102 protein-coding genes, 1 tRNA gene and 1 other annotated feature (1 of these 104 running past the window's edge) are annotated in these 115,343 nt (G+C 57.7%); of the genes, 65 read left to right on the top strand and 38 right to left on the bottom strand.

Annotated features, from left to right (window positions below; all coding sequences use genetic code 11):
* The 4 genes from hisC to hisL form a co-directional block, all read right to left on the bottom strand.
* On the bottom strand, positions 1-49 hold the beginning of the coding sequence (hisC, locus tag EC836_RS16115; RefSeq protein WP_123334907.1) for a histidinol-phosphate transaminase. Its footprint begins 1,046 nt before the window's first position; the window shows 49 of its 1,095 coding nt (coding positions 1-49); the start codon lies at positions 47-49; its stop codon lies beyond the left edge, outside the window.
* The gene (gene hisD, locus EC836_RS16110; protein ID WP_123334905.1) at positions 46-1,353 is read right to left on the bottom strand and encodes a histidinol dehydrogenase; all 1,308 of its coding nucleotides are present in this window, start codon (positions 1,351-1,353) and stop codon (positions 46-48) included. Before hisD ends, hisC begins: the two co-directional genes overlap by 4 nt.
* 4 nt (positions 1,354-1,357) lie before the next feature.
* Positions 1,358-2,257 carry an ATP phosphoribosyltransferase gene (hisG, locus tag EC836_RS16105; RefSeq protein WP_123334903.1) on the bottom strand — a complete coding sequence of 300 codons (900 nt, stop codon included), beginning with the start codon at positions 2,255-2,257 and terminating at the stop codon, positions 1,358-1,360.
* An 89-nt stretch (positions 2,258-2,346) separates the two neighbouring features.
* Positions 2,347-2,470, bottom strand: a sequence feature (His leader region).
* Positions 2,446-2,493 carry a his operon leader peptide gene (hisL, locus tag EC836_RS16100; RefSeq protein ID WP_100396937.1) on the bottom strand — a complete coding sequence of 16 codons (48 nt, stop codon included), beginning with the start codon at positions 2,491-2,493 and terminating at the stop codon, positions 2,446-2,448. It overlaps the preceding feature by 25 nt.
* A gap of 177 nt (positions 2,494-2,670) precedes the next feature.
* On the opposite strand from hisL, the gene EC836_RS16095 reads away from it, so the two are divergent.
* Entirely contained in the window at positions 2,671-3,501 is an 831-nt protein-coding gene (locus EC836_RS16095) for an SDR family oxidoreductase (RefSeq protein WP_123334901.1), read from the top strand.
* Positions 3,502-3,567: 66 nt separating this feature from the next.
* Here EC836_RS16095 and EC836_RS16090 read toward each other — a convergent pair whose 3' ends face one another.
* The 4 genes from EC836_RS16090 to puuD are packed head-to-tail and all read right to left on the bottom strand — an operon-like array spanning position 3,568 to position 7,075.
* A complete protein-coding gene (locus EC836_RS16090; RefSeq protein WP_233599354.1) occupies positions 3,568-4,395 on the bottom strand; it encodes a hypothetical protein in 828 nt (275 codons plus the stop codon).
* A gap of 49 nt (positions 4,396-4,444) precedes the next feature.
* The gene (locus EC836_RS16085) at positions 4,445-5,719 is read right to left on the bottom strand and encodes an FAD-binding oxidoreductase (RefSeq protein ID WP_123334899.1); all 1,275 of its coding nucleotides are present in this window, start codon (positions 5,717-5,719) and stop codon (positions 4,445-4,447) included.
* A 40-nt stretch (positions 5,720-5,759) separates the two neighbouring features.
* Complete coding sequence (gene puuR, locus EC836_RS16080) at positions 5,760-6,317, bottom strand: HTH-type transcriptional regulator PuuR (RefSeq protein WP_123334897.1); 558 nt, start codon at positions 6,315-6,317, stop codon at positions 5,760-5,762.
* Positions 6,314-7,075 carry a gamma-glutamyl-gamma-aminobutyrate hydrolase gene (gene puuD, locus EC836_RS16075; protein ID WP_123334895.1) on the bottom strand — a complete coding sequence of 254 codons (762 nt, stop codon included), beginning with the start codon at positions 7,073-7,075 and terminating at the stop codon, positions 6,314-6,316. The genes puuR and puuD overlap by 4 nt, the downstream gene beginning before the upstream one ends.
* 226 nt (positions 7,076-7,301) lie before the next feature.
* Between puuD and EC836_RS16070 the strand changes: the two genes are divergently transcribed.
* Together EC836_RS16070 and EC836_RS16060 are read left to right on the top strand one after the other, a co-directional pair.
* Positions 7,302-8,720 (top strand): glutamine synthetase family protein, encoded by a 1,419-nt coding sequence (locus EC836_RS16070; protein ID WP_199735220.1) that lies wholly within the window; start codon positions 7,302-7,304, stop codon positions 8,718-8,720.
* 483 nt (positions 8,721-9,203) lie between these two features.
* Positions 9,204-10,571, top strand: a complete 1,368-nt coding sequence (locus EC836_RS16060; protein ID WP_123334888.1) for an APC family permease — start codon at positions 9,204-9,206, stop codon at positions 10,569-10,571.
* Positions 10,572-10,655: 84 nt separating this feature from the next.
* Here the strand turns inward: EC836_RS16060 and sbcB are convergent, their stop codons facing one another.
* Positions 10,656-12,083, bottom strand: coding sequence for an exodeoxyribonuclease I (sbcB, locus tag EC836_RS16055; RefSeq protein ID WP_123334886.1), 1,428 nt, complete (start codon positions 12,081-12,083; stop codon positions 10,656-10,658).
* A gap of 250 nt (positions 12,084-12,333) precedes the next feature.
* Between sbcB and EC836_RS16050 the strand changes: the two genes are divergently transcribed.
* The 6 genes from EC836_RS16050 (at position 12,334) to EC836_RS16025 (ending at position 17,858) form a co-directional block, all read left to right on the top strand.
* A complete protein-coding gene (locus EC836_RS16050) occupies positions 12,334-13,179 on the top strand; it encodes a D-alanyl-D-alanine carboxypeptidase family protein (protein ID WP_123334884.1) in 846 nt (281 codons plus the stop codon).
* Positions 13,180-13,289: 110 nt separating this feature from the next.
* Positions 13,290-14,471 carry a serine-type D-Ala-D-Ala carboxypeptidase DacD gene (gene dacD, locus EC836_RS16045; protein WP_123334881.1) on the top strand — a complete coding sequence of 394 codons (1,182 nt, stop codon included), beginning with the start codon at positions 13,290-13,292 and terminating at the stop codon, positions 14,469-14,471.
* 159 nt (positions 14,472-14,630) lie between these two features.
* Positions 14,631-15,530 (top strand): LysR family transcriptional regulator, encoded by a 900-nt coding sequence (locus EC836_RS16040; RefSeq protein WP_123334879.1) that lies wholly within the window; start codon positions 14,631-14,633, stop codon positions 15,528-15,530.
* 99 nt (positions 15,531-15,629) lie between these two features.
* Positions 15,630-16,100: a DNA gyrase inhibitor SbmC gene (gene sbmC, locus EC836_RS16035; protein WP_123334877.1), complete on the top strand. Its 471-nt coding sequence runs from the start codon at positions 15,630-15,632 to the stop codon at positions 16,098-16,100.
* 225 nt (positions 16,101-16,325) lie between these two features.
* Positions 16,326-17,384 (top strand): FUSC family protein, encoded by a 1,059-nt coding sequence (locus EC836_RS16030; protein ID WP_123334875.1) that lies wholly within the window; start codon positions 16,326-16,328, stop codon positions 17,382-17,384.
* 159 nt (positions 17,385-17,543) lie between these two features.
* On the top strand, positions 17,544-17,858 hold the full coding sequence (locus EC836_RS16025) for a DUF496 family protein (protein ID WP_123334873.1): 315 nt from the start codon (positions 17,544-17,546) through the stop codon (positions 17,856-17,858).
* Positions 17,859-17,998: 140 nt separating this feature from the next.
* On the opposite strand, the gene EC836_RS16020 is transcribed toward EC836_RS16025, so the two are convergent.
* A complete protein-coding gene (locus EC836_RS16020) occupies positions 17,999-19,081 on the bottom strand; it encodes a LacI family DNA-binding transcriptional regulator (RefSeq protein ID WP_123334871.1) in 1,083 nt (360 codons plus the stop codon).
* 227 nt (positions 19,082-19,308) lie between these two features.
* On the opposite strand from EC836_RS16020, the gene EC836_RS16015 reads away from it, so the two are divergent.
* The 4 genes from EC836_RS16015 (at position 19,309) to EC836_RS15995 (ending at position 25,435) form a co-directional block, all read left to right on the top strand.
* Positions 19,309-20,739: an EmmdR/YeeO family multidrug/toxin efflux MATE transporter gene (locus EC836_RS16015; protein ID WP_123334869.1), complete on the top strand. Its 1,431-nt coding sequence runs from the start codon at positions 19,309-19,311 to the stop codon at positions 20,737-20,739.
* A 165-nt stretch (positions 20,740-20,904) separates the two neighbouring features.
* Positions 20,905-21,690, top strand: a complete 786-nt coding sequence (locus EC836_RS16010) for a siderophore-interacting protein (RefSeq protein WP_370348079.1) — start codon at positions 20,905-20,907, stop codon at positions 21,688-21,690.
* An 81-nt stretch (positions 21,691-21,771) separates the two neighbouring features.
* Positions 21,772-22,311, top strand: coding sequence for a PadR family transcriptional regulator (locus tag EC836_RS16005; RefSeq protein ID WP_123334865.1), 540 nt, complete (start codon positions 21,772-21,774; stop codon positions 22,309-22,311).
* A gap of 751 nt (positions 22,312-23,062) precedes the next feature.
* Complete coding sequence (locus EC836_RS15995) at positions 23,063-25,435, top strand: TonB-dependent receptor domain-containing protein (protein ID WP_123334863.1); 2,373 nt, start codon at positions 23,063-23,065, stop codon at positions 25,433-25,435.
* 1,112 nt (positions 25,436-26,547) lie between these two features.
* Here EC836_RS15995 and EC836_RS15990 read toward each other — a convergent pair.
* Together EC836_RS15990 and EC836_RS15985 are read right to left on the bottom strand one after the other, a co-directional pair.
* Positions 26,548-27,648 carry an NADH:flavin oxidoreductase/NADH oxidase gene (locus EC836_RS15990; RefSeq protein ID WP_123334861.1) on the bottom strand — a complete coding sequence of 367 codons (1,101 nt, stop codon included), beginning with the start codon at positions 27,646-27,648 and terminating at the stop codon, positions 26,548-26,550.
* 123 nt (positions 27,649-27,771) lie between these two features.
* Positions 27,772-28,671, bottom strand: coding sequence for a LysR family transcriptional regulator (locus tag EC836_RS15985; RefSeq protein WP_123334859.1), 900 nt, complete (start codon positions 28,669-28,671; stop codon positions 27,772-27,774).
* Between the two features lie 157 nt (positions 28,672-28,828).
* Between EC836_RS15985 and EC836_RS15980 the strand changes: the two genes are divergently transcribed.
* Both EC836_RS15980 and EC836_RS15975 read left to right on the top strand, forming a co-directional pair.
* The gene (locus tag EC836_RS15980; RefSeq protein ID WP_123334857.1) at positions 28,829-29,332 is read left to right on the top strand and encodes an SRPBCC domain-containing protein; all 504 of its coding nucleotides are present in this window, start codon (positions 28,829-28,831) and stop codon (positions 29,330-29,332) included.
* A gap of 117 nt (positions 29,333-29,449) precedes the next feature.
* Entirely contained in the window at positions 29,450-30,388 is a 939-nt protein-coding gene (locus EC836_RS15975; RefSeq protein WP_123334855.1) for a 2-hydroxyacid dehydrogenase, read from the top strand.
* Between the two features lie 59 nt (positions 30,389-30,447).
* Here EC836_RS15975 and EC836_RS15970 read toward each other — a convergent pair whose 3' ends face one another.
* Both EC836_RS15970 and EC836_RS15965 read right to left on the bottom strand, forming a co-directional pair.
* Positions 30,448-31,140, bottom strand: coding sequence for an RraA family protein (locus tag EC836_RS15970; protein WP_123334853.1), 693 nt, complete (start codon positions 31,138-31,140; stop codon positions 30,448-30,450).
* A gap of 18 nt (positions 31,141-31,158) precedes the next feature.
* Complete coding sequence (locus tag EC836_RS15965; protein ID WP_123334852.1) at positions 31,159-32,367, bottom strand: aspartate transaminase; 1,209 nt, start codon at positions 32,365-32,367, stop codon at positions 31,159-31,161.
* Between the two features lie 328 nt (positions 32,368-32,695).
* Between EC836_RS15965 and nac the strand changes: the two genes are divergently transcribed.
* The 10 genes from nac (at position 32,696) to EC836_RS15915 (ending at position 40,896) form a co-directional block, all read left to right on the top strand.
* The gene (nac, locus tag EC836_RS15960) at positions 32,696-33,619 is read left to right on the top strand and encodes a nitrogen assimilation transcriptional regulator NAC (RefSeq protein ID WP_123334850.1); all 924 of its coding nucleotides are present in this window, start codon (positions 32,696-32,698) and stop codon (positions 33,617-33,619) included.
* A 321-nt stretch (positions 33,620-33,940) separates the two neighbouring features.
* Entirely contained in the window at positions 33,941-34,612 is a 672-nt protein-coding gene (gene pxpB / locus EC836_RS15955) for a 5-oxoprolinase subunit PxpB (protein ID WP_123334848.1), read from the top strand.
* Positions 34,609-35,577, top strand: a complete 969-nt coding sequence (locus EC836_RS15950; RefSeq protein ID WP_123334847.1) for a biotin-dependent carboxyltransferase family protein — start codon at positions 34,609-34,611, stop codon at positions 35,575-35,577. The genes pxpB and EC836_RS15950 overlap by 4 nt, the downstream gene beginning before the upstream one ends.
* Positions 35,578-35,592: 15 nt before the next feature.
* The gene (locus EC836_RS15945; RefSeq protein ID WP_123334845.1) at positions 35,593-36,144 is read left to right on the top strand and encodes an acetyl-CoA carboxylase biotin carboxyl carrier protein subunit; all 552 of its coding nucleotides are present in this window, start codon (positions 35,593-35,595) and stop codon (positions 36,142-36,144) included.
* Entirely contained in the window at positions 36,141-36,914 is a 774-nt protein-coding gene (locus EC836_RS15940) for a LamB/YcsF family protein (protein ID WP_123334843.1), read from the top strand. The genes EC836_RS15945 and EC836_RS15940 overlap by 4 nt, the downstream gene beginning before the upstream one ends.
* A gap of 131 nt (positions 36,915-37,045) precedes the next feature.
* The gene (locus EC836_RS15935; RefSeq protein WP_123334841.1) at positions 37,046-37,798 is read left to right on the top strand and encodes an SDR family oxidoreductase; all 753 of its coding nucleotides are present in this window, start codon (positions 37,046-37,048) and stop codon (positions 37,796-37,798) included.
* A gap of 26 nt (positions 37,799-37,824) precedes the next feature.
* Positions 37,825-38,526, top strand: coding sequence for an amino acid ABC transporter permease (locus tag EC836_RS15930; RefSeq protein ID WP_123334839.1), 702 nt, complete (start codon positions 37,825-37,827; stop codon positions 38,524-38,526).
* 5 nt (positions 38,527-38,531) lie between these two features.
* Complete coding sequence (locus EC836_RS15925) at positions 38,532-39,290, top strand: amino acid ABC transporter permease (RefSeq protein WP_123334837.1); 759 nt, start codon at positions 38,532-38,534, stop codon at positions 39,288-39,290.
* A 3-nt stretch (positions 39,291-39,293) separates the two neighbouring features.
* Positions 39,294-40,031 (top strand): amino acid ABC transporter ATP-binding protein, encoded by a 738-nt coding sequence (locus tag EC836_RS15920; RefSeq protein WP_123334835.1) that lies wholly within the window; start codon positions 39,294-39,296, stop codon positions 40,029-40,031.
* Between the two features lie 22 nt (positions 40,032-40,053).
* Positions 40,054-40,896, top strand: a complete 843-nt coding sequence (locus EC836_RS15915) for a transporter substrate-binding domain-containing protein (protein ID WP_199735197.1) — start codon at positions 40,054-40,056, stop codon at positions 40,894-40,896.
* A 107-nt stretch (positions 40,897-41,003) separates the two neighbouring features.
* Here EC836_RS15915 and EC836_RS15910 read toward each other — a convergent pair whose 3' ends face one another.
* Genes EC836_RS15910 through EC836_RS15895 form a run of 4 tightly spaced genes read right to left on the bottom strand, consistent with a single transcriptional unit; the run spans position 41,004 to position 44,681 of the window.
* Complete coding sequence (locus tag EC836_RS15910) at positions 41,004-42,413, bottom strand: MmgE/PrpD family protein (RefSeq protein ID WP_123334833.1); 1,410 nt, start codon at positions 42,411-42,413, stop codon at positions 41,004-41,006.
* Positions 42,414-42,418: 5 nt separating this feature from the next.
* Entirely contained in the window at positions 42,419-43,096 is a 678-nt protein-coding gene (locus EC836_RS15905) for an amino acid ABC transporter permease (protein WP_123334831.1), read from the bottom strand.
* Positions 43,096-43,887, bottom strand: a complete 792-nt coding sequence (locus EC836_RS15900; protein WP_123334829.1) for an amino acid ABC transporter ATP-binding protein — start codon at positions 43,885-43,887, stop codon at positions 43,096-43,098. Before EC836_RS15900 ends, EC836_RS15905 begins: the two co-directional genes overlap by 1 nt.
* The gene (locus EC836_RS15895; RefSeq protein WP_123334827.1) at positions 43,887-44,681 is read right to left on the bottom strand and encodes an ABC transporter substrate-binding protein; all 795 of its coding nucleotides are present in this window, start codon (positions 44,679-44,681) and stop codon (positions 43,887-43,889) included. The genes EC836_RS15900 and EC836_RS15895 overlap by 1 nt, the downstream gene beginning before the upstream one ends.
* Positions 44,682-44,774: 93 nt before the next feature.
* Between EC836_RS15895 and EC836_RS15890 the strand changes: the two genes are divergently transcribed.
* Entirely contained in the window at positions 44,775-45,653 is an 879-nt protein-coding gene (locus EC836_RS15890; protein ID WP_123334825.1) for a LysR family transcriptional regulator, read from the top strand.
* Between the two features lie 31 nt (positions 45,654-45,684).
* Here the strand turns inward: EC836_RS15890 and EC836_RS15885 are convergent, their stop codons facing one another.
* From EC836_RS15885 to EC836_RS15870, 4 genes are all read right to left on the bottom strand, one after another.
* Positions 45,685-47,190: a carbohydrate porin gene (locus tag EC836_RS15885; protein WP_123334823.1), complete on the bottom strand. Its 1,506-nt coding sequence runs from the start codon at positions 47,188-47,190 to the stop codon at positions 45,685-45,687.
* A 128-nt stretch (positions 47,191-47,318) separates the two neighbouring features.
* On the bottom strand, positions 47,319-48,710 hold the full coding sequence (locus tag EC836_RS15880) for a PTS transporter subunit EIIC (RefSeq protein ID WP_123334821.1): 1,392 nt from the start codon (positions 48,708-48,710) through the stop codon (positions 47,319-47,321).
* A complete protein-coding gene (locus EC836_RS15875) occupies positions 48,703-50,385 on the bottom strand; it encodes an alpha-glucosidase (RefSeq protein WP_123334819.1) in 1,683 nt (560 codons plus the stop codon). The genes EC836_RS15880 and EC836_RS15875 overlap by 8 nt, the downstream gene beginning before the upstream one ends.
* Positions 50,386-50,433: 48 nt before the next feature.
* Positions 50,434-51,435: a LacI family DNA-binding transcriptional regulator gene (locus EC836_RS15870; RefSeq protein WP_123334817.1), complete on the bottom strand. Its 1,002-nt coding sequence runs from the start codon at positions 51,433-51,435 to the stop codon at positions 50,434-50,436.
* A gap of 360 nt (positions 51,436-51,795) precedes the next feature.
* On the opposite strand from EC836_RS15870, the gene EC836_RS24995 reads away from it, so the two are divergent.
* The 9 genes from EC836_RS24995 to EC836_RS15820 all read left to right on the top strand — a co-directional run bounded on the left by EC836_RS24995 (position 51,796) and on the right by EC836_RS15820 (position 62,845).
* Entirely contained in the window at positions 51,796-53,910 is a 2,115-nt protein-coding gene (locus tag EC836_RS24995) for a glucose PTS transporter subunit IIA (protein ID WP_233599351.1), read from the top strand.
* Positions 53,907-55,319: a glycoside hydrolase family 1 protein gene (locus EC836_RS15855; protein ID WP_123334815.1), complete on the top strand. Its 1,413-nt coding sequence runs from the start codon at positions 53,907-53,909 to the stop codon at positions 55,317-55,319. The genes EC836_RS24995 and EC836_RS15855 overlap by 4 nt, the downstream gene beginning before the upstream one ends.
* Before the next feature lie 45 nt (positions 55,320-55,364).
* Positions 55,365-56,207, top strand: coding sequence for a PRD domain-containing protein (locus tag EC836_RS15850; protein WP_123335382.1), 843 nt, complete (start codon positions 55,365-55,367; stop codon positions 56,205-56,207).
* 338 nt (positions 56,208-56,545) lie between these two features.
* Positions 56,546-57,526, top strand: coding sequence for a TIM barrel protein (locus EC836_RS15845; protein WP_123334813.1), 981 nt, complete (start codon positions 56,546-56,548; stop codon positions 57,524-57,526).
* A 44-nt stretch (positions 57,527-57,570) separates the two neighbouring features.
* Positions 57,571-58,611 (top strand): substrate-binding domain-containing protein, encoded by a 1,041-nt coding sequence (locus tag EC836_RS15840; protein ID WP_123334811.1) that lies wholly within the window; start codon positions 57,571-57,573, stop codon positions 58,609-58,611.
* An 18-nt stretch (positions 58,612-58,629) separates the two neighbouring features.
* Positions 58,630-60,123: a sugar ABC transporter ATP-binding protein gene (locus EC836_RS15835; RefSeq protein ID WP_123334809.1), complete on the top strand. Its 1,494-nt coding sequence runs from the start codon at positions 58,630-58,632 to the stop codon at positions 60,121-60,123.
* Positions 60,124-60,150: 27 nt separating this feature from the next.
* Positions 60,151-61,122, top strand: coding sequence for an ABC transporter permease (locus tag EC836_RS15830; protein ID WP_123334807.1), 972 nt, complete (start codon positions 60,151-60,153; stop codon positions 61,120-61,122).
* Complete coding sequence (locus tag EC836_RS15825; RefSeq protein WP_123334805.1) at positions 61,122-61,979, top strand: MurR/RpiR family transcriptional regulator; 858 nt, start codon at positions 61,122-61,124, stop codon at positions 61,977-61,979. The genes EC836_RS15830 and EC836_RS15825 overlap by 1 nt, the downstream gene beginning before the upstream one ends.
* A 2-nt stretch (positions 61,980-61,981) precedes the next feature.
* Entirely contained in the window at positions 61,982-62,845 is an 864-nt protein-coding gene (locus EC836_RS15820) for a PfkB family carbohydrate kinase (protein ID WP_123334803.1), read from the top strand.
* A 119-nt stretch (positions 62,846-62,964) separates the two neighbouring features.
* Here the strand turns inward: EC836_RS15820 and EC836_RS15815 are convergent, their stop codons facing one another.
* Genes EC836_RS15815 through EC836_RS15795 form a run of 5 tightly spaced genes read right to left on the bottom strand, consistent with a single transcriptional unit; the run spans position 62,965 to position 68,851 of the window.
* The gene (locus EC836_RS15815; RefSeq protein WP_123334801.1) at positions 62,965-63,726 is read right to left on the bottom strand and encodes a FadR/GntR family transcriptional regulator; all 762 of its coding nucleotides are present in this window, start codon (positions 63,724-63,726) and stop codon (positions 62,965-62,967) included.
* Positions 63,727-63,738: 12 nt separating this feature from the next.
* The gene (locus EC836_RS15810) at positions 63,739-64,518 is read right to left on the bottom strand and encodes an ATP-binding cassette domain-containing protein (protein WP_123334799.1); all 780 of its coding nucleotides are present in this window, start codon (positions 64,516-64,518) and stop codon (positions 63,739-63,741) included.
* Complete coding sequence (locus tag EC836_RS15805; RefSeq protein WP_123334797.1) at positions 64,515-66,308, bottom strand: dipeptide/oligopeptide/nickel ABC transporter permease/ATP-binding protein; 1,794 nt, start codon at positions 66,306-66,308, stop codon at positions 64,515-64,517. The genes EC836_RS15810 and EC836_RS15805 overlap by 4 nt, the downstream gene beginning before the upstream one ends.
* Positions 66,305-67,252: an ABC transporter permease gene (locus EC836_RS15800; protein WP_123334795.1), complete on the bottom strand. Its 948-nt coding sequence runs from the start codon at positions 67,250-67,252 to the stop codon at positions 66,305-66,307. Before EC836_RS15800 ends, EC836_RS15805 begins: the two co-directional genes overlap by 4 nt.
* A 21-nt stretch (positions 67,253-67,273) precedes the next feature.
* Entirely contained in the window at positions 67,274-68,851 is a 1,578-nt protein-coding gene (locus EC836_RS15795; protein WP_123334793.1) for an ABC transporter substrate-binding protein, read from the bottom strand.
* A 123-nt stretch (positions 68,852-68,974) separates the two neighbouring features.
* On the opposite strand from EC836_RS15795, the gene EC836_RS15790 reads away from it, so the two are divergent.
* Entirely contained in the window at positions 68,975-69,625 is a 651-nt protein-coding gene (locus tag EC836_RS15790) for a DUF1028 domain-containing protein (protein ID WP_123334791.1), read from the top strand.
* A 27-nt stretch (positions 69,626-69,652) separates the two neighbouring features.
* Here EC836_RS15790 and EC836_RS15785 read toward each other — a convergent pair whose 3' ends face one another.
* The 3 genes from EC836_RS15785 to hpxD form a co-directional block, all read right to left on the bottom strand.
* The gene (locus EC836_RS15785; protein ID WP_123334789.1) at positions 69,653-69,859 is read right to left on the bottom strand and encodes a hemolysin XhlA; all 207 of its coding nucleotides are present in this window, start codon (positions 69,857-69,859) and stop codon (positions 69,653-69,655) included.
* Between the two features lie 159 nt (positions 69,860-70,018).
* Positions 70,019-70,984, bottom strand: coding sequence for a PDR/VanB family oxidoreductase (locus tag EC836_RS15780; protein ID WP_123334787.1), 966 nt, complete (start codon positions 70,982-70,984; stop codon positions 70,019-70,021).
* Between the two features lie 12 nt (positions 70,985-70,996).
* The gene (gene hpxD / locus EC836_RS15775) at positions 70,997-72,034 is read right to left on the bottom strand and encodes a molybdenum cofactor-independent xanthine hydroxylase subunit HpxD (protein ID WP_123334785.1); all 1,038 of its coding nucleotides are present in this window, start codon (positions 72,032-72,034) and stop codon (positions 70,997-70,999) included.
* Positions 72,035-72,160: 126 nt separating this feature from the next.
* On the opposite strand from hpxD, the gene hpxR reads away from it, so the two are divergent.
* Positions 72,161-73,078 carry a LysR family hpxDE operon transcriptional regulator HpxR gene (hpxR, locus tag EC836_RS15770; RefSeq protein ID WP_123334783.1) on the top strand — a complete coding sequence of 306 codons (918 nt, stop codon included), beginning with the start codon at positions 72,161-72,163 and terminating at the stop codon, positions 73,076-73,078.
* 6 nt (positions 73,079-73,084) lie between these two features.
* On the opposite strand, the gene hpxO is transcribed toward hpxR, so the two are convergent.
* Entirely contained in the window at positions 73,085-74,239 is a 1,155-nt protein-coding gene (gene hpxO, locus EC836_RS15765) for an FAD-dependent urate hydroxylase HpxO (protein ID WP_123334781.1), read from the bottom strand.
* Positions 74,240-74,598: 359 nt separating this feature from the next.
* On the opposite strand from hpxO, the gene EC836_RS15760 reads away from it, so the two are divergent.
* From EC836_RS15760 to EC836_RS15735, 6 genes are all read left to right on the top strand, one after another.
* The gene (locus EC836_RS15760) at positions 74,599-75,984 is read left to right on the top strand and encodes a nucleobase:cation symporter-2 family protein (RefSeq protein WP_123334778.1); all 1,386 of its coding nucleotides are present in this window, start codon (positions 74,599-74,601) and stop codon (positions 75,982-75,984) included.
* Entirely contained in the window at positions 75,962-76,462 is a 501-nt protein-coding gene (gene uraD, locus EC836_RS15755; RefSeq protein WP_123334776.1) for a 2-oxo-4-hydroxy-4-carboxy-5-ureidoimidazoline decarboxylase, read from the top strand. Before EC836_RS15760 ends, uraD begins: the two co-directional genes overlap by 23 nt.
* Positions 76,459-76,785: a hydroxyisourate hydrolase gene (gene uraH / locus EC836_RS15750; RefSeq protein WP_123334774.1), complete on the top strand. Its 327-nt coding sequence runs from the start codon at positions 76,459-76,461 to the stop codon at positions 76,783-76,785. Before uraD ends, uraH begins: the two co-directional genes overlap by 4 nt.
* A gap of 409 nt (positions 76,786-77,194) precedes the next feature.
* A complete protein-coding gene (locus EC836_RS15745; RefSeq protein WP_158612798.1) occupies positions 77,195-77,827 on the top strand; it encodes a DUF2272 domain-containing protein in 633 nt (210 codons plus the stop codon).
* Between the two features lie 332 nt (positions 77,828-78,159).
* The gene (gene licT / locus EC836_RS15740; RefSeq protein WP_123334770.1) at positions 78,160-78,990 is read left to right on the top strand and encodes a BglG family transcription antiterminator LicT; all 831 of its coding nucleotides are present in this window, start codon (positions 78,160-78,162) and stop codon (positions 78,988-78,990) included.
* A 158-nt stretch (positions 78,991-79,148) separates the two neighbouring features.
* Positions 79,149-80,552 (top strand): glycoside hydrolase family 1 protein, encoded by a 1,404-nt coding sequence (locus EC836_RS15735; RefSeq protein WP_123334768.1) that lies wholly within the window; start codon positions 79,149-79,151, stop codon positions 80,550-80,552.
* A gap of 51 nt (positions 80,553-80,603) precedes the next feature.
* Here the strand turns inward: EC836_RS15735 and EC836_RS15730 are convergent, their stop codons facing one another.
* A complete protein-coding gene (locus EC836_RS15730) occupies positions 80,604-82,076 on the bottom strand; it encodes a DUF1593 domain-containing protein (RefSeq protein WP_233599350.1) in 1,473 nt (490 codons plus the stop codon).
* Between the two features lie 446 nt (positions 82,077-82,522).
* On the opposite strand from EC836_RS15730, the gene EC836_RS15725 reads away from it, so the two are divergent.
* The 3 genes from EC836_RS15725 (at position 82,523) to EC836_RS15715 (ending at position 88,761) form a co-directional block, all read left to right on the top strand.
* A complete protein-coding gene (locus EC836_RS15725) occupies positions 82,523-84,436 on the top strand; it encodes a beta-glucoside-specific PTS transporter subunit IIABC (RefSeq protein WP_123335378.1) in 1,914 nt (637 codons plus the stop codon).
* 199 nt (positions 84,437-84,635) lie between these two features.
* Entirely contained in the window at positions 84,636-86,300 is a 1,665-nt protein-coding gene (locus tag EC836_RS15720) for a carbohydrate porin (RefSeq protein ID WP_123334766.1), read from the top strand.
* Between the two features lie 511 nt (positions 86,301-86,811).
* The gene (locus EC836_RS15715) at positions 86,812-88,761 is read left to right on the top strand and encodes an autotransporter outer membrane beta-barrel domain-containing protein (RefSeq protein WP_123334764.1); all 1,950 of its coding nucleotides are present in this window, start codon (positions 86,812-86,814) and stop codon (positions 88,759-88,761) included.
* A 69-nt stretch (positions 88,762-88,830) separates the two neighbouring features.
* On the opposite strand, the gene EC836_RS15710 is transcribed toward EC836_RS15715, so the two are convergent.
* Entirely contained in the window at positions 88,831-89,901 is a 1,071-nt protein-coding gene (locus EC836_RS15710; RefSeq protein WP_123334762.1) for a LacI family DNA-binding transcriptional regulator, read from the bottom strand.
* Between the two features lie 199 nt (positions 89,902-90,100).
* Between EC836_RS15710 and EC836_RS15705 the strand changes: the two genes are divergently transcribed.
* From EC836_RS15705 to EC836_RS15695, 3 genes are all read left to right on the top strand, one after another.
* Positions 90,101-91,366: an MFS transporter gene (locus EC836_RS15705; RefSeq protein ID WP_123334760.1), complete on the top strand. Its 1,266-nt coding sequence runs from the start codon at positions 90,101-90,103 to the stop codon at positions 91,364-91,366.
* Between the two features lie 296 nt (positions 91,367-91,662).
* Positions 91,663-91,920, top strand: a complete 258-nt coding sequence (locus EC836_RS15700; protein ID WP_123334758.1) for an AbrB/MazE/SpoVT family DNA-binding domain-containing protein — start codon at positions 91,663-91,665, stop codon at positions 91,918-91,920.
* On the top strand, positions 91,921-92,253 hold the full coding sequence (locus tag EC836_RS15695) for a type II toxin-antitoxin system PemK/MazF family toxin (RefSeq protein WP_123334756.1): 333 nt from the start codon (positions 91,921-91,923) through the stop codon (positions 92,251-92,253).
* A 346-nt stretch (positions 92,254-92,599) separates the two neighbouring features.
* Here the strand turns inward: EC836_RS15695 and EC836_RS15690 are convergent, their stop codons facing one another.
* Entirely contained in the window at positions 92,600-93,661 is a 1,062-nt protein-coding gene (locus EC836_RS15690) for a hypothetical protein (protein WP_123334754.1), read from the bottom strand.
* 110 nt (positions 93,662-93,771) lie between these two features.
* Between EC836_RS15690 and EC836_RS15685 the strand changes: the two genes are divergently transcribed.
* Positions 93,772-94,677: a LysR family transcriptional regulator gene (locus EC836_RS15685; protein ID WP_123334752.1), complete on the top strand. Its 906-nt coding sequence runs from the start codon at positions 93,772-93,774 to the stop codon at positions 94,675-94,677.
* 308 nt (positions 94,678-94,985) lie between these two features.
* Here EC836_RS15685 and EC836_RS24640 read toward each other — a convergent pair whose 3' ends face one another.
* Positions 94,986-95,363, bottom strand: coding sequence for a hypothetical protein (locus EC836_RS24640; RefSeq protein ID WP_148050384.1), 378 nt, complete (start codon positions 95,361-95,363; stop codon positions 94,986-94,988).
* Between the two features lie 360 nt (positions 95,364-95,723).
* Between EC836_RS24640 and EC836_RS15680 the strand changes: the two genes are divergently transcribed.
* Together EC836_RS15680 and EC836_RS15675 are read left to right on the top strand one after the other, a co-directional pair.
* Entirely contained in the window at positions 95,724-96,305 is a 582-nt protein-coding gene (locus tag EC836_RS15680) for a TetR/AcrR family transcriptional regulator (protein ID WP_123334750.1), read from the top strand.
* Positions 96,306-96,377: 72 nt separating this feature from the next.
* Positions 96,378-97,220 carry a nitroreductase family protein gene (locus tag EC836_RS15675; RefSeq protein ID WP_123334749.1) on the top strand — a complete coding sequence of 281 codons (843 nt, stop codon included), beginning with the start codon at positions 96,378-96,380 and terminating at the stop codon, positions 97,218-97,220.
* A gap of 133 nt (positions 97,221-97,353) precedes the next feature.
* On the opposite strand, the gene EC836_RS15670 is transcribed toward EC836_RS15675, so the two are convergent.
* Positions 97,354-98,274, bottom strand: coding sequence for an AraC family transcriptional regulator (locus tag EC836_RS15670; RefSeq protein ID WP_123334747.1), 921 nt, complete (start codon positions 98,272-98,274; stop codon positions 97,354-97,356).
* Positions 98,275-98,378: 104 nt separating this feature from the next.
* Between EC836_RS15670 and EC836_RS15665 the strand changes: the two genes are divergently transcribed.
* On the top strand, positions 98,379-99,212 hold the full coding sequence (locus EC836_RS15665) for an oxidoreductase (RefSeq protein ID WP_123334745.1): 834 nt from the start codon (positions 98,379-98,381) through the stop codon (positions 99,210-99,212).
* 149 nt (positions 99,213-99,361) lie between these two features.
* Here the strand turns inward: EC836_RS15665 and EC836_RS15660 are convergent.
* Positions 99,362-99,437: transfer RNA gene (locus tag EC836_RS15660), tRNA-Asn, on the bottom strand.
* Between the two features lie 305 nt (positions 99,438-99,742).
* Between EC836_RS15660 and EC836_RS15655 the strand changes: the two genes are divergently transcribed.
* Positions 99,743-100,864, top strand: coding sequence for a Gfo/Idh/MocA family protein (locus EC836_RS15655; protein WP_105591523.1), 1,122 nt, complete (start codon positions 99,743-99,745; stop codon positions 100,862-100,864).
* 61 nt (positions 100,865-100,925) lie between these two features.
* Here the strand turns inward: EC836_RS15655 and EC836_RS24730 are convergent, their stop codons facing one another.
* The gene (locus EC836_RS24730) at positions 100,926-101,084 is read right to left on the bottom strand and encodes a hypothetical protein (protein ID WP_158612797.1); all 159 of its coding nucleotides are present in this window, start codon (positions 101,082-101,084) and stop codon (positions 100,926-100,928) included.
* Positions 101,085-101,210: 126 nt separating this feature from the next.
* Between EC836_RS24730 and fepB the strand changes: the two genes are divergently transcribed.
* The 11 genes from fepB to EC836_RS15600 form a co-directional block, all read left to right on the top strand.
* Complete coding sequence (fepB, locus tag EC836_RS15650; RefSeq protein WP_233599349.1) at positions 101,211-102,389, top strand: Fe2+-enterobactin ABC transporter substrate-binding protein; 1,179 nt, start codon at positions 101,211-101,213, stop codon at positions 102,387-102,389.
* A gap of 185 nt (positions 102,390-102,574) precedes the next feature.
* The gene (locus EC836_RS15645) at positions 102,575-103,081 is read left to right on the top strand and encodes an ATP-binding protein (protein WP_123334743.1); all 507 of its coding nucleotides are present in this window, start codon (positions 102,575-102,577) and stop codon (positions 103,079-103,081) included.
* A 425-nt stretch (positions 103,082-103,506) separates the two neighbouring features.
* Positions 103,507-105,858 (top strand): type VI secretion system Vgr family protein, encoded by a 2,352-nt coding sequence (locus EC836_RS15640; protein ID WP_123334741.1) that lies wholly within the window; start codon positions 103,507-103,509, stop codon positions 105,856-105,858.
* A 14-nt stretch (positions 105,859-105,872) separates the two neighbouring features.
* Positions 105,873-108,095, top strand: coding sequence for a M23 family metallopeptidase (locus tag EC836_RS15635; protein ID WP_123334739.1), 2,223 nt, complete (start codon positions 105,873-105,875; stop codon positions 108,093-108,095).
* Positions 108,096-108,578 (top strand): hypothetical protein, encoded by a 483-nt coding sequence (locus tag EC836_RS15630; RefSeq protein WP_123334737.1) that lies wholly within the window; start codon positions 108,096-108,098, stop codon positions 108,576-108,578.
* Between the two features lie 355 nt (positions 108,579-108,933).
* Entirely contained in the window at positions 108,934-109,296 is a 363-nt protein-coding gene (locus EC836_RS24635; protein ID WP_148050383.1) for a hypothetical protein, read from the top strand.
* A gap of 12 nt (positions 109,297-109,308) precedes the next feature.
* Complete coding sequence (locus tag EC836_RS15620; protein WP_123334735.1) at positions 109,309-109,899, top strand: hypothetical protein; 591 nt, start codon at positions 109,309-109,311, stop codon at positions 109,897-109,899.
* A 74-nt stretch (positions 109,900-109,973) separates the two neighbouring features.
* Positions 109,974-110,474, top strand: coding sequence for a hypothetical protein (locus EC836_RS24630; RefSeq protein WP_148050382.1), 501 nt, complete (start codon positions 109,974-109,976; stop codon positions 110,472-110,474).
* A gap of 98 nt (positions 110,475-110,572) precedes the next feature.
* A complete protein-coding gene (locus EC836_RS15610) occupies positions 110,573-111,757 on the top strand; it encodes a hypothetical protein (RefSeq protein WP_233599348.1) in 1,185 nt (394 codons plus the stop codon).
* Between the two features lie 55 nt (positions 111,758-111,812).
* A complete protein-coding gene (locus EC836_RS15605) occupies positions 111,813-112,130 on the top strand; it encodes a PAAR domain-containing protein (RefSeq protein ID WP_158612796.1) in 318 nt (105 codons plus the stop codon).
* Between the two features lie 64 nt (positions 112,131-112,194).
* Positions 112,195-115,343: ImcF-related family protein (locus EC836_RS15600; RefSeq protein WP_123334729.1), on the top strand; the 3,149-nt coding region annotated here is incomplete at its 3' end.

Below are 115,343 nucleotides of genomic sequence, written 5' to 3'. Positions count from 1 at the left end.
GCGCGCGAACGTTTGCGCGGGCCAGCGCTTCGATGGAATTCGTGCTCATTGCTTCTCCTTGAGTGCGGCGACGCGCAGGGTGACGGCATTCTTGTGGGCGACCAACTGCTCGGCGGCGGCCAGAATTTCGATGGTCGCGGCCAGACCCATAAAGCCTTCCTGGGTCAGTTCCTGCACCGTCATCCGCTTCTGGAAGTCCGCCAGGCCCAGGCTGGAGTAGGTGGCGGTATAGCCGTAGGTCGGCAGCACGTGGTTGGTACCGGAGGCATAGTCACCCGCGGACTCCGGCGACCAGTCACCGAGAAACACTGAACCGGCGCTGGTGATGCTGTCCACCAGATCGCGCGCCCGGCGGGTCTGAATAATCAGGTGCTCGGGTCCGTAGCGGTTGCTGATCTCCACGCACTGCTGCAAATCGCGTACCACAATCAGGCGGCTGCTCTCCAGCGCTTTGGCGGCGATCGCCGCGCGCGGCAGTTCAGCCAGCTGACGTGCGACCGCCGCGGCCACCGCTTCCGCCATCGGCAGCGACGGGGTCAGTAGCACCACCTGAGAATCCGGGCCGTGCTCCGCCTGCGACAGCAGGTCAGAGGCGACGAAATCGGGCGTTGCGCCTTCATCGGCAATCACCAGCACTTCAGACGGACCGGCAGGCATATCGATCGCCGCACCGTCCAGACGCTGGCTGACCTGGCGCTTGGCTTCGGTAACGTACGCGTTGCCCGGGCCAAAGATCTTGTCTACTTTCGGCACGCTTTCGGTGCCGAACGCCAGTGCCGCAATCGCCTGCGCGCCGCCCACCTGGAACACTTCCTGCACGCCGCACAGTTTGGCGGCATAAAGGATTTCGTCGGCAATTGGCGGCGGCGAGCATAGCACCACGCGGCGGCAGCCGGCGATGCGGGCAGGGGTGGCCAGCATCAGAACGGTGGAGAACAGCGGCGCAGAGCCGCCGGGAATATACAGGCCCACCGAGGCCAGCGGGCGGGTCACCTGCTGGCAGCGCACGCCGGGCTGGGTTTCAATATCCACCGCGGGCAGTTTCTGCGCCACGTGGAAGGTATCAATATTGGCGACCGCAACGGCCATCGCCTGCTTGATTTCGGAACCGAGACGCGCGCAGGCGTCTTCGATTTGCTGCTCGCTGACGCGCAGCGCATCAACCTGCGTCTTGTCAAAGGTGGCACTGTAGTAGCGCAGCGCGTCGTCACCCTCGATTTTGACCTTCTCAAGAATACCGCGCACCGTGGTGCTGATACTGTCCGAGGCGGAAACCGCCGGGCGCGTTAACAGCGCCTGCTGCTGCTCTTCACTACAGTCCTGCCAGACAATGGGGGTCATCGTGGTCGCCATGGGATTACTCCATCATCTTCTCAATTGGCAGCACCAGAATGGAGCTCGCCCCGAGGGATTTCAGTTTTTCCATGGTTTCCCAGAACAGCGTTTCGCTGCTGACCATGTGCATCGCCACGCGGCTCTTATCGCCCGCCAGCGGCAGAACGGTAGGGCGCTCGGCACCCGGCAGCAGGGAGATAATGTCTTCCAGACGCTCGCTCGGCGCGTGCAGCATGATGTATTTTGACTCGCGAGCCTGAATTACGCCCTGAATACGGGTCATCAGCTTGTCGATCAGTTCCTGCTTGGCGGCAGGCATTTCACCGTCGCGCTGGATCAGGCAGGCTTTAGAGCGGTAAATCACCTCAACTTCACGCAGGCCGTTGGCTTCCAGCGTGGCGCCGGTGGACACCAGATCGCAGATCGCATCGGCCAGACCGGCACGCGGTGCCACTTCAACCGAACCGTTCAGCAGGCAGGATTTGAAGTTAATGTTCTGTTTATCGAGGTATTTTTTCAGCAGGTGCGGGTAGGAAGTGGCGATACGCGAGTTCTGTAAACAGGCCGGACCGGTATATTCGTCATCCACCGGCATCGCCAGCGACAGGCGGCAGCCGCCGAAATCCAGGCGACGCAGGGTGAAATAACGCGGATCTTCGCCCTGAGCGCGGCGGGTCAGCAGCTCTTCTTCCAGCACGTTCTCACCGATAATGCCGAGGTCAACCACGCCATCCATCACCAGGCCTGGAATATCGTCATCGCGTACGCGCAGGATATCAATCGGCATGTTCTCAGCGAAGGCGATCAGACGCTGCTGCTGCAGGTTAATTTTAATGCCGCAGCGGGCCAGCAGTTCGCGTGATTCGTCACTTAAACGGCCTGATTTCTGCATAGCTATGCGTAAACGGGTGTTATCTAACATCGGTGCTAATCCTCTTTTCCTGTCTGCTTTATATTAATCATGCCGTTGGTCAGTCTGTCATCTCAGCATTCGGGCCCTGTGTTCGGCCCAAAAAAAAGCCCCCGGAAGGTGATCTTCCGGGGGCCATTTCGCGACTCGAGCACCACTGGAAGATCCTAAACGTCTTCCAGCACACATCGCCTGAAAGACTAGTCAGGGTGATGGTGGTGATGATGGTTAAACTGAACGCGAGTCATAAAATTCTCTTGGATGAATGTCTATTCATATCGTGACAAATAACCTAACCAGGATAGGAAGATGACGCAACACTTTTTTGTTAATGTTGAAAGATTCTCTTATTCACGGGCGGTTGTCAGCGGCATTGGGCTGGCGTAGCCTGAGGCATACTGGTTGTAATAAACGGGAGCATGGACATGAAGAGAGTCGCGATTGTCGGGCTGGGCTGGCTGGGAATGCCGCTGGGGCTGTCGCTCACCGCCGCCGGAATGCAGGTCACCGGCAGCAAAACCACGCCGGACGGCGTTGAAGCCGCGCGCATGTGCGGCATTGAAAGCTACGTGCTGGAACTCAACCCGGAACTGGTCTGCGAGGCGGATGACCTGGCCGCGTTGCTGAGCGTCGATGCGCTGGTGATTACCCTGCCCGCCAGCCGCACGGCCTCCGGCGGCGAAAGCTATCTGCTGGCGGTACAGCAGCTGGTGGACAGCGCACTGGCCTTTAATATTCCGCATATTATCTTCACCAGCTCAACCTCCGTGTACGGCGATCGCCCGGGTATCACCAAAGAAAGCAGCGAACTGACGCCGGTCAGCGTGGCCGGACGCACGCTGCAGGAGCTGGAAAGCTGGCTGCATCAGCTTCCCGGCACCTCGGTGGATATTTTGCGGCTTGCCGGGCTGGTGGGGCCGAAGCGCCATCCGGGGCGATTCCTGGCCGGTAAAGAGGGGCTGAGCAACGGTGCGCAGGGGGTGAATCTGGTGCATCTTGAAGATGTGATCGAGGCGATCCGGCTGCTGCTCCAGCGCCCGAAAGGCGGGCACGTTTACAACCTGTGCGCTCCGGTTCATCCCTCACGCAAAGAGTTTTATCCTACCGTCGCACGCCAGCTAGGCCTGACGCCGCCGACCTTTATTGATGACGACGCCGTTAAGGACGGCGGTAAAATCATCGACGGCAGCAAAATCTGCCGCGAGCTGGGCTTTGAATATTGCTACCCGGACCCGGGCAACATGCCGCTGGCGTAACCCTTAACCGGTGGCGTTCGTCACGCTTCCAGCCTGAGCCCTGCACGAATGCAGGGCGTTCGCACGTCAGGCCGCGTTCTCCGGGGCATGACCGAAGAAGGCCGGGTCGATCCTCTGCTCTTTAAGCCAGGGATGGATGGCCAGATAGCGGTAAACCTCCGGCCCCGGCGTTATCGGCGGATACTGATAAATTTCATCCAGCCGCTCCAGCGTGGTGTGCAGCATCGGATTGCGGCAGTACAGGCTTATTTCCTCGCTGCCGTCCTTAATCTCCTTCTGCAGCTGCGCGATAATCCACAGCGTCGGTCGCCACCAGTCATAGGCGAAATCCACATGGCGGATCACCGTCGCCGCCGCCTGGCGGTGGGAAAGCATGGCGAAGAAGTTAAGCACGTTGTCCAGCTTCAGCCGCGCGTTGCGATCCAGCGCGATCACCTCATCCAGACCCATCTCGTTCAGTTCCGGCTTCAGCTCGGCATACGCCCCTGCGGCCGAGACAGGGAACGGCTTCCTGCCGATCGGGAACAGGCGGCTGCTGAGATATTCGGCATACGCTTTATCTCTCACCGCAATCAGCAGGGCGAGAAATGCCTCGTCTTTCACCTTCTGAAACTCATCGGTGGTGAAGGTGGTCAGCAGTTCAAAAATGGAGCGCTCAACCAGATCCTTCGCGGATCGTTCTGATTCGATGTACTGGAAGCGGAAGGTAATCACTACCCCGGTAAAGGCCAGCGCGGTAAACAGCACGTTGATGGCGTTGTAGATCGCGCCTGTGGGTTCGCCGAAGGCGGCGCTGGAAACATAGCGGGAGAGGGGGTACGCCGCCGCCCAGAACAGGATGATGCCAAAAACCACAATAACGAAGAAGCGGGTGTTGCTACTGGTTGAATTCATGACGGTTCCTCAGGTGACCGGCCCGCATTTTACTGCGAACCGGCCGGATTTAAACCCCCAGTCGGTCGCGCAGCGCATACCAGGCGGCTCCGATCGCGGTCAGCGGCACGCGCAGGGTGCGGCCGCCGGGGAAGGGCAGATGCGGCAGCTTCGCAAAGGCATCAAAGCGTTCGGCGTCGCCGCGCATCGCCTCGGCAATCAGTCTGCCGGAAAGATGGGTACTGGTCACCCCGTGCCCGCTGTCGCCCTGCATGTAGTAGACGCCGTTCTCCAGGCGGCCAAACTGCGGCATTCTGGACAGTGTCAGCAGGAAGTTGCCGCTCCACGCGTAATCAAACTTCACCCCGGCCAGCTGCGGGAAGGTTTTCAGCAGCTTGGGGCGGATCAGCGCATCGACATCGGACGGTTCGCGCGCACCGTAGACCACGCCACCGCCGTACAGCAGGCGGTTATCGGCAGTCAGGCGGAAATAGTCCAGCAGATAGTTACAGTCCTCAACGCAGAAATTATTCGGCAGCAGCGACCGCGCCACCTCGGCGGCAAGCGGCTCGGTGGCGACAATCTGCGAGCCGCAGGGCAGGCTTTTTTTCGCCAGACGGGGTTCCAGATGCGGGGCCAGATAGGCGTTCCCGGCAAAAATCACAAACTTCGCCTGAACCTGACCTTGTTCGGTACTGATGCGGTGCGGCGTACCGTACTGCACGGAGGTGACCGCCGAACGTTCATAGATCCGCCCGCCGTGACGGCGAATGGCCTCGGCCTCGCCCAGCGCCAGATTCAGCGGATGAATATGCCCGCCGCTGCGGTCCAGCAGCCCGCCAACGTAGCGATCGCTGCCCACCTCGCGGCGAATGGCCTCGCTATCCAGCAGCTCAAGCTGGTGATTGCCATAGCGCCGCCAGCGCTGAGACTGCGCGTCAAGATGCTGCATCTGTCGCGGGGTGAGGGCGGCAAAAACACCGCCGGGGCGATAATCACAGTTAATGGCGTAGCGGTCGATGCGATCGCGAATGATCTCCGCCCCTTCGAACATCATGCTGCCCAGCAGCCGCGCGGTCTCGCTGCCGTAGCGCTGTTCGATGACGTCAACGTCGCGGCTGTAGGAATTCACAACCTGCCCGCCGTTGCGGCCGCTGGCACCGAAGCCAACCTGCGCGGCCTCCAGCACCACCACATCGTAGCCCGCTTCGGTCAAAAACAGCGCCGAGGAAAGGCCGGTAAACCCGCCGCCGATGATGCACACGTCGCACTGAACACTCTCTTTCAGCTGTGGCCAGGCATCATGCGGGTTGGCGGTTGCTGCATAGTAGCTATTCACATGCATAGTTTTTCCCTTATACCCGGCTGCACCGGGTGATTCATGGCTAAAACGTTGCGGGCGTATGGGCGCTGATAATGCAGCAGCGCCGGGTAGAGGCATTGGTAAAACTGTGGGGGTTGCCGGTATCAATGACATAGCTTTGCCCGGCATGCAGGTGATAGCTCTGGCCGTTGATATTCAGCGTGATCTCGCCCTCCAGCAGCGTGCCGGTCTCCTCGCCCTGGTGACGAATTTTTTCACCGGTGGTGGACCCGGGCTCATAGGTTTCCAGCAGCATGGCCAGCGTTCTGCGTGCGTTACCGTTGTGGATCAGCTTCAGCGACACGCCCTGGCCGCCGATATCGATCAGCTCGTGCTCCTCGATCACTACTTTGGGCACGTCGTCCACCACCGGTTCGGAGAAGAACTCGGACAGCGACAGGCCATACACCTTCAGTAATTTTTGCAGCGTGCTCACCGCCGGGCTGACTTTATCCTGCTCAATGGTGCTGATCGCACTGTGGGTCAGGCCCGAAAGCTCCGCCACGCGGCGCTGTGACAACCCCATCTGCTGCCGGAGTTCGGATAACCGCCGCCCGGGAGCCAGGGTGATTTCGCTCATCGTTTTTCCTTCCTGAAACGCTGGCCGGCTGCGATCAGCCCGCCAAAAATCTGTCGTGAGGATTCCGACCCGGCGCTTTGCCATTCCGGGTGCCACTGAACCGCCAGAGCGAAAGGGTGCTGAGCATGGCTGACGGCTTCAATCAACCCGTCGGCGGAACGCGCTTCGGGGCGCATCTTTGCCCCCAGCGAGCGGATGCCCTGCTGATGCAGGGAATTCACCCGCAGCCTGCTGGCGTTATTCACCAGCGGTGAGAGCAGCCCGTCCGGCTCCAGCCAGACCTCATGAGCCGGGGAGTACTGCTCCTCCAGCGTCAGAGACGCATCCTCCCGATGATCCTGCATCCCGGCGACCAGATGCAGCTGGCGGTGCAAATCGCCGCCGGTGGCCACCACCAGCTCCTGCAGCCCCCGGCAGATCGCCAGCAGCGGCATCTGGTTTTCCAGCGCGTAGTTGACCAGCGCGAAGGCCAGCCGGTCGCGGCCGGGATCGGCATCCGGCTCTTCGCCGGACTGATGGTAATGATGGGGTTCGATATTACTCGGGCTGCCGGTCAGTAAAATGCCATCCAGCGCCGCCATAGCGTTTTCTAATAGATGAGGGGCAGACATCAGCCCGTGGGGCAGCGCCAGCGGAATACCGCCTGCCAGCAGCACGGCATCGAGATATTTATTGTGCACCATCTGCGTGGGATGTCCGCCTTTATCGATCTGGCACATCACCACGCCAATCAATGGTTTGTCAAAAATAATGCCCATTCTCACCCCGTTACACTGTTAAAAATATCAACCGGTGGAACCGCCCGTGGCGCAAAACTGTGCAATATAATGTCAATCTAGCAACGGGATGGGTAATATTCAAACGTGATGAGGCGAAAAATAAAGCAGTTAGTTACATTTGCACACTCTTTGTGTTGGCGCTATGTTAATAGTGTGGCTGTTATTTTGAGCAACGCTCAACAACGAAACGAACCTGGTGGGTGGCATCATGACCAATATTGTCGAAGTCGAAGATTTCACGCGGCACAGTGAAGAGAAACGAACCACCGCGTTCCAGAGTGAAGTGCAGACTTACCTGGAACGCCATCCTGAAACGCAGTACGTCGATATTCTCCTCAACGATTTAAATGGTGTTTTCCGCGGTAAACGCATTCCCATTGCCAGCCTGAAGAAACTGGAAAAAGGCTGTTACTTCCCGGCTTCCGTCTACGCCATGGATATCCTCGGCAACACCGTGGAAGAAGCAGGTCTGGGCCAGGTGCTGGGCGAACCGGACAATATCTGTGTTCCCGTTGAAGGCTCGCTTATTCCCTCCGCTTCCGATCCCGAACATCTGGCGCAGATCCTCCTGACCATGCGCAATCAAGATGGCACTCCCTTTGACGTTGAACCCCGCAATGTTCTCAACCAGCTGTGGCAGCAGCTGCGCAATCGAGGACTGTTCCCGGTGGTAGCGGTAGAGCTGGAGTTCTATCTGGTCGACAAGCAGCGCGATGCCGAGGGCTATATACAGCCGCCGTGCGCGCCGGGCAGCGACGAGCGCAATATGCAAAGCCAGGTGTACTCCGTTGATAACCTGGATCACTTTGCCGACGTGCTGAGTGAAATCGACGAGCTGGCGAAGCAGCAGGGCATTCCGGCTGACGGCGCGCTGGCTGAGGCCTCGCCCGGCCAGTTTGAGATCAACCTGCATCACACCCGCAACGTGCTGAGCGCCTGCGACCACGCCATTCAGCTGAAGCGCCTGATCCGTCAGGTGGCCGAACGTCACGGCATGAACGCTACCTTTATGGCCAAGCCGTACGAAGAGTACGCCGGCAGCGGCATGCACGTGCATATCAGCATGCTGGATGCCGCCGATCACAATGCCTTTATCTGCGATGACGGTAGCGATTCGCCGCTGCTGAAACGCGCGCTGGCCGGGATGATCGATCTGATGCCCGCCTCGATGGCGCTGCTGGCACCCAACGTCAATGCCTACCGTCGTTTCTTACCGGATGCCTTCGTTCCGCTCCAGGCCTCCTGGGGCCACAATAACCGCACCGTGGCGCTGCGTATTCCCTGCGGTGACAGCGACAACCATCGCGTGGAGTACCGCGTTGCCGGTGCCGACGCCAATCCCTACCTGGTGATGGCGGCGATTCTGGCGGGGATCCTGCACGGGATGGATAACCAGCTGCCGCTGCCGGTCGCCGTCAAAGGCAACGGCCACGAGGCGGAGGGCAATCCGCTGCCGATCCGCCAAAGCGATGCGCTGTATGAGTTTGAACAAAGCCATGCATTACAGAAACTACTGGGTACGCGCTTCGGTTTTGTCTGGCACAGCTGCAAGCATCATGAGCTGATGCACTTTGAGCGGCTGATCACCGCCACGGAAATTGACTGGATGCTGAAAAACGCCTGAGGGGGCGGCTGGCGGGGCGTTAAGGCGCGTAATCGGCCGCGAAAACGTGCTTTGTTCAATAGGATAATCCGTAAATTTGTAACTGAAAGTCTCAAAAGCTTGTCAGGGTGCCTTTGTTTGGTGCAAAATATGCGCCCTGCAATAAGAAAGATCATGTAACCGACGCTAACTCATCCTGGCGGCGGTTATTTTTTTTATGCAGGTTAACGAATTTCGTATTTTAAGAGGCCGGTCCAGAACCGGATAGATATAAGCTTTCAGCACACACAGTGACGTGTCTTATTGAGGAAACAAACATGGGGCAACATCTTCTTACTCCAGCATCTGCTGGCATTCGCCAACGCGACGACTACGGCGCGAAAGCAGGATCTCACTTTACTCCTGCCTGCAATACCCTCAATCCTCTTATGAAAGACTCTCGCAGTACGCGAAGTTTCCCTGTGGTTCAACCCAGAAAGGTTGACTCTATGGGGAGGCTGAATCATGTCGCTTAATACCGCTACTCCTGGCGCACAGCCTCGTGCCCACCTGAAGAAAACGCTGACGTTAATGCCTGTAGTGATGATGGGCCTGGCTTACATGCAGCCAATGACCCTCTTCGATACCTTTGGCATTGTTTCCGGCCTGACTGACGGTCACGTAGCAACCGCATACGCATTTGCGCTGATTGCTATTCTGTTTACCGCGCTGAGCTACGGCCAGCTGGTTCGTCGTTTCCCGTCTGCGGGTTCGGCGTATACCTATGCGCAGAAAGCGATCAGCCCGCACGTCGGCTTTATGGTCGGCTGGTCTTCACTGCTTGATTATCTGTTTATGCCGATGATCAACATTCTGTTGGCCAAAATTTACTGGGAAGCACTGGTTCCCGGCATTCCATCATGGATATTCGTGATCATGCTGGTGGGCTTTATGACCCTGTCTAACCTGAAAGGCATTAAAACCGTTGCCAACTTTAACAGCGTGATCGTGGTGCTGCAGGTGGCGGTGATGGTGGTCATTATGGGCATGGTGGTCTGGGGCGTGGCGCACGGCGAAGGTGCCGGTACGCTGGTCAGCAGCAAACCTTTCTGGTCTGAAAATGCCCACGTTGTGCCGATGATAACGGGAGCGACCATACTCTGCTTCTCGTTCCTCGGCTTCGACGGCATCAGCTCGCTGTCTGAAGAGACCAAAGACGCAGGCCGCGTGATCCCGAAAGCGATCTTCCTCACCGCATTAATCGGTGGCGTGATCTTCGTGGTCGTCTCTTACTTCCTGCAGCTGTACTTCCCGGATATCTCTCGCTTTAAAGATCCGGATGCCTCACAGCCGGAAATCATGCTGTACGTGGCGGGTAAAGCCTTCCAGTTCGGCATTCTGATTTTCTCCTGTGTGACCGTGCTGGCTTCAGGTATGGCGGCACACGCTGGCGTATCGCGCCTGATGTACGTGATGGGTCGTGACGGCGTGTTCCCGGAGCGCTTCTTCGGCTACATCCATCCGAAGTGGCGTACCCCGGCGCTGAACGTGCTGCTGGTTGGCGCCATCGCGCTCACCTCCATCACCTTCGACCTGGTGACGGCCACGGCGCTGATTAACTTCGGTGCGCTGGTGGCGTTTACCTTCGTTAACCTGTCGGTGATTTCGCAGTTCTGGATCCGTGAAAAGCGTAACAAAACGCTGAAAGACAACTTCACCTTCCTGATCCTGCCGATGCTGGGTGCCCTGACGGTGGGTGCGCTGTGGATTAACCTGGAAGAGAGCTCCATGGTTCTCGGCCTGGTGTGGGGCGCAATTGGGCTGCTGTATCTGGCCTTCGTGACCCGCAGCTTCCGCAACCCGGTGCCGCAGTGCAGTGAAGATCTGATGTAACGGTTTACCCGTTTTGCAGCAGGCCATAAAAAAGGGCGGTTCAGATGAACCGCCCTTTTTCGATCCCGCCGCCGGAGATGACCGTCAGGACACCAGCTCGCGGGCGTATTCAAACAGCGCCTTAAGCTGTGCCAGCTTCGCGGCATCGCCTTCGTACTGATTAAACAGTGCCTCCAGCTCCTGCACGTAATCCTGCACGCGCTGCGGATTCAGCATCTCGCGGCGGTGCTGCAGCCATCGTTGCTGCTCGGCATCGTCCAGCGTGCCGGGGAAATTGCGCGCGCGGAAGCGGAACAGCAGCTTCTCGATGCGGGCATCGGCAAAGGTCAGATCCAGCGCGGGCAGATTCTCCGCCGCCGTCTGGCGAATAATATTCATTGCCTGGCGATCCGCATCGCTAAAGAAGCCGTTATACAGCTGGGCATCGACGTCGTCCGACGGGGTAAACGGCTCCGCCTCCGCAAACAGCGTCACCACTTTTTCACGCACTTCCGGGTGCTTTCGCAGCAGGGCGAGGTTATTCAGGCAGCGCTGGCGATCGATATCCAGTCGCGCCGCATCTTCCGGGCGCAGCGTATTGGCCGGGGCCACCACCGGGCATTTATTGATATGCACCAGCTTAAGCGGCACAGGGGAGGCGTCGCCCAGCTCATCGCGGCGGGTATACAGCCGCTCACGCAGCTGCTCTGCATCCAGCGTCAGCAGTGGCGTCATATCGCCGGCCAGGTCGCAGGTAATCAGCGCGTTGCGGTTATCGGGATGCCAGGCCAGCGGGGCGATCCAGCTGGTATTGCCGCGCGCGGCGCCAAACATGCCGGAAATATGCACCAGCGGCTTCATCTGTGGGATATCCACCAGCGCGGTGATTTTTTGCTTGTTGCGGTGGGTGAACAGGAAATCGTACAGCCTCGGCTGCTTTTCTTTGACCAGCTTCGCCATGGCAATCGTGGCATAGACATCGGACATCGCATCGTGCGCGTTGGCATGCTCAACGCCATTGGCTTTGGTCAGATGCTCCAGGCGGAAGCTGGGAAAGCCGTCGTCGTTTTCCGGCCAGACAATGCCGTCCGGGCGCAGGGCGTAGCAGGCGCGCATCACATCCAGTAAATCCCAGCGGCTGTTGCCGTTCTGCCAGCTCCAGGCGTACGGGTCATAAAAGTTGCGGTAGAACAGATTGCGGCTGACCTCATCGTCAAAACGCACGTTGTTATAACCAACGATGCAGGTACCGGGTTCGCTGAACAGCTGGTGGATACGGCGGGTGAATTCCGCTTCGCTCACGCCGCGCGCGCGCGCAATCTGCGGCGTGATGCCGGTGATCATCACCGCTTCCGGCTGCGGCAGATAGTCATCGGCGGGCTGGCAGTAAAACACTTCCGGTTCGCCGATAATATTGAAATCCATGTCGGTACGAATGCCCGCGAACTGCGCCGGGCGGTCCAGCGAAGGACTTTTACCGAAGGTTTCGTAATCGTGGAAGAGGAAGGTAGGCTGTGCGCGATCGTTTTTCAAAGTTTATATCCGTTCACTTTTGTTCAAATAGCCCTGAGCGATGCAGAACGACGTTTCAGGTATGGTAAACCATTATCCCCTCGCTCTGAAGTGACGAATGTGCCGCGCTAAATCCAGCCTGCCCGCAGGGCAAACAATGTGGCCACGCATTTCTGGACTGTGACGCGCTATAGTGTGTTGCCCACTCTCGCCTGACGGCCGGTTACGGGTTACAATTAAACCGGGTTACTGTCTGAAATCGGGGAATAAATTGCCTGTAAATCTGTTAGCCATTCCGCCCGTTGCGTTAAGCAGCTCGAAAGCCGCTGGCATCCTGCTGATCAATGAAGGGCCCGGCCCGGTGCGGTCGAAAGCCCTGTACACCCAGGGCGACCGCGATCTGCAACAGATGGCGTCGATGACTAAAATATTGACCGCGATGGTGCTGGCCGATCTCAAACCCGATCTCAACACGCTGCTGACCCGTACCGATGCCGATTCAGCCCTGGGATCCGGCGCGAATCTCAACGTCAGTGAATCGATCTCGGTCAATGACGCCTTCTACAATCTGATGCTGCCGTCCTCCAACGTCACCGCCAATATGATTGCCCGCATCTGGGGCGGTAAGCTGCTGAACGCGGAAGGGGTGACTGACTACACCGACCGGCAGGCGCTGGTGCGCTGGGTGCGGCAGATGAATGCGAAATCACGCGCCATCGGCATGGGTTCGGCGCTGTTCACCACGCCATCCGGGCTGGGGAACAATCATGCCAGCGTGATCGGTGCCCTGAAGATGGTGGCCCGCGCGACCCGCTATCCGATGATTATGCGCAGCTGGAAAACGCAAAACTACCGGCTGAAGGTGTTTGGCGATACGCCGCGTATCGAAACGATTTCAAATACCAACAATCTGCTGTTCTCCGATCTGGAAGTCATCGGCGGTAAAACCGGTACGCTGACGCCCATCTACAATCTGGCCTGCGTGGTATCAATGCCGCACAATCAGCTGCTGCTGGTGGTGACGCTGGGTGCCGAGCGGGCAGAGGATCGCTTTACCGACTGCAAGGCGCTGATTGACGCGGTAAAAATGCAGTATCAGACGCCCAAAGCCAGCTGATGCGGTAATGCGCTGATAATTCATATTTTCTTGCAATTTAATTACACTTTGCCACGCGATATCTCGTACAACATGCGCAGTTTTTTGTTGGTTAATTCGAGGATGTAGCGGTGAAGAAGCGTCAGCTTGGAAGTGTATGCCTGGTTTTATTACTGAGTACGGTCGCCCGTGCTGAAGATCTCCCCGCTGAGAACGCGCTGACGTTCCCGCTGACCCCCCCGGCGATTGATGCCGCCTCCTGGGTGCTGATGGATGCCACCACCGGGCAGATCCTGACGGCGGGTAATCCTGATGAACGCCGCAACCCGGCCAGCCTGACCAAGCTGATGACCGGCTACGTGGTGGACCGCGCCATCGATAAAAAGCGCATCAGCCGCGATGATATTGTTACCGTTGGTAAAGATGCCTGGGCTGCCGGTAACCCGGTGTTTAAAGGCTCCTCGCTGATGTTCATCAAGCCCGGCGATAAAGTCACCGTCCGCGATCTCAGCCGGGGAGTGATTATCGACTCCGGCAACGATGCCTGCGTGGCGCTGGCCGACTACGTGGCGGGCAGCCAGTCCAGCTTTGTCGATATGATGAATCAGTACGTCAGCAAACTGGGTATGACTAATAGCCATTTCGAAACGGTACACGGGCTCGATGCGCCGGGGCAGTACACCACCGCCCGCGATCTGGCGATCCTCTCCCGCGCAATCATCAGCGGCGAGCCAGACTTCTATCAGATGTACAGTGAGAAATCGCTGACCTGGAACGGCATCACCCAGCAGAATCGCAACGGGCTGCTGTGGGATAAAACCCTGCATGTGGACGGCCTGAAAACCGGCCATACCGACAGCGCCGGGTTTAACCTGATCGCCTCCAGCGTGGATGGGCAGCGCCGTCTGATCGCCGTGGTGATGGGTGGAAAAAGCCCGAAAGGGCGGGAAGAACAGGCCCGCAAGCTGCTGACCTGGGGCCAGAGCAACTTTGATACGGTGCAGTTGTTCCACGCCGGAAAAGAGATCGGCCACGAGAAAGTGTGGTACGGCAACCCGCACAGCGTGCCGCTCGGCAGCGAGAAAGACATTTACCTCTCCCTACCGCGCGACGAGGTGCAGAAAATCAAAGCGCGCTACGTGGTTGAAAACAAAAATCTGGAAGCGCCGCTGAAGCTGCACGAACAGGTGGGTACCATCCAGCTGGTGGAAGGCGATAAGCTGCTGACCAGCTATCCGCTGGTGACGCTGCAGCCGGTCGAGCAGGCGGGTATTTTCACCCGCATAGAAGACTACATCCAGCGCAAGCTGTAAGCCTGGAGGGCGGCGGGGCAGAATGCTCTCGCCGCCGCAGCGCATCCCACCCTCTGCCGAGTTATATTCTGCCAGGCTTTATCCTTAGCGCATGACTGTATTTATCAACGTCCTGTGCAAGAATGGAAATGAATTGTTTCCTTAAAATTAAGAATAGCAATGTTAAAAGATCTGCGTGATGTGGCATTGTTCAATGCGATTGCCAGTGGCGGAACCCTGTCTGCTGCCGGGCGCCAGCTGGGCATATCGCTGGCGGTGGTCAGCAAGCGTCTGACGCAAATGGAGCAGCAGCTTGGCGTGCGGCTTTTTCACCGCACTACGCGGCACGTCTCGCTGACCGATGAAGGGCTGGTATTTGCAGAGCATGCGGTACGATTGCAGCAGGAGCTGGAGGCCATCGACAGCGCGCTGGCAAACCGGCTGGGCCGGGCAAGCGGCACGCTGCGCATCACCGCCTCACACAGTATGGGGCAGCGCTGGCTGGCACCGATCCTCAACGAGTTTATGACCGAACATCCCGGCGTTAAGCTACAGCTGCATCTCAGCGATCGGGTTATCGACCTTGCCGCCAGCGGCTATGACCTGGCGATTCGCTACGGCGCGCTGGCGGATTCGCGGCTGGTGGCGCGCGAGCTGGTCGGCAACCGGCGCGTGCTCTGTGCTTCGCCCGGCTATGCGGCAAAGCACGGCCTGCCGCAAACGCTGGAAGAGCTGAGCGCCCACTGCTGCATCGTCACCGGAGATGCGCCGATGACCGAATGGCGTTTTGGCAGCGATGACGATCCGCGCAGCGTGCCGATCAACTCACGGCTGCAGGTGAATACCGGAGAAGCGGCGCACGCGCTGGCGCTGAACCATGCGGGGATCGCCATGAAATCCATCTGGGACGTTGCCGGAGACCTGCGCGACGGGCGTCTGCTGACCGTTCTCGGCGACTATCCGTTACCGGCGGCACCGCTGCATGCCATCTGGCTGAGCGGCCTGCATCAGCCCCCCCGGGTGAGGCTGTTTGTTGAAAAACTGCGGCTGCAACTGGCGCAGCACTGGAAAAATTTTTAACCCGTGACAGGTAACGTCGCGGGCATATGCCGTCGCTGAGGTCATCGCCTCGGCAGTGGCGGATAGCGTTACACCACAACACGAAAAGGAATGACTGTGATGAGAGTGGAAATTCAGCAATTACCGGCCGGTCAGCTGGCGGGATACCGCCTGGAAGGGCCGTGGGAAAAAACCGTTCCGCAGGGATTTTCCCGGCTGAGTGAGTGGGTCAGCCGCAACCCGCTGAAGGGCGAATGGCTGGCGGTGTACTACGGCGACCCGCAGCAGATACCCGCCGATCGGCTGGTGGTGGATACCGGCATCAGCGTGCCATCCGACTTTATCCTGCCGCTGGACAGCGAGGACGTACAGCTTCGGCCGATCCCCGCCGCGTGCTATGCCGTTGCGCAGGTCCAGGTCAGCGACGGGGATTTTGCCCGACCGTGGCGTGAGTTTTTTGATGGCTGGCTACCCGGCAGCGGCTATCAGCGCGCGGAGGGGCCGTGTTTCGAACGCTACCTCAACGACGGCTCGCAAACCGGCGTGTGGGATCTTCTGATCTGCGTTGCGGTTGAAAAATTCCAGGAGTGATTGCCCCTGATGATGTGAACACATTATTGAAAATGTGTTACTGAATCGCGCCAAAAAAACGTAATACGTTAAGGGTTTGATAACGTGCGGTAATCACAGGGTATTATGCTGATTACCGTACGGAAATTATGTCAAAAAGTCGCTGAAAACATCCCGCCTCGGCTGTCCATCCTCTGTGCTTCAGGTATCATGAGCCGCTATTTCTGATCCTGTTCGGAGCCTGTTTTGCGACCCGATACGCCGCTCTCGGCCCTGCATTTTAGCGTTTACCGCAACTATCGCATCGTTCACGGCGTGCGCATCGCCGTGGCCTTTGTGTTGACCTTCCTGCTGGTTCGCCTGCTGGATATTCCCGAAGGCAGCTGGCCGCTGATCACCCTTGTGGTGGTGATGGGGCCGATCTCATCGTGGGGCAACGTCTTTCCCCGTGCGGTTCAGCGCATCGGTGGCACCATCTTCGGGTCGATATCCGGGCTGATTGCTTTAAAGCTGGAGCTGTTTAACCTGCCGATCATGCTGGTGTGGTGCGCCGTGGTGATGTTTATCTGCGGCTTCCTCACCCTGGGGAAACATCCGTATATGGCGCTGCTGATCGGCATCACTCTGGCGGTGATCTGCGGCGGCACGCCGGGGGATATCCACTCTGCGCTGTGGCGCGGAGGCGATGTGATCCTCGGTTCCCTGCTGGCGCTGCTGTTCACCAGCATCTGGCCGCAGAAAGCCTATACCCACTGGCGCATTCAGCTGTCGGACTCGCTGCTGGAAACGGCAAAAATCTACCACGCCGGTTTTTCGCCAAACCTGGTCGAGCAGCCGCGCCTGACCCGCCCGCTGCAGCGGCTGCTGGGCAAGGTGGTGAAGATGCGATCGCTGATCGAGCCAGCCAGTAAGGAAACGCGCACCCCGCGATCGGTGTTTGAGGCCATCCAGACGCTCAACCGCAATATCGTCTGCACCCTGGAACTGCAGCTGAATGCCTGGTGGGCATCACGGCAGAGCCATCTTATCCTGCTCAATGCGCCAACCCTGCGGCGCACGCAGCAGATGACGGAAGACATGCTGCGCACGCTGTCGAAAGCCATCGTGGATGGCAACACCGAGCAGATGGCGGCCAACAGTGAAGAACTGGCCTCAATCAGCCGTGAACTGCGCCAGCTGATCGCCGAGGCGGGCGGTGATGAACAGGTTGAAACGGCGATCCACGGCTACGTCTGGCTGAGCCTGGAAATGGCCCGCCAGCTGGAGCGACTGTCCGAGCTGTTACGCCTCGCGCTGCGAAAATAAAACGATTCAGCAACTACTTACTGCGGGATGGTCAGCGCCAGGGTAAGATAGCGGCATTCGGTTGAGCAGATTTAACATTGCCATCGGCCGCGGTGTGCCGCTAAGCTGATAGCCACGACAGTGATGCCTGTGCAACAGGCCCAAAAGAAAGGTGTCTTCATGGAAAATGCAAAGCAATCATTTCAGGACGTACTGGAGTTCGTGCGTATGTTTCGTCGCAAAAACAAACTGCAGCGTGAAATCGTCGACAATGAAAAGAAAATCCGCGACAACCAGAAACGCGTGCTGCTGCTTGATAACCTGTCCGAGTACATCAAGCCGGGCATGAGCGTGGAAGCGATCCAGGAAATCATTGGCAGCATGCGCAGCGATTATGAAGACCGCGTTGATGACTACATCATCAAAAATGCCGACCTGTCGAAAGAACGTCGTGACCTGTCGAAAAAACTGAAAGCGATGGGCGAGCCGAAGTAATCTTCGAATCTCACAGCGTCGCGGACGTGTCGCGGCGTTGGTCACCCGAACGTCCAGAAGCCACTATGCAGATAGTGGCTTTTTTTTGCCCAAATCACCGTGTTTTGAGGTGTTAATCTTACTGCGTCTGAGTCAATGCTCTACTGCTCTGGATCCTGCGCCAGCACCCGCGCCAGGCGCTGAAGCTCTGCGGCGACCCGAGCACTGCCCGGTTTACCGTTGAACACCGGGGCAGTGCTGTCCCTCACCACCAGTTCGGTGGCAAACATTTCCGCCGTCGCCTGTTCTGCGGGCTGTTCCACGCGCCGGATCAGCCAGTCCACGCTGCGTTCCCCCAGCAGACGCATATCCTGGCGTACGGTGGTCAGCGGTGGCTGATACCACGCGCTGTCGGCGGTATCATCGTAGCCCACCACCGAAATCTCCGTCGGCACCACGATGCCGCGCTGGTGCAGCGCCTGCATCGCACCCAGCGCCATCTGATCGTTGGCCACCAGCAGCGCCGAAGGTAACTCGCGATCGGCCAGCTGCATCACCGCCCGATAGCCCGAACTGGCGCTCCAGTCCCCGAACAGCTCGGCCTGCGCGACAAGCTGATGCTGCTCAAGCACCTGACGCCAGGCGTCTGACCGCGCGCGCGCGGCCACCGACGACGACGGCCCGTTGAGCAGCACAACGCGGCGATGGCCCAGCGCCAGAAGATGCTCCGCGCCCTGACGGGCACCGGTTTGCGCACTGAAGCCGCAGCTTGCCACCGGCGCATCCTCCGCCACGTCAAGAAACAGGCAGGGCAGGGATCCGGCCATTGCCTCAATCTGCTGCGCCGCGGCGGTTTCCAGCGGCAGATTGACCAGCAATGCATCCACCCGCTGCGCCAGCAGATCGCTGACCGCCGCCTGGGCAGCGCCCGCATCCGCACCCGCCATCGCCATCACCAGATGCCATCCCAGCTGGCTGGCGCGCTGCTGCATCGCCGAAGCGATCTGCGCCGGGGCCAGCAGGGCCAGATCGCTGGTGGCCAGCCCCAGTGTACGGGTGTTTTTTCCGGCCAGCTGCTGGGCAACGCGATTCGGCACGTAGTTGAGCGAAAGCATGGCCGCTTCAACCCGGCTGCGGGTCGATTCGGCTACCCGGCTGGAATGATTCAGCACCCGGGAAACGGTCTGATAGGAAACACCGGCGGCACGCGCCACGTCATCCAGCGTCACGGAACGGGATTTCATCAATAGCTCCTTAAATGATGGCGCAGTGTAACAGTAACACCGTGGCTCTGTGACCACCGGTTTAATAAATTCTGCGGCCGCGCCATGTCATCCGCGCCAGAAGAACACGTGACGGCGCGGGCCTGCATCACACCGGCAAAGTACCTTGAAACATAAAAAGACTTTGCATAACGCCCGCGCTTTAACCATCATTATTCAGTCCCTACTCTCCCTGATAAAAAGCTGGAATGACCTTGCAAAACCTCAGAGTTTCTCTGCAGCAGGCTATTCAACGTACCGCGTGGTATCCCAAAAGACGCTCCTGGCGAGTGTTGTTCTGGCGTGAAGTCACGCCGCTGGCCGTACCGATATTTTTTGAGAACCTCTGCGTTCTGCTGATGGGGGTGCTCAGCACCTTCCTGGTCAGCTGGCTGGGGAGCGAAGCGATGGCCGGCGTCGGCCTCGCGGACAGCTTTAACCTCGTCGTCATCTCCTTTTTCGCCGCCATCGACCTCGGCACTACGGTGGTGGTGGCCTTCAGCCTGGGCAAACTGAATCGCGAAAGGGCCGTGGCGGCCGCCCGCCAGTCGCTGATTATCATGACGCTGTTTGCCGTGCTGCTGGCGATTGCGATTGAGTTTATCGGGCCGCAGATTATCGACCTGATTGCCGGAAAAGCGGAGCCGGAAGTCAAAGCGCTGGCGCTTTCCTATCTGCAAACCACCGCGTGGAGCTATCCGGCGGCGGCCATTGCGCTGATCGGCTGCGGCGCGCTGCGTGGCGCGGGCAACACCAAAATCCCGATGCTGATTAACGGCGGGATGAACATCCTGAATATTGCCATCAGCAGCGTGCTGATTTACGGCTGCTTTTCGTGGCACGGGCTGGGATTCGTTGGGGCCGGGCTGGGGCTGACGATTTCCCGCTACATCGGTGCGGCGGCGGTGATCTACGTGCTGGTGATCGGCTTCGTTCCGGCGCTGAAAATATCGCTAAAAAGTTACTTCACCCGGCTGAACGTTAATATCCTGCGCGAGGTGTTGGGCATCGGGGTTCCCGCCAGCATCGAGTCGGTGTTGTTCAACGGTGGCAAGCTGCTGACGCAGATCTTCGTTGCCGGAATGGGTACCGATGTGATTGCCGGTAACTTTATCGCCTTCTCTATCGTGTCGCTGATTAACCTGCCGGGGAATGCCCTGGGCTCCGCCTCCACCATTATCGTCGGCACGCGACTCGGGCGCGGGCAGCTTGGCCAGCCGGAGCGGCTGCTGCGCTATATCTTCTGGCTGTCGAACATCGGTCTGTGCGCGCTGGCCCTGCTGACCGTGCCGTTTGCCGGCGTGCTGGCGGCGTTTTACACCCAGGATCCGCAGGTGGTTCACGTGGTAAAAATGCTGGTGTGGCTGAACGCGGCCTTTATGCCGTTCTGGGCTGCGTCCTGGGTGCTGCCCGCCGGGCTGAAGGGCGCGCGCGATGCACGTTACACCATGTGGGTGTCGCTGCTCAGCATGTGGGGGGGCCGCATCGTGGCGGGCTATCTGCTCGGTATTGTCCTCGGCATGGGCGTGGCGGGGATCTGGCTGGGCATGGCGCTGGACTGGATCATTCGCGGTGCCTGTTTCCGCCGTCGCTTCAATAGCGGCCGCTGGCTGTGGAAGTATCGCCCGGTCGCCAAGTAAGTTGCCGACGCCGCTCAGCGGCGTCGTTATCAGCAGCAAACGCACAGATTGTTACTTTTTTCCTACTCTCTTAGCGGATTGCTGCTTGCGGTGAAGATATATCATGGATATATTTTTATGCGTTAATACGAATCATTACCAGTTCAGCCATCGCCCAGGAGAATTATCTTGTCCGAAAATAAAAGCCGCGCGCCGAAGCGCGTTCGTAACGAACTGCGCTTCCGTCAGATTACGGTGGCCGCAAAGACCCTCGTCGCCGAAAACTTCTGGCGTATCGACTTTATCGGTGACGATCTGGCCGGGTTCATCTCCCCGGGCTTTGATGACCACATCAAAGTGTTCTTCCCTGATGCCGCCACCGGCGAACTGCAACTGCCGGAAGTCACCTCCGACGGCGTGGTGTGGAAAGAAGGCACCCGTCCCGTTTCCCGCGACTACACGCCGCTGTGGTTTGACGGGGTGAAAAACACCCTGACCCTGGATTTTTATATCCACGACGGCGGCGTTGCCAGCAGCTGGGCGGCGCAGGCGCAGGTTGGCGATCCGCTGGCGATTGGCGGCCCGCGCGGCTCAATGATCGTGCCGGAAGATTATGCCTTCCAGCTTTACGTCTGCGACGAAAGCGGCCTGCCGGCGTTTAAGCGCCGCAAAGAAACCGTGCAGGGCGGGGTACGTAAACTGTTCGCCTTTGCTGATGAAGCCAGCGGCAGCCTCTATCTGGACGGCCTGAACGGTATTGATGTCAGCTGGCTGGGTAGCGGCAGGATGCACGGCGAACGTCTGCAGACGCTGATTAGCGAACTCGACAGCATCCAGCTGCCGCACGATGATTACTTTATCTGGCTGACCGGAGAAGGTGACGCGGTGAAGCAGCTTAACGACTACTTTGTTATCCAGCGCGGCTGCGACGACAACTTTGTCCGTGCAGTGGCCTACTGGCACCAGAAGTAACCCTGCGGACCGCCGCGCCGGTTGTGTTTCACCGGGTGGCGGTCTACTATCATCCCCCTTCTTTTTCCGCACGGGCAGGCGATGAAACGACCGCAATTTCCCTTTACTTCCTCAGACAGCGAACCGCGCGCCGTCTGCGTCAGCCAGCGCAAAAAACGCCGTGAAAAAATGCTCGACGGCAGCGATATCCGCCTGCTGGTGCTGCATTTTCTCAGCCAGGGCGAGGCCCACGGCTACGAGCTGATCAAGGCCATTGAGGATCTGTCGAAAGGGGAATACACGCCCAGCCCGGGAATCATCTATCCCAGCCTGACGCTGCTGGAAGAAACGGCGATGATCGCCGCCGTCGATCCGCAGGCGGCACGTAAAGCCTATCGCCTTGAGCCGCCGGGCCGTGACGCGCTACAGCAAAACCAGCCCGATCTGGCGACAATTGTTCAGCGTCTTTCTTCTCTGGCGGTGCTGGTGCATAACCGCAGCGTGCCGGAAGTTGAGCGGGCGATCCACAATATGAAAACCGCACTCAACACGCGGCTGTCGCAGCAGGATATCTCGCAGGAAACCCTCTATGCGATTGTCGATGCGCTGGACGAAGCGGCGAAAAAGATCGAACGCAGCTAGCTGGTTTGCCAGAGCCAGAGCCAGAGCCAGAGCCAGAGCCAGTCTGCCTTTGCCATAGCCAGTGTCAGTGTTGTTGGCTTCGCCCAGATGCACGCCGTGCCTCCAATCTCGCAGTTCGGCCCAGATTTTTCCTGATGCATGCAGGCTTTTATTGCCCCGCTGTTTCAGCCCAGTGCATGATTTCTCCCTGACTCCTGACTCCTGACTCCTGACTCCTGACTCCTGACTCCTGACTCCTGACTCCTGACTCCTGACTCCTGACTCCTGACTCCTGACTCCTGAAGCCTGATGTCTTTCTCAATACCAATCCCAATTGCCGAATTTTCCAGGTTGCAATCACATCAACGCGCAGGTCATTCCGCTTACCCGCCGGAAAAGGTATCAGGCGCCGCCGATCCTCCACCTAACTTTCTGCATGTGCTCGATTATTTAAATCCATTTTCTTATCATTATTTTTCAGTATTGAGTTTTATATCGAAATAATTGTGAGGAAATTGTGAAGGGAGTGAAAGTTTTTCGAAAGCAGGTGTCTGGTTAATTTAACGCCCTTAACGCTATCCTGCAGAATTAATTATTCTTAATAATAAAGTGAACTTTCTGTCCTGTGTTCTATTGATAAAGAGAATCATTCCTATTAATATCCCGCCGCTTTAAAAATATAATAATATTAGTGAAACTTAACTGATTTCGTATTCTTTTTTTATCGAAGCAATCCGTGAGCCAATACTAATAACAAGCTAAGGGTAATTAAATGCTCACCACGTCAAAATTACAGGGAATCAGTGCGCCGGTAATGAAATGGGCGGTACTGGCCGCAGCGATTCACTGTGCCTGCGGCTATGCGCAGGCTGAAACTTCTGCCACAGCGAACGCCGCAGCAGAAAGCAGCAACGAACAGGGCACGATGACCGTTACCGCCCAGGCTCCGCTCCAGGGCGGCAGCAAAACCACCATTACCGCCGAGCAGATGCAGAAGAACGGCACCACCGATTTCGGTTCGGTGATGCGCTATCAGCCGCTGATTAGCGCAACGGGAGTCAGCGGGGGATCCACCGCAGGTAAAAGCGGCTTTGACCGCAGCGGCTACACCGGATTTAATATTCGTGGACTGGAAAGCAACCGCGTTGGTTTAGACGTGGATGGGATTCCATTACCGGATGCCACCGGCCGCAGCTATGTAAGCCGTGCGGGATTAAATACCTTTGGTATTGGCCGCGACTATATCGATCCCTATATGTTTGGCAGCGTGGATATTGACGCCGGAGCCACCTCCGTCGAGCAGCCGAATACCTCGATTGGCGGCAACGTCTCCTTCCGTAATAAATCCGCCGACGATTATCTGTCCCCGGAACGTTCCACCTGGTTTGGCTACCAGAGTGATTACGACTCGTCCAACCGCGGCTGGCATAACGGCATCACCGCCGCAGCGGGCGACAGCACCCTGCGCGGCGTCTTCGTGCTTAGCCGTCGCGACGGTCAGCAGACCAGCAACAACAGCGATGAAGTCAGCGCCTACCCGACGAACTGGCACTCCACCGCGCTGATGACCTCCGGGATCTGGCAGCCGAACGACGAACACAAATTCAGCGCTACCCTGGACTACTATCACAAGGTTAACCACAGCCATTACGACACCTGGAATACCGCAGGGACCAGCACCATCGGCGACAGCCAGCAGCAGAGCGATACCCGCCGCTGGGGCGTGAGCCTGGCGGACGAGTACACGCCGGACAACGGTTTTGTCGACAGCCTGTCGAGCCGCGTTTACTACCAGCATACCGAAGCGCATGACAACACCTACATGCCGACCGATGCTAACGGCACCATGCAGCACGTCTACTCGGACTACAACGTTGATACCTGGGGCTTCGACACGCACGGCAACAAAACGATTGGCCGCCACGATCTGAGCGCCGGACTGAACGGCCGCATCACCGATACCGAGCGTCCGTTCCGTCAGGATCCGGCACCGAGCGTCTACAGTGTGATCATGCAGCCGCAGGCAGACAGCCGCAGCTACACCGTCGGTGGCTTCGTGCAGGATAAGATCAACTTCGATCTGAACGGCAGCCGTTTCGCGGTGATCCCGGGCGTGCGCGCGGTATATCAGAACACCAAGCCGCAGAACTTGTCCAGCCTGACCACCGGCAGCACCGTGCTGACCGCCTCCGAGCTGGAAACCCTGTATGGCTCGGCGAACAGCGACAGCCAGATCCTGCCGTCGCTGATGCTGCAATACGATCTGACCCCGCAGATGATCACCTATCTGCAGTACAAGCGCGGCGCGCAGTTTGCTAACGCCAGCCAGCTATACGGTTCGTGGAACCTGGGCTCCTCCTATGCCGGCACCGCGCAGTACGCGCTGATTGGTAATGCGGACCTGGAAACCGAAACCAGTAACAACCTGGAGTGGGGCGTGAAGGGCAACGTGACCGACGGCGTGACGCTGAACGGTTCCCTGTTCTACAACACCTACAAGAACTTTATCGCCTACAGCCGCTACACGCGTGCGGGTAGCCCGGACAAGTTCACCAACGTTCCGTCGAACATCTATACCGTTTATCAGGCTGAAAACCGCGATAAAGCCTATATCTGGGGCGGAGAGCTGAGCAGCAAGGTGAACTTCGGCACCTGGTTTGAAGAGGTTAACGGCCTGAGCGCGACCTTTGCCCTCGGTTACAGCGAAGGTAAATCCAAGTCCAGCTACGATGGCGACAAATATGTTGATATCGACAGCGTAGCGCCGATGAAAGCGGTAGTGGGCATGGCGTGGGACGATCCGGCGAAGCGCTACGGTGCGGCAGTGGTGGCGACCTTCGTGAAGGGCAAGCAGGCCAGCGCGACCAACCGCGAGAGCTACACCAACAGCGGCACGGCGCTGACCGATTCCAGCACCGAGTACAATCGTATTCCTGGCTACGGCATGGTGGATATGACCGCGTACTGGCAGGTGGCGAAGAACGTGAAGTTGAGCGGCGGTATTTATAACCTGACCGATCGCAAGTACTGGGATTATCTCAGCAGCCGCGATCTGACCGGCAGCACCACGCAGGATGCCTACGAGAAGGCGCTGGCGGTGATGCCAGGCCGTACGTTCCAGGCGGGGATTAACGTCGATTTCTGATGAGGTCGGTCAGTTATCGGGTTAGGTTTTTGCTCGCTTAGTGAAGTTTGAAGCCGCTGTCTCTTTGGGGATAGCGGTTTTTTTAAGCATGCGATAACGGCGGTGCTGGCTCCGAGCCTTCATGGCTTGTTGCTTCGAGTCTGGGTGATTCAGGCCCGGCCTCTGCGGTTACCGGGCGGTCCTCGCGCCGCTTTGCGGTGCCTTCGATTACGGCTTCTCGCCTTCCGGACCGGCTTGGAGCGGGCGTCCTGCCCGCGCCACGCCTGACGCCAACGTCCTGTTGGCGTCTCCTGGCTCGTCGCCTCCACCTCAGCGCTGTGGATTGCCCGGTAACCGCAGAGGCCGGGCCTTTAATACGCTGTGCTCGCTGCTTAAGTCTCGATGCTGTTCTCTAATCGACTAGATTTTCATCCTTCAGGTTACTGGACAGGGGGATGCTGGCTCTTTAACCGCAGAGGCCGTGCCTTTACTACATTATGCTGGCTGCTTAAGTCTGGATTCTACTCTTGAAATGACAGGCTTCTAACACCTTAAAGCGATTGGATAAGCGGACGCATTCTCAGTAACTACAGAGTCTAAACCTTGGATCCACTTTACTGGATATCGAAAATCTAAGTTCTGAGCTCTGAGCTCTGAGCTCTGAGTTCTGAGTTCTGAGTTCTGATTCCGGAATTGATCGCTGCAATCGTCGTTCGCCTTTTTCTGCCAGACAACACTTATGCAAAAAGCAGACGGGGTGTGCCCCCGAACGGGCAATCCGCAGCGCTGAATGGAGCGAGGAAGCCAGGATTCGCCTGCATGGACGCAGGCGAAAGGCACAGCCGCGCAGGACGCGCGTCTGTGGCGGTCCGTCAGGCTGACGAACGAAGTGAAGGTACCGCGAAGCGGCGCGAGGACCGCCCGGGCGGGGGCACACCCCGTTGGCTTTGCCACTACAGTCACCGGCAAAACCGCCCAACAACGCAGGACGCGCGTCTGTGGCGGTCCGTCCGGCTGACGAACGAAGTGAAGGCACCGCGAAGCGGCGCGAGGACCGCCCGGGCGGGGGGCACACCCCGTCGGCTGAGGCTCTGAAGTCACCGGCAAAACCGGGGGCACACCCTATCAGGTTGTTAATCAGCTAAACGATAACGCGCCAGCCAGTGCGCATACGGCGCTGGCAGCACCCACGACGGATCCTCAACGTTCAGCTTCTTCGCCAGATAATACGGATAGTGCGGATTCGCCAGATGCGCGCGACCAATCATCACCAAATCCATCTGCCGATCGGCAATCACCCGCTCCGCCACTTCCGCCTGCTCCACGCCCCAGGACGACGCCACCGGCAGACCGGCCTCGCGACGCACGCGCTCGGCAATCGGCGCCAGGAAGCCCGGGCCCCACGGAATGTTGGTTTCCGCAACGGTAAAGCCTACGCTGACGTTCAGCAGATCCAGCCCGCCCTGATGCATCAGGCGCGTCAGCTCAATCGACTCGTTCAGCGTCTGCTCGTCCTGGCCGTCATACTCCAGCACGCCGAAACGCGCGGTCAGCGGCAGATTCTCCGGCCACACCTCACGTACGGCGGCCAGGGTTTCCAGCAGGAAGCGGCTGCGGCCGGCAAAATCGCCACCATAGCTGTCGGTACGCTGGTTGGAATGCGCGGAGAAGAAGCTCTGCGCCAGATAGCCGTGGGCAAAGTGCAGCTCCAGCCACTCAAAGCCGGCATCGCGCGCGCGGCGGGCGGCGGCAACGAAGTCGCTTTTCACCCGGTTAATATCATCCAGCGTCATCGCCTGCGGCACCTTTGGCAGATGATGGCCGAACGCAATGGCGGAAGGGGCAATGGTCTGCCAGCCGCGGCTGTCGCCTTCGGCAATATGATCGTCGCCTTCCCACGGACGGTTGGCGCTGGCCTTGCGACCGGCGTGACCAATCTGAATACCCGGAACGGAACCCGCCGCCTTAATCGATGCCGCAATACGCGCCATGCCTTCCGCCTGTTCATCGTTCCACAGCCCGGTGCAGGCCGGCGTGATGCGGCCCTCGGGTGAAACGGCGGTGGCTTCCACAATCACCAGACCCGCGCCGCCACGGGCGATCGCCGGATAGTGAACCTGATGCCAGTTGTTAGTCAGGCCGTCAACGGCGCTGTACTGGCACATTGGCGGTACCGCAATGCGGTTACGTAGCGTAACGTCTTTCAGTTTAAACGGGGTAAAAAGCGCAGACATAGATAACCTCAGTAATAAAAGATCGACGAACACGTGGCCTGTCGATAAGTGGCGATCACGGTAAGCGATGGCCACGCATAATCGCTAAGCCGTATGTGCGGAACGCTCTGACCGATCGTCGCCTCAGCTCAGTGCGGTAAAAAGAAGGTTACGCAGCCAGCGATGGCCGGGATCGCGATGGCTGCGTTCGTGCCAGACCAGGGTTTTGCTAAAGCCTGCAACCGCGATCGGAGGCGGCACCCGCAGTAAACCGTCGGTAGATTCTGCCAGCCTGCGCGGGACCACGGCAATCAAATCGCTACTGCGCAGGATCTGCGGCAGCACCAGGAAACTGTTTACTGCCAGCGTCACCCGTCGCTGACGGCCAATTGCGGCTAGCGCCTGGTCGGTCACACCGCGAAACTCACGCCCGCTGTGCGAAACCAGCACGTGGTCCAGCGAGCAGAAGTTATCCAGCGACAGCTCGCCGTGCAGCAGGGCCGGGTGATCGGGCCGCAGCAGGCAGACGTACTGCTCGTCAAACAGATGACGTGCGTGCAGATCGGCAGGGGTGATGTCCGGAGTCAGCAGCGCCATATCAACCTCGCCGCGCTCCATCTGTACGGCCAGCCGATCGCTTTCCACCGGCTGCACGCTCACCCGCACGCCGGGAGCCTGCTGGCGCAGCGCGGCAATAAACGGCACCGCCACCGCGCTCAGGGCGTAATCGGTCGCGGCGATGTTCAGCGACATCTGCGAGCTGGCGGCATCAAACGCTTCGGGCTGGAGCATCCGATCGATGTCGCCGAGGATTTGTTTTAGCGGAACGGCCAGCGCCAGCGCACGCAGCGTTGGATTGATGCCGTGCTGGCCGCGGGTAAATAGCGGATCGTCAAAATGCTCGCGCAGGCGATTGAGCATCGCGCTCACCGCCGGTTGCGTCAGCGACAAACGCAGTGCGGCCCGCGTCACGCTGCGTTCATCCAGCAGCGCATCCAGCGTTTTCAACAGATTTAAATCCAGCGTGCGTAGTGGGCTACTCATCGACTCCCCGGCGGCTAATGGGTCAGATATCACAAGAAATAATATCTGAAATAAAAAATGCTGATTGGTTTTATACCACCGTGCCACGCATTATGCCGTGGTTTTCGGCAGGCGCATCCCGCGCACTGGCCGACCAGACTCACCGAGAGGAATCTTCATGAATGCCATTCACTGGCCGCAGGGCTACATTCCTGGTTTTAGCGACAACTTCGCCAGCAACGAAATGATTATCACCGGCCTCAGCGTCGCGGCGCTGTGGGACAAACTGATTGATACCGCCGCCTGGCCCGGTTATTACAGCAACGCCAGCGATATTCAGTTCCACGACGGCAGCGGCCCGTATTTGACCGAGGGGGCACGTTTCCGCTTCACCACCTTCGGCTTTGTGGTGGAAAGCGAAGTCAACGAATTCGTCGCGCCGGAAGTCGGTGGTGCGGCGCGTATTGCCTGGCACGGCGGGTGCGGCGAGGGCGACAGTCGGCTGGATGTGCATCACGCCTGGCTGATTGAGGCGCTACCGGGGGACAGGGTGCGTCTGCTGACTCAGGAAACCCAGAACGGTAAACCGGCGGTTGAGCTGGCCAGCGCCCGACCTAACCCGATGATCAACGGCCATCAGCAGTGGCTGGACGGGCTGATCGCCGCTGCGCGCGCCGGGTGATTTCGCGTGCATGATAAGCGAATCCTATCTGACGATAAGCGTAACCTTGCGGGGGCCACGGCGGAATTCCGCTAGTTTATTAACGTTCTGAACCCTACGTTAATAAGGATGCCCGCAATGAAACAACAGATACTGATTATCCAGCCGCTGATGCCCGCGCTGAGCGAGATGCTGCACCGCGACTACCAGTGCCATCGTCTGTACGAGCAGCCGGATGCGGCGGCCTGGCTACAGCAGCACGGCCAGACTATCCGCGCGGTCGCTACCCGTGGCGACGTCGGGCTGGCAGCTGACGTGATGGCCGCGTTACCGGCGCTGGAAGTGATTGCCGTGTTCGGCGTGGGGACCGACGCCATCGATCTGGCCGCCGCCCGCGATCGCGGCATTACCGTTACCGTTACCGCCGATATCCTCACCGATGACGTCGCCGACCTGGCGCTGGCGCTGATGCTCAGCGTCTCGCGGCAGATCGTGGCGCAGGATGCCTTCCTGCGCGCGGGCGAGTGGGCAAACCGGCCGCCGGTGCTAGGCAGCAAGCTCAGCGGCAAGCGCGTCGGCATCCTTGGGCTGGGGCGCATCGGCTCAGCCATTGCCCGACGCTGCGCCGCCTTCGATATGCACATCGGCTACTGCAACAGCCGCCAGAGTGATGAACCCGGCTGGCAGCGCTTTGGCGATCTGCATCAGCTGGCGCTGTTCAGCGATGTACTGGTGCTGGCGGTGCCGGGTGATGCGCGTAACTACAAAGTGGTCGATCGCGAGGTGCTTCACGCACTGGGATCGCAGGGTGTGCTGATTAACGTCGCGCGCGGTGCGGTGGTGAATGACGACGATCTGATCGCCGCGCTGGAAAATCACACCATCGCCGGCGCGGGGCTGGATGTGTTCGAAGGTGAACCGGCAATCGATCCGCGCTTTTTCGCGCTGGAAAATACGGTACTGACCCCGCATATCGCCAGCGCCACGGTGGAAACGCGGCAGGCGATGGCACAAAACGTGGCGGATAATCTCGCCTCGTGGTTCGCTCACGGCAAAGCCATTACGCCGGTTGCATAACGAAAAAGGCACCCGTTATGGGTGCCTGTTATCAACACAGGATAGTGTTCTTTTACCGCCTAGAATCGCCCGTCGATAATCTCCACCTGCTTGTTTTTCAGCGTCTCATCAATCCAGCCGCGCTCCAGCTCGCCGCGCTTCGCCAGCTCGAAGTTGCGCTCGTCGACGATCAGATAGGCCTGCGCCGCTTCCAGAATCTGCGCCGCATCGCCGTGCGGGATGACGATCACCCCGTCGTGGTCGCCGAGGATAATGTCGCCCGGCGACACGTGAATATTACCGCAGGCGATCGGCACGTTGATTTCGCCGGGGCCGTCTTTATACGGGCCGCCGGGGGTGATGGCGGCCGCATACAGGTGGTAATCCATCTTGCCGATGCCTTCGATATCGCGGATCGGGCCGTCCAGCACCAGCCCCTCAATACCACGCTGGCGGGCCCAGGTGGTCATCACTTCGCCCATCAGCGCCTGGCTGCGATCGCCTTCGTTGGACACCACGATCACATCGTCTTTACCGGCCATATCCATCGCCTTGTGCAGCATCAGATTGTCGCCGGAGCGGGCCTTAACGGTGACCGCCAGGCCGCACATTACTGCGTTGCGCGGGGCGCTCATCAGGCGAATTTCACCGGACAGCGCGGGCAGGCGGCTCATGCAGTCGGCCACCACGGCGGCGGGCAGCGTGCGGAAGGCCTCGACGTAGCCAGCGGCTTCGAGATTACGTTGTAAGAAAATACGGTTTCCTGCGGGCATAGCGATTCTCCTGATCGATTATTTCAGCTGGCTAACGGCGGCGGCAATCTGGGCGGCCCCGGCCTGAAGCGTGGCAAGGTCTGTGGCAATAGAAAGGCGGAAGTAGGGCGAAAGGCCGTAGGCGGCACCGGCAACCACCGCCACGCCCGCGCTCTCCAGCAGCCACAGCACCACCTCACTGTCGTTTTTCAGCACCTGTCCCTGCGCGGTGGTTTTACCCAGCAGACCGCCGCAGTTGACGTAAAGATAAAATGCCCCTTCCGGCACGCGGCAGCTCAGGCCAGGCACGGCATTCAGGCGGGCGGCAATATCGTCGCGGCGCTGGCGGTAGATTTCGCGGCTGTGGGTGATAAAGCCGGTGCCGCTGTTCAGCGCGGCCAGGGCAGCGGCCTGGCTGACGGAGCTGGCATTGCTGGTGGACTGCGATTGCAGCGTTCCCATGGCGGTAATCAGCGCTTTCGGTCCGGTGGCGTAGCCGATGCGCCAGCCGGTCATGGCGTAGGTTTTGGACACGCCGTTGATCACCAGCGTGCGGTCGGCCAGGCGCGGTTCTACCTCCAGCAGATGCACATTCGGGCTGTCGTCGTAGCGCAGATGCTCGTAAATATCGTCGGTCATAATCGCCAGATGCGGATAGTCCAGCAGCACATCCGCGAGCGCGCGCAGCTCGGCGCGGCTGTAGGTGGCGCCGCTCGGGTTAGACGGCGAATTGAGGATCAGCCAGCGGCAGCGGCTGGTAATCGACGCCCGCAGCTGTTCGGCGGTCAGGCGGAATCCGGCCTCTTCCTGGCAGGTGATCACGACCGGGCGGCCATCGCAGGCCAGTACCATATCCGGATAGGAAACCCAGTAGGGTGCGGGGATCAGTACCTCGTCGCCGACTTCCAGCGTGGCGGCCAGCGCGTTGAAGATCGCGCTCTTTGCACCGTTGGTGACGATAATATCTTCCGGCTTTACCGTCAGATTATTCTCACGCAGGAACTTGGCGGCGATCGCTTCGCGCAGTGCGGGTGTGCCGTTGTTCTGCGTGTAGCGGGTTTCGCCGTTGCGGATCGCGGCGCAGGCCGCCTCGCAGATTTCCGGCGGGGTATCGAAATCTGGTTCACCGACCACCAGGTTAATAATGGCTTTCCCTTCACGCTTGAGGGCGTTGGCGCGATCGGATGCGCTGCTGCTGGGAGAAGGTTTAATACGCGTAACGCGGGCGGCAATACGGATAGCACTCATGGTCACTCCAGTCTGTTCCGGGATGCCTCTACGTTACGAATAAGCGGCGGACGACGGTTAAGAGGAGTTTGTTCTGATTCAAGAGCAAAAGCTTATGGATGGGGCCCAGTGATAAGTAAAACTCCCCGCAATGGTGCAGGGCGCTGCGGGAAGCAAGCAGTTGATAAATGGCTGGATAGCGAAATAACACGATCTATCTCACTGTTTTACATATTAACTTTTTTGTCATCCGGCTTTGCGGGGCAGTTAACACTCAGGCTGGTCCGGATCTTGCTACACTTCCGTTCACTTTTTCTTAACATTCTGTCCGGTGACGAGAGGTATGACAATGAATCTCAGGCGGCTCCGCTACTTCATCAAAATTGTCGACGTTGGCAGTTTGACTCAGGCGGCCGATATTCTGCATATCGCCCAGCCAGCCCTCAGCCAGCAGTTGGCCTCGCTGGAAAGCGAAGTCAAACAGCAGCTGCTGATCCGCACCAAGCGCGGCGTGACGCCGACCGAAGCGGGCAGCATCCTTTATGCCCACGCCCAGGCGATACTGCGCCAGTGTGAGCAGGCGCAGAGCGCCATCGACGGTGCGGGCCTGGCGCTGAGCGGCCAGGTGTCCGTTGGCCTGGCACCGGGTACCGCCGCCTCGCTGCTGGCGCTGCCGCTGATGGAGGAGGTGCGTAAACAGCATCCCGGCATCCTGCTCTATTTCAACGAGAGCTTTGGCACCACCCTCAGCGAGCTGATTATGAGCGGGCGCATGGATATGGCGGTGCTGTACGGTAATCGTCAGATCCACGGACTGGCCTTTATTCCGTTGATGAAAGAGGATCTCTACCTGGTGACGCCGCAGAGTGAAATCAGCTTCGGTAAAACCGTCACGCTGGAGCAGATCGCCCATCTTGAGCTGTTCCTGCCGCGCCCGTACAACATCATGCGCAAGCTGGTGGACGAAGCCTTCGTGCAGAAAAACCTCTCCTATAAGGTGAAGTGCGAAATCGAATCGGCTACCACCCTGGCGCAGGCGCTGGAGGGCAACCTCGGCGCGACCATTCTGCCGGAGTCTATCGCCCGCAATATGGTGAAACAGTCCCGCGCGCGGATGTCGAAAATCATTGATCCGGGCATTCAGGCACCGCTGTCGTTCTGCACCTCCGACCATCTGCCGCTCTCCCAGCCTGCCGAGGCGGTGAAGAAGATCCTGCTGTCGCTGATGGCCGAACGCACCCACGACAACCGACCGCTGACCCTGGTCAGCTGACATCACACGATGCGGCCGCCAGCCCGTTCTGACGGGTGGCCGCAGTCACCACGCCGCTGTTCCAACGGCCGCCGAAGTCACCACGCTGCTGCCCCTTTTCCGGGCGGGTGATCCCCGTATCTGTCCTCCCACCTCCGTCATTAAACGGGCGATAACGCGCGTCCGCGTGCCTGACCCGCGCCGGTCAATCGTCGTCGTTTTTCGGTAATAAGTCTGCCTTATCCCCCTAAAGCGAAACCCTCTTACAGACCGCCTGAAACGGCGGGATACAGTGTGGCTATCGCATTTTTCCGTTAGCGGATATGAAGTTGAGGATGAGGAATGGACCCAGCACGTCAGTTACAGGCCCCGCAAATTAGCTGGCTTGGCACCCACGCGGTACTGTTTGAAGCCCCCGGCGAGATCACCCTGGAAAACCAGCAGCGCATCTGGGCGCTGGCCGATTACGCCAGCGGGCTGGCAGCCATTCGCGGCGTGGTGCCGGGCATGAATAACCTGATGCTGGTCTTTGGCCCGCAGATGAGCGGCGGCGAGCAGCTGTTTGACCACCTGCGCCAGCAGTGGCAGCGCGGTGAAAGCAAAACCTTCTCCGGCCGGGTGATCGAGCTGGATGTCACCTACGGCGGCGAGCCGGGGCCGCATATCTGTGACGTGGCCGAACACACCGGCATGACCATTCAGGAGATCGTGCAGCGCCACACCGAACCGCTGTACCCGGTCTATGCCCTCGGCAGCCATCCGGGATATTGCTACCTCGGCAATATGGATCCGCAGCTGGCCACGCCGCGCCGCGCCAGCCCGGTACAAAGCATTCCCGGCGGATCGGTGTCCATCGGCGGTGTCCAGACCGGCGTTTCCGCCTCTCCCGGCCCCAGCGGCTGGAACACCATTGGCCGCACCGATTTCGTTTTCTTTGATGCCCACGCCGCGCCGCCGGTGCGGCTCCAGCCCGGCGACAGCATTCGCTTTCGGGTAAGCAGGGTACTGGCATGATCGTGATTGAACGCACCACCGCACTGTCCAGCGTGCAGGACGAAGGCCGCTTCGGCGCGCTGCACTACGGCGTAGGCACCGCAGGCGTAATGGACCCGCTGGCGCTGCGGCTGGGCAACGCGCTGCTCGGCAACCAGCCGGACGATGCGGTCATTGAGATCCCCCTGTTCCCGTTCCGTCTGCGTTTCACCCGCGACTGCGCCTTTGCCATCAGCGGAGGCGACAGCCCGGCGATGCTCGGCGAACGGCGTGTTCCGGCCTGGTGGGTGGCGCAGGCGCAGGCGGGCGAGGTGCTGACCCTGCACGCCTCACGCTTCTCGGCGCGCAGCTATCTGCATCTGCCGGGTGGGGTTGACGTGCCAAAGGTACTGGGATCGCGCAGCACCCAGCTCAGGGGCGAATTTGGCGGCTTCCACGGGCGCGGATTACAACAGGGCGACAGGCTCAGCGCCGCCCGCGATGCGTATCGGGGCGCGGTGGACTTCGGCATTGCCTCTCCGCGCCTGAGCCTGTGCGACAGCCCCGACGGCGTGCCGCAGATCCGCGTGCTCCCTGCGGCGGAGTACGGCGCGTTTACCGACGCATCGGTGGCGCGCTTCTGGCAGCAGCAGTGGCGCGTTTCCCCGCAAAGTAACCGTTACGGCTACCGGCTGGACGGCGAAGGGCTGGTGGCAAAAGCGCCGCTGGAGATGCGATCCCACGGCATTATTCCCGGGGTGATCCAGGTGACCCACAGCGGCCAGCCGATTATTCAGATGCGCGACGCCCAGCCGAGCGGCGGCTACCCGAAACTCGGCACGGTAATCGATGCCGATATGTGGCTGCTGGGCCAGGTGCCGGTGGGCAGTAACGTACAGTTTGTTGAGGTGAACTGGCCGCAGGCCGACGAGGCGGAACGTCAGCAGCAGCGATGGCTGGCGGGACTCTGCCAGCGTATTGACGACTACCGCCGCTGCCCGCTTTAACCGGGAGGAGAGAAAATGCCCACCATTCGTGAACTTCAGGCCATTACCCGCCGACTGCGGCGCAGTGGCATAGACAGCATTGAGATTAAAGGCGACGGCTACAGCGTGCGCATTCGCTGCGGCGCTGAAGGGATGCCGCTAACCGGTGCCGCTTCCGGGGCCGTAACAACCCCGTCGGGACTGGCACCGTTTACCCCGGCTGATTCCGCAGCCGCCTTCCATACGCCGTCATCAGCATTATCCGTTCCCAATGCACAACGGCCATCAACGCGTACGTCAGCTAATGCTGCTTATCCTGCATCCCCGCAGCCCAGCCTCGTTGAGCTGGGCGCGCCGATGCCGGGGCGCATCTGGCTACAGGACCCGCTAACCGGCAAACAGATTGCCGCCGACGGCCGCACGGTGAAAACCGGCGATCTGCTGGCGCTGCTGCAGGCCGGACCGATCTGTCTGCCGCTGCGGGCCGGGGCCGACGGGCAACTGGATGAGTACGCGGTTGCGCAGGGCGATCGGGTGGAGTACGGCCAGCCGGTGGTTCGCATCGTTAAAACGGAGGCAGCACAATGAGAAGCATCGATCTTAACGCCGACCTCGGTGAAGGCTTTGGCGACTGGCGCATCGGCGATGATGCCGGGTTAATGGCGCTGATCAGCTCCGCCAACGTCGCCTGCGGCTTCCACGCCGGGGACGCGGCGATCATGGCCAGCAGTGTGGCGCTGGCGAAACGGCACGGGGTGGATCTCGGAGCGCACGTTGGCTTCCCCGATTTAGCCGGATTTGGCCGACGTCGGATGCAGATCGATACGGAAACGCTGGCGCACTACGTCACCTATCAGCTCGGGGCGCTGGCTGCTTTTGCCCGCGTGGCGGACTACCCGCTGAGCCACATGAGCTTCCACGGCGCGCTGGGCAACATGGCCGCCGAGGACGAGGCGCTGGCAAGGCCGCTGCTGGCGGCGGTAAAGGCGTTTGACCCGGATCTGATTATCAGCACCACCGCCGCCAACGCGGTGGAGCGCTGCGCCCGCGAGCTGGGGCTGCGCGTGGCCTGCACGTTCCTTGCCGATCGCGCCTATCAGGCCAACGGCCTGCTGGTGCCGCGCGGCACGCCGGGCGCGGTGATCCACGACCCGCAGCAGGTCAGCCAGCGGGTGATAGATCTGCTGAAAACCGGCTGCGTCACGGCGATTGACGGCACCCGGCTGCCGATGGCGATTTCCTCGATTTTAATGCACGGCGACACGCCCGGGGCGCTGGCGCTGATTGCACAACTGCGGACCGATATCGCCGCACAGGGCGGAGAAATTCGTCCGATATCTAAACATTTTATTGAATAAACAGCGAGATAGCTTAGATTGTCTGGCTCTATAAGATCGGCTTATTGCCACAAAGACTTTACCTCTTACCCCTCGGCGTGGGGGAGGGGATACAGTCAAAGACAGAGCAAAAATAACAACAGGAGAAGTGAATGCCATTTTCAGATTATAAAACCGCACTGGTGACCGGCGCTTCCGCCGGAATGGGTGAAGCCATCGTTGAGCGTCTGTGCCAGGAGGGTATCGTGGTTCACGCGGTGGCCCGTCGTCATAACGAACTGGAGCAGCTGGCGGCGAGAACCGGCTGTATTCCCCACGCCATCGACGTCTCCGACGTGCAGGCGCTGAATGAGCTGTGTCGTGACCTGTCAATCGACATCCTGGTGAACAACGCCGGGGTTTCCCATCCCGGTTCCATCCTGCAATCGCAGGAGTCGCAGATCGAAACCCAGGTCGACGTCAATCTGCGCGCGGTGCTGCACCTCTGCCGCCTGCTGGTGCCGGGCATGGTCGAGCGCGACCGTGGCCACGTGATTAACATCACCTCGATTGCCGCAATTTACAACTTCGGCGGCAACTCCATTTATCACGCCACCAAAGCGGGCGTTCATGCGCTCTCACGCCAGCTGCGCGTGGACTGCTATGGCAAACGTGTGCGTATCACCGAGATCTGCCCGGGCCGCGTGGCGACCGATATCTTCGGCAATGTCACCGGGGATAAAGAGGCCGCGCGCCGCGAATTTATCGACGGCTTCGAACTGCCGACGGCGAAAGATATTGCCGATACCGTGGCCTTCGCCATCTCTGCGCCGCTGGCGGTGAATATCGGCAATATTGAGATTACCCCCACGCTGCAGGTGCCGGGCGGGTTATCCACCATGCGCCCCGGTGATGTTGCGCGTTAATCCGAACTGAGTGAGGGCGATCGACGATGAACGGTTCACTTGATTTTAGCGTCATTCTGCACGGCCAGTACGGACAGATGATCGTCGATGGCGTCGCGTTAACGCTGAAGCTGGCGGTGGGTTCCTGGCTGCTGGCGATGATCCTGGCAATGGTGCTGGTGGTGATCCGGCTGACCCCGCTGAAGCCGCTGCAGTGGCTGGTGGCGGCCTACGTTTCCTGGCATCGCAATGTGCCGACGCTGATCCAGCTGATGATCTGGTACTTCGCCGTGCCCACCCTGCTGCCGGAATCGGCGCAGATCTGGCTGAATGACTACAACGCGGAGTTTCTGTTCTCGATGGTGGCGCTGGGGCTGTGCCAGGCGGCGTATTTTTCCGAAGACATCCGCAGCGGCCTGCGCGCCACGCCGGACGGGCAGCGCGAGGCAGCAAGAGCGCTGGGCATGGGCTACGTGAAGTCAATGCGGCTGATTATTCTGCCGCAGGGCATCCGCAACGCGCTGCCCGCGCTGATTAACCACACGGTGCTGCTGTTTAAAAACACCAGCCTGGCGATGGTGATTGGCGTGGCGGACCTCACCTACGTCACCCGCGAGATCGAAAACTACACCTTCCGCACCTTTGAAGCTTATCTGGTTTCGACGCTCTGTTACCTGTTCTTCTCCCTGCTGTTGATGGCCGCCGGTGCGCTGCTGGCACAGCGTTTCCACCGCGTCTACGCGAGGTAAGCTGAATGAGTGAAATGCTGACGATTTTACAGCAGAACGGCATGCTGTTCCTGATGGGCCAGTATCCCAACGGCCCGCTGGGCGGGGTACTCTGCACGCTGCTGGTGTCGCTGATGGCGATTGTGCTGGCGCTGCCGCTGGGCGTGCTGCTGGGCGTGGCGCGCATCTCGCCGTACCGCATGCTGCGCTGGCCTGCCACCGCCTGGGTCTATGTGCTGCGCGGCGTGCCGCTACTGATGGTGATCTTCTGGACTTACTTCTGCGTGCCGCTGCTGCTGGGCCACACGCTGAGCGGCTTCGGCACCATGCTGGTCACATTAGTTATCTATGAAAGCGCCTACATTGCGGAAATTGTCCGCGCTGGGATCCAGGCGCTGCCGCAGGGGCAGTACGAAGCCTCCCGCGCGCTGGGGATGAGCTACACCCGCACCTTCCGGCTGGTGATCCTGCCGCAGGCGCTCTACAACATGCTGCCGAGCCTGGTCAGCCAGCTGGTATCGATCATTAAAGACAGCACCCTCGGCTACGTGATCAACGTGCCGGAGCTGACCTTTGCCGCTAATCAGGTGAATAACCAGTTGCTGACCAAGCCGTTTCAGGTGTTCGCCATTGTGGCCATCAGCTACTACGTCATTTGCTTCAGCCTGACGTGGCTGGCCGGTTATCTGGAGCGGCGCATTGCCGCTAAACGACGCGGCCCCGCCGTCAGCACGGCACCACAGCGCGCCGCGCTGCTGGTCAACAAACCCGCTATCGAGGAGTAAGGCATGAATCCGATTATTCGCTTTAACCAGGTTAATAAATGGTATGGCGCCTATCACGCGCTCGCCGACCTCAATGCGGAAGTGAACAGCGGCGAGGTGGTGGTGGTCTGTGGGCCGTCCGGTTCCGGCAAATCCACGCTGATCCGCACCGTCAACCGGCTGGAGCCGATCCAGCAGGGCCAGATTGTTTTCGACGGGCTGGATATTCACGGCGCCAGCACCCAGCAAAACCGGCTGCGGGCGCGGATCGGCTTCGTCTTTCAGAGCTTTAACCTGTTTCCACACCTGTCGGTGATCGACAACGTGATGCTCTCCCCGGTCAAGGTGCTGGGCGTGCGGCGCAGCGAGGCGAAGCAGCATGCCCTGGCGCTGCTGGAGCGGGTGGGTCTGGCGCACAAGGCCAACGCCTGGCCCGCACAGCTCTCCGGCGGCCAGCAGCAGCGCGTGGCGATTGCCCGGGCGCTGGCGATGAAGCCGCCGGTGATGCTGTTTGATGAACCGACCTCGGCGCTGGACCCGGAAATGGTCGGCGAAGTGCTGAACGTGATGCGCAGCCTGGCGAACGAAGGCATGACCATGATGTGCGTGACCCATGAAATGAATTTTGCCCGCGAGGTGGCGGATACCATCTGGTTTATGGATGAAGGAAAAATACTGGAAAAGGCCGAGCCAGACGCCTTCTTTACCCGTCCCCAGCACCCGCGCGCGCAGCGTTTCCTCACCGACCTGCGTCAGCACTGAAACCGAAACGGAGCCTGAAATCATGAGAAAAATTACCACGCCGCTGCTGTCACTCTGTCTGCCGTTAATGCTCAGTGCCGCACTGCCCGCCAGCGCCGATACGCTTGCCGATATCAGTAGCCGCGGCCAGCTGAACTGCGGCGTCTATGCCGATGTGCCGCCGTTCTCCTCGCCGGATGTCAAAACCCGCCAGCTGGCCGGGATGGATGTCGATCTCTGCAACGCCCTGGCGAAGCAGCTGGGGGTAAAAGCCAACCTGATGCCGGTCTCCGTTGAGGCGCGTATTGCCGTGCTGACCACCGGGCGGGTTGACGTACTGATTGCCAACCTCGCCTACACCAAAAGCCGCGCCGCGCAGATCCAGTTCAGCGATCCGTACTACATCGCCAAAGAAGTGCTGGTGGTGAAGGAAGCCAACGCCGCGAAAACCCGCGCCGATTTCAAAGGCAAACGCCTCAGCTCCACCAAAGGCTCCACCTCCGAGCAGTCGATCCGCCTGGCGCAGGCGAAGCCGGTTACCTTCCAGGACACCGCCTCGGCGTATCTGGCCCTGCAGCAGAATAAATCGGTGGGCTTTGTCACCAACGGCATGACCGCCACCCAGCTGGTGAACCGCGCCAAAGCCGACGGCATTAATCTGGCGATCCTGAAAGAGCCGATGGCGCTGGAGCCGGTAGCGGTGGGGATGCAGAAGGGCGACGAGGCGCTGCTGGCGAAGGTGAACGACAGCCTGGCAAAAATGGAGCAGGGCGGCGAGATCGACACCATCTGGAATCGCTGGCTGGGGCCGGACACCGAATACAAAATGGTGCGCGAGGATAAAGTGCAGCCGCTCAGCCAGCTGAAGTTTGAGGCGCTGGAGTAGACTTGTAACAGCTCATCAGCTTGAAGCGCTGGAGTCTGGTTTACAATTGCCCCCAGCTTGCGGCTTTGGGGCAACCAGCCCCTCAGTGCTAAGCAAAGAATGACGTTTTATCTCTGCCCCCCGGCCAGCTGGCGGGCAGAGTCAACAGGGGTGGCAGAAAGTGCCGCAACGTCGGTCAGCAGCGCAATCAGCAGGGCCGACGGCGGCAGATGACCGGCGATGTTCCGCCGCGCCTTGGCGATAATCTCCGCCTCGTCCAGCGGGCGGTCGGCGCTGCCCAGCGGCGTGTAGCGCTCCTGCTGCATGCTGGCTCCGCTGTGATGATGTACGATCACCCGCGCTCCCGGCTGCCGCGCCGGGCCGCACATCCGCCCGGTAAATTCCTCATCGATCTGCGCCGTGACCTTCGCCACCAGTGCCGACATCTGCGTCGAGCCGCGCGTCTGCGGGCTGTACCACTCCGCACCCGGCGGCAGGCGCAGTGCAACAGCGGCCAGCGTCCACGGCAGGCTGAACTGGGCGTCGGTGGCGTTGCGCGGCGTTCGGTCCATCATATCGTCAACCAGCCGGGGGAAAGTCTGCACCTCGATGCGCTCGATCTCGTCGGCTGGCCAGCCGGTCTGTGCCATCACGGCATCCATACTTTCCAGCGCGCAGGCCAGCCAGCGGCAGGCGGGATAGCGCTTAAAGCTGCCGAATCCGGCATACCAGTGCTCGCCCAACCCCCCGGTAAGAACGTCAGGCCGGAAGCGATCCGAGCCGATCATCCGCCAGAATCCCTGCTCGCCGTCCAGCACGTCCCGGCTGCCGGTGATGCCGCTGCGGGCCATAATTGCCGCCTGCACGCCCGCCTGCGCCGCCGGAGCCACCGCGTCCTTCAGCGCCAGCAGCGGGCGCTGCTGCCAGTTGTACTTATGCAGGCTGGGCAGCGGCGTCAGCGCCGCCGCCAGTCCGACGGCATGATGCAGCTGCTCCGCGTCCAGATCCAGCAGCAGTCCGGCGACCAGCGCTGCGCCGATCGACTGATGCTGTGCCACGCCGTACACCTGATTAAAGCGCTCCACCGACGGCTGGATCGCCTGAATCAGCCGGTTGTTGACCTCAAAGCCGACGGTCAGGGCGGTCATCAGCTCCGCCCCGCTTATCGGCGATTCACGCAGATCGAGCGCCGCCAGCGCCGCCGCCACCAGCGTTGCCCCGGGGTGGCCCAGCCCTTTGCCGTCGATCTCCACGCCGTCGTCGTGGTCCAGCCCGTTAATCAGACTGGCATTGGCAAAGGCGGCGGCCAGCGGGCTGAAGCCGTCGGGCTGGCCGAACACAAAGCTGCCCCCGCTGCCGCCGGAAAGCCGGGCGGCGGTGAGGAACGGCTGCATCACCGGGCTGTCGCAGGCCGCCCAGCCGCAGGCGAGGGCGTCCAGCAGATGCAGGCTGACTTTATGCTGGATAGATTCAGGGATGTCCTGAGCGCGAAGCGCGGCGGCGAAGGCCACCAGCTCGCCGGTTACGGAAGTTGTCATAGCAATTAACGTTTAAAATAGCGGGTGCGGATCTTTCTCTCGGCGTAGCTCGCCAGCAGGGAAAGCGGAAGGATAGTGACCACGAAAAACAGCGCGACAAAGGTCAGCGTTTCCAGCGGGCGGAAGGTGGCGGTACTGAGACGCTGCCCCTGATACAGCAGTTCGCCGGTGGCGATGTAGCTGGCCAGCACCGAATTCTTAATCGACATCACGCACTGGCTGACAAACGCGGGCAGGATGCGCAGAAACGCCACCGGACCGGTCACGCGCAGCAGCACCTTCAGCGGTGTCATCCCTACCGACAGCCCGGCTTCCACCAGACCGTGATCGACCGACTGTAAGCCGGAACGAAAAATCTCGGCAAAGAACACGCTGCCGTACAGCGCAATCGCCAGCACGCAGGTCCAGTAGGACGAGAAGGTCAGACCAAACAGGATCGGCAGGCAGTAATAGGCCCAGACAATCAGCACCAGCGGCGGCACGGAGCGTACCACTTCAATCAGTCCCTGGGCGGGGAAGCGGACCAGACGGCTGGACGAACCGCGCAGCGGAGCGAGGATCATGCCGCCAAGAATGCTTAGCGTGACCGACGCCGCGACAATTTTGCCGGTCATCAGCATGCCGTCCAGCAGAATGGCGTGATACTGCAGCAGAACGGAGAAGTCCCAGTGATAAACCGGCATCAGAGAATATCCTCCGCAGATACTCCGGAGAGAGTCATAAAGTGGCGGATCGGTGTATGACTGTCGTCGGCCCAGATCTGCTGCGGTGTGGCTTCATCAACCAGCTTTCCGCCCTCCATCAGCAGCAGTCGGCTGCACACCTGCAGCGCAAAACGCATTTCGTGCGTCACCACAATCAGCGTGGTGCCGCTTTTGGCCAATTCGGCAATCACCGCCAGCACTTCGCCAACGGTTTCCGGGTCCAGCGCCGAGGTCGGCTCATCAAACAGAATCACCTCCGGCTCCATCGCCAGCGCGCGGGCGATGGACACCCGCTGCTGCTGCCCGCCGGAGAGCTGCACCGGGAAGCTGTCGGCCTTATCGGCCAGCCCCATGCGATCCAGCAGCTGCATGGCGCGGGCGCTGGCCTGCTGCTTCGGCTGTTTCAGCACCTGCACCGGGCCTTCAATCACGTTTTGCAGCACCGTGCGGTGCGGCCACAGATTGAAGTGCTGAAAAACCATCGCCATTCTGGCGCGCTGGCGGGCGAGAACCCGGCGGCCAACCGGCCTGCGCGACGCGCCCTGAAAGCCGATCTCCTCATCCGCCAGCCGGATATAGCCGCCGTCCGGCGTTTCCAGCATATTCAGGCATCGCAGCAGCGTGGATTTACCGGCGCCGCTGCGGCCAATCAGCCCGATTACCTCCGAGGGGTGAACCTCGAAGGAGACATCATCGATAATCGTGTTTCCGGCGAAGGACTTTTTCAGTCCGTCGACCACCAGCAGCGGCGTTGAGGCATGAGCGTTCATTACTTCTGCGTCGCCGGCAGGGTGTATTTTTTCCAGATGGCGTTCAGCGTGCCGTCTTTTTCCAGCTGTTCCAGGCGACTATCCAGCCAGGCCTTCAGCTCGGGGCGCTGCTGGCGCAGGCCGATATTAGTCGGCTGTTCTTTTACCGGGGTGGGGATAACCACCGTACCCTGATGCCGCTTGCTGACGTACTGCGCCATCTGGATATCGTTGTTCACCACGGCATCCGCGCGGCCGCTCTCCATCTGCAACAGCATATTGTCGCTGTCCGGCACGATGATCCACTGCGCTTTCGGTGCCTGAGGCTGCAGCAGCGTTGCCGCCGCCGAACCGTCAATGGCTGCCAGCTTCACGTCAGGGCTGTTGATGGTGTCCCACTTTTCGAACTTTTTGGTCTCTTTTTGCAGGGTCAGAATGCCCATCTGGTGGGATCCCATCGGACGGGTGAAGTCGGCGGCCTTAGCTCTTTCCGGCGTTTTATTAAAGCCGCCTAGAATATCGAAACGGTCCGACTGCAGTCCGGCCACGGCGGTGCCCCATTGCGTATCGACGTACTCGATTTTAATATCGGTGCCCTTGGTCAGCGTCTGCACCACATCGGGAACCAGCCCGACCCACTGATTGGTCAGCAGATCCTTCTGATACCACGGCGGGGCGTTGACCGCGCCCACGCGCAGCGTGTGGGAAGGCAGAATGGTGTCAATGCTGACGGCATCCGCCGCCGAAGCCTGACCGAAAAAGAACCCTGGTATCAGCAAAAACGCCGACATCAAACGTGATGTAAAAAGTTTCATTTTATACTCCTGAGTGAATATAATTATGGATTCTATAACCCGTAGTGCATATATCCCAAATGCATAATACGCATATCGTTAGCAGGTTTATTCATGACGCCGAAGCAGATGGAAGTGTTCATCCACGTGGTCCAGTCGGGTTCGGTTACCGCCGCCGCACAGCAGTTAGCCATGTCCCAGCCCTCGGTCAGTAAAAGCCTGGCCCTGACCGAGCAGCAGATGGGCTTCAGCCTGTTCGATCGCTATAACGGCAAGATGCAGCCGACGCCGGAGGCCGCCCAGCTGTATGAAGAAGCGCTGCGCGTGCATCAGGATCGGGTGCGGTTCGACCGCTTCGTGGAGCATCTGCGCCGCTACCGCGTCGGGCAGCTGCGGGTGTGCGCCACCCCGGCGCTGGCGCTGAACCTGCTGCCGCAGGCGCTGGCCCGCTTTCGCGAGGAATTCCCGGACTACGGCGTGGTGGTGGATATGTGCGTCAATCATGAAATCGAACAGGCGGTGGAAGACGGGCGCTACGACCTCGGCTTTGTGGTTAAACCGGGGCACGGCACGCCGGACGATCCGCTGCGGGTCAGCCGGGGAGAAATGGTCTGCGTGCTGCCGGAAGGGCATCCGCTGGCGCAGCAGGCGGAGGTGAACTGGCAGGATATCGCCCCGCACGAGCTGATCTTTATCACTACCGACACCCGGCTGGTGGCGATGATTGCCGAGGTGGTGCCGGAGTTTCGCCAGCGGCAGGTGGCGGCGGTAGAAACCAATCGCTACAGCATGGCGATTAACCTGGTGAAGCACGGCGGCGGCGTGACCATCGTTGACCGTTTTTCGCTGCTGGAAATCGACACCCGGGGGCTGGCGATAAGGCCTTTCCGCCCGGCGCTTCAGGTGTCGGTAATGGCAGCGGTAACGGCGCGGAGCCTGGCTTCACGCCCGGCGGAGGTGTTTATTGCCGCGATGAAGGGGCTGATGCACTGAACTCAGCCCCGTTACCGTTAGCCGGTTAACCTCAGAACCAGGTTTCCAGCTGCGTGCCGACCATCAGCGAACCGCCGCTGTGATAGCCCGCGTTGCCGAAGGTATCGGTTGAAGAGTAGTTATCCAGATTTTTGTCCCAGTTCATCCAGGTGACGAAGAATCGGATCTCCGGACGCTCGAAGAAGTCGGTGACGTTCTGCATTTTAAAGGTCGGCGCGAAGGTCAGCTTGTAGTAGCTGCCGGACACCGGCTTATTGCCGTTAAAGCCCTTCGGATCGATGTCCATATACTGATAGCTGGCCTCGTACTGCAGGGCAAAGTTCTGATTAATTTCCTGAATCAGCCGCGTGTTCAGCGTCACCCAGTCATAGTGATCGGATTCGATGTAGCGGCTGTTGCTGCTTTGCGCCACCAGCAGCGGGGCAATACTCAGTTTGTCACTCAGCCGGGTGATGCCGTAGGTGGCGAACTTCACCGTCCAGGCATCGTCAATCAGATAGCCATCCGATCCCGGCCCGCGCACCTCGGCCCCCAGCGCCTTACCGTACAGCAGCACGGTTTTGGTCGACCCCTCGTTAAGGCCGTAGAAGCTGTCGCCGTGCCACGCCAGCATGGTGTTGAAGCCGTGCGAGGCGGCGTTATCCTGCGCCAGACCGTCGTTGATCCGCTTGTCGTTTTCCTTCGAATAGAGGCCGTTCAGCATCCACTGCCAGCCGCCGACGCGGTTGTTCAGCGAGAAGGTGTAGTTCTGGATAAAGGTATTATCGGCGCCGGTCATGTTGTTGTATTCAACGTTTTCCATCGCATCGATATCGTTGAAGTTACGCCCGTAAACCGACAGGTTGGTTTTCACGTCGCCGAAGAAATTCACGTCGTAAATCCCCGCGCCGGTGCCGATCAGGTTCATCATGTCCGAATCCAGCCAGTGGATATCGAAGTTATCCCGATCCTCGCGCTTGCCCGCCCACAGCGTTGAGCCGCTGAATGCGCCGGTGAAGGTGGGCAGATCGCTCATCTCCACAAACGCCTGGCGCAGGTTCATCTGGCCGTTAAACGCGCTGTCGGTGTTATAGGTTTTGTCCCACTCGGCAATTTTCATGTAGTAGCGGAAGCTCGAATCGTTGGCATAGTGGCGCTTGTAGTCGAAGTCGGCGGTAACGTAGGTATCGGCTTCATTACCCAGGCGGCCAACGCTGCCGCCGGTGCTGCCTGCGGGCGTCAGTGAAGGGCCGACCGTAGTGGTGGTGCCCTGTTTTCCGCTCAGAATACCGGTGCGGGCGTAGCCGCCGAATTTAATCTCGGTATCGTCATTAATAATATCGCTCTTGCTGTTTTTATTTTTTAATTCCGCGTCGCTGGCTCGTTTCTCCGCCACGGCAATTTTATTTTCAGCGAGCGTTAATTGTTTTTGTGAAAGCTTAAGTTCTGCCTCCACTTTTTCCAATCTGGCGTTAATTTCCGCCAGGGTTAATTCCGCTGCGTGCGCAGGGAAAGTACAGGCCAGGGTACAGAAAGTAAGAAAGGCTATTTTCATCATGAATACCTGTGAGTCACCCTGCTCTGAATAGAAATATTCAGGGCATGCGGGTTGCCATTAATAAAGTGAAGCGTGCTTTTACAGCAAAGGATTACGGCAAAGGGTTTACGGCATCGGTCTGTGATTTATTATCGTTTTTTATTATCCACCCTGACCAGCAGCAGCGTGCAGACAAAGGCGAAGACGGCCACGGCCACGCCGACGGTGATATAGGTAATAAACTGATAGCGGTCGTACAGGTACATCAGCGGCGACAGCAGCACCGCCAGCCCGTAGGAGTTGGCTTTGATCGACAGCAGGGAGAGCACCATGCCGCCCAGCGCCGAACTGCACAGCATCACGGCAATCGCCCGCATACCGGACTGCATGACGATACCGAACAGCGCAGGTTCCGAAACGCCCAGCAGCTGGGTGACGGTGGCCGAGATCCCGGCGGTCTTAAACGCCACGTTTTTCGACTTGAGGGAGATCGCCAGGCACACGGCGGCGTTGGCGAACCCGTACATTGCGCAGACGGTGATCAGCGGATTGAACCCGGTGCCGGCGATCAGCGACGTCTCAATCATAATGAACATATGGTGCATCCCGGTCATCACCGCAATCGGATAGATAAAGCCGATCAGCAGGCCGCCGATACCGGCAGGCAGCGCCAGGAACTGCTGGATAGCCATTACCGCATAGTGCTCAAAGCCGTGCACCAGCGGGCCGAGCACCAGCAGCGCAATCGCCACGGCGCAGAGGATCACCAGGAACGGGGTGAAGATCAGATCCATCGAGTTGGGCATAATCCGGCGGAAAACCTTCTCCAGCTTTGCGCCGATAATGCCGGTGATCAGCGCGGTCAGTATCGACCCCTGATAGCCGACCAGCGGAATAAAACCGAAGAGATAGATCGGCTGCGCGCTGCCGTAAGCGACCGAATAGGCGTTAGGCAGGGCGGGGGACACCAGCATCAGCCCGATCAGAAAACCGATAATCGGCGTGCCGCCAAACTTCTTAAACGCCGACCAGCAGATAAACGCCGCCAGAAATGCAAACGCCGTATCGCACAGCACGGTCATCAGGGTGGTCACCGAAGCCGGCAGGGCAAGGGTGCTGGCGCCAAACATCGCCAGCACCGTATCGTTAAACAGCACCCCTTTCAGCCCGAGGAACAGCCCGGTTGCCCCCAGCACCGGCACGATTGGCACAAACACGTCCGAGAGGTGGCGGATCCCCGCCTGCAGCGAGCCGCTGCCCTGGCGGCTCATCTCATCCTTGCTGACTTCGCTGATATTAAACGCCTGCATAAACTCGGCGTAAACTTTATTCACAATCCCGGTGCCGAGAATCACCTGATACTGCCCTGAGTTAAAAAAGACGCCTTTCACTTCACTGACGTTTCTTATTTTTTCATCGTCAATCTGAGCGCGATCTTTTACCTGAAGACGCAGTCGCGTTGCACAGTGGGTTGCGGAAATAATATTTTCCCGGCCAATGACATTCACCAGTTCAATAGCAATATTTTTATATTTATTCATGTTGGGTGGTTCCCTTAATAAGAATGCTTTGATAAGGCTTTAATGATGTACTGAACTGCGGGTAGTTATTAACGATAATTTCTCCCTCCGGTAATGGATAATAAACCTCGTGTTGACTGAGGTTGGTCACAGAAATAAAGCATGCGCTCTCCGTGCGGCGCTGATAGCTGATAATTTCCGGTTCGGCGGTTACCAGCGGGATAAAATCACCCCAGATCAGCGCATCGGAATATTCTTTGCGCAGACGAATCAGCAGCTGGTAAAAGGCAAACACCGAATCCGCATCCTGCTGCTGTGCGGCGGCGTTAATCAACGCGTCCTCTGCGGACAGCGCCAGCCAGGGTTTCGCCCCCTGATTAAATCCGCTGTTTGCCGTGTTGTCCCACGGGAACGGCGTGCGAGAGTTGTCCCGCGAGCGGTGATTGACGAACGCCAGCGACTGCCGCTCGGAGAACCCTTCCGCCAGCGCGCGATGGTAGTTATCAATGCTGGAGATGTCGTCGAACTCGCTGATATCGCTGCGGCAGAAGTTGGTCATGCCCAGCTCCTGGCCCTGGTAGATGTACGGCGTGCCGCGCAGGAAGAAGTACATCGACGCCAGGCATTTCGCGCCGATGGCATTCTGATAGTCCGGGTGAACCAGTTTTGACAGCGCTCGCGGCTGGTCGTGATTCTCAATAAAGCTGGTGCCCCAGCCGCACTGCGCAAAGGCGTTCTGGCTGTCGAACAGCGCGTCGCGGAACTCTGCCACCGTCCAGTCGCGGCGGCGGAACCACTCCGAGCCGTTTTCCACATCGATGTCCGCCGCGTGGAAGTCAAAGATCATATCGAAGTAGCCGTTCTCGCCGATAAACTGGCCGTATTCCGCATAGGGAACGCCCGGCGCTTCACCCACGGTCACGCAGGCAAATCTATCAAAGGTGTTTTCCTTCAGCTCGTTCAGAAATACGTCAATGCCGGGGCGGTTGCGCGCCTTGCTTTTTATCGACCCCAGCCCGTCCGCGCCGTCGACCGGCACGGAGGCGTAGTCGGCATCTTTCTTGATAAAGGTAATCGCATCCACGCGGAATCCGGCCACGCCTTTCTCCAGCCACCAGTTGATCATCCGGTAGATATCGTGGCGCATCTGCGGGTTTTCCCAGTTCAGGTCGGGCTGCTTTTTGTGGAACACGTGCAGGTAATACGTCTCTTCTCCCGGCACCTTTTCCCACGCGCTGCCGCCGAAAATCGATCGCCAGTTATTGGGCGGCAGGCCGTTGACCGCCGGGCGGAACAGATAATAATCGCGATAGGGGGATTCCGCATGGGCCAGCGCCTGACGGAACCACTGATGCTCATCGCTGGTGTGATTCACCACCAGGTCGATCATGATTTTAATCCCCAGCGCCGCGGCTTTCTCGATCAGCATATCCACATCGCGCATCTCGCCGAACTCCGGGTTTACCGCGTAGTAATCGGCAATGTCATAGCCGTTATCGGCCATCGGCGACAGATAGAAGGGCGAAATCCACAGCAGGGTCACGCCCAGCGACTGCAGATAGGGCAGTTTTTCGATGATGCCCGGCAGGTCGCCAACCCCGTCGTTGTTACTGTCTTTGAAGCTCCTCGGATAGATTTGGTAAATCACGGATTCCTTCCACCAGGCGTTATCCTGGTCTCTTTGCTGCTTTAACATGTCCACCTCTATGATGTGGTATCGATACCACATTGTGATAAAAAAAATTTACGCCGACTTTCTGAGCACCAGTTCCGCTTTCAGATCGTCACTGTTGTAGCGGTAGGGTTTACCGGCGATAAGCGCAATTAAATACTCCACCGAGAACTGGCCCAGCTTGTCCACCGGCTGATTCACCGTGGTAATCGGTACACTGACCATTTCAGAAACCGGCAGGTTATCGAAGCCGACCACCGCGATATCCTGCGGCACCCGGATATCATGGTTGGTCAGCCAGGTCACCAGACCGCAGGCCACATCGTCACTGCCGGTAAATACCACGTCGGGCCGTGCGGAAGGGGGCAGCGCCGCCAGCTGTTCCGCCAGGCGGATGCCGTCTTTGTAGCTGTGCAGCCTGCGGAAAATCAGCGCGTCATCAACGGATCTGCCCGCGGCCGCCATCGCCTTCAGGAAGCCCCGGTTGCGGCGCTCGCCGTGGCCTTTTTGCAGAAAGTCGCCGCCGGTGCAGTAGGCGATTTTCTGGTAGCCCTGTTCGAGCAGATAGCCCATCGCATTAAACGTTGCCTCTTCATCATCCACCCGCACCACCGGCAGATCCGAGCCCTCCACGCGGGTGTTGCACAGCAGAATAGGGCCGTGCTGCTGGTATTTTTCCAGCACCGATTTATCGCTCTCCACCGAGCAGAGGATCAGGCCATCAATAATCTTTTTCTTCAGCAGATCGAGGCAGTTGGCCTCTTCCCCCGCGCTGTCGTGGTTCTGCACGATCAGCACCGAGTAGCCGTTTTTACGTGCCGTGACTTCCAGCGCATCCACCAGATTAGCGAAAAAGGGGTTGGTTATCCGCGACACCAGAATGCCGATGCGATGCGACTTCACCCCGCGCATCTGCTGCGCGGCGGTGCTTGGCTCGTAGTCCAGCGCCTTCATCGCCGCGAGGATACGCACTTTCTTATCTTCGGAGATGTAAGGGTGGTTATTCAGAAAGCGCGAGACGGTCGTCACCGACAGTCCGGCGTGCTCTGCCACATCTTTAATGGTTGCAGTCATAATGTATGAAATCGATATCAGAATGCCGCTACGCTATTTTTTGCCGGCAGAATTGTCAAACGCAACCTTCCAGAATTTGATCGCAATCACATGAAAGCGGTCAGAAATTTCCAGATGGCAGCCAGGGGGCGGCAGCGTGCGGTAAAAGTTGAGAGCCAGATCGCATTACTGCATTCAGGGGATTGCCAGCCTGCACCGGCTCTGTCGATAATCGCCACGCAACGAGCTTTACAGGTTGCCGTGATTTTTATTAAGGCGTGTAACTGGTAAAGCAGGCAAGACCAAAATAAAAATGCTCCTCCATCATGAGGTGCATTTCTTATTTTGGTCTTTTTTTTTGGTTTTTTTCCGGGGAAAACAGTGGATTACAAACAGCTCGCCCATCAAATCCTGTCGCTCGGCGGCGGAAAAAGCAACATCAGCAGGCTCACCCACTGCGCAACGCGGCTGCGAATGGAATTTAACGATCGCGCCAAAGTTGACGCGCAGGCCATTGAAAAACTGCCGGGCGTGATTGGCGTGGTGGAGAGCGGCGGCCAGTTTCAGATTGTGGTCGGCAATCAGGTGCAGCAAACCTATCGCACGCTGATGTCGGAAATTGGCACACTCAACGCGCAGCCCGCTGGCGGAAACGCGGCGGCGAAAAAAAGCGGGATATTCAGCCAGATTATCAGCGTGATCTCCACCACCTTCACCCCGGTGATCCCGGCGATTACCGGCGCGGGGATGATCAAGGCGCTGCTGGCAATCCTGAAGCTTTGCGGTTTAATCAGCGCCAGCAGCACCACCTATCAGCTGCTGGATACCATTGCCGACGCCGCGTTCTTCTTCCTGCCGGTGCTGCTGGCCTACGGTGCAGCGATTAAATTTGCCTGTAGCCCGATTCTGGCGATGACCATCGCCGGGGCGCTGCTGCACCCAAACCTGGCGCAAATGCTGGCAAAAGGCGGCGACATCACCTTTATCGGCATCGATGTGCGGCTGGCGGACTATGCCGGTTCGGTGCTGCCGATTATTTTCACCGTCTGGCTGATGTCGTGGGTGGAGCGCTTTGCGGAAAAAGTCTCGCCGTCGATGCTGGTGTTTTTTATCAAGCCGATGATTGTCCTGTTGGTCACGGCACCGCTGGCGCTGGTGGTGGTGGGGCCGTTTGGCATCCTGCTTAACGATCTGGTCGCCGCCGGTGCCGCCGTGGTTAACGGGAAAGCCAGCTGGCTGATTCCAATGCTGATGGGCGGTCTGCAGCCTTTCCTGGTGATCACCGGCACGGCGTGGGCGATGACGCCGATTGCCACCGCCCAGCTGACCCGTCAGGGCTTTGAAACCATCAACGGCCCCGGCATGCTGGCCTCGAATATTGCGCAGGGCGCGGCAACGCTGTGCGTGGCGCTGAAAACTAAAAATAAAGATCTGAAGCAGCTGGCGTCGTCGGCCGGTTTCACCGCGCTGCTGGGGATTACCGAACCGTCGCTGTACGGCGTGACGCTGAAGCTGAAGCGCCCGCTGATTGCCGCGATGATCGGCGGCGGCTGCGCCGGGATTTACGCCGGGCTGAGCGGCGTGGTGCGCTATGCGTTTGTTTCGCCGGGCCTGGCCGCGCTGCCCGCGTTTATCGGCGATAATCCGATGAATATCGTCCATGCACTGATCACCTGTGCCATCGCCATTGTGGTGACTTTCGCGCTGACCTGGTTCCTCGGCTTTGACGATCCGCAGCCGGAAGGAGAGGGTGATTTATCGCCTTCTGATGGTTCCCCTTCAGCCGGGGCGAAACCCGCCGGTAGCGGAGCATCTCCGGTGTCTAAGGTGGCAGTATCAGCCACGGCCGAATCGAAACAGGCCAGCCCTGCGGCATCCTCCATCGCCAGGTCGGAAGCGCAGGCCGCACAAGGTGCTGGATATCCCTCTGCCAGCGCGACGCCGCTGGCAAATACTGCCCCGGCATCTGCCAGCACCGCGCCGGTGACAAATACTGACACGTCAGCGGCTCATTCGCAGCCGTCTGAAACGCTGCGCAGCCCGCTCAGCGGCCGCATTGTGCCGCTCTCCGCGGTGCCGGACGACGTCTTCTCCCTCGGCCTGCTGGGCCAGGGCGTAGCCATCGTCCCGGATCGCGGCGTGCTGCTCTCCCCGGTAGCGGGGGAAGTGGTGACCTTCCTGCCGTCTAAGCACGCGGTGGGCATCAAATCGGACGGCGGTGCGGAAATTCTGATCCATATCGGTATTGATACGGTCAATCTGGCCGGTCAGCACTTCAGCTCTGCTTTGCAGGTTGGCGACCGCGTCAGCCCGGGTGACGAACTGGTGAGCTTCGATCTGGCGGCGATTATTGCCGCCGGCTATGACCCGATCACCCCGGTGCTGGTGGTTAACAGCGAAGAATATGGGGCGGTTGAGGCCGTTGCTGACGGCCAGATCGCCACGGGGGCCGATCTGCTGGCTCTGAGAAATCAATCAAGGGAGACTACAGCATGATTTATCGTCAGACAGCACCGTTCCCAGCCGATTTTTTATGGGGCGCTTCAACCTCGGCCTATCAGGTAGAGGGCGCGTGGAACGAAGACGGCAAAAGCCCGTCGGTGATTGATATGTGCCAGCACGCGGCGGAAACGGCGGATTTTACCGTGGCCAGCGATCACTATCATCGCGTGATGGAGGACGTTGCGCTGTTCGCCGAGCTGGGGCTGAAGGCCTATCGCTTCTCGATTGCGTGGACGCGCATCATCCCCGGCGGCGTCGGGGAGGTGAATCCGGCCGGTCTGGCCTTCTACGAGCGGTTGATTGACGAGCTGAACCGCCACGGCATAGAACCGATTGTCACCCTGTACCATTTCGATCTGCCGTGGTGCCTTGAGCAGCAGGGCGGCTGGAACAACCGGGCAACCATCGACGCCTTTGTGGCGTACGCGCGCACGCTGTTTACCCACTTCGGAGAAAAGGTTCGCTACTGGCTGACCATCAACGAACAGAACACCATGATCCTCCATCCGGGGGCGATTGGCCTGCCGGAAGGCGGCGTGATGCCCACGGCAAAATCGCTGTGGCAGCAGAACCACCATATGATGCTGGCCCAGGCGCAGGTGATGGCGCTCTGTCACCGCCTGCTGCCGACGGCGAAAATCGGCCCGGCGATCAACACGACCTCGATGTATGCGGAAACGTGCAAACCGGAAGATGCCATTGCGGCGCACAACTGGGAAACCCTGCGCGGCTGGAATTTCCTCGACGTGGCGGTACACGGGCGCTACAACTCGCTGGCCTGGCGCTACCTGCTGGACCGCGATATCGCGCCGGACGTCGCTGAAGGCGATGCGGCGATCCTGCAGCAGGGCAGGCCGGACTACGTGGCGATCAACTACTACTCTACGGCCACCATCGCCGCCAGCCGCGGCGACGCCTCGGATATCAGCGCCCGCGCCGGGGATCAGCAGATTATGCTGGGTGAACCCGGTGTTTATCGCGCGGCGGAAAATCCCTTCGTCGGCAAAACCCAGTACGGCTGGGTGGTCGATCCGGTGGGCCTGCGCCTGACGCTGCGCAAAACCTGGGAGCGCTACAACCTGCCGATCCTGATCACCGAAAACGGCATCGGCGCGCCGGACGAGCTGGAAGCGGGCGAGGTGATTAACGACGACTACCGCATCGACTTTTTACGCCAGCATATCGCGCAGCTTCAGCTGGCGCTGGCGGATGGCGTGGAGGTGATCGGCTACTGCCCGTGGTCGGCGATTGATGTGGTCAGCACCCATCAGGGCTACGGCAAACGCTACGGCTTTATCTACGTAAACCGCGGCGAGCACGATCTGAAAGACCTGAAGCGCATTCGCAAGCAGAGCTTCGGCTGGTATCAGCAGGTGATTGCCAGCAACGGGCAGAGCCTGTAAAACAACACGCAGCAGACAATGGCCGGGTGGCGATAAATGGAAAAAATGACGGTAGTAAAGGTGCTGAATAACAGTCTGGTGTTAGCCAGTACCCCCGGCCATGAAGACGTGATTGCGATGGGCAAAGGGCTGGGCTTCAGCAGCCGGCCCGGCGACGAGCTGGATCCGCAGAAAATCGAAAAAATCTACGCGGTGCAGAACAGCCCGGCCGCCCGCGACTACCTGCGGGTGATTGAAAACTCGCCGGAATACCTGCCGCCGCTGGTGCAGTCGCTGATCGACCAGGCCAACGTCGGGTTGAACGGCCGCCTCAGCGAGCAGCTGTTTTTTACCCTGATGGATCACCTCAGCTTTGCGATTGAGCGTTTCCACAAGGGCATTGCCATCCAGAACCGGCTGCTGTTTGAGGTGAAGCGCTTCTATCCGCGTGAATTCGCGCTGGCGCAGCAGGCGGTCAATACGCTGAATCAGCGGCTGGCCATCAGCCTGCCGGAAGAGGAGGCGGGTAACATCGCCTTCCATCTGGTCAACGGGCAGACCGAGGTGCTGAATATGGAATCCACGCTGCTGTCGGTGAAGATGCTGAAAGATATCTTCAACATCATCAAATATCACTTCCGCGTGGAGATCGATCGCGACTCGCTGAACTATCAGCGTTTTCTGACCCACCTGCAGTTTTTCATCCAGCGGATGATCGAACGGCGGCAGATCGCCACCAAAGACGATTTCATCTTCGAACAGGTGCGCGGCGAGTATCCCGATCACTATCGCGCCAGCCAGCTGATCGGCGAATACGTGCTGAATCTGCTGCAGGTAACGCTCACCACCGACGAGCTGCTGTACCTGATGATCCATCTGGTGCGGGTGGTGCCGACCGAGACCGAATAGACTCAGCATACTGACGCTAAACCTGCTCTCCGCTCTACAGTTTGAATTTCACACCTCACAGCGGTCATTCGCGACCTTCAGATATTCGATTTCATGCAGTAATTTCAGCCCGATACCTCATTCGGGCACCGTTCGCTTGTAGCGCACAACTGACGTCTCATTCTGCTTTCCAGCTCCTCTGTACCCTCAACTAAAAATCGTGAATCCCGTCTCAAAATGCGGATTTAGGCCGTCCGCCGTCTTGCAGGCCGTCTTACAGAGTGATAACAATATACTTATTCACAAATAATCGTGAAGTAGTAAAGTAATTCACAAGACCTTCAACCAGGGACACTGCCATGTCAGAACTAAAGTTTGCCACACGTCTTAACTCTTTTGCCTCCGGGGCCTGGCGCTACTGGCCAGAACTCAAGGGAAAACCGTCGGTACTGCAAATGATTGAGCGGGCCGCCACGGCGAAGGGGCTGACCCATCTGGATTTGAACTATCCTCAGCACATTACTGATGATGTCAAAACCATGCGCCTGAAAATTGAGGATGTCGGACTGGCGGTCAACGGCATGCAGATGCGTTGGGATGCGCCAGAATTCAAAATCGGTGCCTACACCAATCCCGATGCGAAAGTCCGCCGCCAGGCCATCGAACTGACCAAGCGCGGCATTGATGCCGGGCGTGAGTTTGGTGCCAGCATCATGACCCTGTGGATGGGCCAGGACGGGTTTGACTACTGCTTCCAGGCCGACTACAAAAAAATCTGGGAAGATGCGGTCAGCGCGGTGCGTGAAGTGGCGGAATACGCGGGTGATATGGATGTCAGTATCGAGTACAAGCCGAATGAACCGCGTGCGTTTGCCATTTTCCCTAATGTCACCACCTGCCTGCTGGCGGTGGAAGAGGCGGGCTGCCCCAACCTTGGCATCACCCTCGACTTTGCTCACGTGCTGTATGCCAACGAGATCCCGGCCTATGCGGCCGCAATGGTTGCCCGCCGCTCGCGCCTGCTCGGACTGGATCTGAACGACGGCTGGGGCAAGCGTGATGACGGTCTGATGGCCGCCTCGGTTAACCCGCGCGCCACGCTGGAATTCCTCTGGCAGATGAAGCGCGACGGCTACAAGGGCGCCTACTACTTCGATACCTTCCCGGACGCCAGCGGCCTTGATCCGGTACGTGAAGCCGAAACCAACATCGCCACGGTCACCCGGCTGCTTAAGCTGTGCGACCAGCTCGATGATAACGCCGCGCTGCACGACGCCATCCGTCGTCAGGACGCGGTCACCTCCCAGCAGATCGTTAATGACATTATGCTGGCGCGTTAGTCTTTACCTGAAAAATCAACCCTATAACAACATCAGGATAGATCATGAAAAAGCCATTACTCTCTGTACTCACCGCCACCTTATTCTGCTCCAGCCTGTATGCCGCCGATCTGCCGCCGCTGCAGTCGGATACCGAACCGGACCGCACCGACTGGACGCAGCTAACTGAAAAATATGGCCCGCTGCCCGCTCCGGCCAAAACCCTCAAGATTGGCGGCGTATCTAAAACGCTGACCAATGAATACTGGCGCTCGCTCGGTGACGGCTACAAGGCCAGCGGAGCAAAATACGGCTTTACCGTGGAATATCAGGCGGCGGCCAATGAAGACGACCAACTGGGCCAGCTGTCGATTGCCGAAACGCTGATCTCCCAGGGCTTTAATGGCCTGCTGGTGTCGCCGCAAACCGATGCCAACCTGCAACCGGCCTATGAAGTGGCGAAAAGCAAAGGGATCCCGGTGGTGAACGTCAATGACGCGGTGATGCCCAACGCGGCGAACTACGTGGGCAACGTGCAGAAGGATAACGGCGTGCGCGTGGCGCAGTGGTTTATTCAGCATCATCCTGAAGGCGGAAAAGTTGCGGTGATTGAAGGCCAGCCGGGTGTCTATGCGGCCGGGCAGCGCACCAAAGGCTTCCGCGAAACCATTGAGAAGAACGGCAAGTTCACCCTGGTGGCCAGCGTACCAGCCAACTGGAGCCGCGAAAATGCCTACAACGCCGCCGCCACCATTTTGCAGCAGCATCCCGACCTGATTGGCTTCTACGCCAACAACGACGGCATGGCGTTGGGCGTGGTGGAAGCAGTTCGCGCGCAGGGTAAATCTGCCCAGACCGCGGTATTTGGCACCGACGGTATTTCTGACGCCTATGCTTCTATTAAACGCGGCGAGCTGACCGGCACCGTTGACAGCTTCCCGGTTCTCACCGGTGAAGTGGCGATGGACGTCATGCTGCGCCTGATTAACGGTCAGAAAATCTCGCGCGTGGTCTCCACGCCGCAGGCGCTGATCACTAAAGAGAATGTCGATGCGTTCTCCACCAAAGATAACGACAAGCTGCGTCAACTGCTGAAGCAGCAGTAAGCCGGGGGCGGAGGGGTTATGGAACAATATTGTTTGACGATGCGCGGCATCAGTAAAAGCTACGGCAGCGCTGCGGCGGTTCAGAACGTTGATTTCTCCGTGCGGCCCGGTGAAGTTCACGCGCTAATCGGTGAAAACGGCGCGGGAAAATCGACGCTGCTGAATATTCTCTCCGGCGTGCGTGCGGCGGACGCGGGCGAGATCAGCGTGGATGGCATGGTGGTGCAGATGAAGAATCCGCTCTCCGCGCGCCAGGCGGGCATCGCCATGATCCACCAGGAGCTGCAGCACGTTCCTGAACTCTCCGTTGCCCAAAATATGTTTCTCGGACGGCCGCTGACCCGTTTCAAAGGCTGCTTTGTTGACCGTAAAGCGCAGTACAAACGGGCGCAGGCCATCCTGCGGCGGCTGGATCCGAGCATTGACCCGAACGAGCCGATCAAAAATCTGAAAGTGTCGCAGCAGCAGGTGGTGGAAATTGCCCGGGCGCTGCTGGACGATGCGAAAATTATCGCCATGGATGAGCCGACCTCCAGCCTGACGCCGCGCGAGTTCGATCGCCTGGCGGAGCTGATTAGCGATCTGAAGTCGATGAACGTGGCGCTGATTTACGTTTCGCACAAGATGAACGAAATCTTTAAGGTCTGCGACCGGGCGACCATTATGCGTGACGGCAAACAGGTTGGGGTGGTGAACATCTGCGATGAAACGGAAGAAACCATCGTCACCAAAATGGTCGGCCGCAAGATTGAAAAAGTGCAGCATCAGTCATTTATCAGCGACCGCGAAGTGCTGCGGCTGGAGGGGCTGGGCCGCGATCGCGCGGTGCTGCCCGCCAGCTTCAGCGTCCGCGCCGGGGAAGTGCTTGGCATCGCCGGGCTGGTGGGGGCCGGGCGCACCGAGCTGCTGAAGCTGATCGCCGGCATTGACCGTAAGACCTGCGGCGACGTCTGGGTTGACGGTGCCAAAGTGACAAAGCTTAACGTCAGCACGGCGATCCGCGCCGGTATCGGGCTGGTGCCGGAAGATCGTAAAAAAGAGGGCATTATCAAGCAGCGTGCGGTGAAGATGAATATGGCGCTGCCGTCGATGGCGAAGTTTACCCGCCAGGGGATCGTCAACCAGCGCCAGCTGGATAAGAAAGCGCTGGCGGTGATGACCGATCTGAATCTGCGCCCGTTAAATATTGAAAAGCCGATCGGCACGCTGAGCGGCGGAAATCAGCAAAAGGTGATTATCGGGCGCTGGGTCGCGGCGGATAATAAAGTCTTTTTATTTGATGAGCCGACGCGCGGAATAGATATCGGTGCCAAATCTGAAATTTATAATTTAATTGAAAAGCTCGCCCACCAGGGAAAAGCCATTATCGTTGTGTCATCGGAAATGCCGGAGATTATCCGTATTTCTGACCGGGTACTGGTGATGCGTGAAGGGAAGATTACCCGTGAACTGTCCGGGGATGAGATCACCGAAGAGAATATCGCGCGCTACGCGATCAACGATCTGGCTTAAGCTACGACATTTATTAAGGTAATAATCATGATGACGCAAGGTAATACTCAGCCGAAGTCTTCCCCGACGGCGCTCTTTAAATTTAACGTGCGGGATGCCGGTACATTAATCGGCCTGTTAATTATTGTGGTGACTTTCTCACTGTTGTCTCCAGTATTCTGGACGCTGCCTAACCTGCTGAATATTTTACAGCAGTCTTCAATTAACGCGATTATTGCGCTGGGCATGACGCTGGTCATTATTTCCGGGGGGATTGACCTGTCGGTGGGGCCGACCGCCGCGCTGTCTGCGGTGCTGGGGGCTACCCTGATGGTTGCCGGTGTCCCGGTGCCGCTGGCGGTGATGGCGACGCTGGGCGTCGGCGCACTGTGCGGCGTGTTTAGCGGCACGCTGGTGGCCTATGCCGGGCTTCAGCCTTTTATTGTCACCCTGGGCGGTCTGTCGCTGTTCCGCGCGCTGTCGCTGATTTTTACTAACGGTAATCCGATTTTTGGTATTCCGATGGAGTTTCGTAACGTCATCAACAGCACGCTGCTCGGCGTACCGACACCGATTATTATCGTCGTGGCGATTGCCATCACGCTGTGGGTGGTGATGAATAAAACCCCGCTGGGGGAATATATTCTGGCCGTCGGTGGCAATGAAGAAGCGGCCAGGGTTGCAGGCGTGCCCGTGAAGCGCACCAAGGTGACGGTATTTGTCATCTCCGGCGTGCTGGCCTCACTGGCATCACTGATCCTGATCGGGCGACTCGGGGCCGCCGAGCCGACGCTGGGTAACCTGTGGGAGCTGGATGCCATCGCCGCCGCGGCTATAGGAGGCGCATCGCTGATGGGCGGCAAGGGGAGCATCGTCGGTACGCTGATTGGGGCGGTGATCCTCGGTTCGCTGCGTAACGGGCTGACGCTTCTTAATATTCAGGCGTTTTATCAATTGCTTGCCACAGGCCTTATTATTATCATAGCGATGTTGATTGACAGAGCGACACGAGGCAAGTAATGAAGCAGGATCCGCGAGCCATAGGCGCTCAAATACGCATGAGATTACCCAGCCTGACGCCACTGGAAAGAAAGGTCGTAGACGCGATTACGTCAAAAACGGATTTAAATGAGCAAACGTCTATTAAAGAAATTGCTCAGGCGAATAATGTTTCTGAAGCGATGATCGTTAAAATTGCCAAGAAGTTAAGTTTTTCAGGATTTCGTGAATTCAGAAGTAGTTTGGTCTTTTATAACTATTCTGAGGTGGCCGGGCTGCATGCGGAAATAGAAGCGGATGACTCGTCGGAGCAATTGCTGGCGAAGGTATTCAGAACCTCCATTCAGGCAATGGAAGAAACCATGTCTATTTTGGATATTTCTGAATTCAACCGGGCGGCGGAAATATTATTCAAAGCGCGGCATATCGATCTGTATGCCGTCGGCGGATCCGCCACCGTGGCCCGTGATTTATCCCACAAGCTGCTTAAAATTGGGATTAAAACCACGGTCTACGATGATGCGCACATCATGCTGATGTCTGCCGCCGTGCTCTCGGATGATGATGCGGTTATCGCCATCAGCCATTCAGGGGCCACGCGGGCGGTAAACGATCCGATCAAGCTTGCGTCGCGCAACGGTGCCAGAGTGATTGCCATTACGAACTATGCCGAGTCGCCGATTGCGCGCAATGCGCAGGTGGTGCTCAATTCAACCTCTCAGGGATCGCACCTGCTCGGGGAAAATGCCGCGTCACGTATCGCCCAGCTGAACATTCTGGATGCCCTGTTTGTGGCGATAGCACAGAAGGATTTGAAGACGGCGGAAAAAAACCTGATGAAGACTCAGCAGGCGGTCCAGGACCTCAGAGAATACTAATCATGAATCAGATCCTCGTTACCGGCAGTCTCCATTACGACATTTTGATCGCCGCCCACCATCGCCCGGAAAAAGGCGAAACGGTGATCGGCAGCGGCTGCGCCTACAAGTTTGGCGGCAAAGGTGGCAATCAGGCGATATCCGCCGCCCGTGCTGGTGCGGCGGTGCGCTTTGCCGGGGCGGTCGGCGCGGACAGTCAGGGTGAATTTCTGCTGGCGGAGCTGCGACGCAACGGCGTCGATACGCAGCACGTGGCGGTAGAGCAGGGCGTGCCTTCCGGCATGAGCGTAGCGATTCAGGATGCCAGCGGGGACTATGGTGCGGTGGTGGTCTCCAGCGCCAATAACCATATTTCGCCGCTGATCTTCAGCCAGGACGCGCTGTGGCAGCAGGTATCAATGCTGGTGCTGCAAAATGAAGTCCCCGAGGCGGTAAACCTGGCCGCCGCCCGCGCCGCCCGGCAGCGCGGCATTCCGGTGTGCATTAATGCCGCTCCCGCGCGCCTGCTGAGCGGGGAACTGCTGGACTGCCTCGACGTGCTGGTGGTGAACGCGGTGGAAGCGCGGGATATGTGCGGCATCGTGGTCGATTCACTGGCCGACGCGATGCGGGCGGCGGTGTCGCTGACCGAACACTGCCGTGCGGTGGTGGTGACCGCCGGGGAGCACGGTGTTGCCTGGTGCGAAGCCGGGCAGGCTGCCGGTTCGCTGGCCGCGATAAAAGTCGAACTGGTCAGTACCCACGGCGCGGGCGACTGCTTTATGGGGATGCTCTGTGCCTCTTTGCTGCGTGGGGAAACGCTGGCAGAGTCGCTCACCCGGGCGAACCAGGCAGCGGCCGAACACGTTTCGCGCCCGGCCGTGTGATGTCCTGACGCCGGTTTATCCCCCGTGGCATCGCGCTGCGGGTGGATAAGCGACTCGGTAACCTCGGCGCGTGTATCGCCAGCTACCGGTTTATCTGACTCGTCGGTTACGCGCGGCGGCTAAACGCTGTCGCTCAGAAAGCGTTCCTCCAGCGTTGCCTCCAGCGCCAGCATTGACGCCTCGGCGTGCTGCATATGCGCGCGCATAATCGCCTCCACTTCCTCCGCATCCTTGTGGCGCATCGCGTCGATCAGGCGGCGCTGAAAGTTGATGCCCACCCGGCGATCCACCGGTTCCGGGCGTTGATAAATATCCTTGCACACTGCCAGATCCTTCAGCAGCCGCTGTAAGAAGTGGCAGAGAAACGCCAGCAGCACGTTGTCGGCATAGCTGGCGACCACGCCGTGAAAATCCAGCTCCGCCATCCGCTGCGCCCAGCGCTCATCGTCGTCGGCGGGCGGATGGTCGTAGACGGTAATCAGCTGGTTCAGTCGGGCAAAACCGGCCTCGTCGATGGCGTGGATCGCGCTGACGGCGGCGATCGGCTCCAGCGCCTTGCGCAGGGCGTAGATATTGCCGATCGACAGTTCGCGGGTGAACAGATAGTTGGAAAGCAGGCTCATGGCGCGGGTTTCGGTCATCGACTCGATAAACGCGCCGCCGCCCGGCCCGGTTTTGGTGCGGATTAGCCCCTGCACCTCCAGCGATTTCAGCGCTTCACGCACCGTGCCTTTTCCCGCGGCGTAGTGCTGGGCCAGATCTTTTTCCTGCGGCAGCCGGTCACCCGGCACCAGGTTATCGCGAATGATGGTTTCTTTAATCGCATCGACGATTTCGTCAGTGCGCTTGCGGCGCGGTGCGTCCGGGGTGTCCTGGCTCATTAATTCTTTCCTTCACAGACGGGGGGCGCTGGCGAGCAGACTCTGCGTGTAGCTGTGCTGAGGTGAACGAAACAGCGTGGCGTTATCGGCACATTCTACCAAATCTCCGTGATACATCACCGCCACCCGATCGGCAATCGATTCGACCACCGCCAGATCGTGGCTGATAAACAGGTAGGAAAGGCCAAACTGTTCTTTCAGCTGATCCAGCAGCAGCAGAACCTGCGCCTGTACCGACACGTCCAGCGCGCTGACCGGTTCATCCAGCACCAGAATACGCGCTTCGGCGGCCAGCGCCCGCGCCAGGGCCAGCCGCTGGGCCTGCCCGCCGGAAAACTCGTGCGGATAGCCGATCAGGGCATCGGCGGGCATTTTCACCGCCTCCATCAGCTCCAGCATCCGCGCTTTTCGTTTGGCACCGCCGTAGCCGCACAGCGCCTTCAGCGGCACGTCCAGCGTATCCGCAATGGTTTTTCGCGGGTTCAGCGAGGCGACCGGATCCTGAAACACATACTGGATCAGCCGCCCGTTTTCTTTACCGTTGCGCCCGGAGCCCGTCTCATTGCCCATCAGGCGAATGGTGCCCGAGGTCGGCGTTTCCAGCCCGACCAGCATGCGCGCCAGGGTACTTTTTCCCGAGCCGCTTTCGCCCACCACCGCCAGCGTTTCCCCGGCGGCAAGATGCAGTGAAATCCCTTTGACCGCCTGCACCTGATGTGCCGCCGGGCTGAACCAGCGTGCGGCGTGGCCGAAGGTTTTTGTCAGGTTTTCTACCTCAATCACGTTGCTCATACGCGCTCCTGCTGGGGCTGGCTGGTGGGATAAAGCGCCGCGACCTGGCGCAGGAAATCACGGCCCTGGCCGGCCTTCGGCACGCTGGCGATCAGCCGTCGGGTGTAGTCGTGCTGTGGATCGGCCAGCACCGTCGCGGTGTCGCCGCTCTCAACAATTTCGCCGTGGCGCATCACCGCCACGCGATCGCAGATCTGCGCAATCACCCCGAAGTCGTGGGTGATAAACAGCAGGGTCAGGCCGCGTTCGCGGCGCAGGTTTTGCAGCAGTTCCAGGATCCTGGCCTGCACGGTAACGTCCAGCGCGGTGGTCGGCTCATCGGCGATGATAATTTCCGGGGCGTTCGCCAGCGCCATCGCAATGCCCACGCGCTGGCGCTGACCGCCGGAAAGCTGATGCGGCCAGGCGTTAAACCGCGCGGCGGCATCGGGGATGCCAACGTCCTCCAGCAGGGCGATCGCTTTCTGCCGCGCCTGGCCGCGCGATAGCGCCTGGTGCGCCTGAATGGCTTCGACGATCTGGTCGCCGATGCGTAACTGCGGATGCAACGTGCTCAGCGGATCCTGGAAAATATAGGCGACGCGCGCCCCCCGGCGCTGGCGCAGGGCGTCAGGAGAAAGCGACAGCATCTCTTCGCCGTCCACGTACACCGCGCCGCCGCTGATTTCACCCGGCGGGGAGGCCAGCAGGCCCATAATCGACAGCGCGGTAACGCTTTTCCCCGAGCCGCTTTCGCCAATCAGCCCCAGGCATTCCCCGCGCTGCAGATGGAAGCTGATGCCTTTCACCGCCTGCTGCGCCTGTTTTCCGGCGCGGAAGCTGACTGCCAGATCCACCACCTCCAGCAGGGCACCGTCGGTTTTTGCCACCGGTACGGCAGGGCGGGTGACGGTGGTGACCGCCTGCGCCCGCTGCAGCACGCCGGAGCGCAGCCGCGGATCGAGCAGGTCGCGGATGCCGTCGCCCAGCAGGTTAAAGCTCATTACCAGCAGGAAGATCATAATGCCCGGCACCAGCGATACGTGCGGCGCGCTGAACATCTGCGCGCGCCCCTGGCCGAGCATAGAGCCTAAATCCGCATCCGGCGGCTGAGTGCCGAGGCCGAGGAACGACAGTCCGGCGGTTTCCAGAATCATCCAGCCGATGGTGGTGGACATGGTCACCACGATCACCGGCATCACGTTGGGCAGCACTTCGGTGAACAGCACCGACGCGTGGCTTTTGCCGGAGAGCCGCGCCGCCTGCACGAAGTCGCGCTGGCGCAGGCCGACGGTCAGGCCGCGTATATTACGGGCAAAAAAGGGAATATTGACCACGGCGATGGCGTACAGCGCATTCAGCAGCCCCGGCCCCAGCACCGCGACAATCGCCAGCGCCAGCAGAATATAAGGGAAAGCCATCAGCATATCGATCAGCCGCATCAGCAGGCTGTCGGTGCGGCCCCCCGCGTAGCCCGCCAGCAGGCCGATCAGCGTGCCGAACAGCGCGGCCAGCAGCGTGGCGCTGATGCCCACCGCCAGCGACACCCGCGTCCCCCAGATCAGCCGTGAGAGCACATCGCGCCCCAGCGGATCGGTGCCCAGCAGATGCCCCGGCGACAGCGGCGGCAGCAGGCGCTGTAGCAGGTTGGTGGCATCGGGATCGGCCAGCGGCAGCAGCGGCGCGCAGAGGGCGACGATCGCCGTCAACAGCAGAATAATCAGCCCCAGCGTGGCCAGGCGGTTCGCCAGCAGCAGCGACCAGAGCGACGGGCGGTGGCGCGTGGAGGGCGCCGTCAGGATCTGGCTCATGATTTTAACCTCGGGTCGAGAAGCGCCTGCAGGATGTCGGCGCACAGGTTGATCAGCACATAAACCGCGGCGGCAACCAGCACGCCGCCCTGCACCAGCAGCAGATCGCGGGTGGCAACGGCTTTCACCAGCATCGCGCCCAGTCCCGGCCACTGGAAGACGGTTTCAATGTACACCGCGCCGCCCAGCACGAAACCGGCCTGAATGCCGATGACCGGGATCACCGACACCAGCGCCATGCGAAAGGCGTGGCGGTAAATCACCTTCGACTCGCTCAGACCGTTGGCGCGTGCGGTACGAATAAAGTCCTGACGCAGCACCTCCAGCATCGCGGTGCGGGTCAGGCGGGCGATCACCCCGGTGGCGACAATCGCCAGGGTGACGGCGGGCATGGCCAGATGATGCAGCAGATCCAGCCAGCCGCCGCCGCCCCAGATGGCGAACATCCCCGAGGCTGGGAACCACTGAAGCTGAACGGCGAACAGCATAATCATCAGCAGGCCTATCCAGAAGGAAGGCATGGAAATCCCCACCAGTACGCACAGGGTGATTAACCGATCGCCCCAGCCGAACTGGCGCAGCGCGGAGGCAATCCCGGCCAGCAGCCCGAGCACGGTACTCAGCAGCAGCGCGCTGCCACCGAGGATCAGCGTGGCCGACAGCCTTTGCAACACCTCGTCAATCACCGGGCGGTTCAGCACGTAGGAGCGGCCAAAATCGCCGTGCAGGATGTTGCCGATCCAGATCAGATACTGCTGCCACAGCGGCTTATTCAGTCCGAGATCGCGGGTGATGCGTTCCACGTTTTCCGGCGTGGCCCAGGCACCCAGCAGCGCCTGGGCCGGGTTGCCGGGGATCATCGCCATAATCAGAAAGACGATCAGCGAAAGCCCAATAAAGATGGGAACGATCGCCAGGACACGTTTTAGCGTGTAGTGCCACATAGTCAGGCTCCTGCGTCGGCGTTACTGTTTGGTCACCCGATTGAGTAACAGGTTAAAGTTCGGTTGCAGCGAGAAATGATTGATGCGCGTGGAGGTCACGGCATTCTGCTTCCAGTTAGCGACAAACAGCCACGGCGCGTCGTTGTGCACAATCTCCTGCACCTGGCGATAAAGCTGCCCGCGCTCCGCGTTATCGGTGGTCAGACGGGCTTTCTCCAGCAGCGTATCCACCTGCGGATTGCTGTAGTAGCCCGAGTTAAAGCCGCCTTTTTTCGGCCAGGCATCGCTGCGCAGGGTTAAAAATGGCAGGGTATCCGGGTCATTGGTCATCCACGCCATCTCCGCCATATGGGTCTGCGGCGTCAGTCCGGCGTTGACCTTGGACAGATAGGTGTTCCATTCGTAGGTTTCAATTTTTACGTTCAGTCCGACCGCCTTCAGATCGGCCTGAATGGCGGTGGCCATCGGCACCGGATCGAGCATCCCCGATCCTCCCTCCGTGACGTAGAAGGTCAGGGTTGCGCCTTCCGCTCCCGCCGCTTTCAGCAGGTCGCGCGCCTTCTGCGGATCGTACGGGTAGGCCTTCACGTCGGGATTCGCCGCCCAGCTGAACGCCGCCGGGATAGGGCCGTCGGCCACGTCCGCCGAGCCCTGGAGAATATTGTCGACCAGCGACTGTTTGTTCACCGCGTAGTTCACCGCCTGGCGCACGCGGACGTCGTTAAACGGTGGCACCTGGGCATTCAGCATCACGTACCAGACGTGCGGACCGGTGGTTTCATACAGACGGAAGCGTTTGCGCTTTTCAGCAAACAGCTTCACCGTATCCGGCGGGACTTCCACCATTGCATCGATCCCGCCGGAGAGCATCTCCGCCACGCGGGTATTGCCGTCGGTAATCGGGCGGAACACCACGGTGTTGACCGCCGGTTTACCGTCCCAGTAGGACGCATTCGCCGTCACCACCACGCGCTGGTTGGCGCGCCATTCGCCAAACTGAAACGCTCCGGTTCCCACCGGATGGCGGCCAAAATCCTTGCCGTATTTTTTCACCGCGCTGGGTGAAACGATCAGCCCGGTCGGGGTGGCCAGATTGGAGAGGAACGGCGCGAAGGGCTCTTTCAGGTGGAACACCAGCGTCTGCACATCCGGGGTATCAATGGATTTGATGCTGGAGAAGAAAAACGCCAGCGGGAACGGCCCGGTATCGTGCCACGGGTTCTTCTCGTCGATCATGCGATCGAAGGTGAACTTCGCCGCTTCGGCGTTGAACGGCGTACCGTCGTGGAAGCGCACGTTGTCGCGCAGGTGGAAACGGTAGGTGAGGCCATCCGGGCTGATCTCCCAGCGGGTGGCCAGCGCCGGTTCGATATCCAGTTTGCCTTCGCCGTTGCGCACCAGTCCGTCATACATATTGACCAGAATGCGCGAGTCGTTGGCGGCGGTGGCCACCTGCGGATCGAGCGACTGCGGCTCGGCAACCTGACCTATCAGCAGCGCATCGGCGGGCGTGGCGGCCTGAGCCAGCGGCGCGCCGAGCAGCGGGCACAGCAGCAGGGCGCCTGTGATTAAAACCTTGATTCGTCGCGTACTCAGCATGGTGGCCTCATCTGCTTCGGGAGTGAATACCGGTTGTCCTGATTATTATTTATGCGTATAAATAGGGCTTATTGCAATAATTTATCCATATAAATTTAGTCTGACCCTGCGACTGGAGCTGACATGACTTTCTCAATCGTCGCGCGCGATCCGCGTACCGGCGCGTTCGGTGCGGCCACGGCCACCGCCGGTCCGGCAGTGGGTGCGCTGGTGATCCACGGTGCTGCACGGGTGGGCGCGATTGCCACCCAGGCGATGACCAATCCGCTGTATGGCATTCACGGTATCGCGCGGCTGCGTGAGGGGTTTTCCGCCACCGAAACGCTGGCGATGCTGCTGCGGGAAGATCCGGAAGCACCCAGAAGGCAGGTAATGATCGTGGACCGCAGCGGCAGCGTGGCGCACTGGAGCGGCCCGCTATGCGGCGTTTATGCCGACAGCCTGTCGGTAAACGACGGGGCGGTGGGGGGGAATTTACTGCTCAATGCGGAAACGCTGGCGGAGATGCGCCGGGAATATCAGATGGGCAGCGAGCTGCCGTTTGCCGATCGGCTGCTGGCGGCAATGCGCGCCGGGGCCGCAGCCGGGGGCGACAGGCGCGGCATGCATTCAGCCGCGCTGAAAATCTGGTACGATCGCGAATACCCCGACGTTGACGCCCGCGCCGACTGGTCCGCCGCGCCGCTGGATACCCTGCAGGAGGTGCTGCACCAGCTGCGTCAGCCGCTGTTTGCCGGGTTCTTTGCCGAGATCCCGAAGGGGGATCCGCAGTAGCGCGGGAAAAATTTTGACGGTTGGCAGTTATCCGAACAGGTACTTCGCCACGGCAAGGCCGACGCTTGCAATTGCAATCATCGTCGTTGCTAACCATCTGGTCTGGTTGGTAAGTTCTTTCTGCACATCGGTTCTGATTAGCTGTACATCCTCTTTTGTAGCGAAGCTCTTCGATCGCTCAGAAAGCGTTGCCACATCTACACGAATCTTTTCCATCATGTCCTTGTCATCCACGTCCTGTTCTCCCTTACATGGCTTCACTGCCTGGTAAATTAATCACGCCCTTACTTCAACATGATTATTCTTTAACCAATTCTGTTGCTGTCAGGCAAACTTTGCAATGCGATGATTTTCCAGAATGCAGGTGTGAAGCCAGGGATCAACGGTTTCCTTTCAAAGATCGATAACAATCTCCCCGGAGTGGCTGCGCGAGCAGCACAGCGCGATATGCTGCGCCGGGGCGGTTTTTTCCTCTTCGGACTGCACGGTATCGCGGTGATCGATAACGCCGTCGATGACCGGCGTCAGGCAGGCGCCGCACAGGCCCATCTCGCAGGAGAGCGGCACGGCCACACCATTTTCCAGCAGCACCTGGGCGATGCTCTTGTTTCCCGGAACCGGCCAGCGTTCCCCGGTGGATCCCAGCGTGACGGTAAACGTGCCGTCCTGCGCTCCACCCGTCGTCGGGGCCGCGGGCTGGAAGGCTTCGCTGTGGATCTGCTCCGTCGCCCAGCCTTTCGCCCGCGCGGTTTCCGCGACCGAAGTCATAAAACCCTGCGGACCACAGATGTAAAGATGCTGTTCTCCCTGCGGCGCGGCGATGGTCTGCACCAGCCGCTGGCGCGGGCTGCCTCCCTCGTCGGAACAGTGAACGGTACACATCGCCAAATCGCTGTTTTCCATCAGTTCAGCGATAAAGGCGGCGCTGCGGCGGCTTTTTACAAAGTAGTGCAGCTCAAAAGGTGTGCCCGTCGCCCTCAGTTGCAATGCCATCGCGTACAGCGGAGTGATGCCGATCCCCGCCGCCAGCAGCAGCACCCGCCCCGCAGGATGCAGGGGAAACAGGTTGCGCGGCGCTGAGATCATCAGCCGCTGGCCGGGGCGCAGCGTGTCGTGAATATAGCGCGATCCCCCGCGCGATGCGGCTTCACGCGCCACGCAGATCAGATAGCGGTTCGCCTCGCCGGTTCCGGTCAGCGAATACTGACGGATAAGCCCGCAGGGCAGGTGGAGGTCGATATGCGCTCCGGGCTGCCAGTCGGGCAGCGGCTCAGAGCCGGTGCCCACCAGGCTGACCGCCAGACTTTTGTCGCCCTGGCACCACAGGCCATCGACCCTTGCTTCCAGCATGTCAGTCATCGCAGCCTCCTGTCAGACGAGGAAAAAGTCGCCGAAGCCCATTTTTTTCAGGCCGCGACGGTAGGCAATCGAACTGCGGTCGGCCGGGATATGCGCCTCCAGGGTGAGGTCCAGCGGCAGCCTTTCCGGGCGCTGAGTCTCCACCATCAGCCGGTCCTCCTCAAACACCCGCAGGTTAAAGGCATGCACATCCTCCACCGGCACGTGCAGATCGACATTGCGGGCGATCGGCGCAAACATCCGCGTGACCCGGGCCGACACCGGCGAGGCGGCATTCATAATCACCATCCGCTCCTCGCCGGGGAAATGAATGGTCAGCGTGGCGGTAAACGGCAGGTGCATTTCAAAATGTCGCAGCCACTGGAACCCTTCCGGCGCGCGGTATTCCGAGTGCGGCGCGTAGTTGCTGACCGAACTCCAGTAGTCGGCAACGAAGCCGAACGGCGTTTCCTGCGGCTTGTAGTCCGGAACCCGCTGGTTGTCGGCATCGGCGAAGGTATCGGTATGCACCCAGGCAAAGTGGGCGACGTCCAGGAAGCCCTCTACCTGGCGACCGGCGAACCCGTTGACCTCAAAGCCCGGGCAGTTGATCTGCTGGTAGCCGTCTTCGTCCCACAGCGGCATGCTCGGCAGCGGCTGCGGGTTGTCAGCATCGAAGTCCAGGCAGGTCCAGATCAGCCCGTAGCGCTCTTCCACCGCGTAGCTCGTCAGGTTCAGCTTCGCGGGTACCGGCTGGTCCGGGCTGGAGGGAATGCGGTTACAGCGGCCGTCTTCGCCAAAGCGCAGGCCGTGGTACGGGCAGATAATGCCTTCCTCATCGTGAAAACCCAGCGTTAGCGGTACGCCGCGATGCGGGCAGACGTCGCGTGCTACGACGACTTTGCCCTTGATGCGATAGATAACCAGCTGTTCGTCCAGCAGCGTGGCTTTCACCGGCACGGCGTCGATGTCGCAGGCGCGGGCCACCGGGTGCCAGCATTTCGCCAGCTTCAGCCAGTCATCCGGCTCGAAGGTGCAGTGCGCGGGGGGAGTGGGTTTGTGCGTGTTCATCGTCGGCCTTCCTGCTCACAAAAAGTAGTTGTTTAATTGTTGTGGGTTTATTGTTGTCATATTAGGGTGTACGCATCCATCAGCATTAATTCACCAGGGTGTTGCAAAAATGAGTACAGGTGCCGCATGAGTCCGTTTTCCCGTTTTGCGCTCTACTTTGCCGAAGTGGCCCGCTGCGGCAGCCTGCGCCGGGCGGCGGAAAAGCTGCATATTTCCGCGTCGGCGATTAACCGCCAGATCCTGCAGGCTGAAGAGGAGTTCGGTACGCCGCTGTTTGAACGGCTGCCGGAAGGGCTGCGGATGACCACGGCGGGGGAGCTGCTGTATGACAATATCCTGCGCTGGCAGAAGGAGTTTCGCCTGACGCGGCAGAAGTTTGATGAGCTGCAGGGGCTGCGGCGCGGCACGGTCAACGTCGGGCTGGTGCAGGCGCTGGCGGAAGGCAGCTTTGCCAGCGCGCTGTCCGATATCATCGCCGACTGGCAGTGGCTGGAGCTGGTTTTACAGGTGGCCGACAGCCATACGGTCAGCCAGAAGGTCCGGCAGGCCGATCTCGACTTCGGGCTGATCCTCGACCCGGAAGGGCAGGCGGGGCTGAGCGTGCTGGCGTTTGTCGAGCTGGAGATGGGCATCGTGATGCGTGCGGATCACCCGCTGGCAGCCTGCGGGCGCATCTCGCTGGGGGAACTGAGCGGAGAGCGCCATATCCTCCCCGGCGCGCCGCTGATGGTTCATGACCGGGTGGCGATGCTCTACCGCCACCATGATTTTTCCCCGGCGAACACCATCAGCTGCAATGATATCCGGCTGATCAAATCGCTGGTGCTGAAGGGCAGTGGCGTAACGGTGCTGAGCCTGCTGGACGTTCACGACGAGGTAAAACGCGGCCAGCTGGCGTTTGTGCCGCTGCGCGGCGCGCTGCTGCGGCCGCTGACGCTGGCACTCTGTACCGCGCCTTCGCGCCAGCTTTCGCGCCCGGCGCAGATGGCGATCCAGAAGCTGACAGCGGTGCTGGAGGCGATGCAGTCCACGGCCCCAGCCTGAGAGGCGTCAGCCCAGCGGTCCGCCCTGAATGGTTTCGCACATGCCGTTGATGATGCGCTCGCCGGTTTCCTCCTTCAGTTCCTGATACCAGGCCTGGGTGAGCGCCATATCCTTGCCGTGGGTCACGTCACAGCGCTTGCGCGCCTTGAGCACCAGGTCACGCACGCGGTCGCAGCGCTGCGTTTCATACTCGCGCAGCGCCGATTCGATATCGCGGTTCTCGCGGAAAACGGCACCGAGCACCACCGCATCCTCCATCGCCGCACAGCCGCCCTGGCCGATATCCGGCGTGGTGCTGTGCCCGGCGTCGCCCAGCAGCGCCACTTTCCCGCGCACCAGCCGGTCAAACGGCTCGATATCGTGGATCTCAATGCGGTTGGTGGTGTCGGGGTTCAGTGTGGCAATCAGCTTCTGCACCGGTGCGGCCCAGCCGCTGAAATAGCGGGTGAGATCGGCGCGCAGGGTCGTGCGATCCTCCGCCAGCCCCGCCGGGAGCGGCACGTCAAAAAAGAAGTAGAAGCGCCCGTTGGAAACCGGCATCAGCGACACGCGCTTGCCTTCGCCCACAAAGGTGGTCCACTGTTCGGCGGGGGCCAGGCTTTCATCGATGTCCACCAGGCCGTTCCAGTTAACGTAGCCCGCGTAGCGCCGCTCCGGCGTGTAGCCCAGTACGTAAGGACGCAGCGCTGAGTGGCTGCCGTCGGCGGCAATCAGAAAATCGCCGTGGGCCGAGGTGCCGTCGGTAAACCAGACGGTCACGCCGTCGCCGTTTTCCTCGGTGTGGGTGACCCGCTTGCCGAACTGCACCCGATCGCGCCCCCAGAAATCCAGCATCTCGCGCTGGAGTTCTGCACGGGAAACCGGGCAGGGGCGGCCGCCGGTGCGTGAGATCAGCGGGGCCAGGCTAAACCGGGTAAGCGCCTCACCGCTGAGATGATCCTGATACGCCATCGCCCGCAGCGGCCCGCCGAAGGTTTCAATAATCTCGCCCATGCCGAGGTGGTGCATGCACTTTACGCCGTTTGGCCAGATGGAAATTGCCGCCCCCACCGGTTTGATCTCTTTCACCGCTTCGTAAACTTCGCAGGTAATCCCTGCGTTTTCCAGCGCAACCGCAGCGCTCAGGCCGCCAATGCCGCCACCGATAACTATTGCTTTCATTTTTCTCTCCTGTTCAGGCGTCGTAACAGGATTCAGCAATTTGCGTACCAGGTCGGCAAAGGCGCTGGCGGCGGGGTTTTCATTGCGCCTCTATGCCGATCTGCCTTTTTTTAGTGCAATACATCGCAGTCTCTGCCTTATCGTGAATCAATAATTTCTTAACCGGCATGGAGGAATCTAACGTTTCACTGTGCCGTGGCGGTTGAACGGGGGAATGAATGGCCCTGAATGATGAATTTATCTTATTGAAATTACGTGGATAATCGGCCGGGAAGAAAAATATCCGCCCCGTTCGGGCGACTCTGGTCTGGTTTGTGCAGTGTGCAGATATCGCTTATTCGCAACGGGATGCAACAACCATGGCTGATGAAAAGAACGACACGCTGATTTACGGACTTGAGCAGAAGATCCCACCGCTTCCGGCCTTTTTCAGCGCGCTGCAGCACGTGCTGGCCGGGCTGGTGGGGATCATCACGCCGCCGCTGATTATTGGTGCCACGCTCGGGCTGGGCGACTGGATGCCGTATCTGATCAGCATGTCGCTGCTGGCCTCCGGCATCGGTACGTTTCTCCAGTCCAACCGCGTGTGGGGCATCGGCGCGGGGATGATCTGCATGCAGGGCACCAGTTTTGCCTTTCTCGGCGTGGCGATTGCCGGTGGCATCTGGGTAAAAGGTCAGGGCGGCGGCCCGCAGGATATTATGGCCATGCTGTTTGGCGTAAACTTCGTCGCCGCGCTGGTGCCGGTGATCGTCAGCCGCTTTATCGAACCGCTAAAAAAAATCTTTACCCCGATCATTACCGGCAGCGTGATTGCGCTGATCGGCATCAGCCTGATTAAAGTCAGCGTGATCAACTGGTGCGGCGGCGAGCAGTCGCAGGCGTTCGGCAGCATGAGCAATATCGCCTTAGGGGCCGGTACGCTCGGCGTAATCGTGCTGCTGAGCTGCGCGAAAAACCGCTGGCTGCGCCTCTCTTCGGTGGTGGTGGGCATCGCCGTTGGCTGTATCGCGGCCGCGCTGAGCGGCAATTTCCATCTCACCGGCATCGGTGACACCTGGTTCCGCCTGCCGTCGCTGTTCCCGTTTGGCTTCCAGTTTAACAGTGCGATTTTCCTGCCGATTGCCTTAGTTTCGCTGGTGTGTATTCTTGAAGCGGTGGGCGATTTAACGGCCAACTGCCTGATTTCGAAGCAGTCCATTAACGACGGCGCTTTTCGCTCCCGCCTGAAGGGCGGTATTCTGGCCGACGGCATCAGCTGCATGGTGGCCGCCATGCTGTGCGCGTTTCCCAACACCACCTTTGCGCAGAACAACGGCGTGATCCAGATGACCGGCGTCGCCAGCCGCTACGTTGGCCGCTATATTGGGGTGATCCTGATCCTGCTGGGGCTGTTCCCGCCGTTTGGTGAGATCCTGCGGCAGATCCCCACGCCGGTGCTGGGCGGCGCGACGATGGTGATGTTTGGCTGCGTGGTGGCGGCCGGGATCCGCATTATTACCCAGGTGCCGTTAAACCGCCGCGATATGCTGATCGTCGGTCTGGCGTTCGGCTTCGGCCTGGGCGTGGAGGCGGTTCCGGCGTTTCTCGCCCACTTCCCGCCGATTATCGGCAACCTGTTTGGCTCGGCGGCGACCAGCGGCGGGCTGGTGGCGATTGTCCTTAACCTGATCATTCCCGAAGAGAAAACCGCCGCGCCGGTCGCGGCAGCAAGGAGCAGTAATGACGGCGCTGAGTCACTTTAATCATCTTTCATCCCCGCAGGCGCTGGCCCTGATTGAACCTTGCGTGGCAATCCCGGCATGGGGTGAAGCCGTGGTGGCGTCGCGGCCCTATGCCAGCCGCGAATCGCTGCTTAACGCCGCGCGGGTGGCGACGCAGCGCTGGGGAGAAGCGGAGCTGAATCAGGCGCTGAGCGCGCATCCGCGCATCGGCGAAAAGCCCGCAGGCTCGCAGGCGCACGCCGCGCTGTCGCGGCAGGAGCAGGGCGCCGTTAACGATCAGGACTCACAGCTGGCGCTGGCGTTGAAGGCGGGTAATGCCCGCTATGAGGCACGCTTTGGCCGGGTGTTCCTGATCCGCGCCAAAGGCCGCAGCGGCGAGGAGATCCTGGCCGCGCTGGCGCAGCGTTTAAACAACAGCGACGCGGAAGAAGTGCAGGCGGCACTGGAAGCGCTGCGCGACATTACCCTGTTACGACTGGAAGGAGCAATAAGCGAATGACCACTCTGAGCACCCATATTCTGGATATTTCCACCGGTAAACCCGCCGCAGGCGTGGCGCTGCGGCTTGAGCAGGGCGAGCAGGTTATCGCCAGCGGGCTGACCAACGCCAACGGACGGCTGGGCGACTTCGCGCCCGCGCCGCTGCCGCCGGGGCGCTACCGGCTGGTGGCGGAAACCGGCGACTGGTTTGCGGCAAAGGGGCTGGAAACGCCTTTCCCCTGCGCGCAGATTGACTTCATTATCCCGTCCAAGGCGGACGATCACTACCATCTGCCGTTTCTGATTGCCCCCGGCGGCTGGTCCACCTATCGCGGGAGCTGATCGGGCGGTGATCTACTCCGAACCGCAGGGCGATAGCTGCGCTTCAACGGCGGCAGCGACTCGAATCGCCACTGCTGTCTGTTCCCGGCTCAGGCTGTTATTCGTGATATCCTCGGATTGAATCTGCGATCTACCGTAAAAAATACTTTGCCGGATTAAAATATTGCTCTGAGTGAAAAATATAATAGATTTCATTGGGTTAATTGTTTTTTTCAATCAAAGCAACGTGTTGGAAAAGGGGGCGGGTCAGGTTATTATCGCTTTCGGCAAACCGATACCTACGCCTTTCATAACGCCTGTCTCTGGAAAGCGAAAAGTTTAGGCGCTTCATTTTTGGTTATTCAAAACTAAAAAGTAATTAAATTTTTAACAGATGAGGTTTCATTTTTCACTAGTCTGTGGGGGATGTATGACTATTTTTATTGAAAAGCTGTTATCGGCATGCGATCGTGAATATACCAAGTTCCGATCTGGAACGCTGAAGGAATACGATAACGCGGTTTATAAACGCGTCGGCGAATACTGGAAGGCCATCGATATTGAAAATATCGATGGTAAAACGCTGTCAAAAGATAAGCATGGAAAGTTTTATAATCCGGCCTGGTCGTCAGCCTTTATTTCTTTCGTTGTCAGAAATTCCGGGGCAGGCAGTTTATTTAACTATTCTTCGGCGCACTGTCATTATATCGAGTCGGCAAGAAAGGCGAAGGTAAACGGCACTGACAGCGCCTATTATGCCGTTTCACCCGATTCGGATATTCCCGCCCCGGGTGATATTATTTGCTCGGGCCGCGAATATGCCAGCGAATACAGTTTCGAAAACGCCGAACTGGCTTACAGGGCCGACGGTTTCTATCCTTCACACGGTGACGTGGTTATTTATGTTAGTCGGGAGCAGGGATATATTATCACCGTCGGTGGGAATGTCGGCAATTCCGTAAAGCAGAAAAAAATACTTATCGATGACAACGGATATTTAGTGGACAGAGTGGATGGTAATAATCTTTTACCGTGGCTGGCCCTGTTGAAATGTCAGCTGTGAAGGATAGCGGAAAATAAGCGATTGTGCTTATTCTGAGCATGCAGCAAGCGGTTAACCGTGATTGAGCCGTGCCTTCCCCCATTCGGAGCATTCCAACAGGGTGGCCGCGATGTCGGTATCAACAGAATCCGTCCGGGCAGCAGTTCATGATTATCGTCACAGTTCCTGGCGAGGGGGCTTGAGCCTGGCGGTGTGATTGGTTATAACAGCGTCCTGGACGTTATCAGATAACCCTGAGCGAAACCTGATCGCATTGAAACCGTAATGGCTTCAATGCAATCAGGTTTTTTTTTGTCTTTTTTATGAACAAGGTCACCCAGAAGATGGCTGCAATGAAAGTCGACAAGATACTCAGCAATAACGCGGTGCTGCTGATCAACGCCAGGCAGGAAGAGGTGGTGGCCATCGGGCGCGGGATTGGCTTTGGCAAAAAGCCCGGCGACAGCGTCAATGCCACTGAGATCGAAAGCCAGTTCGTGAAAAAATCCGAGGGGCTGGCGGATGTGTTCGCGCAGCTGCTGGCGGAGATCCCACCCGCGCACCTCGCCGTGACCCAGCGGATTATCAATTTGGCGCAGCAGCGTCTGGCGATCACCGTGCAGGACACGTTGTTTATGGCGCTCAGCGACCATATCAATTTCGCCCTTCAGCGCCACAGCAGCGGACTGGCGATCAAGAACTTCCTGCTGTGGGATATTAAACGCTTCTACGCCGAGGAGTTTGCCGTCGGGCTGGAAGCGCTGGGGCTGATCGAGCAGGCGCTGAGTATTACGCTGCCGCAGGATGAGGCGGGATTTATCGCCCTGCATCTGGCCAATGCCAAAAACAACAGCGACATGCAGAGCACTATGGACAGTGCAACGATCATCAGGGACGTACTGAGCATTTTGCAGTACGATTTCAAGCTGACCTGGGATGAGGACTCGCTGGACTACCAGCGTTTCGTGACCCATCTGAAATTCTTCGCCCTGCGGCTGCTGAATCGTAAAACCGTGGCGCACGGTGATGACAGCATCTATCAGGGTATTACCGAAATGATGCCGAAGGCCTGGGCCTGCGCAAAGAAAATCTGTCACTATGTGGATAAGAACTATGGCTGCCAGCTCACCACCGACGAGGTGATGTTCCTGACCATCCATATCAACCGCCTTAGCGGCGGTTAAGCTGACTAACAGGTCACACTTCAGGGCGTAACTGAACCTATCAGGCGAAACCTGCTGCAGCACTGACATCTCGCGATGCCGGTGCTGAGCAGGTTTTTTTGTTTTCAGACCTGCACAGATAACACGCAGGTGAATGAGTGATAAAGGAGAACGTAACGATGAATATGGCATTCCCGAAAGGATTTTTGTGGGGCGGTTCGGTAGCGGCCAACCAGGTGGAAGGCGCATGGAACGAGGGCGGGAAGGGCGTTTCCACTTCCGATCTTCAGCCGCAGGGCATCCACGGCAGTGTGGTGGAGCGCGATGCTGACAGCCACGGCGTGAAAGACCAGGCCATCGATTTCTATCACCGCTACCCGGAAGACGTGAAGCTGTTTGCCGAGATGGGCTTTAAAGTGCTGCGCACCTCTATCGCCTGGACGCGTATCTATCCCGAGGGCGATGAGAGCCAGCCGAATGAAGAAGGACTGGCGTTTTACGACCGCCTGTTTGATGAAATGGCGCGCTACGGCATTCAGCCGCTGATCACCCTGTCGCACTACGAGATGCCGTATGGGCTGGTGAAAAAGTACGACGGCTGGGGCGGCCGTGAGGTGATTGCGCTGTTTGAGCGCTATGCGCGCACGGTGTTCACCCGCTATCGCGATAAGGTGAAGTACTGGCTGACCTTCAACGAAATCAATATGGCGCTGCACGCACCGTTTACCGGCGTCGGGCTGGCGGGGGAAAGAAGCAAGCAGGAGATTTATCAGGCGATCCACCATCAGCTGGTGGCCAGCGCCCGTGCGGTGAAGGCCTGCCACGAGATTATCCCGGATGCCAAAATCGGCAGCATGCTGCTGGGCGGGATCCGCTACCCGATCACCTGTAAGCCGGAGGACGTGCTGAAGGCGCAGAGCGTGAATCGCGACTGGCTGTTCTTCGGCGACGTGCAGGCGCGCGGGGCCTATCCGGCGTGGATCCAGCGCTTCTTCCGCGAAAACGACATCGTGCTGAATATCACCGCGCAGGATGCCGCCGACCTGAAAGAGACGGTGGATTTTATCTCCTTCAGCTACTACATGAGCGGCTGTGCGGCGGCGCAGCCGGAGCTGTATCAAAGCTCGCGCACCAATATCATGAAGATGATCCCCAATCCGCATCTGCAAAGTTCTGAGTGGGGCTGGCAGATCGACCCGCAGGGCTTGCGCTTCCTGCTGAATGAACTGCACGACCGCTACCTGAAGCCGCTGTTTATTGTCGAAAACGGCCTGGGGGCGAAAGACATTCCGGCGGCGGATGGCTCGATCCAGGACGATTACCGCATCCAGTATCTGCAGGCGCATCTGGTGCAGGTGAGGGAAGCGATTGAAGACGGCGTTGAGCTGATGGGCTACACCAGCTGGGGGCCGATCGATCTGGTCAGCGCCGGTACCGCGCAGATGTCGAAGCGCTATGGCTTTATCTACGTCGACCGCGATGATGAAGGCAACGGCACACTGGAGCGCCGCCGTAAGAAGAGTTTCTTCTGGTATCGCGATGTGATTGGCAGCAACGGCGGCAGCCTGAGCGATCCCGTCTGACCGTGTGAGAACGCATTGCCCGGGCGCCCTGCGCGCCCGGGCGTGCTGCCGCTATGGCGTCACCGTTACGATGGCGCGGCGATAAGAGAACAGCGACGGCGTTCCGTCATCCTGTACCTGCAGAATGATATGGAACGGCGTCGCTGTTTTTACCGCAGGCGCGGTAAAGCTCAGCGCTTCACGCTCTGTATTTTCCAGCTTCAGCTCCGGGCCAAAGTGGATATTCATGGCGGTGGCGGTCGGCTCTTTGTACTGCCACCAGCGGTAGCTGAGCCGGTTGTTGTCCACATCGTACGACCCCTTCGCCGACAGCTGGACCCCTTCACCCGATTTCACTTTTAGCTCGACGATCCCCTGTCCCGGCTGCCCGTTCAGCACCAGCTGCGGATTGTGGTTGGCCTTTTTCACGTCCGGGGTCACGCTCCACTGCATACGTGCGGCAAAATCATTTTGATACGCCTCGCGCCAGCGCCAGATAGTGGCGCTGGCGGTGCGGTGGCTTTTGCCATCGACGCCGGTGACCGTATCGGAGGTGCTGGTGCGCAGCCCGCTGCGGCTGTCGGGCGTCACCGCCGCATAGCGTCCCCCCCAGCCGCCGTATTCCGGATGTTCCGGCGCGTTCAGCCCGTTTTGCAGCAGGTAGAGGAACGAGGGCGTATCGCCTTCCATGGTGTATTCAATGGCCGGATAGGCCGCGCCCAGCGGTCCCTGATTGCGGATATTACCGGCCAGCCAGTCGTTGTTGACCTGGCTCATATCGCCGCCCTCGGCAAAGCGCGACGACATGCCGCTCCAGGTGGCGATGAAGTAGTCATTCCAGGCGTGAATGCTGGTGATGTAGCGCAGGGCAGGGAACTGCGCGCGGATCCATTCGCCGGTATTGTCCTGATCGGATATTGCATAAACGCGGATTTTGCTGACGAACGCCTCGACCTCTTCCGCGCTGCGCGTAGCGCGCACGTCGTACAGCGCCTGCGCCAGATCCACCGCACCGCCCCAGACGTCGATCCACAGCGGGCGCGGGTCCGGTTTATCCACCGACTGGATAATCAGCGCCGAGGCCTCGGTGGATTTCCCCGCGCCGACGTAGTCCATACCGTAGCCGGCGCGACCGGCCCGCACCACAGAACGCAGTTCCTCGGCGCTCGGGTAGCCTTCCGCGTGCCTGCGCAGATTCGGTAGCGCCAGCGCATAGGCGTCGATGCGTTTGTGCATCATCTCCGGGTTAACCCGGTCACGCAGCCAGGTTGAGGTGGTGGCTATCAGCCCCTCCACGTTAAATTCGTTGCTGTACACCAGGAAGCGCACCAGCGACTGCGAGTCGTCCGGCTCATTGCCGATGTCGGACAAAATCAGAATGCGCGTTTTCTGCTGCGCCGCCTGTGCCTGCATAGGTGCCTGCGCCTGCGCGTGCGTTTGTGCCTGTTGCTGCGTCGCTGCCTGTACCGCTGCGGCAATGGCGCAGCTGCTGGTGAGGGTACAGGCGAGCATCGTGCCGAGTAGTGGGTTTAACCGGGCCATCATCGTTCTCCATTGGGGATCGCCAAAAAAAAAAAAACCTGCTTTCCGTTGCCGGGTAAGCAACAGAAAGCAGGTTTCGCCAAAAGGTCAGTAACGTCCTGAGGGCGTAGTTATAAGAATCGGGCCCCGCCGGGGCAATCACTATTCCTGATAAATGTGATGCAACCGCCGTATTTAATTCTTTCCCACCGCTGTCAGAATGAAATTTTAGTGATGACTTTCACAAAACTGAATATATCGGTGGCGTTTCCCCAGCGGTATTGTTAAAAGATGGGCGTTCTTCAGGACGTGACCAGAATGCTCTGGGCGAAACCTGGATAAAGCAGTGTGTTTTCTCACACTATTTTATCCAGGTTTTTTTTTGCTTTTTTTCCTGCTGGCCAGCGGATACAGGCAACGATCGTAAACGCACTGCAATGACTGTCGTCGATAAAACGGGAATTATTATCATGAATACTGAAGTGCTGGCAGGAAATATACTCAAGCTGGTGGGTGGGGAGAACAACGTTGCCTCGCTGGTGCATTGCGCCACGCGGCTGCGCTTTAAAATTATCGACAATAGCAAGGTCAATCAGCCGGAGCTGGAAGCGCTGGACGGCGTGATCACCGTGGTGAGAGGCTCCGGCCAGCTGCAGGTGGTGATCGGTAACCGCGTGCCGGACGTGTTCCGCGCAATCGGTGCCATCTCCGGGCTGCTGGACGACAGCAAAAGTAACAAGGCGGCACCGGAGCAGCAGAACAGCGCTTCGGTACTGGGCCGGCTGATCGATCTGGTGTCGGGGATTTTCACCCCGCTGCTGGGGGCGATGGCCGCCGCAGGGGTATTAAAAGGCGCGCTGGCGATTGTGCTGGCGGCGGGCTGGATGACCAGCAAAGAAACCACCTACATTATTTTGCATGCCGCCTCGGACAGCCTGTTCTATTTTCTGCCGATGCTGTTGGCGATTACCTCCGCGCGTAAATTCGAAACCAACGTATTTGTTGCGGTGTCGATTGCCGGCGCGCTGATTTATCCCAGTATCCAGCAACTGTTTACCGCCGGTAATCCGGTGACCTTCTTCGGCCTGCCGGTAATGATGATGAAATATACCGGCACGGTGATCCCGATTATTTTCAGCGTCTGGCTGATGTCGATTCTGGAACGCTTCCTGAACCGCCATATTCACGAAAGCGTGCGTAATATCCTGACGCCGTTCTTCCTGCTGACGCTGATGGTGCCGCTGACGTTAATGACCATCGGGCCGGTGGGCGTTTCGGCGAGCGAGGCGGTGGCGTCACTGTTTGTCAGCATCTACGGCATCAATCCGATTATTGCCAGCGCGCTAATGGCGGCGTCGTGGCAGATCCTGGTGATCTTCGGCGTGCACTGGGGCTTTGTGACGGTCTTTATCAACGATATTTCGGTGATGGGCCACAGCTATCTGAAGGCGGCTTCCAGCCCGTCGGTGTTTGCCCAGTCCGGCGCGCTGCTGGCGGTGATGCTGCGTACCAAAGATAAAAAGCTCAAGGCGCTGGCGGGAAGCAGCTTTATCGCCTCGCTGTTCGGCATTACCGAACCGGGCGTGTACGGCGTGACCCTCAAGCTGAAAAAGCCGTTTATCTGTGCGGTGATCGCCGCCGGCTGCGGCGGAGCCATTGCGGGCTATGCCAAAAGTTCCGCCATTTCCATGGGGATGCCGGGCCTGCTGACCCTGCCTATCTTCTACGGCGAAGGTTTTATCGGCTTTATTATCGGCTGTGTGGTGGCCTTTGCCGCCAGCCTGGTGCTGACGCTGCTGGTGGGCTTCGATGACCCGGCGCTGAAAGCCACGGCTCAAACCACACCTTCCGCACCTACGCCAAGGGAAAAACGCACGGTGAGCGCGGAAACTTCTGCGGCAGCAACGACAGCACCGGCGGCGCAGGTGGTCAACGAGCAGATCGCCGCCCCGATTTCCGGCACGGTGATCCCGCTGACGGCGGTCGATGACAAGGTCTTCTCATCCGGCATTGTCGGCCAGGGCTTCGCCATTGTGCCGGATGAAGGGCGCGTGTACTCCCCGGTGGATGGTCATATCGCCAGCACCTTCGCCAGCGGCCACGCCATCGGCATTAACTCCACCGGCGGCGCGGAGATCCTGATCCACGTCGGTATCAATACCGTGCAGCTGGAAGGCCAGCATTTCCAGATGCAGGTGAAAGAGGGTGATGAGGTGAAAAAGGGCCAGCTGCTGCTGACCTTCGATCTCGACGAAATTAAGCAGGCGGGATACGACACGGTGACGCCGGTGATTGTCACCAACAGCGAAGCGTGGCGCGAAATGAAGATCAGCGATAAACCGCATTCTCGCTTTGGCGAACCGGTGATGGCGCTGTCGCTTTAATGAATTAATGCGAAGTAGAAATAAAGTCTGTAGCGGCGTTGGGCTGTCGCCGTAGTGAATAAAACAACATTGACAGTTATCTAACACTATCCCTTCAGGACGTAACTGATTTAATTCAGGCGAGACCTGCAACCGGTGGAAATGTATTCCACCGGCGGCGGGTCTTTTTTTTGCGGGGATGCAATACCCTGGGGTAATAATGAAAGCGAAACAACTGAATTATAAAAAAACGATGATCGCGGCGGCGCTATTCTCTTGCTACGCCATCAGCGGCCAAGCCGTGGGGCAAAAACTGACGCTGGAACAGCGCATGGAAATGCTGGAGGCGCAGCTGCTGGCCACCCAGCAGAAACTGCAGGCCTACGAGGATAAAGAACAGGCACAGGCGGCTTCGGCTCGTGCTGATTCGGCGGCATCCGGTTCTCCGGCGGGTTCTGCTGCTTATGCTGCCTCGGCTCCGTCTGCGGGCAGCGTTACTGCTGGCGTTCCGGCAACCTCTGCGTCATCGGTCGCCCGGACCGCCTCCGCCGCTCCCGCCGAACCGCTGGAGCTGTCGCCGGATACGCTGAAGCAGATCAGCAAATATGTGCAGGACGACACCGGCTTTAAATACTCCGGCTATTTCCGCTCCGGCTGGGCCAGCACCACCAACGGCGGGCCGAAGTCCTGGGGCGTGGGGTCGCTGGGGCGCTTCGGTAACGAATACGACGGCTGGTATAACCTGTCGCTGAAAAAACGCGCGTGGCGCGAGGGCGATAAATCCATCTGGGCCAACGTGCAGTTTGAGGGCGATTTAGGCCTAACCCAGAGCAACGAATCCTTCGAAAAAGGCATGTCCGGCGGCGGCATGGGCAAGCTTAGTAAGCTGTACGTGGAGGGTAACGGGCTGCTGCCGTTCGCCCCGGAAGCCTCGGTGTGGATCGGCAAACACACGCTGCCGCAGTATGAAATTCAGCTGCTGGACTGGAAAAGCAACCGCACGCTTTCCGGCGCGGGCATCGGGATTGAGAACTGGTCGATGCCGGTGGGATCGCTGAGTATGGCGCTGACCCGCAACGACATCGATAACTACAGCACGGTGTGCGCGGCGGGTTCCTCAACCTGTAGCGATACCACCCAGGTTAACGTGAATATCGCCGAAGTTCGCTATAAAAACCTGCCGATAACCGACAATGTGACGCTGGAGCTGGGGGCGAAATACGCCTTCGCCAATCAGACCGATGAACAGAAAGAGGCGCAGGCGGATAACGACTACTACAAGGTCAAATCCTCGTGGCTCGGCCAGGCGATTCTGCGTCATCCGCTGCTCAACGGCACCAACGAACTGACACTACAGGTGGCTGATAACTCGCTGGCCAGCCAGTTTATGAGTATCTCCAGCGCCAACCCGGATTTTGACTACAACAGCTCCTACTACGGCATTCACAGTGATGGTATCGGCTGGCGTCTGGTCAGCCAGGGCGAGTTTTACCTGAGCGACAAGATCATCATGGCGCACGCGCTGGTCTACGGTCGCGGCCACGATCTCTACTCCACCTACACCGGCGCACACACCGACTTCGAAACCGCGCGCGCGGTGATCCGCCCGTCGTGGATCTGGAGCCGCACCATGCAGACCGCGCTGGAGCTGGGCTACTTTAACCAGCAGAACCGCGCCAACAACCTCAGCTTTGATGAGTCCGGCTATAAGGTGACGCTGGCGCAGGTCTTTAAGGTGGATACCAGCATCCTGAACTCGCGCCCGGAAATCCGCCTGTACACCACCTATCTGAAGGCGCTGGAAAACGAGATCGACAGCACCACCTTTAACGACGGTAAAGACTATCAGATTAGCTTCGGCGTGCAGGCTGAAGTGGTGTTCTGATTTTCGCGCAATCGATATTCAGTTACTAAAGGAAGAAACGATGCCTCCTGCGCAATCGGCAGGGGGCATTTTTCCATTAACCCTCTTTGTGAAACGCCTGCTCCCTGACTTCCTAACTTCCTAACTTCCTGACTTCCTGACTTCCTGACTTCCTGACTTCCTCAGCTGTTTTCTCTTCTCGTTTATCACTGATTCATCGCCGTGCAACGCTGTTCGCCAGTGGTGCATCCGGCGAAGCAGAGAAGAGAAATTGCAGGGTTGAACACACTTTTCGTAAGAAAATCGTAAAAAGAGTAAATGAATATTCACCCATCTTCTTTTTTTACACTAACGTTACAGCGTGGCTACGCTGGATGAGTTTTGCATAGTGATTGCATAGTTATTCATATTAATGCGTTGATTTCCCGCAGGAAAACCTCTCCCGATCTCTTTTATGCACTCTCTGGCACGATCGATGCTTTATCCGGGCTGTAAACGCGCTTTTTAAATGACAATAACTAAGGGTAAAGGAATGTTTAAGAAACTCGCCGTGGCTTTAGCTCTCTTCTCGGCTCAGCAGGCCGGTGCTGCCGTTGAATATGGTGATTACGCCAAAGAAACCCTCGATACCTTGATCCACGATTATCCCGGACGCTATCGCGATACCGATAACTTTGTCGGCGCGGCACAGTGGATGGAGGACCGCATGTCTCCAGGCTATAACGTTCTGCGCCAGGATTTTACCTGGACTACGCGGGGTCAGACCCGCGCCTCGCAGAACGTGATTGCTTACAATAAAGGTTTGCAGGATGACTATATTGTCACCGGCGCACACTTCGACTCCTACTACGGCAGGCCGACGCTGGAAGCGCTGGACGATAACGCCTCGGGCGCATCGCTGCTCACTGAAATCGCCCATAATCTGAGCGGTATTCAGACCGAGCGCACGCTGGTCTTTGCTGCATTCGGTGCGGAAGAGGAGGGGCTGCGCGGATCGGCGGCGATGGTCGACGAGCTGGAGGCCAACAACCTGACCGGCAACCTGAAAGGGATGATCAACATGGACAGTATGATCACCGGGGATATGCTTTACGCCCACGCCGGGGATAACAGCGTCAGTAACCCGGCGTTGACCAGCCTGCGTGACCAGCTGTTCCGCATTTCCGAAGAGCTGGGTGTGAAGCTGTATACCAACCCGGGGCTGGATCCGCAGTATCCGGCTGGGACCGGTTGCTGTAGCGACGGCGACAGCTTTAATATTCTCGACATTCCGGTGCTGTATCTGGAAGCGACCAACTGGGATATCGGTGATAAAGACGGCTATACCCAGACCACCAATCCGGCGGTGCCGGGCGGGGCAACCTGGCACAGCCCGGCCACGGATAACGAAGAATTTTTGACCAGCGTGTTTGGTCAGGAAAGAATTACCCAGCGCCTGCACGACGTTTCGCTAATCCTCACCCGGCTGCTGCTTGAATGGTCCAATACCGACCTGCTGTACTCCGCATCTTCCGCAGGCCAGCTTCAGCGCGTGGTGGAAGAGAGCCTGCAACGCCAGCACCAGAACCTGAACGATCTGCACGATGGTCGCCGTCAGCTGCTCAGCCTGCAGCCTCGCGAAGCGGGCACGTGGGGAGGCGCTGTCGGTATTGAAGGCCAGTCTACTCCGGCGGATGGTTTTGATACCGTGCCGCAGGGCCGCGCGCAAAATACCCTGGCCTATGCCCTGGTCGACTATCAGTTCAACGAACGCGCCGTGCTGGGATCGAGCCTGAGCTATCAGCGTAATAAAGATAAACTGGAGCGTGACGGATCGGTGAAAGGCGACACCTGGCAGCTGGGGGTTTATGGCCAACTGACCTTTGATAACCCGCTGTGGCTGACCGGTGACCTGTCCGCCGGACGGGCCAGCCTCGATACCCGCCGCTCGGTGTTTATCGAATCAGGCGATGGCCTGGCGCTGCTGGACCACACGCTTAACGGCCATACCAACGCCAACTTCTACGGTGGCCGGGTGAACGGCGGCTATGACTTCACCTTCGCTAAGCTGCGTACCGGGCCGTTTGCCGGACTGGACTACCAGCACTATTCGGTTGACGGTTTCAGCGACCGTGAAGATCTGCGCACCGCCGTGGACTACCAGAAGCAGGATTTCAACTCGCTGGAGGCCTCGCTGGGCTGGAAGATTTCCTCATCATTCAGCTTTGCGCAGCATCAGACCCTGCTGCCGTACGCGCATCTGTCCTGGGTTCGTGAACTCAGCGACGGCGTGAATGACCAGTTCAACATTCGCGACCGGGCGGAAGGGGGCGTGCGCAGCGTAAATATCGGTGCGCCGGACAAGAGCTTTGGCCGCGGCGGCGTGGGCGTGCAGTGGCTGATGGGCGATAACCTGTCGCTGTATACCGACGTCAGCAGCCGTTTTGCCAATTCCGACGGCGCGCAGACCCAGTACACCGTGGGCGGCGCGTTCCGATTTTAACTGATGTGGCTGGTGTCAGGGGCGGTTCTTCCGTGGGATCGACATCGGGTGATGACCCGTTTGCGATGTTCACAGCTTCTCCACCAGCGTTTTTAACTGCGTAATCACCTTCTCTTTCTCATCGTCAGTTTCCCCGCTGTAAGGGCGGGTGGACTGGCGGATAATCAACCGCGTCGGCAGCAGTTCGCGGATCTTGATCTGCGGCGCGGCCATCAGCTGGATCAGCCTTTCCACCGCGCGTTTCCCCAACACATTGAAATCCTGAGCGACGGTGGTTAACGGCGGCTGGAAGTAGAGGCTGTCCGCCGTATCGTCATAGCCCGTCACCGAAACGGCCCGGCTGCCGGTGCGATTCAGCTGCGCCAGCGCGCTGAGCACGCCGAGCGCCATCTGATCGTTGGCCACCACCATTGCGCTGACCCTGGGATGCTGGTGCAGCAGTTCGAAGGTTTTTTGCCAGCCGCTGGCGGCGCTCCAGTCACCAAATACCGTTACCGCATTGCTGATCCCCAGCCGGTGCAGCGCTTCTCGCCAGCTGCTCAGGCGCATACGGGCGGAAACTGAGCTTTCCGGCCCGGCCAGCAGGCCGAACTCCCGGTGCCCGGCGTCCCACAGGTGCTGCACGCAGGCCCCACAGCCGTCGCGGTGATCGAAACGCACGCAGCAGACGTCGCTCTCCGGCGAGACATCCAGAAACAGGCAGGCAATATCGCTGTTTTCCGCCGCCAGCCGTTCCGCCACGCTGCTTTCCAGCGGCAGGCTGATAATCGCCCCGCGAATATGCTGGGCGCGAAACTCATTCAGCCGGTCCTGCAGCGACGGGTAATCGGCCTGAACCGGCATCGCAATCGACACTTCCAGCTGGTGCGATCCGGCGTAGCTTTTCACCGCGGCGGCGATTTGCGACGGCGCGTGCAGCGTCAGCGAGGCGGTAATCAGCCCAATCGACGGCGCGGATTTCCCCGCCAGCAGCTGCGCGGAGCGGTTCGGCACATAGTGCAGCGCCTGCATCGCGCGGATCACTTTGTCACGGGTGCGTTCGGCCACCACCGCAGGATTATTCAGCACCCGGGAAACCGTCTGCTGGGAAACGCCGGCCTCGCGGGCGACATCTTCTAAGGTTGCCAAATGGCGCTGCATGCGGTGCTCCTTATTCCGGTAAAGGTGAATGTCGTGCGCTAACATTTTATGTTTAAAGAACGACAAAAAGCAGCCATTTTCCCGGCGTTTCGTGACGGCGGGCGGGTTTCATTTTCGCCGTTATTGCGGCATTAACGAAAATATCTGATAACGAAATCATTCATGTCAGGCGATAGACATTATAATACGGAATATCACCATGAAACTTTCTGAACTTGTCCCACGTGAACGGCACAACTTTATCTATTTCATGCTGTTCTTTTTCTTCTACTACTTCATTATGTCGGCCTACTTTCCGTTTTTCCCCGTGTGGCTGGCGGAAGTTAACCACCTGACCAAAACCGAAACCGGGATTGTTTTCTCCTCGATTTCCCTGTTTTCCATTGTCTTCCAGCCGGTGTTCGGCCTGATTTCCGATAAGCTCGGGCTGCGCAAACATCTGCTGTGGACCATTACGGGGCTGTTAATCCTCTTTGCGCCGTTCTTTATCTTCGTGTTCTCACCGCTGCTGCAGATGAACATCATCGCCGGCGCGCTGGTGGGCGGGATCTACCTGGGGATGGTGTTTTCCAGCGGTTCCGGCGCGGTGGAGGCCTATATTGAACGCGTGAGCCGCGCCAACCGCTTTGAATACGGCAAGGTCCGCGTTTCCGGCTGCGTCGGCTGGGCGCTGTGTGCGTCAATCACCGGCATCCTGTTCAGCATCGACCCGAATATCACCTTCTGGATCGCCTCCGGATTTGCGCTGATCCTCGGCGTGCTGCTGTGGGTATCCAAACCCGAGAGCAGCAACAGCGCCGAAGTCATCGACGCGCTGGGCGCCAACCGCCGGGCGTTCTCAATGCGCACCGCCGCCGAACTGCTGCGGATGCCGCGCTTCTGGGGCTTCATTGTTTACGTGGTGGGCGTGGCCAGCGTGTATGACGTGTTCGACCAGCAGTTCGCCAACTTCTTTAAAGGGTTTTTCTCCAGCCCGCAGCGCGGCACCGAAGTGTTTGGCTTTGTGACTACTGGTGGGGAATTACTTAATGCACTAATCATGTTTTTCGCGCCGTTTATTATTAACCGCATCGGCGCCAAAAATGCCCTGTTAATTGCCGGATTAATTATGTCCATGCGTATTCTGGGATCGTCCTTTGCCAGCTCGGCGGTGGAGGTGGTATTCCTTAAGATGCTGCATATGTTTGAGCTGCCGTTTTTACTGGTCGGCACCTTTAAGTACATCTCATCGGCGTTTAACCCCAAGCTTTCCGCCACTCTGTTCCTGATCGGCTTTAACTTATCGAAACAGCTATCCGGCGTGGTGCTCTCGGCGTGGGTAGGGCGGATGTACGATACCGTCGGCTTCCACCAGGCTTATCTGACCCTGGGCTGTATTACGCTGAGCTTTACGGTGATTTCTATCTTTACCCTTAAAGGCAGTAAAACGCTGCTGCCGGCAGCGGCTAACAATAGCGTGGCGTGAGAGGGAAGGGCTGCCATGGAGGGCGGGCCTTTGTGCTTACTGAATTAGCCTTACGCGTGATCCTCTTGCCTCCGGCGGTGCAAAGATTTGGAAGCCGTGCCGCATTCTTCCTGCCTGAAACGTCATAACTCTTTGAGCCGGTGGTGAAGTTTTCTATCATCGGCTTTCTTTGTCATGGACTCAGCTCCTGCATGATAACAGGCTAAACTAAGGAAATTACCACAATGGAATTGATTAATAATTGCGCACGCATCGCCGACAATGTTATATTTAAATATAATTTTTGGAGGTGTTCTATGCATATTGCTCGCCTGAAAAAGGTTGGAGGCTCCGTCATGCTGGCGGTTCCTCCTGCCGTGCTTAAAACGCTGGGGCTGACTACCGATAGTGAAGTCGGCATGACCATTGATAATGGCCGCCTGATTATTGAACCCCAGAAACGACCGCATTATTCCCTTGATGAGCTGCTGGCGCAGTGCGATCCGCACGCAGAAATCAGTGACGAGGATCGGGAATGGGCTAATGCCTCAGCCCTGGGTAAGGAGGTCCTGTAAATGGACAGGGGAGAAATCTGGCTCGTCTCTCTCGATCCCACTGCGGGGCACGAACAACGCGGAACGCGGCCGGTGCTGATTGTTTCACCCGCTTCGTTTAACGCCTTCACCCGGCTCCCCGTTGTTGTGCCAATCACCAGCGGCGGCAACTTCGCCCGCACGGCAGGCTTCGCCGTTTCTCTGGATGGTGCGGGAACGAAAACCACCGGCGTGATCCGCTGCGACCAGCCCAGAACTCTTGATATGGAAGTGCGTAACGGCAGACGCCTGGAGCGGGTACCCGAGGTGATTGTCAATGAGGTGCTGGCAAGACTGGAGGCGATTCTTGGGTGATGTTTTGGGGGGAGAAAGTGGAGTACATCCAGCAGTCCGCTCAGGGGAACTTGAGTGGGCTTATTTGCCTGGTTTAGGAGAGCGTTGTCTATTCGCTGGAAGGTGATCCAGGCGCGGAAGATTAATGGGTGGGGAGAATAAGTGAAGGGCTGTTTAGGGAGATCGGTTAGTCCGCTTTGTGCCAGAAGCGGACGTTGATAGCTCTGAGCTATAGGGAGCAATTGACACAGTGATTTATGAGTTAGCTTCACGTTTTTTTATCCCCGGATAATAGTGGTAAAGAAAATTCAGACGCAGGTTTGCTATATCCTGCCGTCCGATTTTGGCATAAAATTCAATTTAATAATTATTGATTTAATCGATAGCGGGCAATTTTAGTGTTGCGAAATGCGCTCACCCATATCTCATTACCGACCTCAAGTCCGGTTGTTGCAGCGGCATACGTCTTCATATTTTCCCCATCAACCAGTACACGAAGAGTAGATAAATTATTGGGATCTACTTCAATGATTTTAAAGGGAACGGGGCAGACATCTTTATCAGAAGCAACACAATTAAAAATGCTGGTAGCCGACTGAAGCTGGCCTGCAACTATCAGTTTTCCGTCTCTGGACCAACTCAAATTATCTGGCTTCATTCCAATATTCACCTGAAGAGGTTTACCGCTCCCTGAAGACGTAGGTAATCGTAATATGCTCTCGCTCCCCCAACCTGCGATGTAGTAAAATTTGCCATCAGGGCTGATTTTAAGGCCGTTGTTAAGCGGAAGTTCGCTGCCTGCAACCCTTTTAAAGCCATGTTGTTGGCTCCACTCCAACAGATAACCGGTATTCACTCTATTTTCCAGTTGCTGCATTAGAGCTCTGTTATCGGTTTCAAAAGAAATTGTTACAGCCAGACCACCGTTGCTGAGCGGAACCACAGCATTTGGGAAAGCTTTATCGGGCATGATCAAACATCCGCTCCATGTAAAAGCAGGTTTGGAAGTGGAGAGGTCAATGTTGAAGAATTCAACCGACATTCGTTTTCCGCGATTGACAGCCATCAGTTGATGCGTGCCATCAGTTGTACTACGTATAGCAAGTCCACTCATCGCAAGATCGTCCATCTTCAGAGGTTTGCAGGTTGGGTCGCCAGCAGAAGAAACGAAGGCGACCTTGGCATTCACCTGATGAGCATTCCCAGAAGCTGAATCAATGAGATATAGATAGCCTGGCTTCTCATTCCCCGGTGTTTTATCCGTAGATGTGACAACCCAGGGCGTATTTGGAATGACAACCATATCTTCAGGATTGACGGTATTTTTGACATATCCAATAAATTCCTGTGCCTGCAACGTCGCAGAATTTATCGCCATGCTGAAGAGCAGCGTAATGCCAGCAAGCTTACTTATTTTCAAATGGATCATGATTTTTTCTCAAGGAGCGGTCAGTACGCATACTCTAAATAACAAACTGAAGTTGTTAAATAAGCTTTAAATCATTACATTGATGACTGAAATTCCAGCATGAGGGTATTATGGATCTTGGAGCAATAGCGGCTTTTGTATCTGCAGCGGAAGGTGGTAACTTCACCCTGGCAGCCACGGAATTGGGAATTAGTGCTTCAGGCGTGAGTAAAGCGATATCACGTCTGGAAAATGAACTGCATGTCAGGTTGTTTAACCGCACAACGCGCAGTCTAAGTCTGACCGATGATGGGGCGGCGTTATACCAGAGATGTAAGCAAATCCTGAGTGATCTTGATGACGCTAAATTAGCTATGTCCCAGGCGCAGAGCGCCCCCAGTGGCCGCTTGCACGTAAGCATGCCTTCAGCGTTCGGACGTTCGCAAGTTATACCAGCAATCTCTGCCTTTATGCGGCAATACCCTCTCGTTAAGGTGGATGCCAGCGTAACCGATCGTTTTGTGGATGTGGTGGAAGAAGGTTTCGATGTCATCGTGCGTATTGGGGATCTGCCTGACACCCGAATGATAGCGCGCACTTTGGGGGTAACACGTTTTGTAGTAGCCGCTTCGCCTCATTATTTGCAGCAACAATCGCGACCTGAAAAACCTGAAGACTTACGCCATCATAATTGTGTGTCATTTATTTCTCCCCAGACCAGAAAAATTACTGAGTGGATTTTTTTTCAAAATGAACAAAGAATTGTTCATCTTCCTGCCGGGACGCTGTCATTAGACGATGGTAATGCCATGGTAGATGCTGCGATTAGCAATTCCGGTGTAATTTATTGTCAGGATTATCTAATTGAAAGTGCTGTAAAAGAAGGTAAGCTGGAAAGGATCCTTGGCGATATTATGACGCCAGAAAAACCTGTGGTGGTAATGTATGCGCAAAACCGCCATTTATCACCAAAGGTACGTGTATTCGTTGACTTTATGGTCGCCCACTTTGCCAGCAGGAACAGGGAGTTGGTGTAATGTTCAACAATTAAAGTGATTGAAAATAACAAGTTACATCCCAATATCTTTATCTTTTTTGTATATCGAAAAGTTCTGTCCCCCACTCAATCTTCATCTTATAGTTTCTTCAATCCCGATCAATCAAAGATGAGTTGACATTGCTCAGTAAAAAGTTAACAAAATAAAAAATGAGAATGACACTACGAACCCAGATACTTTCATACATTAATAACTCAGCACCAATGTCTAATCTTCGCTCTCAGCAGACCATTAGCGTCAGGTGTTTGTCCGCTGTGTGCCAAGAGCAGAGGTAGGATCATTAATCATCAAAAACATGCTTGTTGAGTTATTCGTTTTCCCATCAATACCACTCTGAAGCTTTGGGGGTCGACATTGACTACCGCATAGCGTATCTGCGGACAAATCAGTTCTAAGCTTCGTTTGCTACAATCAAGCTGCATTAAAGTGCGTGCGCCGGATTGGGTTTGCACCCTATTGGTCTCAGGATAGTCGCTGCAATCAAATCCTTCTTTAATTAACTTTTCTTTCGCCGCATCCAGGCTCATTCCGATAAGATTTAGGCTCTCGACTTCTCTGGCATGCGATTTTTCAGAAACTCGAGTCAATGAGCATCCGCTCAGTAATTGAGCGAAGAGTAAGAAGAATATAGGGATTAATTTCTTTTTATTTTTTGTTTTTTGCATCAGACTGACCTTTAGGTTTTATACCTTTGAACTATATCGTTATATTTTGTAATAAACAGAGTGAGGAGTAAAACTCAAAATTCTCCGCTCAAAACCTATATACACCTGGGGTGACTTGTTCCCCGTTGATTATCACACGCGAATGTTAGTCCTGCATCCCCGCGGTCATGACAAATGAGAACTTCCGTTCTTCGCTCTAAGCAGACCTAACAGCCTTGCTTTAGGTCCGCCCGTGCCGGGATCGGAGGTTTACTGGCATCACCCAACGTCTGTCAAAGAACTGAGTGAGGCTACCGCAATTCTTGACCATTCGTTCCATAATTGTTAGGGTGATGACTGTCTTTACCGTGGGAGAGCCTGATGGCGGGCAGACCGAGAGAATTTGATGACCAGTTCGTGATTCAGGCGGCTATGGATGCGTTCTGGAGAAACGGCTTTGAAGCGACCTCCGCTCAGGAGCTCGTTGAGAGTACAGGGCTTGGCCGTGGAAGTCTGTATGCGGCTTTTGGTAATAAAGAAAATCTCTACCATGAAGCCCTGCGCCGTTATCATAGCTCAAGCATTGAGTTTCATGAGGCGGTATTCAGCCAGGCCGGTAGCGTTAAGGACAGGTTACGCATTCTGCTTGAAAAAGGTATTGAACTGGATTTCAGCGACATAGAGCGCAACGGCTGTATGGCAATATTCTCTCCCCTGGAAAGAGCCGCTAAAGATAAAACCGTTGAAGAGCTCAGCCGCAGTTATATCAAAAAGCTTGAGGCAATGTTCATCAGACTTTTTGCCGCCGGGATTGCTGCCGGGGAGTTTCAGGCCGAACGGCAGCCTGAAGTTATGGCTAAGGCATTTATGTGTGCCTATTTTGGTTTCCGGGTATTCGGCAGAATTGTGCATGAGCCTGAATATCAACGGGATGCGATCGAAGCGCTAATAATGAGCATTTAGTTCAAAGGCCATTCGGCCTTTTTATTTACCCAATTATTGAATGATCATTACACTATTCACAGGAGAAAAATAATGTCTGAAGATTTAAACAAAAGTCAGCTGATTACCGCCCGTTACGGTGAGAAAGATCGACCAGAGAACATTATCTGGAATGCGCAGATAGAAGGGCTGCTCAGCCATCGTTCCGTCAGGATTTTTTCACAGCAAGCCCTGCCGGAATACTGGTTTGAGACGCTTGTTGCGGCCGCTCAGTCCGCGTCAACATCCTCAAATCTTCAGCAATGGAGCATGGTGGCAGTTACCGATCCTGCACTTAAGGCGCAGGTCAGAAAGCTCTCAGCGGGAGAGAAAGGTCTGGCGAACGGATACATTGAGGAGGCTCCTGCGATACTGCTTTGGATTGCAGACCTGTCACGAAATCACAATTTGACCGTTTCAGATGGCCTTACGCCGGTTGTACATGATTACCTTGATTCATTTGTTATGGCGACAGTTGATGCCGCGCTGGCTTCACAGAATGCAACAGTGGCTGCAGAGTCAATCGGGCTGGGTACGGTTTATATCGGTGCGACACGTAACAAGGCTAAAGAACTGGCTGAGCTTATCCAGCTTCCAGCCCACAGCTACGTCGTATGCGGCCTGGTGGTCGGATGGCCTGCAACTGACAGCGATGCAGCTATACGTCCGCGCTTCCCTCAAAGCGTGGTGGCACATCATAATTTTTACAGCGCTTGTGATTTTGAGGCTCACGTCAAACGTTATGAGGAGACATTCCATGCATTCCGGGAAGGTCTGGGAATGAAAGATAAAACCTGGAAACAGGCGGTTCAGGGGGCAGCGACCAGCCTCGATTATATGGATGGTCGCCAGAACCTCCGCGCCACTCTTGAAGAGCGCGAGTTTGGTTTTAAGTAAGATCGTTCAGGCTGCTGTGTATGCATACGCAGCAGCCAGTTCATCACGCACTTTTGCCGCGATAGCTGTTCCGTTTCGTGCCAGACTCGGCCATGCCACACTTCGCGCTATGTTCGCCACTATCCAGTAAGCCTTAATGTGATGAAACGAATACCGACACTGGCTGCGCGGGTGGCAGGGCGAAGTGCTGCTGCATGCGTTTTATCTCCTCTGCCGGTGGCAGACCAAACAGGCGTTTGAACTCGCGATTGAACTGCGATGGGCTTTCATAGCCGACGGCGTAGCTCGCAGCAGCGGCGGTGAGCTGCTGGCGCACCATCAACATCCGCGCCTGGTGCAGGCGTACCGATTTGACATACTGCATCGGCGGCATCCGGGTTATCGCTTTGAAATGGTGATGAAACGTCGGCACGCTCATTCCGGCTTCGATCGCCAGTTGCGGCAGCGTTAACGGTTCCGCATAGGTGGCATGGATGCGTTTCAGCGCTTTGCCGATTTTGCCAAACTGCCCCTGCAAAGCCAGCGCGGCGCGCATCGCATTGCCCTGTGCACCCGTCAACACGCGGTAATAAAGTTCACGTACCCGCCCGGGGCCGAGGATGGGCGCCTCAAGCGGATTATTCAGGGCTTCAAGCAAACTCAGCACGGCCGTTTGTACCGCGTCGTCCATCGGGCTGGACATCATGCTTTGCGGCGCGGCGGGAGGATGCGGGGCGCCATGCTGTTCAATCTGCAGCATCAGTTCAGTGGCCAGCTGAAAATCCAGATGCATGTAAATCGCCAGCAACGGACGTTCAGCCGAGGCGTCCGTTTCCATCACAAACGGCACAGGCACTGAAACCGCCAGGTAGTGCTGCTCATCATATAAATAGGTCTGCTGACCAAAATAGCCCCGTTTGCTGCCCTGGCAGACGATCACAATACCCGGGTCATAAAGCACTGGCGTTCTGGCAAGCGGACGATCGGCACGCAAAATTCGCACATCGGGCAATGCAGTGAGGTTGTAACCCTCCTGCGCCGCAAGTGCTTTTATCCGGGTAATCATTTCAGACATCTCAGCACCTCATAAAATCAGGCAATAAAAAGAGAAAATAAGGCCTAAAAATGCGTCATGGCAGAGAATACCATGCAATCTCCACTGTTTATGGGAGTTCTTTTATGACATTGGCAAAAACGATCTTAATCACCGGAGTCAGCAGCGGCTTTGGCCGTGCGCTGGCGCAGGAAGCCCTCGCCTCGGGCCATCGCGTTATTGGTACCGTTCGTACCCACGAAGCACTAAACGCTTTCGAGGCGCTCGATGCACAGCGGGCTTTTGGACGCCTCCTTGATGTAACGGACTTTGAGCGCATTGATGAAGTCGTTGCGGAAATTGAGTCCACCCTCGGTCCGATTGATGTGCTGGTGAACAATGCCGGGTACGGTCATGAGGGCATCATGGAAGAATCTTCGCTTACTGAGATGCGCCGCCAGTTTGACGTGAATGTGTTTGGTGCCGTGGCGATGATCAAAGCCGTGCTGCCGGGCATGCGTCAGCTCCGTTGCGGCCATATTATCAATATCACCTCGATGGGCAGTTTCATTACCCTGCCCGGCATCAGCTATTACTGCGGCAGCAAATTTGCGCTGGAGGGGATATCCGAAACGTTAAGCAAAGAGCTTGCCCCGTTCAACATCTACGTGACCGCCGTGGCACCCGGTTCGTTTCGCACCGACTGGGCAGGGCGCTCGATGGTACGAAGTGCGCGTAGCATCCCGGACTATGATGCTTTGTTCGATCCCATCCGTCAGTCTCGTGTGGAAAAAAGCGGTAAGCAGCTCGGCGATCCCGTTAAAGCCGCAAGCGCTATGCTGGCAATCATGGAAAGCCGGAACCCACCAACGCATTTATTGCTAGGCAGTGATGCGCTGGGTTTAGTGCGGCAAAAGCTCGCGGCATTGGGGAAGGAAATAGAAGAATGGGAGAAACTAACCTGTTCAACGGATGGCTAATCGGCCGCTGAGCCAATAGCTCTCTCGTTCATCGATGATGGCCAGCCGCGTAAATCGTTATTTCACGCGGGCCATCATGCTGATCTTCTGACCGTTTAACGCAAAACAAAAAGCCCGCTTAAGTTTCCTTAAGCGGGCTTCTCTAAATATGGCTCCTCTGACTGGACTCGAACCAGTGACATACGGATTAACAGTCCGCCGTTCTACCGACTGAACTACAGAGGAATCGTTTGAACGGGGCGCATAGTATCGAGCGGGGGAGGGGATGTCAAAGGCTGATTTGATGTTTCTGATTTGACTGCTGATAAAATCGGCAGTTGATGCGTTTTTTGTGCTGTAGCCCCCATTTTTTTATCTTTTGTGTACTGCTTTGCAGCTTGGATCCGCGTTGCATTGGCGGTTACATCTCTTTATGCAAGCGCGATCACGTTTATTTCATTTTCATATTGAGTTGTGTATTTTTGAAATATATATTCCAGTTAGTTTTTCATTTCGTTCCATTTTGCCACCCCTACACCCAAGGATTTGTCATGCAAAAAGTCAGAATCGGACTGATCGGCACCGGCTACATCGGACGCTGCCACGCTATCGCTTACTCTCAGGCTTCTACGGTATTTAAGCTTAAAGGCGAACTGGTCCGTGAGATGGTTGCCGAGGTTAACCCGGACGTAGCGCGCGCTCAGGCCGCCGCGCTGGGCTTTAACCGATCGACCGGAGACTGGCGTGAGCTGGTGGCGGACGAGAATATCGACGTGGTGGACATCTGCGCGCCAAACTTCCTGCATAAGGAAATGGCGCTGGAAGCGATTCGCCACGGCAAGCACGTTTATTCCGAAAAACCGCTGGCGCTGGATGTGGCAGATGCGGAAGAAATGGTTCGCGCAGCGGAAAAAGCCGGGGTAAAAACCCTGGTGGGCTTCAACTACATGAAAAACCCGACCAGCCAGCTGGCGAAAGAGATTATCGCTCGCGGTGAAATCGGTGAAGTCGTGCATTTCTACGGCACCCACAACGAAGACTATCTGGCTAACCCGAACACCCCGCTGGACTGGCACTGCCAGAAAGCACTGGCCGGACTGGGCGCGCTGGGCGATCTGGCTGCGCATATCGTGAATATGGCGCACTTCCTGGTGGGCAACATCAGCGAAGTCAGCGGCGATATGATGACGGTCATCAAACAGCGTCCGGACCCGAAAGATCCATCTACGCTGCGCGATGTGGAAAACGAAGATCAGGCCAGCGCGCTGCTGCGCTTTGCCAACGGCGCACACGGCGTGATTGAAACCTCGCGTATTGCCTGCGGCAGCAAAATGGGCCTGACCTATGTGGTCACCGGCACCAAAGGCACCATCCGCTACACTCAGGAGCGCATGGCCGAGCTTGAGCTGTATATCCACGACGAACCGGCCGGTCGCCAGGGCTTCAAAACCATCCTGACCGGGCCTGCGCACCCAGACTATGCGGCATTCTGCATCTCTGCCGGTCACGGTATCGGCTTTAACGATCAGAAAACCGTTGAAGTGCGCGACCTGATTAACGGCATCGCCGCCGATGACCGCATGTGGCCGGACTTCGCGGAAGGCCTGCAGGTGTCGAAAGTGCTGGAAGCGATTGCCGTTTCCGCTGCGGAAGGCCGCTGGATGAAAGTGTAATTCAGAGCGATTTCGCTAAGTAAAACAGGCTGCTGACACGATCGTCACGCAGCCTGTTTTATTATTCCCGTCTGGCACGGCGAGCAGCGACTTTTGCCAGCGCCGCCCACTCCGGATCGCCTTTGTTATGCACCAGCGAGTTCCGGCTGTTATCCCGCTCCAGCCTGGCCATCGGCACGTTTTTCTCTCCCAATCCCAGCCCGATAAATCCAATGCGCATGCGCTGAATCCATAAATTATGCGGGTGATGCCCCGTGCCGATTGTCGCCCGCCTGCGGCTAAAGCGTTTAACTTCAAGGGTATTGTATGTATGATAATAATACTCATTTACAACCAGATTCTAACCATGAAACCTCAATCTTCCGTTACCCGCCTGATGTTTGCTGCCGGTGCGCTAGCGCTGGGCGTGATGCTCAGCGGCTGCGACCAGTCTTCCGACGATGCTAAGTCCGCGTCACAGCATGATGCTGCTGCCCATCAGAACGCCGCCGACGGCGCGCCGCACGGTGCGGGACATTCGGATCCTGCGCAGGCCGACACCGGGCATCAGGACACCGCGCGCGGCGAACAGCCGCAACATTCCGCTCCGGGTGAAACGTCTGGTTCAGATCGGCAAAACGCGGTGGTGAGCGAACCGCAAAGCTGGCCGCGCACCCTGCAAACGCCGAAAGGCGCGGTGACCCTGCAACAGGCACCGAAGCGGATTGTGTCCACCAGCGTCACCCTGACCGGTACGCTGCTGGCGATTAACGCGCCGGTGATCGGTTCCGGCGCCACCGGGCGCAACTCGACGGTGGCGGATGAGCAGGGCTTCTTTACTCAGTGGAGCGCGGTGGCGAAGGAACGCCAGCTGAAACCGCTTTACGTGACCGAGCCAAACGCGGAAGCGATTGCGGCCGAAGCTCCCGATCTGATTATTATCGCCGCCACCGGTGGGGATTCAGCGATCAAGCTCTACGATCAGCTGTCGACCATCGCGCCGACGCTGGTGATTGATTACGGCAATAAAAGCTGGCAGCAGCTGGCGGTTCAGCTGGGCGATATCACCGGGCATGAGAACGAGGCGAAAGCGGTGATCGATCGTTTTGAGCAGCGCGTGCAGCAGGTGAAGCAGGAGATTACCCTGCCGCCGCAGCCGGTTTCGGCGCTGGTTTATTACGAAGACGGGCGCGGCGTGAATCTGTGGACGCCAGAATCGGCGCAGGGCAAGCTGCTGACCGAACTGGGATTCAGCCTGGCGATGCCGCCGGCGGACGTTCACGGCGGCACCAGCATGGGCAAGCGCAACGATATTATCCAGCTGACCGGCGAGAATATGGCGGCGGGGCTGACGGGCAAGACAATGATCCTATTCTCGTCCGATGATGAGACGGTGCAGAAGGTGGAGGCGAATCAGTTCCTGGTGCATCTGGAGCCGGTGAGCGCGAAGCGAGTGTATTCGATGGGGCCGGATACGTTCCGTCTGGATTACTACAGCGCCAGCAATATGCTGAACAGCATTGAGCGGGATTTTAAGGCACAGTGAGTTCGTCGTGCTCACTTTGAGCTTTTCCATTGAACGCTAAGATATCGCGCAAATGATAAATATCCGCTCGGCGTCATCCCATTCAGTAATGATTATTATCACCTGCATGACTCAGGTGGGATAACACGCGTCATTTTCCCGCCGGTAAGGCGGGCCTTACCGGTAACCATCCAGTGAGGTCAGTTATGAACAACAACACGCCAGAAACGATAGCAAAAGCCACGCTCCATCTCCTTTGTGGAAAAATCGCCTCGGGTAAATCCACGTTAGCTGACAAACTCTCCGCCTCTCCCGTTACTGTGACCGTCGGTGAAGATCGCTGGCTGGCTGCGCTTTATGCCGGTGAAATGCAGTCTGTAGCCGATTACGTACGATGTGCCGCAAAGCTCAAACAGGCGATGAAACCGCACGTGGTTTCATTACTGCAAAGCGGCGTTTCGGTGGTGCTGGATTTCCCGGCAAATACCCGGGCAAATCGTGAGTGGATGATGGCGATTGTCCAGGAGTCAGGTGCTGATAATCGATTGCACTATCTGAAAGTCTCTGACGAGGTATGCAAAGCGCGTTTACGCGCTCGCAACGCGGAAGGCTCACACGATTTTGCGGCGACGGATGCACAGTTTGAGTTAATCACCCGCTATTTCACCGAACCTGCGACGGATGAAGGCTTTACGGTGATTGAATACCGTTAATTATTGGCCTGGTTCCCCTTTACTGGCACTTTCAGGCAGGTAAGTGCGTGTTTGAAAATTCTGGGCGATGTGCTCTACCGTTAAGTAAGGAGTACGCAGGAAATATCGCGGAAAAATAAAAACTCAGGGCTGGATTATCAGTTGAAGACGGTTTTGGATTTTCAGCGTATTTCTTAAAAGCTAACGTTATGTCAGCATTAAAGGTCCGTTCATTTTGACTTCGTGAATTTTTATTAACGGTGTTTTCAGGTTTTAAACACGCTAAGCGAAAGAGTTAAAGTTTCCAGGAATAAGGACCCGTCCCTGAGTTACAGATCGTATTATCCAGAGTCATGATGGACGCAAATACTGGAGTCATTCACCACTTGATGAGGTGAAGAAGAGGATGCCGGGCTGGAATCAGACCGAATACAAGGAGAGTAACGATGAGTACCAATCCCGCGATAACATTCAGCCACAGCCATCATCTGCTGGCGGTGAGAGGGTGTCAGCCTGAGCTTGATGTGCTGGCCTTCGAAGGCGATGAAGCCCTGAGCCAGCCGTTCAGCTACCGCATCGAATTCACCAGCAGCGATCATGCCATCAGTAAAGAAATGATGCTGATGAAGGCGGCCTCGCTGACCCTGCAGGCGCCGGTTGACCAGGGCTGGGGCATTAAAATCCAGCAGCCGGTGCGGGTGATTCAGGGCGTGGTGACGGGCTTTGAACGCCTCAGCACCGCCAGGGATGAAACCCTCTATGCCCTGACGCTGCAGCCCCGGCTGGCGCTGCTCGACCGTTCGCATCAGAACGCCATTTATCAGGACATGTCGGTCCCGCAAATCGTCGAAAAAATCCTGCGCGAGCGCCACCGCATGCGCGGCCAGGACTTCCTGTTTTCACTGGGTAAAGAGTATCCGCGCCGCGAGCAGGTGATGCAGTACGGCGAGGACGACCTGCACTTCATCCGCCGGCTGCTGGGGGAGGTCGGTATCTGGTTTCGCTTTACCGCCGACACGCGGCTGAACATCGACGTGGTGGAGTTTTACGACGGCCGTAAAGGCTATGAACCGGGCCTGACCCTGCCGTCGGTACCGCCGTCGGGCCAGCAGTCGGCGGGCGTGGATGCGGTGTGGGAAATGGCAAGCCATCACCGCGTGGTGGAAAAGCAGGTCAGCACCCGCGATTACAACTACCGCCAGGCCACGGAAGACATGAACATCCTGGTGGATGTCACGCGCGCCGACCCCACCACCTCGGGCGATGCCTACCATTATGCCGATAACTACCTGACGCCGGGCAGCACGTACGACCGCAATCCGGCGCCGGAGTCCGGGGCGTTTTATGCCCGCATCCGGCATGAACGCTACCTGAACGGCCAGACTCAGACCCGGGCCGTCACAAGCTGTCCGACGCTCTCACCGGGCCAGGTGCTGAAGGTCACCGGCGGTGATGAAGTGGCGGAGGTGTTTGCTTATGGCGTGCTCATCACGGCGATGCACAGCCACGCGCGGCGCGATGCGGACTTAGCCGTCCATTTTGACGGTATCCCGGACAGCACCGGTTTCAGCTTCCGCCCGCAGCCCGGCACCCGTCCGGTGATGGCGGGAACGCTGCCTGCCCGCGTGACCAGCACCACGCCGAACGACCTCTACGGCCATATCGATAAGGACGGCCGCTACCGGGTCAACATGCTGTTTGACCGGGATAACTGGGAGACGGGATTTGAAAGCCTGTGGGTGCGCCAGTCCCGCCCGTATGCGGGGGACACGTACGGCCTGCACCTGCCGCTGCTGGCGGGGACGGAAGTGGCGATAGGCTTTGAGGACGGTAACCCGGACCGTCCCTTTATCAACGGGGTGCTGCACGACTCGGCGCACGGCGACCACGTCACCATCCGTAACTACCGGCGCAACGTGCTGCGCACGCCGGCAAACAACAAAATCCGCCTTGATGACAACCGTGGGCAGGAGCACATCAAGGTCTCGACGGAGTACGGCGGCAAAAGCCAGCTGAACCTCGGCCACCTGGTGGACAGCGAACGGCAGCAGCGCGGCGAAGGTTTTGAACTCAGAACCGACAGCTGGGGAGCGATACGGGCGCAGAAGGGGATATTTATCTCGGCGGACGGCCAGCCGAAGGCGCAGGGTGAGGTGCTGGATATGGGGGCGGCGGTCAGTCATCTGGCTGACGCCCGGGAGCAGATGACGGCCATTTCGGATGATGCGCAGACGGCGACGGCAAATCCGGCTGACCTTCAGGTGCAGATTAAACTGCTGGAACAGCAGCTGACCGACCTCAAAAAATCGGTGCTGCTGATGAGTGCGCCGGATGGTATTGCATTGACCAGTGGACAGCACCTTCAGGTATCAGCCAGCCAGAACCTGATTGCCACGGCGGGTAAAAATGCCGACGTCAGCGTGGTGAAAAACCTGTTTATCGGGGTGGGTAATGCGCTGAGCGTGTTCGTCAGAAAGCTCGGTATCAAGCTGACAGCCAACCAGGGCCCGGTAAAAATACAGGCGCAGAATGACCTGATGGCTCTGCTGGCGAGGAAGGAAATCAGCATTGTCAGTACGGAAGATGAAATCAACATTATTGCGAAGAAGAAGATAACGCTGAACGGCGGGGGAAGCTATATCACCCTTGATGCCAGTGGCATTGAATCCGCCACTCAGGGGGAGCATCGGACCAGAGCCGGGCACTACGGGCGAAAAGATAAGGCCAGTGAGCCAAAAGACTTCCCGAACGTGGCGCCTGAAACTACAGAACCTTCCAGTAAATTCAGCTTTTCCTGACAGGGAGTCACAACATGATTATCAGCCCACCGTTTCTGAGAGATAAAGAGGCAACTCAGTCTGATTCAGACTGGGTTGCAGCGATGATGCCCGTTAATTCCCGCCGGGGATATCCTCTGAATGCCTCAGAGTCCTGGCATGGGGGCATCCATATATCGCATACGGATGCAGGCACGCTGCCGGAGAAAGTGAGGGCAATTGCTGACGGGACGGTCGTGTCGTTTCGTCAGCCTTCTCCCCCATGGAAAAGGGATAAGTTCCCGCTGAAGTATGCGCCCGTCAGGGGAACGGATGACGGGTATGTTTTACTGAAACACGAAACTGAAATAGGTTCCGGAGAGAACGGTAAGGTTGTTTTTTACTCTCTGTATATGCATCTGAAGTTTTTGGAAGCAGAGATAAAAGCTGACGCCAGAATCTACCGTAAAGAACCTCTGGGCTCTTCCGGAATGTGCGACGGGCAGAATGAATTTCACTTCCAGGTTTTCTGCGATGACGACAACGTCCGGAAACTGACGGGCAGAAAAATAGAGGTGCTGGATATCTCGAAAGATGGCCGCACCGATGCGGTTTACGGTGATATCCATTTTTATCTGCCAGCAGGAACGGCGTTTTACGACAAAGCACCGGAGAACAACAGTACTTCCACAACAGGTATTTCTGAACGCTATACCAGCAACGAGCCTCTGTATGTCAGCATGACCCTGGCACAGGGCAACTGTACGATGGTGACCCGACAAAAAAATACACAAACTGACGGGAAATATAATCTGCTGGGCGAGCCGCTGGTTAACGCCGATGGAGAAGACTACGAATACAATCTTTATAAAACTGCGATGCGGAATTATAAAGAGAGCCCGAGCGCCGGGTTCGAATTGTTACGTTTTGGCCGGATAATCAATACGGAGCATGAAACGCTGGTGCCGGCAGACGCAGCATTATGGATGACGGCCAGTTATCCGGGTGGAACCGGGGTGGTCAATCTTGCCGCTGCGGATATTAAAAAGTTCAGCGATGCCGATTTTCCTCACTGGACGGGATGGCGGCTGGTTGATGATGACAATGATACTCACAGCCAGTGTAATTCGGCGATTATTAGAAAGTTGCAGGAAGCGGGCAGTTACGAATCTCAAAGCAACAGGCTTATATGCCGTTTACCGTTTGAGTGGGAAAAAAGCACCATCGATGCCAGGTATAAATGGCTGATGACCGGTCTGCCCTGGGAGCAGTGCACTGCGGAAAATACGGCCATATGGCAGGTCCCGGGGACACAGGAAACGAGGGACAGGGTACTGATGAGTGAAGAGGATTATGGCAGGTTTAAGCAGCATGCAGAAGCACTGTGTTTTGATCCCGGAACTCTCGGTAGTGGAAGGTTGTGGCATTTAGATCCCCGCGAATTTATTGAACATTTCAGGAAGTGTATATGGTTAGATAAATCAGATTTAAGTAGGATTTACTCAAAAACATCTGAAGCGATCAGAGAGAAGTACCGTATTTCTTTGAATGCGGTATTGGCTAAATATGGTATGAATACTCCAGGGCGAGTTGCTCATTTTCTGGGTCAAGGCGCGATTGAATCACAAAGCTTAAATCTTATGGTTGAAGGAACAGTTTCATTTAGTCACCATCCAGAACATCCATCATTCGCAGATGAAACTAATGGGTACTATTCAGATTCGACTGATTTATATGGATATTTTCATAATTATGAGAGGCGTGGTAATGATTTGGGGAATGTTGCTAAAAGCGAATTGCGAGATTCAAGAAATAATAGTTTGGTTGTAGTGATTGGGAGAGATTCCAGAAATAGACCTGTTTTAACATCACCTCAACAGGGGGTTGTAGATGCAAGTTTATCTCATGTTGGGGATGGGATGAAATTTCGCGGAAGAGGATTTAAACAGCTAACTGGTTTGTCAAATTACACGGGATATTGGACTTATAGAGGATGGTTGCATCGTACGGATTACGACAATAATTGGTGGGAAAACCCTCAGCGGTTAAGAGTTCCCATAATCGATACTCCTCAGAATATATCTACAATACCTTATAATTGTATTGATTCCGGAGGCCATTTTTCAGCCAAGAATGGGGTGCTAAGAAGGACTGATGCGGGCGTTACTCGCGATAGTTCAAGATCTGTGAGTATGATAATAAACAGGTGGGATGAACAATCTTTTGGCCGACGATATCAATCAACACAAAAAGTATATTCTATTCTTGGGGATCTTTAAATGAAAGTTATGATAATATTCCTTCTGATTTTATTTTCCGGTTCGAGCTATAGCAGAGAAAGCTATCAGTCAATCGATCTTAAAGATGCGTATATTGCTATACCTACTAAATGGAATGTTAAAGAGAAGGAGGGATGTTTGTTTGTTAGTAAGGGGAATATGCAATCAACTAGCTATCTTAAAGTGTGTCGAGGGAATTCAAGTAGTGAAAGTGATTATTTTACTATGAATGACGACGGGGTGTGGGAGGCTATTACTGATGGTGTTGCCGTTCTGGCAGATGTGAATGTTACAACGGAATATACTGGCATGAGCGCAATTGTTTTGTGTAAATATAAAGATAGCGCTGGCTATCATACAGATAAATGCTTTCAAGCAGAAGTAGACTTACCAAGTCATATAAATTTCATATTTACCGGTAAAGGGGATTCATCTTTATTTAATGATTATAAGGAATCATATCTTTCATTTAAGATTAAATGATACTTGAAGGTTTTTTATTCTAGGCCGGTCAGTGTGGATAAGATCAGATAGCGAATCAGGGGTCGGTTAGAACTCAGGAAGGAATGATTTTATGGAGTTCATCACTCACGGAGATATCAGAGTCGTTAGTACCGATAACCGTATCGAAATTATTGCCAAGAAACAGGTCACGATTAACGGGATAGGATCTTAATACCAATGGAATTGAATCCGCCACTCAGGGGGAGCATCGGACCAGAGCCGGGCACTACGGGCGAAAAGATAAGGCCAGTGAGCCAAAAGATTTCCCGAATGTGGCGCCTGAAACCACAGAACTTTCCAGTAAATTGAGTTTTTCCTGACAGGGAGTCGCAAGATGATTATCAGCCCACCGTTTCTGAGAGATAAAGAGGCAACTCAGTCTGACGCAGACTGGGTTGCAGCGATGGAGAGGATTTTGATTTCGTCATCTTACTATTGCTGTGATGCGGGCGGGTTCTATTGGGTTCAAAAGCAAAGGATGAAACTTAAAAATAAAAAGTTAATTAACTGGGGAGCACTGAGTATACATTACTGGGCCGATCAAGGTAATTCCTACGCAGAAGTTAAAGCGGTAACAAAGTGTGTTAATGGTGGGAGTAATGGATTAGATGGTCTCCGATGGCCTTGTTTTGAACACGTATATTACGCTTTAAATGATAGTGTTTCACCAATTGATAATGTTAAATTTATAAGTTGAAGGTATTTTGGTATGAAAAATAAATTATTAGTTGCCTTTTTGATACTGGGAGTTGCGATTGGAACTAGTGCTAAAGATATTGACTTTTGTAAGACTATAGAGTTTGATACTAGAGGGTTCAATTATAGTTATATTGAACAAGCATCATCTGATCCTGAATGCCGAAACAACCCCGTTCCTCTTAAGTACAAAGGAGTGAGTGATGTGTTTAACCTTACTTCAGAGGCTAACCCAACTGGAGGGGTAAGCTATTTGACATGGGATGAATTAAATAAAACTTATAGCTATGATAAAGGTGAATTAAAAAATACAGTGAGTGATATTGTCAAGGGGAATTCTAATTATAAATATCTTGAGGAATTGCATCCTATTGTTGTGATTAAATTCACACCCAAAGGAAATGGTGGGGTTGTTGTTTCAGATGTTATTTTTGAAGATAAAAAACACAAACCCATAAGCATTGTTAGGGATATATATTTCTATTCGCAAGATAATTATGCTGCAGTATATAGTTCCGCTCCGATTAAATATTCACAACAAAACGAGATGGTGTTTATAAACAAAGTTGAATCGCTGTTTGAAACAATGTCTATCCATTGGTGATGAGCGGTGTTATTTTGATGGATATTTTAACTGAATAGGGTCGGTTATCGATCAGATGATTTTAATGTCTTTTTATGAGAAAGATTGAAATGAAATTAATGTGGTTATTTTTAATATTACTGGCTTGTGAGTCAGGTGCGTCTGAAATAAAAGAATTAGACCGCTGGGATTCACTTGTTATAGGTGGGGTTGCCATTTCTCCGGAAAGGGGAGTTATATCTATTTATAGCGATAAAAAGATTCATACAATTGCAGAAAATAAATATTTTCTACTGGTAAAAGGGTATGAATCTCGCCCTGGTCACCCATTAGGACGATGCGGGGCAGGGCAGGAAATGTATGCCGACATTTACCAGGTTGAAGCTAAAAAAGCGACCAGAGTACAACGTATAATGGTGATTAGTTGCTGGCGTTCACTGGAATTAAGTAGCTGGCAGAAGCAGGAAGATTTCTCATCGATTACATGGAATAAGGATGGAGTTATGTTTGACTGGATTGTCCCGCCTAAATTTACCAACCTGCGCGCACAACTGAATCTTAATACTGTTTCACCTGAACTGGTCTTTACACCCTGATTATGCCGGTAAATCTTAAAATCATCCCCCCCGCAGCCTGGCGCCCGGCGTCCATACGTTTCGGCTACTGGCTTTCGGCTCTGGGTGCGCCAGCTGTTGTGGCTGCAATAGCGGGTCTGGCAGTTGAACGGCAGGGTGAGGGTACAAAATTCTGGATACTCTTTCCCACTGCCATCATGTTGGTCTGGTCACTGGTGTTTATTCTGCGATTGCTGTTCTGGCTGTTTCAGCACAATTATGCTGATGGCTGGGACAGAAGGCGCGAAGAAACATTATTGTTGGAAACACGACGGGGCCGGCGGGCACTGCAGATCCTGCATGTAAGCGTGGATATTCCGTTACCAGAGGAACCGGGACAGACTCCGGTGGCACTGTTAATGGCAGGGCCCTCACTACTCAAAAGCCAGCCCTGTCGCGGTCGCGAAGACTGTCGTTTACATACATTTTTCCCCACCCCTGCTGTGGAGCAGGAGAGTGATGATTCACTGGATCCCGAACAGCAGGATCTTATGGTGTTTCAGGCCCGGCTTCAGACGCTGCTGGCTGATGTTGCAATCGCACTCGCACCGTTTTCCCCGAAACAAACGCTCGCGGTGCTGTTCGAGGCTGAGACCTCTATTCTGCCACGTCGTTACATCCCGGTCTGGCACGACAGCCTGAAGGAGGCGGGGATTGCACAGCCAATTGAATATGTTGATGGCCACGGTGCGCAGTTTATTGATGAGTGGCTTGATAACCGTATCAACGATAACTCACTGCTGCTCGTCATTGCTGCTCAGGTCGCACCTGAAATGCGTCAGGGAAGTGCCGAGGCAATGGTGGCGTTGCTGCTGGGCAACAGACTTACGCAGAATACGGTAACGCCGCTGGCATTGTTGCACCGCCCGGAAAGGGCCGTTCCACAATTGCCTGATGAAGGCATAGCGCAGGCAGTTGACTGGGTACCTCTGGAGGCCGGGCAGGTTAAACATCTCTGGCTCAGTGGTCTGACTGCAGAGGAGGCTTCCGCCGTTATCCCGTCGATGGCGCTACCGCTTCTTTCCGGCGTACCGTCACCGGCAGGCCGTCATAACACCGACCTTATCTTAGGAGATGCCGGTTGTGTGTCCCCGTGGTTGGCCGCAGCCATAGCGACACTTGTTGCGCAGCAGACCGGCTCCGCACAACTGGCTATCAGCGGCGATACTGGCTCCGGGACACTCTGGATACAGGCCATTACCCCCGCGCGAATCATTAAAGCGGAGCCGGACACGGGAATAAATGGCATTGCACGCACTGGCTGAATGGTGCCGCAGGCAGCGGAAGCGGCGTCATGCACAGACAGAAGTACAGAAACGTATGAAAGTAAAAAAAGGGAAGGACAACGCGATGGCAGTTGGACATTTTTTGTTTCAGGACGATTTGACAAGCTGCGGTGGGGTGATTACGGAAGGAATGCCCGACCATATGCATTTCGGACGACTGCAGGCATGCGAAGAGCACAGCGTAACCTGCGGTAAGTATCCGGGTCTTTTTAAAATCATGGGGGGCTTACCTGACGATTTTATTCATGGCCGCCGTATTGCCGGTACGCTCCACAGCAGAAGTACCTGCCCGTGCCGGGCTGAGTTTATTCCGTCGATATACACCGATACCTATGAATTTTTTCCTCAATAGTGCAAAGGCGGCAGTCACTCAGCAGATCCGGATACCCGGTGAATTCAGCTAAGGAAGGCGAAGCATGAGTCAAGTTATCTCGTTGTTTAAAAAACCCAAAGTCATATTCTGGCTTGTTATGTTAATTGCGCTGGTCGGCAGTATTGCTGTTTCGGCTGTCGTTTACTGGCATCCTGAGAAATTACAGCTAATCAGAGATACCCCGGCCTGGCATGCCTGGCTGAGCGGTTCTGTGGCAACTGGCATTGCTTTTGCCGTAACTGGAGTGTTTCTGTTCTTTGGCGCGCATGCTGAAGGTAAGCGCAGCTTCATTCAAGAGCGGAAAAATGCGCAGGGTGATGATGTTAAGGTGTCACCAAAGGAAAAGACGACTCCCGAATCTGCTGTAGTGGCGATCGGTCAACAGATTCGGATCCATCTTCGCCGACGCTACACACTTTTCTGGCGCCGCAAGGTCCGCCTGCTGCTGGTCACCGGCGATGAAGACGCGATTGAGCAACTGGTTCCCGGGCTGAAGCAACAGCAGTGGCTCGAAGGCGAGTGCACCGTCCTGATATACGGCGGCAGCCTGAGTGAAGAGCCGGATCCCGGGTTGTATCACGCGCTGCGCACACTGCGCCGCGGGCGTCCGCTGGATGGCATCGTGCGCGTGCTGGGGCCGGACCGGCACCTGACGCCGCAGACAAGCGACAGCGACCTGCGCGGCCTGGAGAACATCGGCCAGCGGCTGCGCTACCAGCCGCCCGTCTGGCTGTGGCAGATGTGCAGCAGCCTCTGGCCGCAAAACGACCGCACGCAGCAGGCCGTGGGGGCCACTTTCCCACCCCGCGCCACCCCGGACGACATTGTCAGCAGCCTGAACCGCCTCCTGCCGCAGTTACGTGAGCGGGGAATGGCGCAGGTGCTGGCAAATAACCGGCATGACTTTTTACTGCGCCTGGGGCAGCGGCTGAAGTCCGGTGACATCGATCGCTGGAAGCAGCAGCTGGCGCCGTGGCTGTCTGCTGCGCAGTCGCGCGTGCCGCTGCGTGGTCTGATGTTCAGCCTGGCACCCGACGGGCCGCAGACCGTGGCAGCAGAGGATGATGTCGCAGAGGAGCCGCACCCGGCGGCGCGCGGCACTCATCCCCACGCGCTGCTGCTCACCGCCTCATGGCAGGGTATTCTCGGCGACTGTTGCCGCGCCCGTGGCTACCGTGTGGCTCCCGCCTGGCAGCCGCCGTTGATGTGGTCGCTGATGGCCCTTCTCGGTCTCTGGGGCGCGGGGCTGCTGCTGTCGTTTGCCCTTAACCGGCAGCAGATTATTCAGGTTGCGGAAAAAGCGCACGCGCTGGTGGAGCATCCCGCCGTCTCCGATGACCAGCTGATGGCCCTGCACGCCCTGCGAAACGAGGCGGGCCGCCTGCAGCATGCTGCTCAGCAGGGTGCGCCCTGGTTTCAGCGCTCTGGTCTCGATCACCACCGTCAGCTTCTGGCCGCCATGCTGCCGTGGTACGGCGTGGCGAACAACCGCCTGATCCGCGATCCGGCGAACGAGGCGCTTATGCAGCAACTCAGCGCGCTGGCAAACTCAGCCCCGGACAGCGACCGGCGCAGGCAGCTGGCGAAACCCGGCTATGACCGGCTGAAAGCCTGGCTGATGATGTCGCGCCCGGATAAAGTGGACAGCGCATTCTACGTCCGGACGATGAAGGTGGCACAGCCCGCGTATCCCGGCATCTCTTCCGGCCTGTGGCAGAGCCTGGCACCGGACCTGTGGGCATTTTACATCGCCGGGCTGCCACAGCAGCCGCAGTGGAAAATCACACCGGATACGCAGCGGGTCAGCCAGATCCGTCAGGTGCTGCTCGGGCAGATTGGCCGCCGCAACGCCGAAAGCACGCTGTACGAAAACATGCTGAAATCCGTCCGTCGTAACTTCGCCGATGTGTCTCTGGAAGACATGACCGGCGGCACCGATGCCCGCCGTCTTTTCACGACCAGCGGCGTGGTGCCCGGCATGTTTACCCGCCAGGCGTGGGAAGGGGGCGTCAGGCAGGCGATCGACAAAGCCGCGACGTCCCGGCGCGAGGAAATTGACTGGGTGCTGAGCGACAGTCGCCAGGCGGTGGCGGCCGAAATCACCCCCGAAGCGCTGCGGGCGCGCCTGACACGCCGTTACTTCACCGATTTTGCCGGCAGCTGGCTGGGCTTCCTCAACGGCCTGCGGCTGCAGCCCGCGCACAATATTGCCGATGTCACCGACCAGCTGACGCTGATAAGCGACGTGCGCCAGTCGCCGCTGATCGCGCTGATGAACACGCTGGCCTGGCAGGCACAGGCGGGGCAGCAGAAGGAAGCGCTGTCTGATTCGCTGCTCCGTTCCGCTAAAGATCTGGTTGGCAGCCGGGAGAAACCGCTTATCAGCCAGCAGACTGCGGGGCCGCAGGGGCCGCTGGACGAAACCTTTGGCCCGCTGCTGCAGCTGCTGGGCAAAAATAACGAGGCCGTGATGCCGGCGGACGGCTCGCTCAGCCTGCAAACCTGGCTGACCCGCATCACCCGCGTGCGTCTGCGGCTGCAGCAGGTGGCGGGCGCATCCGATCCGCAGGAGAGGATGCAGGCGCTGGCGCAGACGGTGTTCCAGGGGAAAAGCGTTGACCTGACCGACACGCAGCAGTACGGCAGCCTGATCGCGGCCAGCCTCGGCGAAGAGTGGAGCGGCTTCGGCCACACGCTGTTTGTCCAGCCGCTGACGCAGGCGTGGGAAACGGTGCTGCAGCCCTCGGCGGCCAGCCTGAACGACCGCTGGCGGCGTTCCGTGGTGGAAAACTGGCGAACGGCGTTTGAGGGTCGCTTCCCGTTCGCGGCGGGCAAAAGCGATGCGTCCCTGCCGATGCTGGCGGAGTTTATCCGAAAAGACAGCGGGCGCATCGACAGATTTTTGACGACCGAACTGTCCGGCGTGCTGCATAAAGAAGGCAGCCGGTGGGTGCCGGACAATGCCTCCGGCCTGGGATTAACCTTTAATCCGGCGTTCCTAAAAGCCGTTAACCAGCTGAGCCGGCTGTCGGACATTCTGTTTACCGATGGCCGCCAGGGGATCGGCTTTGAGCTGCAGGCGCTGCCCGCCGCGAAGGTCACCGAAACGCAGCTGATGATTGACGGGCAGAAGCTGCACTACTTTAACCAGATGACCGACTGGCACAGCTTCCGCTGGCCGGGGGACACGTG

This window comes from Erwinia sp. JUb26, from assembly GCF_003751505.1.
In the GTDB taxonomy this organism is placed as follows: Bacteria; Pseudomonadota; Gammaproteobacteria; order Enterobacterales; family Enterobacteriaceae; genus Erwinia.
The sequence above is the reverse complement of the archived record's forward strand: the minus strand, read 5'-3'. Positions and strand labels throughout refer to the sequence as shown.

Coding starts and splice junctions, on each gene's coding strand:
- hisD (WP_123334905.1), bottom strand. CDS start 1,353: ATGGCGACCACGATGACCCCCATTGTCTGGCAGGACTGTAGTGAAGAG.
- hisG (WP_123334903.1), bottom strand. CDS start 2,257: ATGTTAGATAACACCCGTTTACGCATAGCTATGCAGAAATCAGGCCGT.
- EC836_RS16095 (WP_123334901.1), top strand. CDS start 2,671: ATGAAGAGAGTCGCGATTGTCGGGCTGGGCTGGCTGGGAATGCCGCTG.
- EC836_RS16090 (WP_233599354.1), bottom strand. CDS start 4,395: ATGAATTCAACCAGTAGCAACACCCGCTTCTTCGTTATTGTGGTTTTT.
- EC836_RS16085 (WP_123334899.1), bottom strand. CDS start 5,719: ATGCATGTGAATAGCTACTATGCAGCAACCGCCAACCCGCATGATGCC.
- puuR (WP_123334897.1), bottom strand. CDS start 6,317: ATGAGCGAAATCACCCTGGCTCCCGGGCGGCGGTTATCCGAACTCCGG.
- puuD (WP_123334895.1), bottom strand. CDS start 7,075: ATGGGCATTATTTTTGACAAACCATTGATTGGCGTGGTGATGTGCCAG.
- EC836_RS16060 (WP_123334888.1), top strand. CDS start 9,204: ATGTCGCTTAATACCGCTACTCCTGGCGCACAGCCTCGTGCCCACCTG.
- EC836_RS16040 (WP_123334879.1), top strand. CDS start 14,631: ATGTTAAAAGATCTGCGTGATGTGGCATTGTTCAATGCGATTGCCAGT.
- sbmC (WP_123334877.1), top strand. CDS start 15,630: ATGAGAGTGGAAATTCAGCAATTACCGGCCGGTCAGCTGGCGGGATAC.
- EC836_RS16025 (WP_123334873.1), top strand. CDS start 17,544: ATGGAAAATGCAAAGCAATCATTTCAGGACGTACTGGAGTTCGTGCGT.
- EC836_RS16020 (WP_123334871.1), bottom strand. CDS start 19,081: ATGAAATCCCGTTCCGTGACGCTGGATGACGTGGCGCGTGCCGCCGGT.
- EC836_RS16015 (WP_123334869.1), top strand. CDS start 19,309: ATGACCTTGCAAAACCTCAGAGTTTCTCTGCAGCAGGCTATTCAACGT.
- EC836_RS16005 (WP_123334865.1), top strand. CDS start 21,772: ATGAAACGACCGCAATTTCCCTTTACTTCCTCAGACAGCGAACCGCGC.
- EC836_RS15995 (WP_123334863.1), top strand. CDS start 23,063: ATGCTCACCACGTCAAAATTACAGGGAATCAGTGCGCCGGTAATGAAA.
- EC836_RS15990 (WP_123334861.1), bottom strand. CDS start 27,648: ATGTCTGCGCTTTTTACCCCGTTTAAACTGAAAGACGTTACGCTACGT.
- EC836_RS15985 (WP_123334859.1), bottom strand. CDS start 28,671: ATGAGTAGCCCACTACGCACGCTGGATTTAAATCTGTTGAAAACGCTG.
- EC836_RS15980 (WP_123334857.1), top strand. CDS start 28,829: ATGAATGCCATTCACTGGCCGCAGGGCTACATTCCTGGTTTTAGCGAC.
- EC836_RS15975 (WP_123334855.1), top strand. CDS start 29,450: ATGAAACAACAGATACTGATTATCCAGCCGCTGATGCCCGCGCTGAGC.
- EC836_RS15970 (WP_123334853.1), bottom strand. CDS start 31,140: ATGCCCGCAGGAAACCGTATTTTCTTACAACGTAATCTCGAAGCCGCT.
- EC836_RS15965 (WP_123334852.1), bottom strand. CDS start 32,367: ATGAGTGCTATCCGTATTGCCGCCCGCGTTACGCGTATTAAACCTTCT.
- nac (WP_123334850.1), top strand. CDS start 32,696: ATGAATCTCAGGCGGCTCCGCTACTTCATCAAAATTGTCGACGTTGGC.
- pxpB (WP_123334848.1), top strand. CDS start 33,941: ATGGACCCAGCACGTCAGTTACAGGCCCCGCAAATTAGCTGGCTTGGC.
- EC836_RS15950 (WP_123334847.1), top strand. CDS start 34,609: ATGATCGTGATTGAACGCACCACCGCACTGTCCAGCGTGCAGGACGAA.
- EC836_RS15945 (WP_123334845.1), top strand. CDS start 35,593: ATGCCCACCATTCGTGAACTTCAGGCCATTACCCGCCGACTGCGGCGC.
- EC836_RS15940 (WP_123334843.1), top strand. CDS start 36,141: ATGAGAAGCATCGATCTTAACGCCGACCTCGGTGAAGGCTTTGGCGAC.
- EC836_RS15935 (WP_123334841.1), top strand. CDS start 37,046: ATGCCATTTTCAGATTATAAAACCGCACTGGTGACCGGCGCTTCCGCC.
- EC836_RS15930 (WP_123334839.1), top strand. CDS start 37,825: ATGAACGGTTCACTTGATTTTAGCGTCATTCTGCACGGCCAGTACGGA.
- EC836_RS15925 (WP_123334837.1), top strand. CDS start 38,532: ATGAGTGAAATGCTGACGATTTTACAGCAGAACGGCATGCTGTTCCTG.
- EC836_RS15920 (WP_123334835.1), top strand. CDS start 39,294: ATGAATCCGATTATTCGCTTTAACCAGGTTAATAAATGGTATGGCGCC.
- EC836_RS15915 (WP_199735197.1), top strand. CDS start 40,054: ATGAGAAAAATTACCACGCCGCTGCTGTCACTCTGTCTGCCGTTAATG.
- EC836_RS15910 (WP_123334833.1), bottom strand. CDS start 42,413: ATGACAACTTCCGTAACCGGCGAGCTGGTGGCCTTCGCCGCCGCGCTT.
- EC836_RS15905 (WP_123334831.1), bottom strand. CDS start 43,096: ATGCCGGTTTATCACTGGGACTTCTCCGTTCTGCTGCAGTATCACGCC.
- EC836_RS15900 (WP_123334829.1), bottom strand. CDS start 43,887: ATGAACGCTCATGCCTCAACGCCGCTGCTGGTGGTCGACGGACTGAAA.
- EC836_RS15895 (WP_123334827.1), bottom strand. CDS start 44,681: ATGAAACTTTTTACATCACGTTTGATGTCGGCGTTTTTGCTGATACCA.
- EC836_RS15890 (WP_123334825.1), top strand. CDS start 44,775: ATGACGCCGAAGCAGATGGAAGTGTTCATCCACGTGGTCCAGTCGGGT.
- EC836_RS15885 (WP_123334823.1), bottom strand. CDS start 47,190: ATGATGAAAATAGCCTTTCTTACTTTCTGTACCCTGGCCTGTACTTTC.
- EC836_RS15880 (WP_123334821.1), bottom strand. CDS start 48,710: ATGAATAAATATAAAAATATTGCTATTGAACTGGTGAATGTCATTGGC.
- EC836_RS15875 (WP_123334819.1), bottom strand. CDS start 50,385: ATGTTAAAGCAGCAAAGAGACCAGGATAACGCCTGGTGGAAGGAATCC.
- EC836_RS15870 (WP_123334817.1), bottom strand. CDS start 51,435: ATGACTGCAACCATTAAAGATGTGGCAGAGCACGCCGGACTGTCGGTG.
- EC836_RS15855 (WP_123334815.1), top strand. CDS start 53,907: ATGATTTATCGTCAGACAGCACCGTTCCCAGCCGATTTTTTATGGGGC.
- EC836_RS15850 (WP_123335382.1), top strand. CDS start 55,365: ATGACGGTAGTAAAGGTGCTGAATAACAGTCTGGTGTTAGCCAGTACC.
- EC836_RS15845 (WP_123334813.1), top strand. CDS start 56,546: ATGTCAGAACTAAAGTTTGCCACACGTCTTAACTCTTTTGCCTCCGGG.
- EC836_RS15840 (WP_123334811.1), top strand. CDS start 57,571: ATGAAAAAGCCATTACTCTCTGTACTCACCGCCACCTTATTCTGCTCC.
- EC836_RS15835 (WP_123334809.1), top strand. CDS start 58,630: ATGGAACAATATTGTTTGACGATGCGCGGCATCAGTAAAAGCTACGGC.
- EC836_RS15830 (WP_123334807.1), top strand. CDS start 60,151: ATGATGACGCAAGGTAATACTCAGCCGAAGTCTTCCCCGACGGCGCTC.
- EC836_RS15825 (WP_123334805.1), top strand. CDS start 61,122: ATGAAGCAGGATCCGCGAGCCATAGGCGCTCAAATACGCATGAGATTA.
- EC836_RS15820 (WP_123334803.1), top strand. CDS start 61,982: ATGAATCAGATCCTCGTTACCGGCAGTCTCCATTACGACATTTTGATC.
- EC836_RS15815 (WP_123334801.1), bottom strand. CDS start 63,726: ATGAGCCAGGACACCCCGGACGCACCGCGCCGCAAGCGCACTGACGAA.
- EC836_RS15810 (WP_123334799.1), bottom strand. CDS start 64,518: ATGAGCAACGTGATTGAGGTAGAAAACCTGACAAAAACCTTCGGCCAC.
- EC836_RS15805 (WP_123334797.1), bottom strand. CDS start 66,308: ATGAGCCAGATCCTGACGGCGCCCTCCACGCGCCACCGCCCGTCGCTC.
- EC836_RS15800 (WP_123334795.1), bottom strand. CDS start 67,252: ATGTGGCACTACACGCTAAAACGTGTCCTGGCGATCGTTCCCATCTTT.
- EC836_RS15795 (WP_123334793.1), bottom strand. CDS start 68,851: ATGCTGAGTACGCGACGAATCAAGGTTTTAATCACAGGCGCCCTGCTG.
- EC836_RS15790 (WP_123334791.1), top strand. CDS start 68,975: ATGACTTTCTCAATCGTCGCGCGCGATCCGCGTACCGGCGCGTTCGGT.
- EC836_RS15780 (WP_123334787.1), bottom strand. CDS start 70,984: ATGACTGACATGCTGGAAGCAAGGGTCGATGGCCTGTGGTGCCAGGGC.
- hpxD (WP_123334785.1), bottom strand. CDS start 72,034: ATGAACACGCACAAACCCACTCCCCCCGCGCACTGCACCTTCGAGCCG.
- hpxR (WP_123334783.1), top strand. CDS start 72,161: ATGAGTCCGTTTTCCCGTTTTGCGCTCTACTTTGCCGAAGTGGCCCGC.
- hpxO (WP_123334781.1), bottom strand. CDS start 74,239: ATGAAAGCAATAGTTATCGGTGGCGGCATTGGCGGCCTGAGCGCTGCG.
- EC836_RS15760 (WP_123334778.1), top strand. CDS start 74,599: ATGGCTGATGAAAAGAACGACACGCTGATTTACGGACTTGAGCAGAAG.
- uraD (WP_123334776.1), top strand. CDS start 75,962: ATGACGGCGCTGAGTCACTTTAATCATCTTTCATCCCCGCAGGCGCTG.
- uraH (WP_123334774.1), top strand. CDS start 76,459: ATGACCACTCTGAGCACCCATATTCTGGATATTTCCACCGGTAAACCC.
- EC836_RS15745 (WP_158612798.1), top strand. CDS start 77,195: ATGACTATTTTTATTGAAAAGCTGTTATCGGCATGCGATCGTGAATAT.
- licT (WP_123334770.1), top strand. CDS start 78,160: ATGAAAGTCGACAAGATACTCAGCAATAACGCGGTGCTGCTGATCAAC.
- EC836_RS15735 (WP_123334768.1), top strand. CDS start 79,149: ATGAATATGGCATTCCCGAAAGGATTTTTGTGGGGCGGTTCGGTAGCG.
- EC836_RS15730 (WP_233599350.1), bottom strand. CDS start 82,076: ATGATGGCCCGGTTAAACCCACTACTCGGCACGATGCTCGCCTGTACC.
- EC836_RS15725 (WP_123335378.1), top strand. CDS start 82,523: ATGAATACTGAAGTGCTGGCAGGAAATATACTCAAGCTGGTGGGTGGG.
- EC836_RS15720 (WP_123334766.1), top strand. CDS start 84,636: ATGAAAGCGAAACAACTGAATTATAAAAAAACGATGATCGCGGCGGCG.
- EC836_RS15715 (WP_123334764.1), top strand. CDS start 86,812: ATGTTTAAGAAACTCGCCGTGGCTTTAGCTCTCTTCTCGGCTCAGCAG.
- EC836_RS15710 (WP_123334762.1), bottom strand. CDS start 89,901: ATGCAGCGCCATTTGGCAACCTTAGAAGATGTCGCCCGCGAGGCCGGC.
- EC836_RS15705 (WP_123334760.1), top strand. CDS start 90,101: ATGAAACTTTCTGAACTTGTCCCACGTGAACGGCACAACTTTATCTAT.
- EC836_RS15700 (WP_123334758.1), top strand. CDS start 91,663: ATGCATATTGCTCGCCTGAAAAAGGTTGGAGGCTCCGTCATGCTGGCG.
- EC836_RS15695 (WP_123334756.1), top strand. CDS start 91,921: ATGGACAGGGGAGAAATCTGGCTCGTCTCTCTCGATCCCACTGCGGGG.
- EC836_RS15690 (WP_123334754.1), bottom strand. CDS start 93,661: ATGATCCATTTGAAAATAAGTAAGCTTGCTGGCATTACGCTGCTCTTC.
- EC836_RS15685 (WP_123334752.1), top strand. CDS start 93,772: ATGGATCTTGGAGCAATAGCGGCTTTTGTATCTGCAGCGGAAGGTGGT.
- EC836_RS24640 (WP_148050384.1), bottom strand. CDS start 95,363: ATGCAAAAAACAAAAAATAAAAAGAAATTAATCCCTATATTCTTCTTA.
- EC836_RS15680 (WP_123334750.1), top strand. CDS start 95,724: ATGGCGGGCAGACCGAGAGAATTTGATGACCAGTTCGTGATTCAGGCG.
- EC836_RS15675 (WP_123334749.1), top strand. CDS start 96,378: ATGTCTGAAGATTTAAACAAAAGTCAGCTGATTACCGCCCGTTACGGT.
- EC836_RS15670 (WP_123334747.1), bottom strand. CDS start 98,274: ATGTCTGAAATGATTACCCGGATAAAAGCACTTGCGGCGCAGGAGGGT.
- EC836_RS15665 (WP_123334745.1), top strand. CDS start 98,379: ATGACATTGGCAAAAACGATCTTAATCACCGGAGTCAGCAGCGGCTTT.
- EC836_RS15655 (WP_105591523.1), top strand. CDS start 99,743: ATGCAAAAAGTCAGAATCGGACTGATCGGCACCGGCTACATCGGACGC.
- EC836_RS24730 (WP_158612797.1), bottom strand. CDS start 101,084: ATGCGCATTGGATTTATCGGGCTGGGATTGGGAGAGAAAAACGTGCCG.
- fepB (WP_233599349.1), top strand. CDS start 101,211: ATGAAACCTCAATCTTCCGTTACCCGCCTGATGTTTGCTGCCGGTGCG.
- EC836_RS15645 (WP_123334743.1), top strand. CDS start 102,575: ATGAACAACAACACGCCAGAAACGATAGCAAAAGCCACGCTCCATCTC.
- EC836_RS15640 (WP_123334741.1), top strand. CDS start 103,507: ATGAGTACCAATCCCGCGATAACATTCAGCCACAGCCATCATCTGCTG.
- EC836_RS15635 (WP_123334739.1), top strand. CDS start 105,873: ATGATTATCAGCCCACCGTTTCTGAGAGATAAAGAGGCAACTCAGTCT.
- EC836_RS15630 (WP_123334737.1), top strand. CDS start 108,096: ATGAAAGTTATGATAATATTCCTTCTGATTTTATTTTCCGGTTCGAGC.
- EC836_RS24635 (WP_148050383.1), top strand. CDS start 108,934: ATGATTATCAGCCCACCGTTTCTGAGAGATAAAGAGGCAACTCAGTCT.
- EC836_RS15620 (WP_123334735.1), top strand. CDS start 109,309: ATGAAAAATAAATTATTAGTTGCCTTTTTGATACTGGGAGTTGCGATT.
- EC836_RS24630 (WP_148050382.1), top strand. CDS start 109,974: ATGAGAAAGATTGAAATGAAATTAATGTGGTTATTTTTAATATTACTG.
- EC836_RS15605 (WP_158612796.1), top strand. CDS start 111,813: ATGAAAGTAAAAAAAGGGAAGGACAACGCGATGGCAGTTGGACATTTT.